The 108,735-nt window shown below is 71.3% G+C and carries 104 protein-coding genes, 5 pseudogenes and 1 riboswitch (1 of these 110 running past the window's edge); of the genes and pseudogenes, 44 read left to right on the top strand and 65 right to left on the bottom strand.

Features of this window, described 5'->3' with window-relative positions:
- Positions 1 to 1,231 precede the first annotated feature (1,231 nt).
- The 5 genes and pseudogenes from AQJ46_RS24815 to AQJ46_RS24800 form a co-directional block, all read right to left on the bottom strand.
- Positions 1,232 to 2,515 carry a sugar ABC transporter permease gene (locus AQJ46_RS24815; protein WP_059207674.1) on the bottom strand — a complete coding sequence of 428 codons (1,284 nt, stop codon included), beginning with the start codon at positions 2,513 to 2,515 and terminating at the stop codon, positions 1,232 to 1,234.
- Positions 2,506 to 3,282 carry an ATP-binding cassette domain-containing protein gene (locus tag AQJ46_RS24810; protein WP_225887389.1) on the bottom strand — a complete coding sequence of 259 codons (777 nt, stop codon included), beginning with the start codon at positions 3,280 to 3,282 and terminating at the stop codon, positions 2,506 to 2,508. The genes AQJ46_RS24815 and AQJ46_RS24810 overlap by 10 nt, the downstream gene beginning before the upstream one ends.
- Before the next feature lie 31 nt (positions 3,283 to 3,313).
- The gene (locus AQJ46_RS24805) at positions 3,314 to 4,426 is read right to left on the bottom strand and encodes a sugar ABC transporter substrate-binding protein (protein WP_059207673.1); all 1,113 of its coding nucleotides are present in this window, start codon (positions 4,424 to 4,426) and stop codon (positions 3,314 to 3,316) included.
- A gap of 312 nt (positions 4,427 to 4,738) precedes the next feature.
- Positions 4,739 to 5,014, bottom strand: a pseudogene (locus AQJ46_RS52425) (transposase); the annotation flags it as partial.
- A 136-nt stretch (positions 5,015 to 5,150) separates the two neighbouring features.
- A complete protein-coding gene (locus AQJ46_RS24800) occupies positions 5,151 to 6,599 on the bottom strand; it encodes a hypothetical protein (protein ID WP_225887388.1) in 1,449 nt (482 codons plus the stop codon).
- A gap of 820 nt (positions 6,600 to 7,419) precedes the next feature.
- Here AQJ46_RS24800 and AQJ46_RS56570 point away from each other — a divergent pair.
- On the top strand, positions 7,420 to 7,800 hold the full coding sequence (locus AQJ46_RS56570) for a hypothetical protein (protein ID WP_059207672.1): 381 nt from the start codon (positions 7,420 to 7,422) through the stop codon (positions 7,798 to 7,800).
- A gap of 308 nt (positions 7,801 to 8,108) precedes the next feature.
- Here AQJ46_RS56570 and AQJ46_RS24790 read toward each other — a convergent pair whose 3' ends face one another.
- Complete coding sequence (locus AQJ46_RS24790) at positions 8,109 to 8,777, bottom strand: nucleotidyl transferase AbiEii/AbiGii toxin family protein (protein ID WP_059207729.1); 669 nt, start codon at positions 8,775 to 8,777, stop codon at positions 8,109 to 8,111.
- Between the two features lie 5 nt (positions 8,778 to 8,782).
- On the bottom strand, positions 8,783 to 9,175 hold the full coding sequence (locus AQJ46_RS24785) for a hypothetical protein (RefSeq protein ID WP_059207730.1): 393 nt from the start codon (positions 9,173 to 9,175) through the stop codon (positions 8,783 to 8,785).
- A gap of 393 nt (positions 9,176 to 9,568) precedes the next feature.
- On the opposite strand from AQJ46_RS24785, the gene AQJ46_RS24780 reads away from it, so the two are divergent.
- Positions 9,569 to 10,138, top strand: a complete 570-nt coding sequence (locus AQJ46_RS24780) for a carbamoyltransferase N-terminal domain-containing protein (protein WP_059207671.1) — start codon at positions 9,569 to 9,571, stop codon at positions 10,136 to 10,138.
- A 311-nt stretch (positions 10,139 to 10,449) separates the two neighbouring features.
- Here AQJ46_RS24780 and AQJ46_RS24775 read toward each other — a convergent pair whose 3' ends face one another.
- Together AQJ46_RS24775 and AQJ46_RS24770 are read right to left on the bottom strand one after the other, a co-directional pair.
- Positions 10,450 to 11,325, bottom strand: a complete 876-nt coding sequence (locus tag AQJ46_RS24775) for an undecaprenyl-diphosphate phosphatase (RefSeq protein WP_059207670.1) — start codon at positions 11,323 to 11,325, stop codon at positions 10,450 to 10,452.
- Between the two features lie 142 nt (positions 11,326 to 11,467).
- Positions 11,468 to 11,938 carry a winged helix-turn-helix transcriptional regulator gene (locus AQJ46_RS24770; protein WP_057610547.1) on the bottom strand — a complete coding sequence of 157 codons (471 nt, stop codon included), beginning with the start codon at positions 11,936 to 11,938 and terminating at the stop codon, positions 11,468 to 11,470.
- Between the two features lie 124 nt (positions 11,939 to 12,062).
- Between AQJ46_RS24770 and AQJ46_RS24765 the strand changes: the two genes are divergently transcribed.
- Positions 12,063 to 13,232 carry a thiolase family protein gene (locus AQJ46_RS24765; protein WP_059207669.1) on the top strand — a complete coding sequence of 390 codons (1,170 nt, stop codon included), beginning with the start codon at positions 12,063 to 12,065 and terminating at the stop codon, positions 13,230 to 13,232.
- Positions 13,233 to 13,242: 10 nt separating this feature from the next.
- On the opposite strand, the gene AQJ46_RS24760 is transcribed toward AQJ46_RS24765, so the two are convergent.
- Positions 13,243 to 14,010: a TVP38/TMEM64 family protein gene (locus AQJ46_RS24760; RefSeq protein WP_059207668.1), complete on the bottom strand. Its 768-nt coding sequence runs from the start codon at positions 14,008 to 14,010 to the stop codon at positions 13,243 to 13,245.
- A 317-nt stretch (positions 14,011 to 14,327) separates the two neighbouring features.
- Here AQJ46_RS24760 and tuf point away from each other — a divergent pair, with 317 nt between their 5' ends.
- A complete protein-coding gene (gene tuf / locus AQJ46_RS24755) occupies positions 14,328 to 15,497 on the top strand; it encodes an elongation factor Tu (protein ID WP_059207667.1) in 1,170 nt (389 codons plus the stop codon).
- A 123-nt stretch (positions 15,498 to 15,620) separates the two neighbouring features.
- Positions 15,621 to 16,466 (top strand): spermidine synthase, encoded by an 846-nt coding sequence (locus AQJ46_RS24750; protein ID WP_059207666.1) that lies wholly within the window; start codon positions 15,621 to 15,623, stop codon positions 16,464 to 16,466.
- On the opposite strand, the gene AQJ46_RS24745 is transcribed toward AQJ46_RS24750, so the two are convergent.
- Positions 16,428 to 17,729 carry an MFS transporter gene (locus AQJ46_RS24745; protein ID WP_059207665.1) on the bottom strand — a complete coding sequence of 434 codons (1,302 nt, stop codon included), beginning with the start codon at positions 17,727 to 17,729 and terminating at the stop codon, positions 16,428 to 16,430. The genes AQJ46_RS24750 and AQJ46_RS24745 overlap by 39 nt on opposite strands.
- A gap of 155 nt (positions 17,730 to 17,884) precedes the next feature.
- On the opposite strand from AQJ46_RS24745, the gene AQJ46_RS24740 reads away from it, so the two are divergent.
- On the top strand, positions 17,885 to 18,322 hold the full coding sequence (locus AQJ46_RS24740; protein ID WP_057610553.1) for a DUF4442 domain-containing protein: 438 nt from the start codon (positions 17,885 to 17,887) through the stop codon (positions 18,320 to 18,322).
- Positions 18,323 to 18,361: 39 nt separating this feature from the next.
- On the opposite strand, the gene galU is transcribed toward AQJ46_RS24740, so the two are convergent.
- Entirely contained in the window at positions 18,362 to 19,312 is a 951-nt protein-coding gene (gene galU / locus AQJ46_RS24735; protein ID WP_059207728.1) for a UTP--glucose-1-phosphate uridylyltransferase GalU, read from the bottom strand.
- Between the two features lie 468 nt (positions 19,313 to 19,780).
- Here galU and AQJ46_RS24730 point away from each other — a divergent pair, with 468 nt between their 5' ends.
- Both AQJ46_RS24730 and AQJ46_RS24725 read left to right on the top strand, forming a co-directional pair.
- A complete protein-coding gene (locus AQJ46_RS24730; RefSeq protein ID WP_059207664.1) occupies positions 19,781 to 21,565 on the top strand; it encodes an RICIN domain-containing protein in 1,785 nt (594 codons plus the stop codon).
- A 104-nt stretch (positions 21,566 to 21,669) separates the two neighbouring features.
- On the top strand, positions 21,670 to 22,320 hold the full coding sequence (locus tag AQJ46_RS24725) for a DedA family protein (RefSeq protein WP_059207663.1): 651 nt from the start codon (positions 21,670 to 21,672) through the stop codon (positions 22,318 to 22,320).
- Between the two features lie 3 nt (positions 22,321 to 22,323).
- Here AQJ46_RS24725 and AQJ46_RS24720 read toward each other — a convergent pair whose 3' ends face one another.
- Positions 22,324 to 22,857 (bottom strand): gamma carbonic anhydrase family protein, encoded by a 534-nt coding sequence (locus tag AQJ46_RS24720; protein WP_059207662.1) that lies wholly within the window; start codon positions 22,855 to 22,857, stop codon positions 22,324 to 22,326.
- Positions 22,858 to 22,962: 105 nt separating this feature from the next.
- On the opposite strand from AQJ46_RS24720, the gene AQJ46_RS24715 reads away from it, so the two are divergent.
- The gene (locus AQJ46_RS24715; RefSeq protein ID WP_059207661.1) at positions 22,963 to 23,751 is read left to right on the top strand and encodes an acyltransferase; all 789 of its coding nucleotides are present in this window, start codon (positions 22,963 to 22,965) and stop codon (positions 23,749 to 23,751) included.
- Between the two features lie 768 nt (positions 23,752 to 24,519).
- Here AQJ46_RS24715 and AQJ46_RS24710 read toward each other — a convergent pair.
- Entirely contained in the window at positions 24,520 to 25,377 is an 858-nt protein-coding gene (locus AQJ46_RS24710; RefSeq protein WP_059207660.1) for an EamA family transporter, read from the bottom strand.
- Positions 25,378 to 25,470: 93 nt separating this feature from the next.
- On the opposite strand from AQJ46_RS24710, the gene AQJ46_RS24705 reads away from it, so the two are divergent.
- A complete protein-coding gene (locus AQJ46_RS24705) occupies positions 25,471 to 26,043 on the top strand; it encodes a helix-turn-helix domain-containing protein (RefSeq protein WP_059207659.1) in 573 nt (190 codons plus the stop codon).
- A gap of 20 nt (positions 26,044 to 26,063) precedes the next feature.
- Entirely contained in the window at positions 26,064 to 26,621 is a 558-nt protein-coding gene (locus AQJ46_RS24700) for a YbaK/EbsC family protein (protein ID WP_057610559.1), read from the top strand.
- A 559-nt stretch (positions 26,622 to 27,180) separates the two neighbouring features.
- Here the strand turns inward: AQJ46_RS24700 and AQJ46_RS24695 are convergent.
- Positions 27,181 to 28,293, bottom strand: coding sequence for a cation diffusion facilitator family transporter (locus tag AQJ46_RS24695; RefSeq protein ID WP_107117326.1), 1,113 nt, complete (start codon positions 28,291 to 28,293; stop codon positions 27,181 to 27,183).
- Positions 28,294 to 28,302: 9 nt separating this feature from the next.
- Here AQJ46_RS24695 and AQJ46_RS24690 point away from each other — a divergent pair, with 9 nt between their 5' ends.
- Positions 28,303 to 28,662, top strand: a complete 360-nt coding sequence (locus AQJ46_RS24690) for an ArsR/SmtB family transcription factor (RefSeq protein ID WP_057610561.1) — start codon at positions 28,303 to 28,305, stop codon at positions 28,660 to 28,662.
- A 4-nt stretch (positions 28,663 to 28,666) separates the two neighbouring features.
- On the opposite strand, the gene AQJ46_RS24685 is transcribed toward AQJ46_RS24690, so the two are convergent.
- The 3 genes from AQJ46_RS24685 to AQJ46_RS24675 form a co-directional block, all read right to left on the bottom strand.
- The gene (locus AQJ46_RS24685) at positions 28,667 to 29,884 is read right to left on the bottom strand and encodes a 4-hydroxybenzoate 3-monooxygenase (protein ID WP_059207658.1); all 1,218 of its coding nucleotides are present in this window, start codon (positions 29,882 to 29,884) and stop codon (positions 28,667 to 28,669) included.
- 86 nt (positions 29,885 to 29,970) lie between these two features.
- Positions 29,971 to 31,608, bottom strand: a complete 1,638-nt coding sequence (locus AQJ46_RS24680; RefSeq protein ID WP_059207657.1) for an APC family permease — start codon at positions 31,606 to 31,608, stop codon at positions 29,971 to 29,973.
- 151 nt (positions 31,609 to 31,759) lie between these two features.
- Complete coding sequence (locus tag AQJ46_RS24675) at positions 31,760 to 32,167, bottom strand: CoA-binding protein (protein ID WP_059207656.1); 408 nt, start codon at positions 32,165 to 32,167, stop codon at positions 31,760 to 31,762.
- Between the two features lie 191 nt (positions 32,168 to 32,358).
- Between AQJ46_RS24675 and AQJ46_RS24670 the strand changes: the two genes are divergently transcribed.
- The 5 genes from AQJ46_RS24670 to AQJ46_RS24650 all read left to right on the top strand — a co-directional run bounded on the left by AQJ46_RS24670 (position 32,359) and on the right by AQJ46_RS24650 (position 38,542).
- On the top strand, positions 32,359 to 33,075 hold the full coding sequence (locus AQJ46_RS24670) for a hypothetical protein (protein WP_208616978.1): 717 nt from the start codon (positions 32,359 to 32,361) through the stop codon (positions 33,073 to 33,075).
- Positions 33,072 to 33,614 (top strand): SixA phosphatase family protein, encoded by a 543-nt coding sequence (locus AQJ46_RS24665; protein ID WP_059207654.1) that lies wholly within the window; start codon positions 33,072 to 33,074, stop codon positions 33,612 to 33,614. Before AQJ46_RS24670 ends, AQJ46_RS24665 begins: the two co-directional genes overlap by 4 nt.
- Positions 33,615 to 33,658: 44 nt before the next feature.
- Entirely contained in the window at positions 33,659 to 34,285 is a 627-nt protein-coding gene (locus AQJ46_RS24660; RefSeq protein ID WP_059207653.1) for a YigZ family protein, read from the top strand.
- Positions 34,286 to 34,388: 103 nt separating this feature from the next.
- A complete protein-coding gene (locus tag AQJ46_RS24655) occupies positions 34,389 to 35,552 on the top strand; it encodes an exonuclease SbcCD subunit D (protein ID WP_059207652.1) in 1,164 nt (387 codons plus the stop codon).
- Positions 35,549 to 38,542: an AAA family ATPase gene (locus tag AQJ46_RS24650; protein WP_059207651.1), complete on the top strand. Its 2,994-nt coding sequence runs from the start codon at positions 35,549 to 35,551 to the stop codon at positions 38,540 to 38,542. Before AQJ46_RS24655 ends, AQJ46_RS24650 begins: the two co-directional genes overlap by 4 nt.
- Before the next feature lie 2 nt (positions 38,543 to 38,544).
- Here AQJ46_RS24650 and AQJ46_RS24645 read toward each other — a convergent pair whose 3' ends face one another.
- The gene (locus AQJ46_RS24645; protein WP_057610569.1) at positions 38,545 to 38,991 is read right to left on the bottom strand and encodes an Lrp/AsnC family transcriptional regulator; all 447 of its coding nucleotides are present in this window, start codon (positions 38,989 to 38,991) and stop codon (positions 38,545 to 38,547) included.
- 94 nt (positions 38,992 to 39,085) lie between these two features.
- Here AQJ46_RS24645 and AQJ46_RS24640 point away from each other — a divergent pair, with 94 nt between their 5' ends.
- Both AQJ46_RS24640 and AQJ46_RS24635 read left to right on the top strand, forming a co-directional pair.
- Positions 39,086 to 39,571, top strand: a complete 486-nt coding sequence (locus tag AQJ46_RS24640) for a rhodanese-like domain-containing protein (RefSeq protein WP_059207650.1) — start codon at positions 39,086 to 39,088, stop codon at positions 39,569 to 39,571.
- Between the two features lie 326 nt (positions 39,572 to 39,897).
- Positions 39,898 to 40,413, top strand: a complete 516-nt coding sequence (locus tag AQJ46_RS24635) for an immunity 21 family protein (RefSeq protein ID WP_059207649.1) — start codon at positions 39,898 to 39,900, stop codon at positions 40,411 to 40,413.
- Between the two features lie 93 nt (positions 40,414 to 40,506).
- Here the strand turns inward: AQJ46_RS24635 and AQJ46_RS24630 are convergent, their stop codons facing one another.
- Complete coding sequence (locus AQJ46_RS24630) at positions 40,507 to 42,198, bottom strand: DUF885 domain-containing protein (RefSeq protein WP_059207726.1); 1,692 nt, start codon at positions 42,196 to 42,198, stop codon at positions 40,507 to 40,509.
- Positions 42,199 to 42,231: 33 nt separating this feature from the next.
- The gene (locus tag AQJ46_RS24625) at positions 42,232 to 42,726 is read right to left on the bottom strand and encodes an Lrp/AsnC family transcriptional regulator (protein ID WP_057610572.1); all 495 of its coding nucleotides are present in this window, start codon (positions 42,724 to 42,726) and stop codon (positions 42,232 to 42,234) included.
- A 60-nt stretch (positions 42,727 to 42,786) separates the two neighbouring features.
- On the opposite strand from AQJ46_RS24625, the gene AQJ46_RS24620 reads away from it, so the two are divergent.
- Positions 42,787 to 43,965, top strand: a complete 1,179-nt coding sequence (locus tag AQJ46_RS24620) for a trans-sulfuration enzyme family protein (RefSeq protein ID WP_059207725.1) — start codon at positions 42,787 to 42,789, stop codon at positions 43,963 to 43,965.
- Here AQJ46_RS24620 and AQJ46_RS24615 read toward each other — a convergent pair.
- The 3 genes from AQJ46_RS24615 to pdxR form a co-directional block, all read right to left on the bottom strand.
- The gene (locus AQJ46_RS24615; protein ID WP_059207648.1) at positions 43,943 to 45,373 is read right to left on the bottom strand and encodes a GNAT family N-acetyltransferase; all 1,431 of its coding nucleotides are present in this window, start codon (positions 45,371 to 45,373) and stop codon (positions 43,943 to 43,945) included. The two genes, AQJ46_RS24620 and AQJ46_RS24615, sit on opposite strands and share 23 nt — an antisense overlap.
- A 135-nt stretch (positions 45,374 to 45,508) precedes the next feature.
- Positions 45,509 to 47,095, bottom strand: coding sequence for an alkaline phosphatase D family protein (locus AQJ46_RS24610; RefSeq protein WP_059207647.1), 1,587 nt, complete (start codon positions 47,093 to 47,095; stop codon positions 45,509 to 45,511).
- A 132-nt stretch (positions 47,096 to 47,227) separates the two neighbouring features.
- Positions 47,228 to 48,685: a MocR-like pyridoxine biosynthesis transcription factor PdxR gene (gene pdxR / locus AQJ46_RS24605; protein ID WP_059207646.1), complete on the bottom strand. Its 1,458-nt coding sequence runs from the start codon at positions 48,683 to 48,685 to the stop codon at positions 47,228 to 47,230.
- On the opposite strand from pdxR, the pseudogene AQJ46_RS52415 reads away from it, so the two are divergent.
- Positions 48,643 to 49,518: pseudogene (locus AQJ46_RS52415) on the top strand (DMT family transporter); the annotation flags it as partial. The gene pdxR and the pseudogene AQJ46_RS52415 overlap by 43 nt on opposite strands.
- A 93-nt stretch (positions 49,519 to 49,611) precedes the next feature.
- On the opposite strand, the gene AQJ46_RS24600 reads toward AQJ46_RS52415, so the two are convergent.
- The gene (locus AQJ46_RS24600) at positions 49,612 to 50,442 is read right to left on the bottom strand and encodes an alpha/beta fold hydrolase (RefSeq protein WP_059207645.1); all 831 of its coding nucleotides are present in this window, start codon (positions 50,440 to 50,442) and stop codon (positions 49,612 to 49,614) included.
- A 166-nt stretch (positions 50,443 to 50,608) separates the two neighbouring features.
- Here AQJ46_RS24600 and AQJ46_RS24595 point away from each other — a divergent pair, with 166 nt between their 5' ends.
- Positions 50,609 to 51,493, top strand: a complete 885-nt coding sequence (locus tag AQJ46_RS24595) for an RNA polymerase sigma-70 factor (protein WP_059207644.1) — start codon at positions 50,609 to 50,611, stop codon at positions 51,491 to 51,493.
- Between the two features lie 167 nt (positions 51,494 to 51,660).
- Positions 51,661 to 52,422, top strand: a complete 762-nt coding sequence (locus AQJ46_RS24590) for a GntR family transcriptional regulator (protein WP_059207643.1) — start codon at positions 51,661 to 51,663, stop codon at positions 52,420 to 52,422.
- A gap of 76 nt (positions 52,423 to 52,498) precedes the next feature.
- Here the strand turns inward: AQJ46_RS24590 and AQJ46_RS24585 are convergent, their stop codons facing one another.
- The 3 genes from AQJ46_RS24585 to AQJ46_RS24575 form a co-directional block, all read right to left on the bottom strand.
- Positions 52,499 to 53,656 (bottom strand): ROK family transcriptional regulator, encoded by a 1,158-nt coding sequence (locus AQJ46_RS24585; RefSeq protein ID WP_057610580.1) that lies wholly within the window; start codon positions 53,654 to 53,656, stop codon positions 52,499 to 52,501.
- An 85-nt stretch (positions 53,657 to 53,741) separates the two neighbouring features.
- Positions 53,742 to 54,404: a response regulator gene (locus AQJ46_RS24580; RefSeq protein WP_059207642.1), complete on the bottom strand. Its 663-nt coding sequence runs from the start codon at positions 54,402 to 54,404 to the stop codon at positions 53,742 to 53,744.
- Between the two features lie 14 nt (positions 54,405 to 54,418).
- Complete coding sequence (locus tag AQJ46_RS24575; RefSeq protein WP_059207641.1) at positions 54,419 to 55,588, bottom strand: sensor histidine kinase; 1,170 nt, start codon at positions 55,586 to 55,588, stop codon at positions 54,419 to 54,421.
- Positions 55,589 to 55,696: 108 nt separating this feature from the next.
- Here AQJ46_RS24575 and AQJ46_RS24570 point away from each other — a divergent pair, with 108 nt between their 5' ends.
- The 3 genes from AQJ46_RS24570 (at position 55,697) to AQJ46_RS24560 (ending at position 58,424) form a co-directional block, all read left to right on the top strand.
- Entirely contained in the window at positions 55,697 to 56,617 is a 921-nt protein-coding gene (locus AQJ46_RS24570) for an ABC transporter ATP-binding protein (RefSeq protein ID WP_059207640.1), read from the top strand.
- Position 56,618: 1 nt separating this feature from the next.
- Positions 56,619 to 57,368 (top strand): ABC-2 transporter permease, encoded by a 750-nt coding sequence (locus AQJ46_RS24565; RefSeq protein ID WP_059207639.1) that lies wholly within the window; start codon positions 56,619 to 56,621, stop codon positions 57,366 to 57,368.
- Positions 57,369 to 57,977: 609 nt separating this feature from the next.
- Positions 57,978 to 58,424 (top strand): hypothetical protein, encoded by a 447-nt coding sequence (locus AQJ46_RS24560; protein ID WP_059207638.1) that lies wholly within the window; start codon positions 57,978 to 57,980, stop codon positions 58,422 to 58,424.
- A 4-nt stretch (positions 58,425 to 58,428) separates the two neighbouring features.
- Here the strand turns inward: AQJ46_RS24560 and mug are convergent, their stop codons facing one another.
- The 11 genes from mug to AQJ46_RS24505 form a co-directional block, all read right to left on the bottom strand.
- Positions 58,429 to 58,977 (bottom strand): G/U mismatch-specific DNA glycosylase, encoded by a 549-nt coding sequence (gene mug / locus AQJ46_RS24555; RefSeq protein ID WP_079072414.1) that lies wholly within the window; start codon positions 58,975 to 58,977, stop codon positions 58,429 to 58,431.
- The gene (purB, locus tag AQJ46_RS24550; RefSeq protein WP_059207637.1) at positions 58,974 to 60,416 is read right to left on the bottom strand and encodes an adenylosuccinate lyase; all 1,443 of its coding nucleotides are present in this window, start codon (positions 60,414 to 60,416) and stop codon (positions 58,974 to 58,976) included. Before purB ends, mug begins: the two co-directional genes overlap by 4 nt.
- A 59-nt stretch (positions 60,417 to 60,475) precedes the next feature.
- Positions 60,476 to 60,817 (bottom strand): DUF4326 domain-containing protein, encoded by a 342-nt coding sequence (locus AQJ46_RS24545; RefSeq protein ID WP_059207636.1) that lies wholly within the window; start codon positions 60,815 to 60,817, stop codon positions 60,476 to 60,478.
- Between the two features lie 6 nt (positions 60,818 to 60,823).
- Positions 60,824 to 61,597, bottom strand: a complete 774-nt coding sequence (locus AQJ46_RS24540; protein WP_059207635.1) for an SGNH/GDSL hydrolase family protein — start codon at positions 61,595 to 61,597, stop codon at positions 60,824 to 60,826.
- 96 nt (positions 61,598 to 61,693) lie between these two features.
- The gene (locus tag AQJ46_RS24535; protein WP_059207634.1) at positions 61,694 to 62,707 is read right to left on the bottom strand and encodes a hemolysin family protein; all 1,014 of its coding nucleotides are present in this window, start codon (positions 62,705 to 62,707) and stop codon (positions 61,694 to 61,696) included.
- Positions 62,704 to 62,934: a hypothetical protein gene (locus AQJ46_RS24530; RefSeq protein WP_059207633.1), complete on the bottom strand. Its 231-nt coding sequence runs from the start codon at positions 62,932 to 62,934 to the stop codon at positions 62,704 to 62,706. The genes AQJ46_RS24535 and AQJ46_RS24530 overlap by 4 nt, the downstream gene beginning before the upstream one ends.
- A complete protein-coding gene (locus tag AQJ46_RS24525; RefSeq protein WP_059207632.1) occupies positions 62,931 to 64,256 on the bottom strand; it encodes a hemolysin family protein in 1,326 nt (441 codons plus the stop codon). The genes AQJ46_RS24530 and AQJ46_RS24525 overlap by 4 nt, the downstream gene beginning before the upstream one ends.
- A gap of 49 nt (positions 64,257 to 64,305) precedes the next feature.
- Complete coding sequence (locus tag AQJ46_RS24520) at positions 64,306 to 64,731, bottom strand: GNAT family N-acetyltransferase (protein WP_059207631.1); 426 nt, start codon at positions 64,729 to 64,731, stop codon at positions 64,306 to 64,308.
- 57 nt (positions 64,732 to 64,788) lie between these two features.
- Positions 64,789 to 65,679 carry an LLM class F420-dependent oxidoreductase gene (locus AQJ46_RS24515; protein ID WP_059207630.1) on the bottom strand — a complete coding sequence of 297 codons (891 nt, stop codon included), beginning with the start codon at positions 65,677 to 65,679 and terminating at the stop codon, positions 64,789 to 64,791.
- 49 nt (positions 65,680 to 65,728) lie between these two features.
- The gene (locus AQJ46_RS24510) at positions 65,729 to 68,296 is read right to left on the bottom strand and encodes an ABC transporter permease (RefSeq protein WP_059207629.1); all 2,568 of its coding nucleotides are present in this window, start codon (positions 68,294 to 68,296) and stop codon (positions 65,729 to 65,731) included.
- A 4-nt stretch (positions 68,297 to 68,300) separates the two neighbouring features.
- On the bottom strand, positions 68,301 to 69,113 hold the full coding sequence (locus tag AQJ46_RS24505; RefSeq protein ID WP_059207628.1) for an ABC transporter ATP-binding protein: 813 nt from the start codon (positions 69,111 to 69,113) through the stop codon (positions 68,301 to 68,303).
- Positions 69,114 to 69,321: 208 nt separating this feature from the next.
- Here AQJ46_RS24505 and AQJ46_RS24500 point away from each other — a divergent pair, with 208 nt between their 5' ends.
- Both AQJ46_RS24500 and AQJ46_RS24495 read left to right on the top strand, forming a co-directional pair.
- Complete coding sequence (locus AQJ46_RS24500; RefSeq protein ID WP_007380443.1) at positions 69,322 to 69,546, top strand: hypothetical protein; 225 nt, start codon at positions 69,322 to 69,324, stop codon at positions 69,544 to 69,546.
- Positions 69,543 to 69,917, top strand: coding sequence for a hypothetical protein (locus tag AQJ46_RS24495; protein WP_057610595.1), 375 nt, complete (start codon positions 69,543 to 69,545; stop codon positions 69,915 to 69,917). The genes AQJ46_RS24500 and AQJ46_RS24495 overlap by 4 nt, the downstream gene beginning before the upstream one ends.
- A gap of 17 nt (positions 69,918 to 69,934) precedes the next feature.
- Here AQJ46_RS24495 and AQJ46_RS24490 read toward each other — a convergent pair whose 3' ends face one another.
- The 5 genes and pseudogenes from AQJ46_RS24490 to bioB form a co-directional block, all read right to left on the bottom strand.
- Complete coding sequence (locus AQJ46_RS24490) at positions 69,935 to 70,624, bottom strand: class I SAM-dependent methyltransferase (protein WP_059207627.1); 690 nt, start codon at positions 70,622 to 70,624, stop codon at positions 69,935 to 69,937.
- A gap of 77 nt (positions 70,625 to 70,701) precedes the next feature.
- Positions 70,702 to 70,842 (bottom strand): annotated as a pseudogene (locus AQJ46_RS24485) (lipase); the annotation flags it as partial.
- 165 nt (positions 70,843 to 71,007) lie between these two features.
- Positions 71,008 to 71,736, bottom strand: coding sequence for a dethiobiotin synthase (gene bioD, locus AQJ46_RS24480; RefSeq protein ID WP_059207625.1), 729 nt, complete (start codon positions 71,734 to 71,736; stop codon positions 71,008 to 71,010).
- Position 71,737: 1 nt separating this feature from the next.
- Positions 71,738 to 73,024 carry an adenosylmethionine--8-amino-7-oxononanoate transaminase gene (locus AQJ46_RS24475; RefSeq protein ID WP_059207624.1) on the bottom strand — a complete coding sequence of 429 codons (1,287 nt, stop codon included), beginning with the start codon at positions 73,022 to 73,024 and terminating at the stop codon, positions 71,738 to 71,740.
- Complete coding sequence (gene bioB / locus AQJ46_RS24470) at positions 73,017 to 74,189, bottom strand: biotin synthase BioB (RefSeq protein WP_059207623.1); 1,173 nt, start codon at positions 74,187 to 74,189, stop codon at positions 73,017 to 73,019. Before bioB ends, AQJ46_RS24475 begins: the two co-directional genes overlap by 8 nt.
- Before the next feature lie 149 nt (positions 74,190 to 74,338).
- Between bioB and AQJ46_RS24465 the strand changes: the two genes are divergently transcribed.
- Positions 74,339 to 75,466 carry an 8-amino-7-oxononanoate synthase gene (locus AQJ46_RS24465; RefSeq protein ID WP_059207622.1) on the top strand — a complete coding sequence of 376 codons (1,128 nt, stop codon included), beginning with the start codon at positions 74,339 to 74,341 and terminating at the stop codon, positions 75,464 to 75,466.
- Positions 75,467 to 75,504: 38 nt separating this feature from the next.
- Here AQJ46_RS24465 and AQJ46_RS24460 read toward each other — a convergent pair whose 3' ends face one another.
- Complete coding sequence (locus tag AQJ46_RS24460) at positions 75,505 to 75,726, bottom strand: DUF397 domain-containing protein (RefSeq protein WP_059207621.1); 222 nt, start codon at positions 75,724 to 75,726, stop codon at positions 75,505 to 75,507.
- Positions 75,727 to 75,735: 9 nt separating this feature from the next.
- The gene (locus AQJ46_RS24455; protein WP_059207620.1) at positions 75,736 to 76,596 is read right to left on the bottom strand and encodes a helix-turn-helix domain-containing protein; all 861 of its coding nucleotides are present in this window, start codon (positions 76,594 to 76,596) and stop codon (positions 75,736 to 75,738) included.
- Between the two features lie 213 nt (positions 76,597 to 76,809).
- On the opposite strand from AQJ46_RS24455, the gene AQJ46_RS24450 reads away from it, so the two are divergent.
- A complete protein-coding gene (locus AQJ46_RS24450; RefSeq protein ID WP_059207619.1) occupies positions 76,810 to 77,268 on the top strand; it encodes an ATP-binding protein in 459 nt (152 codons plus the stop codon).
- Positions 77,269 to 77,274: 6 nt separating this feature from the next.
- Here the strand turns inward: AQJ46_RS24450 and AQJ46_RS24445 are convergent.
- Positions 77,275 to 78,158: pseudogene (locus tag AQJ46_RS24445) on the bottom strand (LysR family transcriptional regulator).
- Positions 78,159 to 78,163: 5 nt separating this feature from the next.
- Here AQJ46_RS24445 and AQJ46_RS24440 point away from each other — a divergent pair.
- A pseudogene (locus tag AQJ46_RS24440) lies at positions 78,164 to 78,699 on the top strand (LysE family translocator); the annotation flags it as partial.
- Here the strand turns inward: AQJ46_RS24440 and AQJ46_RS24435 are convergent.
- The 4 genes from AQJ46_RS24435 to AQJ46_RS24420 form a co-directional block, all read right to left on the bottom strand.
- Positions 78,635 to 79,234 (bottom strand): DUF6328 family protein, encoded by a 600-nt coding sequence (locus AQJ46_RS24435; RefSeq protein WP_059207617.1) that lies wholly within the window; start codon positions 79,232 to 79,234, stop codon positions 78,635 to 78,637. The pseudogene AQJ46_RS24440 and the gene AQJ46_RS24435 sit on opposite strands and share 65 nt — an antisense overlap.
- Positions 79,235 to 79,320: 86 nt before the next feature.
- Positions 79,321 to 79,794: a C40 family peptidase gene (locus AQJ46_RS24430; RefSeq protein ID WP_057610604.1), complete on the bottom strand. Its 474-nt coding sequence runs from the start codon at positions 79,792 to 79,794 to the stop codon at positions 79,321 to 79,323.
- Positions 79,795 to 79,797: 3 nt separating this feature from the next.
- A riboswitch (cyclic di-AMP (ydaO/yuaA leader) is annotated at positions 79,798 to 79,931 on the bottom strand.
- Positions 79,932 to 80,347: 416 nt separating this feature from the next.
- The gene (locus tag AQJ46_RS24425) at positions 80,348 to 80,653 is read right to left on the bottom strand and encodes a hypothetical protein (RefSeq protein WP_059207616.1); all 306 of its coding nucleotides are present in this window, start codon (positions 80,651 to 80,653) and stop codon (positions 80,348 to 80,350) included.
- Between the two features lie 7 nt (positions 80,654 to 80,660).
- Entirely contained in the window at positions 80,661 to 81,296 is a 636-nt protein-coding gene (locus AQJ46_RS24420; RefSeq protein WP_059207615.1) for an ATP-dependent Clp protease proteolytic subunit, read from the bottom strand.
- 71 nt (positions 81,297 to 81,367) lie between these two features.
- Between AQJ46_RS24420 and AQJ46_RS24415 the strand changes: the two genes are divergently transcribed.
- Complete coding sequence (locus AQJ46_RS24415) at positions 81,368 to 81,646, top strand: type II toxin-antitoxin system Phd/YefM family antitoxin (protein ID WP_059207614.1); 279 nt, start codon at positions 81,368 to 81,370, stop codon at positions 81,644 to 81,646.
- A 53-nt stretch (positions 81,647 to 81,699) separates the two neighbouring features.
- Here AQJ46_RS24415 and AQJ46_RS24410 read toward each other — a convergent pair whose 3' ends face one another.
- On the bottom strand, positions 81,700 to 82,683 hold the full coding sequence (locus AQJ46_RS24410; protein ID WP_059207613.1) for an ABC transporter permease: 984 nt from the start codon (positions 82,681 to 82,683) through the stop codon (positions 81,700 to 81,702).
- Between the two features lie 123 nt (positions 82,684 to 82,806).
- On the opposite strand from AQJ46_RS24410, the gene AQJ46_RS24405 reads away from it, so the two are divergent.
- The 8 genes from AQJ46_RS24405 to AQJ46_RS24370 all read left to right on the top strand — a co-directional run bounded on the left by AQJ46_RS24405 (position 82,807) and on the right by AQJ46_RS24370 (position 89,859).
- Positions 82,807 to 83,457 carry a TetR/AcrR family transcriptional regulator gene (locus tag AQJ46_RS24405; protein ID WP_059207612.1) on the top strand — a complete coding sequence of 217 codons (651 nt, stop codon included), beginning with the start codon at positions 82,807 to 82,809 and terminating at the stop codon, positions 83,455 to 83,457.
- Positions 83,458 to 83,545: 88 nt separating this feature from the next.
- Positions 83,546 to 83,848: an urease subunit gamma gene (locus AQJ46_RS24400; RefSeq protein ID WP_037782101.1), complete on the top strand. Its 303-nt coding sequence runs from the start codon at positions 83,546 to 83,548 to the stop codon at positions 83,846 to 83,848.
- A gap of 9 nt (positions 83,849 to 83,857) precedes the next feature.
- The gene (locus AQJ46_RS24395) at positions 83,858 to 84,169 is read left to right on the top strand and encodes an urease subunit beta (protein WP_059207611.1); all 312 of its coding nucleotides are present in this window, start codon (positions 83,858 to 83,860) and stop codon (positions 84,167 to 84,169) included.
- Complete coding sequence (locus tag AQJ46_RS24390; RefSeq protein WP_059207610.1) at positions 84,162 to 85,883, top strand: urease subunit alpha; 1,722 nt, start codon at positions 84,162 to 84,164, stop codon at positions 85,881 to 85,883. The genes AQJ46_RS24395 and AQJ46_RS24390 overlap by 8 nt, the downstream gene beginning before the upstream one ends.
- Positions 85,883 to 86,557, top strand: coding sequence for an urease accessory protein UreF (locus AQJ46_RS24385; protein ID WP_059207609.1), 675 nt, complete (start codon positions 85,883 to 85,885; stop codon positions 86,555 to 86,557). Before AQJ46_RS24390 ends, AQJ46_RS24385 begins: the two co-directional genes overlap by 1 nt.
- Positions 86,558 to 86,675: 118 nt before the next feature.
- Entirely contained in the window at positions 86,676 to 87,353 is a 678-nt protein-coding gene (ureG, locus tag AQJ46_RS24380) for an urease accessory protein UreG (protein ID WP_059207608.1), read from the top strand.
- The gene (locus AQJ46_RS24375; RefSeq protein ID WP_059207723.1) at positions 87,350 to 88,117 is read left to right on the top strand and encodes an urease accessory protein UreD; all 768 of its coding nucleotides are present in this window, start codon (positions 87,350 to 87,352) and stop codon (positions 88,115 to 88,117) included. The genes ureG and AQJ46_RS24375 overlap by 4 nt, the downstream gene beginning before the upstream one ends.
- A gap of 128 nt (positions 88,118 to 88,245) precedes the next feature.
- Complete coding sequence (locus AQJ46_RS24370; RefSeq protein ID WP_059207607.1) at positions 88,246 to 89,859, top strand: alpha/beta hydrolase; 1,614 nt, start codon at positions 88,246 to 88,248, stop codon at positions 89,857 to 89,859.
- Between the two features lie 59 nt (positions 89,860 to 89,918).
- On the opposite strand, the gene AQJ46_RS24365 is transcribed toward AQJ46_RS24370, so the two are convergent.
- The 7 genes from AQJ46_RS24365 to AQJ46_RS24335 form a co-directional block, all read right to left on the bottom strand.
- On the bottom strand, positions 89,919 to 90,944 hold the full coding sequence (locus tag AQJ46_RS24365) for an NAD-dependent epimerase/dehydratase family protein (RefSeq protein ID WP_059207606.1): 1,026 nt from the start codon (positions 90,942 to 90,944) through the stop codon (positions 89,919 to 89,921).
- A 74-nt stretch (positions 90,945 to 91,018) separates the two neighbouring features.
- Positions 91,019 to 91,744 (bottom strand): lysophospholipid acyltransferase family protein, encoded by a 726-nt coding sequence (locus AQJ46_RS24360; RefSeq protein ID WP_059207605.1) that lies wholly within the window; start codon positions 91,742 to 91,744, stop codon positions 91,019 to 91,021.
- Between the two features lie 236 nt (positions 91,745 to 91,980).
- On the bottom strand, positions 91,981 to 93,225 hold the full coding sequence (locus AQJ46_RS24355) for a PP2C family protein-serine/threonine phosphatase (protein WP_059207604.1): 1,245 nt from the start codon (positions 93,223 to 93,225) through the stop codon (positions 91,981 to 91,983).
- Between the two features lie 58 nt (positions 93,226 to 93,283).
- Positions 93,284 to 95,716, bottom strand: a complete 2,433-nt coding sequence (locus tag AQJ46_RS24350) for a SpoIIE family protein phosphatase (protein WP_059207603.1) — start codon at positions 95,714 to 95,716, stop codon at positions 93,284 to 93,286.
- Positions 95,717 to 95,815: 99 nt separating this feature from the next.
- Entirely contained in the window at positions 95,816 to 97,036 is a 1,221-nt protein-coding gene (gene rocD, locus AQJ46_RS24345; RefSeq protein ID WP_059207602.1) for an ornithine--oxo-acid transaminase, read from the bottom strand.
- The gene (ddaH, locus tag AQJ46_RS24340; RefSeq protein ID WP_057610620.1) at positions 97,033 to 97,857 is read right to left on the bottom strand and encodes a dimethylargininase; all 825 of its coding nucleotides are present in this window, start codon (positions 97,855 to 97,857) and stop codon (positions 97,033 to 97,035) included. Before ddaH ends, rocD begins: the two co-directional genes overlap by 4 nt.
- A gap of 151 nt (positions 97,858 to 98,008) precedes the next feature.
- Positions 98,009 to 98,497, bottom strand: coding sequence for an Lrp/AsnC family transcriptional regulator (locus AQJ46_RS24335; protein WP_057610621.1), 489 nt, complete (start codon positions 98,495 to 98,497; stop codon positions 98,009 to 98,011).
- 78 nt (positions 98,498 to 98,575) lie between these two features.
- Between AQJ46_RS24335 and AQJ46_RS24330 the strand changes: the two genes are divergently transcribed.
- From AQJ46_RS24330 to AQJ46_RS24315, 4 genes are read left to right on the top strand one after another with little or no spacing between them, the layout of a single operon-like run.
- Entirely contained in the window at positions 98,576 to 99,325 is a 750-nt protein-coding gene (locus AQJ46_RS24330; RefSeq protein WP_057610622.1) for a LytR/AlgR family response regulator transcription factor, read from the top strand.
- Positions 99,326 to 99,327: 2 nt separating this feature from the next.
- The gene (locus AQJ46_RS24325) at positions 99,328 to 99,687 is read left to right on the top strand and encodes a hypothetical protein (protein WP_057610623.1); all 360 of its coding nucleotides are present in this window, start codon (positions 99,328 to 99,330) and stop codon (positions 99,685 to 99,687) included.
- Complete coding sequence (locus tag AQJ46_RS24320; RefSeq protein ID WP_059207601.1) at positions 99,684 to 101,396, top strand: sodium/solute symporter; 1,713 nt, start codon at positions 99,684 to 99,686, stop codon at positions 101,394 to 101,396. The genes AQJ46_RS24325 and AQJ46_RS24320 overlap by 4 nt, the downstream gene beginning before the upstream one ends.
- A complete protein-coding gene (locus AQJ46_RS24315) occupies positions 101,393 to 102,598 on the top strand; it encodes a sensor histidine kinase (RefSeq protein ID WP_057610625.1) in 1,206 nt (401 codons plus the stop codon). The genes AQJ46_RS24320 and AQJ46_RS24315 overlap by 4 nt, the downstream gene beginning before the upstream one ends.
- Before the next feature lie 2 nt (positions 102,599 to 102,600).
- Here the strand turns inward: AQJ46_RS24315 and AQJ46_RS54340 are convergent, their stop codons facing one another.
- The 6 genes from AQJ46_RS54340 to AQJ46_RS24290 all read right to left on the bottom strand — a co-directional run.
- Positions 102,601 to 102,777 (bottom strand): hypothetical protein, encoded by a 177-nt coding sequence (locus tag AQJ46_RS54340; protein WP_031053721.1) that lies wholly within the window; start codon positions 102,775 to 102,777, stop codon positions 102,601 to 102,603.
- Between the two features lie 13 nt (positions 102,778 to 102,790).
- On the bottom strand, positions 102,791 to 104,638 hold the full coding sequence (locus AQJ46_RS24310) for a serine/threonine-protein kinase (RefSeq protein WP_059207600.1): 1,848 nt from the start codon (positions 104,636 to 104,638) through the stop codon (positions 102,791 to 102,793).
- Positions 104,639 to 104,684: 46 nt separating this feature from the next.
- Positions 104,685 to 106,100, bottom strand: coding sequence for a PASTA domain-containing protein (locus AQJ46_RS24305; protein WP_059207599.1), 1,416 nt, complete (start codon positions 106,098 to 106,100; stop codon positions 104,685 to 104,687).
- 68 nt (positions 106,101 to 106,168) lie between these two features.
- A complete protein-coding gene (locus AQJ46_RS24300; RefSeq protein ID WP_059207598.1) occupies positions 106,169 to 107,119 on the bottom strand; it encodes a cytochrome c oxidase assembly protein in 951 nt (316 codons plus the stop codon).
- Positions 107,120 to 107,224: 105 nt separating this feature from the next.
- A complete protein-coding gene (locus tag AQJ46_RS24295; protein WP_057610629.1) occupies positions 107,225 to 108,250 on the bottom strand; it encodes a 6-phosphofructokinase in 1,026 nt (341 codons plus the stop codon).
- A 197-nt stretch (positions 108,251 to 108,447) separates the two neighbouring features.
- Positions 108,448 to 108,735 carry the 3' portion of a type 1 glutamine amidotransferase gene (locus tag AQJ46_RS24290; protein WP_057610630.1) on the bottom strand. It continues 441 nt past the right edge of the window, so the window shows 288 of its 729 coding nt (coding positions 442-729); its start codon lies off the right edge, out of view — the gene reads right to left on this strand; its stop codon occupies positions 108,448 to 108,450.

Here is a 108,735-nt window from a genome sequence, read left to right as displayed (position 1 = left end):
CTAAGTATCAATCGGGTAGGAGGGCCGGGCGACCCGGCCCTCCTACCCGTATGATGCTCCGTCAGAAGAGCAGCTCAGGCTGAACTTCCGAGAAATATCCCTGAAGTGTTGCTGCTGCTGGTGCGTCGGTTACAGGCGCTTGGCTGTGCGGTCCCGCAGTAGCAGCCACTGACTCGCGTCGGCGCCGCCTGAGCGCGTAGCCGGTCCGTTCAGCAGCACGGCGTAAGCCGTCCTCTCCGCCTTGCTCGCGGAGGCATACTGGCCCGGCGCCTCCGGGGTCGGGAATGACCTCGTCATGTCTTTCCAGGCCTTGTTCGCGTTCGGAGTGCTGAGCATCAAACCTCCTAGGCCTAAACAGGGTTACCGAGTGCAGTAGTCGCAGGTACTGCTTCTCCCGCGATGTCTTCTCGTGCCCGACGCGGGTGCATGAGGCAGGGTCGTTTCCAAAGTCCGTGTTGCGGATGATCGGGCACCGCCGCGACCGCCTCCCCGACACCTACCGCGCCATCGCCAGCCTCGTATCCGACCGCACCGCCACGAGCTGAGAACGGCCGTGCGCAGGACGAATACGCCTCACCCGCTATCACGCACCAACTCGTTAAAGACAGACGGTCATCGTCGAATTCGCCGCGAGGGTGGCGAGCCGTTGATCCTGCCTGGGGGGCCGCGATATGGATCGGGACTGCGTCCGGGCGACGCGTCTACCAGGCGCGAGTGCGACGACGTCCGGCCGGCATCGTCTGACGGGTGTCGCTTGCACGGGCCCCGATCGGGAGCACCAAGGCCCGTCATGTGCAAGCGGCCCTACTGTCAGCCTCGCTGGAGGCCCGGATGCGGCCCCGCCGCTCGCCGTGGGCGCCTCCGTGCCGTGGCCCTCGAACTGCTCGGCGAACTCCCGTATGGTGTCGGCATTTCGCGGCAGTCGTTCTCGTCGACGTTCGGCCAGCAGATCCGGGTGAATTCCAGCATCTCGTCCATCCAGCCAGGCAGGAGGCAGCCCGTCCCCCCCTGCACGCTATGACCACTTCACCTACTCCAGCCCGGTGCAGATGCTGGCACTCTCACTTCGGAATGTGTGCGGCCACTGCGACACCTGCTGTGGCATAGCGCTGGCCCCTTGCAGGTATCGCGCAAGTCGGTGTGCGACGCGAACTGGCGTAAGCACACGGCTTGCCGTCGGCCCCTGGCGGGAGAGCTGGGGCGGACGGCCGGAGGAGCACAGTAGCTGAGCTCAGGCCCGTCCGCGCGGCTCCGCAGCGTGCCGGGCCACCGAGTCGGAGACCACCGCGACGAGCAGCACCCCACCGGTGATCATGAACTGGGTCGCCGATTCGACTCCCAGGAGCGCCATGCCCGAGGCGATCGACTGGATGATGAGCACCCCCAGCAGTGCGGACCAGGTCGAGCCACGTCCGCCGAACAGGCTGGTTCCGCCGATGACGGCAGCGGCGATGGCGTTGATCAGCAGCATGCCGGCGCCGGGCACCTGGGTCGCCGAGGTGAGTCGCGACGCGACGAACAGGCCGCCGACCGCGGCCAGGGTCCCCGACACCAGGAACACCGAGATCCGCACGCGCGCCACCCCGACGCCGGCCCGCTGGGCCGCCTCCGCGCCGCCGCCCAGTGCGAGGACCTGCCGGCCGTAGGGCGTGCGGCGCAGGAGGAGGTCCGAGGCGATGATGACTGCGAGGAAGATCAGCAGCGCCAGCGGCAGGCCCTCGAAGCGGCGCAGCACGTAGACGGTGGCGAAGGCGGCGACCGCGAGGAGCGTCGTACGAGCCCATATCTCGCCCGTGGGCCGGTACGGCATCCCGGCGGCGGTGCGGCGCCTGCGGTCGTGGTACGAGACGAGGAGGTAGGCGGCCGTGCCGAGTGCCGCGAGGCCGTAGGCGGCGACGGCGGAGCCGAAGTAGCGGCCGGTCAGCTGGGCTACCAGCCCGTCCTCGCTGAAATCGATGGAGCTCTCCGGTCCCAGCAGATAGAGCATCAGCCCGTTCCATGTCAGCAGGCCCGCGAGGGTGACGACGAACGCGGGTACGCCGGTATTGGTGAAGACGAAGCCTTGGACGGCCCCGGCGGCCGCACCGCAGATCACTGCGATGATCACGGCGAGCCATTCCGGCATTCCGTGGTTCACGCTCAGCGCCGCGAAAAGGGCGCCCGACAGACCGGCGAGCGCGCCTACTGACAGGTCGATCTCGCCGATCAGCAGCACGAAGACGACGCCGACAGCGATCATTCCGGTCCCGACGATGTCCACGCTGAGGACGGACAGGTTGCGTGGCGAGAGGAAGTTGTTGTTGAGGCTCTGGAAGACCGTCCAGATCACGGCGAGGGCGAGCAGGGCCGGGGCCGGGCCGAGTTGCCCCTTGCGCAGTCTGTGGCGCACCGTGTCCGCGTGTGCCCCGAGACGTCCGGTGAACCACTGGCGCCCGTCGCGCCGCCGGCCGGTGGCAGGTCCGGCATCGGCGCGCGCCCGGATCCCCCTCCCCGTCCACCACCCCCTCACGGCCATGCCTCCTCCGGGCTGGTCGGGTGATGGGGGGCTGAATTGTCCGCCGCACCGGTGATGGAGGCGATGATCTGTTCCTGAGGGGTGGTGTTCACGTTGAAGAGGCCGTTGTTGCGGCCTAGGCGCAGGACGGCGACCCGGTCGGCGACGGCCTTGATGTCCCCCATGTTGTGGCTGATGAGGAGCACCCCAGCGCCCCGGTCGCGGAGCTCCTCGATGAGGTCGAGGAGCTGATTGGTCTGTTGGAGGCCCAGGGAGGCGGTGGGCTCGTCGAGCAGGAGCAGCCTGGGCTCGCTGAGAAACGAGCGGGTGATCGCGACGACCTGCCGCTGGCCGCCGGAGAGGGTGGCGAGCGGCGCACGCACGTCGGGGATGCGGATGGGCAGCGTTTGCAGCAGTTCGCGGGTCCGGCGCTCCATCTCCACCTCGTCGAGGATGCCGAATCGCTGGATTTCCCGGCCGAGGTAGAGATTGGCGACGACATCGAGGTTGCCGCACATCGCGAGGTCCTGGTAGACGGTCGCGATTCCCAGGACCCGGGCGTCCTGAGGACGCTTGATATATACGGGACGGCCCTCCCATTCGATGACGCCCTTGTCGGGGGGACCGACGCCCGAGATCACCTTGATCAGGGTGGACTTACCGGCAGCGTTGTCGCCGACCAGGGCGACGACCTCCCCGGCCCGGATCTCCAGCTCGACGTCCACCAGCGCCTGGACCGCAGCGAAGTGCTTGGAGACGCCGCGCAACGCCAGCAGGGGCTGAACCACGGGGCCACCTTCTTCCGCCTTCGAGGCGAGCTCATCGGGTGAGTCCGGCCTTGTCGCAGGCGGACCGGAGGTTCGGGGGGCATATCTGGTCGATGGTGTAAATGCCGTCCTTTACCAGGGTGTCCTTGATGTTGCCGACCGTCACCGAGACGGATGGCAGCAGCACCGCCGGGATGTTCTTGGTGGTGGGGCTGTCGACGGTGCTGGTGGCGATGGACTTGACCGTTTTGCCGCGTCCCAGAGCGATGGCCATCTCGACGGCGGCGTCGGCCGCGGACTTGTAGGGCTTGTAGACGGTCATGTACTGATCACCCCTGACGATGCGCTGCGCGGCCACGAGGTCGGCGTCCTGGCCGGTCACCGGGGGCGGCGGCCTGACCCCGGCGGCGCCGAAGGCGGAGATCACGGCGCCAGCGAGGCTGTCATTGGCAGCCAGCACGCCGTCGATGTGACTCACACCCAGATTGGCGATGGCGCTGGTCATGTTGGCGTAGGCGTTCTCCGGCCGCCATCCGACGGTGTCGTACGACTTGCCGATCTTCACCTTGTCCTTGAGGACGGAGAGCGCTCCCCGCTTGAACCAGCCCGCGTTGGGGTCGACCGTGGCGCCATTCATCATGACGATCTGGCCGCCGTTCGCCTTCGGGCCCATGGCCTTCAGGAGTGCCTCACCCTGAAGCCTGCCGACCGTCGCACCGTCGAAGGTGACGTAACCGGAGATGGGGCCCTGCGCGAGCCGGTCGTAGGCGACGACCGGGATGCCGGCCCGGTGCGCGGCCTCGACCGACGAGCGCAGCGCCTTGGGGGCGATGGCGGCGATGATCAGGACGTCCACACCCCTAGTGATCATGGCGTCGATCTGCTGCCGCTGGACTGTCGGATCGGCGGTGGCGCCGACGATCGGTGCCGGGCAGTGCGGGCACAGCTGCTTCAGCTTCTTCTCGATCAGGGGCCTGTCGAACTGCCCGAAGCGGGAGGCCCCGCCACCCGGGAGCAGCACGCCGACGCTGAGGCTGTTGCGCCCGCTCCCGCCACCCCCGCCGCAGGCCCCGGTCAGGACCAGGCCGACGGCAACCGTGACTGCCACAGACGCACGGGTGAAGGACCTGCGCTTTACGGCCGGAAGGCTGACCCCGAGACCCATCTTCGGTTCCTTAGGCGATTTATCTGATCTTACCGTAATACCCGTAATGTGCGCCTGATGCCAAGCACAGCCAAGCCGTTATGCCGAGGATTGCCAGCGTCGGTCCGAGTCCGTCACCGCGGAGAGCGGATCGTGCGGAGAAGGGGACGCCACAGCCTCGGGGTGTCACCGGTGTTTGGCGTGCCCAGACGGGCCAAGGTCCTCGTGCGCCGCTTCCTGGCCGAAGAGAACGTCGAAGCGGTCGAGCTGATGCCCCATGGATGTAATCGAGCTTGCGGTTGGGTTCAGAGTGTCAGCACGATTTTCCCCTGGGTGCAGCACGGCTTCGTGCAGCCGTCCCCAGACGCCCGCTCTCGACCAGATCAGGAACCGGCGGTGCGCGGTCGACTTCGATATCCCGAAGCAAGGCGGCAGTTGGCGCCAGGCACAACCGCTGACCAGCACGTAGACGATCGCCGCGAACAGCGCCTCATCAGGCGTGTCCTGCGTTCCGCCGCCCTACGGACGCACCCTCGAAGGCGGGATCAGCGGCTTCGTGATCTCCCGCAACCCGTCCGGAACAATCCAACTCCACGTACCCCGCCCCATGAACGGACCAACGATCGCCTCACCACGTAGGACACGGTCTTGGTGCCTGGGAGCGACTGGACGTTCCGCTCACCATCGCCTCATGGATGATCCTCCGCCCTGTCCCCTCATGGTCAGGGCGGAGGCGCTCGCTTGATCAGGGGCGCTGTGCGACCTTCTCTTGGGGCGGCATCCAGCTCCCCTTGCTGTCGAACGGCCAGGGGTGGGTGTGGAGATCGCCCTGAAGGAGTTCTCGCAGAGCCTCACGGCTGGCTGGAGGATCCGGCGGAGTGGCCAGCGGCGCTGACAGTGGATCAATCCGGTCTGCGTATGCCTCAGCCCATTGAAACCACTCCAGCTCCTCCGCCGCAGCGGACGCGCCGTCGGCTCTCGTACGGGCTGCGCGGCAGAAGGCGCGGATCTCGTTGGCCTGATGCAGTGCCTGCACCTGCTCGACCAGGACGTTCGCTCGATGTCGCTCGACTTGCCGCTCCCGTGCCTGTGCAACGGCCGCGTACCAGCGGCGTCGCTGCTCGGCCTTGCGGAGTTCCTCTTCCCGCTGCTGGCGTTCGGCCGCCGCGGCCCGCTGTTCGAGATTGTGCAGAAGGTGCCCCAGGTGGGACTCCAGTGTCCACCGTGAGCTGTCCCTGTAGGTGTACGAATGCTGGTACCAGCTTTTGGCAGGCGCACCGAGTTCGAGGCATCCGTTGAACTCGTGGTCGTACTTGGGGATACGAGTCCAGGGATTGCGTTGCTGTTGGCGGATCTCCTGTGCGGTCGGCTCGTGTGGCACCTTGGTCGTCTGCTCTGTGATCGCGAGCGGGAGCGCGTGTCCGCGAATGACGATGACCATCTGGTGTACGGCCTGGCCGCGATGGAGATCGGTCCGGGTCTCCACCTGGCAGCCGCGGCTTTCCGCCTCGGTCAGGAGCGCGTGCATGATCCGCAGAGCACGGTCGGCCTGCTCCCGTGACACATGCAGAGGGATAACCTCGGGCGTCCCGCGGGTGTCGACTACGGTCTTGGACCTGCCGAGGGCCTTGCGTGTGGCCCGGACGAGCTGATGAGGACGGCCCAGCACGTCGGGGACATCGATGGTCGGTACGGGCGGCGGTTGCGCAGCCTTCTCGGCTTCCTCGTCGACCAACGTGAAGACGCAGTCACCACGCTGCCGTCCGGTCCAGCGCAGCTTGAGCTCTCCCGGTACGTGACCGTGATGGAGCGCGTCGTAGTAGGCCGCCCACCACCGCCCCCGCGTCCGCGGGCCCGGATCAGGGACGGTGAGCTTCCCGGCAGTGGCGGACTGGAGTCGAGCGATCAGCTCGGCTCCGTCGGCAGGAGCGTGCTTGGCCTGTTCGGCATCACCGGCCAAGCGCTCCTTCTCGGCTTGGTCCTCCTTTGGATGCTTGCCGTGCTTGAGGAAGTAGCGGCCGTCAGAAGTCACTACTGCGACGTGCCCGCTACCGCGCCAGCTCCGCTTGATGAGCCCACGCCGCTCAAGGGCCCAAGCCGCGTTCGAACTCTTGGGAGCAATGGGCACGGCACTGGACGCTGCAGCGATCTGGCGGAGCATGTCAGCTTGCTGTTCGGTCAGCGTGTACTTCACGAGCTTCGGCTCCACCTCGACGAACTGCGGGCAGCTCCACCAAGGTACGGCCGACGAGCAGCCGCAGAGCGCTTCCCGTCGCCCGTTCGGGCTCCACCACCCCAACCTGGTCGTGTTGAGGTCAGCCAATGGTGTATGGGCCTACAGCGCCCAACCGTTGAGTAGCGTGCCGCCGCGCTGCTCTTTGGGCTCGGACCGTACCGCGGCAGGTACTTGGGTTGACATGCGCAGATTGCGCTGGGCTCATTACCCTGTGTCCTGGGGAGTGCCGAGGTTAGCGGGGGGCGGGGATGAGCACGGCCCGGTTTCCGGGCAGCCGCCGCGAGGTGGCCCTCGCCTGGGGAGCAGCGTGTGACCAGGCCGAGAACGGCCGTACAGCTGACCCTTGCCGACGACCAGGTGCGGCGCGACCGGGAAGCGGCGGAGGCCGAACGCGAACGACGGCTCAGGGAACTCGGAGACGAGGTGGACCAACGCCGCACCGCGACCAAGGCGCAGGCCAGCACAGCGGCCGGTACCTCGCAGACGGCGGTGATTCTCCGGTCTGTCCCTAGCGCACCGCCGCCCGCGACGGGGCCGTCAGTCCCGCCTGCGCCCCCCCGCCGCTCCACCGCGCAGGCTCGTCGACCCCGGCAGACTCCGGCTCGTCGACCCGAGCGGCATCATCACGCCGCCGAAGCCCTCGGCCGCGGGCGCGCCCACCGCACGGCCCAGCGGGTACGCCTCGGGAACGTCCGGCCTGCCGCAGCCCCGCGCCGGATCGGCAATCCCCCAACAGCACACGCCACCGCGCCCCTACACGGGCACGGAGCAGGAAAAGGTGGCGCTGGACGTCGTGCGCAAGGCACTCGCCACCGACGACGACTGGCTGCGCGACCTACGGGCCCAGCGCGGCCTCGGGGCCGACGCGGTGGACGCACTGTCGCGGTTCTACGAACTCAAGGCATACAAAGATGCCGAGCCGGACACGGTGCTGCTGACGCACGCAGAGTTCCAGCGAGCAGTGGAGAGTGACGGCTTCTTCCTCGTCATCGTCTCAGGGCTGGAGGCCGGAACCGGTCCCGTCTCCGTACGTATCATCCCGCAGCCGCTCCATCAGCTGACCTGCCGTCCGAGCAGCAGCGTGATGGTTACGGGAATCAGGGGCGCGCACAGCCGGGTGTACCAACTCAAGGAGGAGAGATTGGCCAGCTGGCCGTGACGTCCTGGGAACCGGGGGAGCACGGGGCGGGCAGGGGTGCAGCGCCTGCAGCATGGCGCGCACCGCATGCTGACCTGTTTACGCCGATTTTCAGGCCGAGACCATGGGGGTCGAGCGCGTGGGGACGCACGAGGGTCGGCTCCAGTTGATCAACCACGCCACTGAGGGCAGCCTGACCTCCGGCTGATCTTCCCAGGGTCTGCCCGGCGTGCTTGGCTGGGACAAGCCCGTAACCTACTGCTGTTCCACCTACTCACTTCTCGGCTCTTGCTCTGATCGCTTGCAGATGCGATCTCATCCGGACGTGATCAGTCGATGTCCGGATCGTCGGCCTCTTCGAGGAGGCGGGACGCGAGGTCGTCGGCCCACTCCACGGCCCAGGCACGAAGAGCGGTGATGGTGGCCTGGTCCAGGCCGTAGGCGGCGAAGGCTTCGTCGTCGGTCCACTCGGATCCGGCGAGGTTTGCCTGCAGGTCTTCGCGCTCGAAGCGGCCGCGGGCGTGGCGGCGGCCGAATTCCTCGAGATCGGCATTGGTCCAGCGGCGGGAGGCTGCGAACACGTCGATCAGGTCACGGGGCGCTCCGCGGTCGGCGAGGGCGCGGACCTTGGTCCCGATCACGTCCTCCTCCGCGAGGACGGGCCCGTACGGGCTCTGGGCGACCGGCCGCCAGAAGATCTCCTTGAGGATGTCGACCTCGCAGTCCTGCCCGGTGGCCGGGTCGGTCACGGTGAAGCGGGCGGACAGCGGGGCGGTCTCCAGCGCGTGCACCTTCCAGCCGCGGGCTTCCAGGCCGGCGCGGAGCGTGGCCGCGATGTCGGCCATGGGCGCCGGGTTCTCGGTGGCGACATCGAGGTCCTGGCTGGGGCGGTTCACGAGGCGGTGCGCCCGCACGGCATACCCGCCAGTGAGGACCAGGGGATACGGGGAGCCGAGGGCGATCACATCCGCCAGGAGCCGCGCGTGCAGCTCCGGCATGTCCGTCACGCGGCTGCCCGGGTGCGCGAGGCGAGCTCGGGGAAGGCGTCCTCCCACACGGCGCGCACGGTGCGGCCGACGAGAGTGCGCAGCACCGGCCACAGCTGGAGGAGCAGGTCCTGGTTGAGGTAGCGGGGCAGGTCGTCGTGCAGACCCTCATGCAGGACAGTGCGGTATAGGCCCATGCGCTGGCGCGGCTTGCCCAGGTCGTACGAGGTCATCCCGGACCAGGCCATGTGCAGCGGCAGCTCGACGACCCCCTGGGTCGGGCCGTGCAACTCGTCCAGCGACTCCGGCAGACGGCACCGGAACTTCTCCCGGTACAGCGCGAGGTCCTCGGCGTCCGTGCCCGAGAGGTTCTTCGACGCGGGTGCGGGGTGGTGCGGGCTGGAGGGCATGCCTCCCATTATGGCGGCAGCTTCCCGCTCGCCGAGCAGCTGGACGCGGCCGATCACCGGCCGACATCCACCGGCAGGAAAGTCGGAACGGTCCGCCGCCGCGGCAACCTCGTTGGCGCGGGCGTCTCGGGACATGCGGACGAGGGCAATGCGGTAGAGGGCTGAGCTGGCTGGGCGATTACCGCTGGGCGCGTGTGCGCCCTCGTGCATCGCGGGCCTCCGCTTCTGTAGTGGAGAACCCAGGCCTTGAGGAGGCTGCTGTGGCAAGGATCGTGGAGGGGAAACACCGGTCGCCGATCGGGGACGACGGGCACCAGCCGAATCGGCCCGTACCGCCGCCCACTCCTCCCCCTTTGCTTCCACCCCTCCGCCTGCCTGGTCATCGACGGGAAGGTGGTCGCCTTCGGCGAGGAGGAGCGCTTCTCCCGCCGCAAGCACCACAAGGACTCCCGCTCCTGCGCGGTGGCCGCGGCCTACTGCCTGTCCAAGGCCGGCATCACCCTGGCCCACGTTGACGAGATCGCCATCGCCTTCAACCCGGCCTGGCCTACGCCGAGTGACATCTGCACGGACGCCGGGCTGATCGCCGAACTCCGCGATCCCGCCCTGTTCGACCACCACCGGCCCCGGCAGGTCACCGTGGTCGAGCACCACCTCGCGCACGCCGCCTCCGTCTTCCACCCCGGCGGCTTCGACGAGGCCGCCGTCCTGGTGGTCGACGGCTCCGGCGACGGCGTCTCCGCCACCCTCGCCCACGGCACCGCCGACGGACTGAAGGTCCTGCGCCAGTTCCCGTTCAGCCATTCGCTGGGCTGGTTCTACGAGACCGTCGCCGAATACCTCGGACTCGGCAACTGGACCAGCTCCGGCAAGCTCATGGGCCTGGCCGGCTACGGCAACCCCGACTGGTACACCCTGGACTTCCTCACAGCCCGCGCTAGCGGCTCGTCGAGAAGGAGCTGAGCGACGTCATCGTGACGGCCGCAGTGGCACTTGCCACCATCAGCCCGGACCTGGAGAAGGCGCTCGCTGGCCGTGTCCAGGGCCTGCTGGCGCGCCTCAGCCTCGACTGACCCGGGCCGACCGCCACGCAGAACGGCCCGCACAGCTGCTGCTGTGCGGGCCCTCCTTTCTGCTCCCGACTTTGCAGGTGTGCACTTCTGGCTGATCGTCTCCCGGTCTCCTGGGTGGGAGACAAGTGGGAGATGATCATGGCTTGGTGCTGCAATCAGGCGCTAGGAAATGCTAGATAGCGCTACCCGTGCGGCCCTGGTTCAGCCGCCGGATTCGCCCGCGTGCGGGCTCAGCACACCGGCCCCGACCAGCACGAACAGCAGGATCCCGAGGGCGATGCGGTACCAGACGAAGGGCATGAAGCTCTTGTGCGAGATGAACCTCATGAACCAGGCGATGACCGCGTAACCGACGACGAAGGCGATCACCGTGGCGAAGATCGTGGGGCCCCAGGAGACGTGGTCGCTCTCCATCGCGTCCTTCAACTCGAAGAGGCCGGAGGCCAGTACTGCGGGGATGGCGAGAAGGAAGGAGTAGCGCGCGGCGGACTCGCGCTTGTACCCCATGAACAGGCCGCCACTGATCGTCGCGCCGGAGCGGGAGACGCCGGGGACGAGGGCCATGGACTGGCAGAGGCCGAAGATCAGGCCGTCCTTGACGCCGAGGTCCTCAAGTCCCTTGCGCTGCTTGGGCGCGCGATGCCGCCCGCCGTGCTCGTCGCGTGCCGCCAGTCGGTCCGCGACGCCTATGACGATGCCGACGACGATCAACATCGTGGCGGTGATGCGCAGGTCCCGGAACGGCCCCTCGATCTGGTCCTTGAACAGCAGTCCCAGCACACCGATGGGGATGGAGCCGACGATCACCAGCCAGCCCATCTGGGCGTCGTGGTCGCTGCGCAGCTCCTTCTTGACCAGGGAACGGCTCCACGTCGAGATGATCCGCCCGATGTCCTTGCGGAAGTAGATCAGTACGGCGGCCTCGGTGCCGATCTGGGTGATCGCGGTGAAGGCCGCCCCTGGGTCCTTCCAGCCCGAGAAGGCCGCGGTCAGGCGCAGATGCGCACTGGAGGAGACGGGAAGGAACTCGGTCAGCCCCTGGACGAGTCCGAGGACGAGTGATTCAAACCAAGACATGAAGTTACGGCGTCCAAGTGCTGGTCGTGTGAGGGGCGTCGGGCGTGCCACGTCACCGGGCGCGGTGATCGGGGTGCGAGGGCAGCGTAGCGCCCCGCGGTGACAGGCCGGCCACAGGGGCGAGTGTGCGGCCGGTGAGCGCTTACGCGGCCGTCGGGCCCTTCACCGTCCAGCCGGGGGTCTGCGGATGGGACGTCAGGTCCTCGTGCACCACCGTCCCGCCGCAGGCCGCGCAGGCGACGACGGGCGTCAGTTCATGGCCGCAGCTGTGCTCCAGGACCATGGGCCGCTCGTCGTCCTGGCGCAGGTGCCGGTCACCCCACGCCATGAGCGTCAGCAGCACCGGCTCCAGTTCGAGCCCTGCCGGTGTGGGCCGGTACTCGAAGCGCTGCGGTCGCTCGCTGTAGACCCGCTTGGTCAGGATCCCGGCGTCGACGAGCCGGCGCAGCCGGGTGGCCAGGATGTCCCGTGGGGCCCCGATGTTGCGCACGAGCTGGTCGAAGCGGCCGTTGCCCAGGCAGACCTCCCGCAGCACGAGCAGCGAGTACTTCTCACCGACGAGCGCCAGGGCATCGGCGATCGAACAGGGGCGCGGGTCTCGGGAGGCGGCCATGATGCCCAGTCTAGGGGAGGGTTTGGTTCTCCAACTGAAGGGTTTGATTTTCCAACCCACGAGACTATGGTGAGTTTGGATTTCCTACTCACTGGTAATCGCCCGCATTGATGGAGGCCCGCCCATGCGTGACGCAGTCATCGTCGAAGCCGTACGCACCCCCATAGGCAAGGGCAAGCCCAACGGCGCCCTCGCGCACGTGCACCCCGTCGAACTCCTCGCCCACACCCTGCGCACCCTCGTCGAGCGTTCCGGCGTCGACCCGGCGCTCATCGACGACGTCATCGGCGGCACCGTCGACCAGGTCGGCGAGCAGGCCATGAACACCACCCGCTACGCGGCCCTGTCGGCCGGTTTCCCGGAGACCGTCCCGGCGACCACCGTGGACCGCCAGTGCGGCTCCTCCCAGCAGGCCGTGCACTTCGCCGCGCAGGGGGTGATCGCGGGCGCCTACGACCTCGTCGTCGCCTGCGGGGTCGAGTCGATGAGCCGCGTGCCGATGTGGTCGAACGTTCCCGAGGGCAAGGACCCCTTCGGTCCCGGGGTCGCCGAGCGCTACAAGGAAGGTCTCGTCCCGCAGGGCATCAGTGCCGAACTCATCGCCGCCAAGTGGTCGATCACGCGCGAGCGGATGGACGCGTTCGCCGTCTCCTCGCACCAGAAGGCGGCCGCAGCCTGGGAGAAGGGCCTCTTCGACGCCGAGGTCGCGCCTCTGGACGGTGTCTCGCGCGACGAGTGCGTACGCCCGGGCAGCACCCCCGAGACCCTCGCCGGCCTGAGGCCCGCCTACTACGACCCGAACTTCGCCGAGCGCTTCCCGCAGATCGAGTGGAACGTGACGGCGGGCAACGCGAGCCCGATCAACGACGGCGCCTCGGCCGTCCTCATCACGTCGAGCGAGACGGCCGAACGGCTGGGCCTGCGCCCGCTGGCCCGCCTCCACAGCTTCGCCGTCACCGGCTCCGACCCGATCCTCATGCTCACCGGAGTCATTCCCGCCACGGAGAAGGTCCTGCGCCGAGCCCACCTCACCCTCGACGACATCGACCTCTTCGAGGTCAACGAGGCGTTCTCCAGCGTGGTCCTGGCCTGGCAGCAGGAGACGGGCGCTGACCTGTCCAAGGTCAACGTCCACGGTGGCGCCATAGCGCTAGGCCACCCCCTCGGCGCGAGCGGCACCCGTCTGACGACGACGCTGGTGCACGCGATGCGGGAACACGGGGGCCGCTACGCCCTGCAGACGATGTGCGAGGCGGGCGGACTGGCCAACGCGATGGTTCTGGAGAGGGTGTGACCGACGCCTTTCAGGGGCGCCGCAGATGATGCCGCTTGCGCCACGCCACGACCGCCCCCGCCAACCCCGGCAGGGCGATCGCGGCCATGGCGATCAGAAACGCCGGCGAGGTCGGTGCGGAAGCCCGCGCACCGGCGACCACGTACGCGGCGGTGTTCGGAATCGACCCGAGCGCCGTCGCGGCGAGGAACGGCACACATCCCATACGGGACACGGCGGCGCAGTAGTTGGCCGCCCAGAAGGGCACTCCGGGAAACAGCCGCGCGACCAGCATCGAGCGGAACCCGTGCCGGCTGAGCTGCCCGTCGGCCGCCTTCAGCCACCGGCCCCGCAGCAACGGCCGTAGCGCGTCCTGCCCGAGCATCCGGCCCAGACCGAACGCGATCCCGGCCCCCAGCACCGTTCCGCCGAGCGCCGAGGCGAGTCCCAGCTGCGACCCGAAGAGCGCGCCCGCGGCGAGATTCAGCAGGGGCCGCGGCACGAACGCCACGGTGCACAGCCCGTACGCCACCCCGAAGACGACCGCGGCCGCGACCCCGCCGAGCTGGGGCGGCCAGCCGTCGGAGAGCAGTCTCTGTGGCTCGAAGAGCAGGACCGTGGACGCGGCGCCCGCGAGCAGCGCGACGAGCAGGGACAACCGGGACCACGGCGACAGCAGCACTCTCGTGCAACGGGAGGTGAGACCCTCCGGAGCGGGGACGGGGAGAGCGAGCTCCGTGGCGATGGCCGGGGGAGTGGCCGTGGCGGTGCCCCCAGAGCGGGTGGTGGCATCGAGCATCCAGTGACGGTAACCGACATGGATGTGTGATCGCCGTATGGGTGCCGTCGGTTGCACGGACGGGCGGCGACAAAAAACCGTTCGACGTGGGACGACGCGTGGGACATGATCTGCGTCATGTTCCGGTACGCCTTCGCTCTCGCAGCATCCGCAGTCGCGGATGCGCCGAAGGCTGCCGTTCCCGTGTTCCTGGCCGCCGCAGACGGCGCCCGAAGCTGACCCTTCCCGGACAGTCCGGCGGACCCCGCAGGGGGAGGGTCGGCGAGTCCTTGGGGTCCCGTTCTTCCACGAACACGAAGAGGCTTCGAGGTACAGCCATGTCCAAGACCGCTTACGTGCGCACCAAGCCGCACTTGAACATCGGCACGATGGGCCACGTCGACCACGGCAAGACCACCCTGACCGCCGCCATCACCAAGGTCCTTTCCGAGCGCGGCAGCGGCACCTTCGTGCCGTTCGACCGCATCGACCGGGCTCCGGAGGAGGCCGCGCGCGGGATCACCATCAACATCGCGCACGTCGAGTACGAGACCGACACCCGGCACTACGCCCACGTGGACATGCCGGGCCACGCCGACTACGTCAAGAACATGGTCACCGGGGCCGCGCAGCTCGACGGGGCGATCCTCGTCGTCTCCGCGCTCGACGGGATCATGCCGCAGACCGCCGAACACGTGCTGCTCGCGCGGCAGGTGGGTGTCGACCACGTGGTGGTCGCCCTCAACAAGGCGGACGCGGCCGACGAGGAACTGGTCGAGCTCGTCGAGTTGGAGGTCCGTGAGCTGCTCACCGCGCACGGCTACGGCGGCGACGCCGTGCCCGTCGTACGGGTCTCGGGGCTGAAGGCCCTGGAGGGGGACCCGCGTTGGACGGCGTCGATCGAGGCTCTGCTCGACGCGGTGGACACGTATGTGCCCATCCCCGAGCGGTATCTGGACGCGCCGTTCCTGATGCCCGTCGAGAACGTGCTGACCATCACCGGCCGGGGGACCGTGGTGACCGGCGCGGTCGAGCGGGGCACCGTGCGGGTGGGCGACCGGGTCGACGTGCTCGGGGCCGCCGTGGAGACGGTGGTGACCGGGGTCGAGACCTTCGGCAAGCCGATGGAGGAGGCGCAGGCCGGGGACAACGTGGCCTTGCTGCTGCGGGGCGTTCCCCGGGACGCGGTCCGGCGGGGCCATGTCGTGGCCGCGCCCGGCAGTGTGGTGCCGAGCCGTCGCTTCACCGCGCAGGTGTATGTGCTGTCGGCGCGGGAGGGCGGGCGTACGACGCCTGTCTCCACCGGGTACCGGCCGCAGTTCTACATCCGTACGGCGGATGTGGTGGGGGATGTCGACCTCGGTGAGGTCGCCGTCGCCCGGCCTGGAGAGAAGGTCGTCATGACCGTGGAGCTGGGGCGGGACGTGCCGCTTGAGCCAGGTCTCGGGTTCGCCATCCGTGAGGGTGGCCGGACCGTCGGGGCGGGGACCGTTACCGCCCTTGTGTGAGGGCGGTTTCGGTTCGCGGGGGCTGTGGGGCTGTTGTGGCTGGTCGCGCTGGCGCGGCGGAGCCGCAGATCGATACAGCCCCGCGCCCCTGATGGGGCGCTCTCGTCCAGGCACAATGAACAGATGACCGAGTCCCTGCCCGTCGCCCGTGCCGTTGATCACGGGTTCGCCAAGCTGATGCCCGATGTCGATCGGGAGCGGGCCTGGTTGTTGACCGTGGACGGGGCTCCGCAGTCGTACGTCGATCTCGACGAGCCGACGCATCTGGAGTTCGAGTACGCGCAGCGGCTCGGGCATGTGCTGGACTCCATCGGGGAGGCCGGGCGGCCGCTGGACGTCGTACATCTCGGTGGGGGTGCTCTGACGTTGCCGCGGTATCTGGCGGCCACCCGGCGGGGCTCCCGGCAGGACGTCGTCGAGGCCGACCGGGCGCTGCTGGAGCTGGTCGTCGAGCATCTGCCGCTTCCGGAGGGGGCGGGGATCGCGTTGCACGCGGCCGATGCGCGGGGATGGCTGGAAGGCGCCCCGGCGGGCTCTGCCGATGTGCTGGTCGCCGATGTCTTCGGCGGGTCGCGGGTCCCCGCCCATCTCACGTCCCTGGAGTACGCCCGTGAGACGGCGCGTGTGCTCAGGAGCGGCGGGGTCTATCTCGCGAATCTCGCCGACGCCGCGCCCTTCGCGTTTCTGCGGTCCCAACTCGCCAATTTCGCAGAGGTCTTCGAGGAGCTCGTGCTGATCGCCGAGCCGGCGGTACTGCGGGGGCGGCGGTTCGGGAACGCGGTGCTCGTCGCCGCGCGACTGCCCCTCGACACCCCGGCCCTGGCCCGGCGGACCGCCGCCGACGCCTTTCCCGCGCGGGTCGAACACGGCGCCGGGCTGCGGAAGTTCATCGGTGCGGCGCGACCGGTGCGGGACGCGGAGGCGGTGCCGTCACCCGAGCCCCCCGACGGGGCGTTCGGCATCGGCTGAGTCGTGCGTGGTGCCCTGGGCGACCTGCTTGGTGTTCCGGCGCAGGTTGCGGACGTCCGGTACGCACAGGACGGCCGCCGTGACCGCCGCGATCAGGCCCGCGCAGCCCCACAGGGCCGCGGTGCGTCCGAACGCCGACTCCGCCGGGCCCGCCAGCGCCGCCGCAAGCGGCATGAGGGCGACCGAGCCGAACCAGTCGTAGGCCGAGACCCGGGAGAGCTTGTCCTCCGGTATCTCCTGGTGCAGGGCGGTCATCCAGGAGACGCCGAACACCTCGACGGTCGCGCCCGCCACGAACATCGCCGTGCACAGGAGGGGTACCGACACCGGTACGGCCAGCGCGGCGGACGGCAGCGTCATCGGGAAGACGCAGAGGATGCCCACGAAGAGCAACCGGTTCGGCTTCCAGCGGGTCATGAGGAGGGCGCCGACGACCGTGCCCGCGCCGAAGAAGCCGAGGGCCACACCCCAGGGGGCCGCCCCGCCCAGGTCGTCCTCGGCCACCAGCGGGCCGTAGACCGCGTCGGCGGCGCCCAGCACCGCGTTGGCCACGGAGAACTGGACGACGATGCCCCACAGCCACGGCCGCCCCGCGACCTCCCGCCAGCCTTCGCGCAGATCGGCGAGCATCCCGGCACCCGGTTCGCGCGCCGGGATGTGACTGACGTCGAGGAAGGCGCGGAGCGAACCGGCGACCGCGAAGGCCACCGCGTCCGCCGCGAGCACCCAGCCGGGGCCGACCGCGGCGACCAACGCACCGCCGAGCGCGGCACCGCCCAGTGCCGCGCCCTGCATCGCCATCCGGAACACCGCGAAGGCACGTCCGGCCTGCTCGCCGCTCACCGAGGACAGCAGCATGCCCTCGGCCGCCGGGCTGAAGAACGCATGGCCCGTGCCGCCGAGCGCGGTCAGCAGCATCATCTGCCAGAGCCGGGGCTCGCCGGTCAGGACCAGGACGGCGAACGCGCCCTGGGAGAGGCAGTTTAGGGTGTTGGCCGCGACCATCACCCGGTGCCGGGGCAGGCGGTCCGCCACCGCGCCGCCGATCAGCAGGAACACCACCAGCGGAAGGGTGCGCGCGGCGGCCACCAGGCCCACGTCGCCGCTGTCGCCGCCCGCCTCCAGTACGGCGAACGCGGCGGCGATCAGAGCGCCGTTGCTGCCGAGGTTGGTCACGAACGCGGCGGCGGTCAGCAGGCCGTAGTTGCGGCTCGCCCAGGCGGGTCCGCGGGCGCGGCGGGAGGGGGCGGCGGAGGGGGTCACCGGCCGACTATCGCTGTCGGGGTGCTGCCTTGCCAAACCCATTCCAGGACAGACTGGGATGCGGCCATGTCCGGAAGGAGACGCCGGTCACTGGTGCCGGGCCTGGTCAGCGCGATCTACTCGTGGGTAACATCCCGGGCATGAGCGCAGACCAGATGTCCGTCGGCGAGATGCTCGCCGCCACCGTGCCCATGGTGCGGACCCTGAACCTCGAGTTCCTGGAGACCGGCCCGGAGAAGGTCGTGGTCGCCCTGCCCGATCAGGGCGAGTTCCACAACCACGTGGGCGGACCGCACGCCGGGGCGATGTTCACGCTCGCCGAGTCCGCCAGCGGGGCGGTCGTCCTGGCCGCGTTCGGTGACCAGCTCTCGCGCGCGGTACCCCTTGCCGTCAACGCGGAGATCGCCTACCGCAAGCTCGCAATGGGCCCGGTGACCGCCACGGCCACCCTGGGCCGTCCGGCCGCCGAGGTCGTCGCCCAACTCGACGCCGGGGAACGCCCCGAGTTCCCGGTCGCGATCGAGATCCGCCGTGCGGACGGGGCGGTCACGGGCGAGATGACGGTGGTGTGGACTCTGCGGCCCAACGGCTGAGCGCGGGGCCGGCGGGGCGTGGGGTGCACGGTCCGGTGGTCAGGCCGCCAACCGCCTCCGCCCGACACCCTCGCCGCTCTCCCACTGCGCCACGAACCCCTTGAGCCAGTCGATGAACTCGGGGCCCAGGTCGTCTCGGTCGCAGGCCAGGCGTACCACCGTGCGGAGGTAGTCCGCCTTGTCGCCGGTGTCGTAGCGGAGGCCGTCGAAGACGACCCCGTGGACCGTGCCGTCGGTCGCGAGGCTCTGGAGCGCGTCGGTGAGCTGGATCTCGCCGCCGCGGCCCGGTGGGGTGCGGTCCAGGACGTCGAAGACCTCGGGGTCGAGGACGTAGCGGCCGATGACCGCGTAGGCGCTCGGCGCGTTCTCGGCGGAGGGCTTCTCGACCAGGCCGGTCACGCGGACCAGGCCCTCCTCCTCCGTGGGCGTCACGGCCGCGCAGCCGTAGAGATGGATCTGCTCGCGCGGTACCTCCATGAGGGCGACCACGCTCCCGGCGTACCGGTCGCGGACGTCGAGCATCGTGCTGAGCAGGGTCTCGCGCGGGTCGATCAGGTCGTCGCCGAGGAGGACGGCGAAGGGCTGGTCACCGACGTGGCGGCGGGCGCAGAGCACCGCGTGGCCGAGGCCGAGCGGCTCGCCCTGGCGGATGTGATGGATGTTGGCCAGGCGCGCGGGATCGCGCACGGCGTCGAGGCGTACCGCGTCGCCCTTGGCCGCGAGGGCCTGCTCCAGCTCGAAGGCGTTGTCGAAGTGGTCCTCGATGGCTCGTTTGTGGCGGCCGGTGACCATCAGGACGTCGTCGAGCCCGGCCGCTGCGGCCTCCTCGACGACGTACTGGATGGCCGGCTTGTCGACGACGGGGAGCATCTCCTTCGGCGTCGCCTTGGTCGCCGGCAGGAATCGGGTGCCGAGCCCGGCGGCCGGGACGACTGCCTTGCGGACCGTGCGGGTGGGGACGGTGGCGTCGGTCGTGTGGGGGACGATCATGCGGATCATGCTGCGCCACCCGGATGAGAGCCCACCGGGAGGCGGCTGGGAGCCTGCTGTGGACCCGGCCGGAGGGGGAGATTTTGTGTGCCAAGTATCCTGCCGCGCGCACAACTTGAGTCCCGCGCCCCGCTTAATTTTCGAATACGGGTACGGATACCGGCGGTAACATTTCTGAACCGTCCTCATTTTGAACATGGGTCACTCCACCTTCTTGTTTGCTGTACATCAATTGTGCGAAGGTGATCGCCCCCCGGGATGAACCGGGTCGCATCTGATGCGGCATAGGTATGCACCAATCAGGCGCCTGCTTTCCGAGGACGCGCATATCTCATGCCGTCCTGCGGCTTGGAAGGAATTGGTCCCGTGCAATCCGCTTACCCCCCACGACCCCCTTACCCCCCACGCCCCGGATCGAGTGCGGCGGAGTCCGACCGTCATCTTCTGGCCCGGCTGGGAGAGAACAGTGTGGACGGCCATGCCGTCGCGCTGTTGATGGCGCGACACTGGCAGGCGACCTACGAATACTCGGTCATCTGCCTTGCCTCCTGGTCGGGTTCGGCCTCGATGGCGGCCGCGGCGGCATTTCACCGAGTGCTCGGTCGGGCGGGTGACGGCGCGCTGCGCCCCCAACTTCTCGTTGCGGTGAGGGAGTTCGTCAAGGAGTGGGCCGCGGACGACGAAATCTCGGCCGTACTGCCGGAACTTCGCAAGACGATCGGCGGCCGTGGTCTCCGCGCGGCGAGAGCCGCCACCCCGGAAAGAAGACAGCTCGCCGAGCGCGCATTCAGGGCCCTTCCCGGCGCTTCTCAATGCCTGCTGTGGCACAGTGAGGTCGAGGCCGAACCCATATCCGTACCGGCCGGTCTCCTGGGTGTGGACGCGTCCCGTGCGGCGGCCGCCCTCGAGCAGGCGCGCGAGCAATTCCGCACCGGCTGTGTCCGTGCTCACCGGGAACTCGCGCCCACCAGTGAATGCCGTTTCTACAATCGTCTGCTGGATGTCCCGATTCGCCGGGGCGGCGACCTTCTGCCCGATGTCCGTGAACATCTGACGGATTGTCGGTATTGCCGTCACGCCGCCGAACAGCTCAGCCATTTCGAGGGCGGTCTGGAGGTGCTGCTCGCCGAGACGGTGCTCGGCTGGGGCGCCCACCGCTATCTCGACTCACGGCCCGCGCGTTCCGCCGAGCGTCCGGCCCCGACCCCGCCCGGCGCAGCCCGTGCGAAGCCCGGCGGCCGCCACCGCCCCGCTCCGGCCGGCCTCCTCGCCCACCCGCGCATGAGCGCCCGTGCCGTTCTCGTCGGCGCCGGTCTGACCTCCCTGGCCCTGCTCGCCACCGTGCTCGTGGCCAAGGGCTGGTCGGACGACGGCGGTGTTGCCACACCCGCCGCCACCTGGGGCGTGGTGAGCGGGAACACCGTACGGCCGAGTCCGTCGACGGTCTCCCAGGACGCCGGCTCCCCGTCCACGGCCTCGATGGGCAACCCCGTGCAGGTCGGACACGGCAGGCTCCGCAGCGCCCACGCCGGCCTGTGCCTCGACACCCAAGGCACACCAGACGCCCACCACGCCCGGACCGCGGCCGGTACGAAGGCCGTGCTGGCGGAGTGCTCCTCCGCCGGATCCCAGCAGTGGTCGTACCAGGAGGACGGACTGCTGCGCAGCGCGGCCGATCCCAGGCTCTGCCTCGACTCGGACACCCGGAAGCGGTCGGTCGTGATCGCCGACTGCCTGACCCACGCGGGAGAGGTCCGCTACGACCTCACCGTGCGCGGCGAACTGCTGCTGCGGCGCGGGAAGGGGCTCCTGGTCGCACCCGGCAAGGGGGAGACCGTCGTCGTCACCGAGCGGAACGGCTCGCAGGGGCAGAGGTGGCTGCTGGAGTTCACCGACGAGAGCGCGCCGGCCCAACAGGGCACGCAGTCGCCCGACGACGCGGAGACGGGTCGGCCCTCCGGGGGACAGGACGAGGACCCGGTCGCACCCCACCTCGCCCCGGCCCCGCCCTCAGGTTCCGACGAACACCCCGGCAGCGGCCGCGAACAGAGCCCCGGTCAGCCCTCGGACCAGCACGGAACCCCGCCGCCGCGGTACGGGACGCGGGTCGCCCAGGTCGACGACAGCCACTCCGAGCCGACCACTCCGGGCACTCCGGCCGAGGGGGCCGCGGCGGTGGTGAGTGCGGTCGTGGACACCGCGACCTCGGTGACGGCGCCGCTCGCGTCGACGCTCGGGACAGCACTGCCGTAGGAGACGTTGTTGCTCCGGACGCCGGTTCTCGTGAACCGGTAGGCTGCCACGGCGTGCGTCGGTACTTGGCGCACGCCGGGAACGCGACTCAGGAGGAACCGGCGTTGCACGTCCAGGAATGGCTCGACACCGTGCCCCCGGCCGCCGTCTACGCCCTGGTGGGCCTGGTCATCGGCCTGGAGAGCCTGGGCATTCCGCTGCCCGGCGAGATCATCCTGGTCTCCGCCGCGCTGCTGTCCTCGCAGCACGCGGGGATCAATCCCGTGGTGCTCGGTGCGTGCGCCAGCGTCGGGGCGGTCGTCGGTGACTCCATCGGCTACGCGATCGGGCGCAAGGGCGGACGGCCGTTGCTCACCTGGCTCGGCAACAAGTTCCCGAGACACTTCAGTGAGGGCCATGTCGCCACGGCGGAGCGGTCCTTCGAGAAGTGGGGCATGTGGGCGGTGTTCTTCGGCCGTTTCGTCGCGCTGCTGAGGATTTTCGCCGGACCGCTCGCCGGTGTGCTGCGGATGCCGTACTGGAAGTTCCTGATCGCCAACGTGCTGGGCGGGATCATCTGGGCGGGCGGGACGACCGCGGTCATCTACTACGTGGGAATCGTCGCCGAGTCGTGGCTGAAGCGGTTCTCGTGGCTCGGACTCGTGCTCGCCGTGCTGATCGGGCTCACCTCGATGCTCGTGCTCAAGCGCCGGGCGGCGAAGGCGACGGCCCAGATGCAGGCGGCCGAACCGGAGACCGTCCCGGCCGCCGACTGAGGCTCACGGCTTGTCGTGCACCTCGCTGTGGGCCTGGGCCAGGTCCGCGTAGAGCGTCCCGTTCAGGGTGACTCCCTGACGCTCCTCCTCCGTCAGCTCCCGCCGCACCTTCGCCGGCACGCCGGCCACCAGGGAACCGGGCGGTACCTGCATGCCCTGCGGTACCAGTGCCTGGGCCGCGACGAGGGAACCGGCCCCGATCACCGCGCCGTTCAGCACCGTCGCGCCCATGCCGATCAGGCAGTCGTCCTCGACCGTCGCTCCGTGGACCACCGCGTTGTGGCCCACCGAGACGCGCTCGCCGATCGTCACCGGGAAGCCGGGGTCGGCGTGCAGGGTGCAGTTGTCCTGGATGTTGCTCTGGGCGCCGACTGAGATGCGTTCTACATCACCGCGGGCCACCGCGCCGTACCAGAGGCTCGCCCCCGCCTGCAGCGTCACGTCACCGATTACCGACGCGGTGGGCGCCACGAAGGCCTCCCCGTCGATCTTCGGTTCCTTTCCGCCGATGCCCGTGATCAACGCCTTGTGCGCCATTTCGCCTCCTGGTTCGTGATATCCCGAACCGTACGCCACCGGGTGGGGCGAAGATCACAAGCCCTCCATCTCATCTGTGCGCCGTGCGCTCAGTACGGTGAGCTCGTGCCGAAGAGTAAGAACACGTTCTCATCCTGGCGGGGCCGTCTCGTCCAGCGTGCCGTCCACGCGGGCTGGGCCTGGGTGCAGCGCACGGGCTCCGTCACCGCCGAGCGCCCGGGGCGCTTCCGCTTCGGCGCGCTCGGTGCGCACACTCGGCTGGCCTTTCCGCTCGGCACGGTCTTCGGTGAACCGTGGATCCACGTCGGGTCCCACTGCATCGTCGGCGAACAGGTCACTCTGACCGCCGGCCTGATGCCCGACCTGGACCTCGGTCCGGAGCCGATCCTGCGCATCGGCGACGGGGTCGTGCTGGGGCGCGGCAGCCATGTCATCGCCGACACCACGGTCACCATCGGCAGCGACTGCTACTTCGGGCCGTACGTCTATGTCACGTCCACCAATCACTCGTACGACGATCCCCACGAGCCCATCGGCAAGCAGTGGCCGCGGATGGAGCCGGTGGAGATCGGGCCGGGGTGCTGGATCGGGACCGGGGCGGTGATCCTGCCCGGTGCGCGGATCGGGCGGAACGTCGTCGTGGCCGCCGGTGCCGTGGTGCGGGGTATGGTGCCGGACCACGCGGTGGTGGCGGGGGCGCCTGCCCGGGTCGTACGCCGCTGGACCTCCGAGGACGGCTGGCAGCCGCCGCTCAGGACGCCGGCGCCGGTACCGATACCCGAGGGAGCCACGGCGGAACAGCTCAACGCGCTGGCCGGGCTGGACGAGGAGACGGCGGCGAAGCTCGCCGAGCTGGACGAGGATGCGGCGGGGCGGCTTGCCGGACTGGAGTGAGGGACGGGGCGGCGGGGGGACGCGTTGACTCGGCTGGGCTGAGGGTGTGCCGGGTTCGCTTGCGGTGGGGACGGCGGGTTGGCTGGGGCGGGTGTCGGGGCGCTTGTTGGGCGGGCCGGCCCCTGGGCGCCGGGCCAGGTGTGGTGTGGGGCGGTGAGTCGCGGGGCTTGGCGGGCGGTTGGGTTGACGGTGTGTCGGGTTCGCCGGCTGGGGGCGGGGCGCTCGCTGAGTCGGGTGGGCTGAGGGGGTGGCGCGAAGCGGGCCCCATCGGCTGGGGCCGGACCGCGTCGGGTCAGTCCGTCGAGAGGAGCGGGGTGTTGGCCACCGCCGGGCCCGTTGACTCGGGGGCGTGGAGGCGTTTGCTGGGGGGACGGTGCCCGGGTGGTGTGACCACAGGGCAGTGGGCCAATGCGGAGCAGCTCAATGTGCTCGGCGGGCTGGATGGGCGGGCGGTCGCGAAATTCGCCGGGCCGGGGTCAGCCTGTTGCGGGGAGCGGGGTGTCGATCAGGGCCGGGTCCGCGCTCGTTGTCTGGTGGGTGTGGGGGCGTTTGTTGGGGTGCCGTGGCGGGTGTGACCGGCGGGGAGTGGGCCAGGGTGGAGTAGGGCAAGGGTGGGGCGGGGTCAGCCTGTTGCGGGGAGCGGGGTGTCGATCAGGGCCGGGTCCGCGCTTGTTGTCTGGTGGGTGTGGGGGCGTTTGTTGGGGTGCCGTGGCGGGTGTGACCGGCGGGGAGTGGGCCAGGGTGGAGTAGGGCAAGGGCGGGCCGGGGTCAGCCTGTTGCGAGGAGCAGGGTGCCGAGCAGGGCCAGGCCCGCGCCCGTTGCCTGGAGGGTGCGGAGGCGTTCGCTGAGGAAGCCGCGGGCGGCCAGGGCCGTGACCACCGGGTAGAGCGAGGCGAGCACGGCGGCCACCGTGACCGGGCCGTGCTGGGCGGCCACCGAGTATGTGCCGTTCGCCGCCACGTCCGCGAGGCCGATGAAGGCGAGCGCAGGGAGGGAGGACCAGGGGAAGCCGGTCGTCGGGAGCGCGGGCGCGCCCCGTTTCACCGAGACGTACAGGGCCGCGCCGCCCACCGCCACGTTGACCAGGCGCTGCACGAACAGGGCGAGGAACAGGCCGGTGACGCTCGTGGACGCCTCCGCGATCAGGGCGAACACCGTACCGAAGCCGAGTGCCGCGATCAGGGTGAGGACGATCGCCCGGCGTTGCACCGGGGCGCCGCGCAACTGGGGCCCGCCCGCCAGGATCACTCCGGTGACGGCCACCGCGATGCCCGCGGCCTGCGTGAGCCCGGGACGCTCGCCGAGGAAGAGACCCACACCGACCGGGACCGCCACGCTCAACGTGCCCAGCGGGGAGACGACACCCATCGGCCCCATCGCGAGCGCCTTGTAGAAGCAGATCAGGGCGACCGGTCCGGCCAGACCCGCGGCGAACGCGAACAACAGCCGGTGTCCTGCCTCGCTCCAGCCACCGGTCGCCACCACGATCGCACCGAGCACGGCCGCGGCGATCCCCTGCGAGACCACCACCACCGTGAGAGCCGGGAGCCGTCGGGTCAACACCCCGCCGCCGAAGTCGGCCAGGCCCCACAACAGGCTGGTGGCCAGGGCGAAGAATGCTGTCACGGGTCGCCTCGCAGTACAGTTCGGTGAACGATGGGGTACACCCCACCGTAGTTCATTCAGTTGCACTGTGTCATACAGAATATTGGACGTGAAGTGTCGGACCTCGACCTGCTGACCCAGTCCCTGGCGCGCAACGTCAAGCGCTGGCGGACCGAGCGCGGCTTCACCCTGGACGCGCTCGCCGCCCGAGCCGGGGTCAGCCGCGGCATGCTGATCCAGATCGAGCAGGCCCGGACCAACCCCAGCCTCGGCACGGTCGTGAAGATCGGCGACGCGCTCGGCATCAGCATCACCACACTGCTCGACTACGAGCAGGGGCCGAAGGTGCGGATCGTCCCGCCGGAGCAGGTGGTGCGGCTGTGGAGCACGGACGCGGGCAGCTGGAGCCGGCTGCTCGCGGGCGCGGAGGCCCCCGGCCCGCTGGAGATGTGGGAGTGGCGGATGATGCCGGGCGAGAGCAGCCGGTCGGATCCGCACCCCGCCGGGACGGTCGAGATCCTGCATGTCACGGAGGGCGAGATGACCCTGACCGTCGACGGCGTCGAGCACCGGGTCCCCGCCGGGGCGAGCGTCACCTTCGAGGCCAACGCCGAGCATGTGTATGCCAATCAGGGCGACGTTCCCGCGCTGTGGATGCTGGCCGTCTCGGTGCCGGCCGTGCCGTGAGCGGCTGTTAGCGTGCCGCCATGGACGCACCCATCGGACACTTCGACCACGCCACCCCCGCCCCCGCCGCCCTCGACGAGCTGACCCGCCCGGTCGCCGACGCCGTACGCCACTGGAGCGGCAGCGTCCCCGCCGAGCAGATCGTGTACGTCGACACCGACCCGCAGTGGGCCGACACCGCGGTCTTCGTCGAGCACTACGGCCGGGAACTCCTCGAGCGGTCGGCGAACTGTGTGGTCGTCGCGGGCAAGCGCGGTGGCGAGAGCACCCTCGCCGCGTGCGTGGTGCTCTCCACCACACGGGTCGACGTCAACGGGGTCGTCCGCCGCCAACTCGGCGCCCGCAAGGCCTCGTTCGCCTCTATGGACACGGCTACGGGGGAGACCGGCATGGAGTACGGCGGCATCACCCCGATCGGACTCCCCGGCGACTGGCCGCTGTTGGTCGACTCGGCCGTGGTCGACCTCCCGTACGTCCTGGTCGGCAGCGGGCGGCGACGGGGGAAGCTGCTGGTACCGGGGAAGGCGTTCGCGGAACTGCCGGGCGCGGTGGTACTGGAGGGACTCGGCATCGCCTGACCAGGTCGAGCGTCTGGCCTCGGGCCGGGGGTGCCGGCCTTTGGCCTGTGGGGTTCTGATCTCGGGGTGGAGGGTGCTGACCTCCGGCCGGAGAGGTCTTGGCCTCGCAGTCGGAGGGTCCTGGCGTCGGGCGCCTGCGCGCGCTGCGAGCCGCGATGGAGCGCTCGGCGGCGGCCACGCCCGAGGGGTTCTGATTTGGGGCCGGGGGTCTGGTGGGGGTCTTGTTCTCGGGGTCGGAGGGTTCTCAGCTCGGGCTGGAGAGTGCTGGCCTTGTGGCGCCTGCGCGAGGTCCGCGCCGGCGCGCCGCGACGCAGTTCTCGGCAGCGGCCATGCCGGAAGGGTCCTGGCCTCGGGCCGGAAGGGTCCTGCCCAGCCGGAGGATATTGGCCTCAGGGCCGAGGGGTGCTGGTCTGGGATCGGTGGGGTACAGGTCTCAGGTTGAAGAGTCCTGATCTCGGACCGGGGGTCCTGGCGTCGGGCCGGGAGTCCTGGCCTCGGGCCGGGGAGGTTCCGGCTTCGGGGCGGAGGGTTCTGGGCCCGGGCCGGTGAGCCCCTGCTCTCAGGCCGGTGCGTGGTGGGCCAAGGCGTGGTGGGGGTCCGTCTCGCCCGGGACCGGGGCCGGGTCGGCGTGCACCAGGGCTGCGGTGAGGCGGGGCACCGCGTGCAGCAGGGCGTGCTCGGCCTCGACGGCGACCGCGTGCGACTGGCGCACCGTCATCTCCCCGTCCACCACGACCGCCACCTCGGCCCGCAGCCGGTGTCCGATCCAGCGCAGCCTCAACTCGCCCACCCCGCGCACCCCTTCGACCTCGCGCAGCGCGCCCTCGGCCCGGTCCACCAGCTCCGGGTCGACGGCGTCCAGCACGCGCCGGAACACCTCGCGTGCCGCGTCCCGCAGCACCAGTGTGATCGCGGCCGTGATCGCCAAGCCCACGATCGGGTCGGCGAGTTGCCAGCCCAGGGCCGAGCCGCCGGCCCCGATGAGCACGGCCAGTGAGGTGAACCCGTCGGTGCGGGCGTGCAGTCCGTCCGCCACCAGTGCGGCCGATCCGATGTCCCGGCCCACCCGGATGCGGTAGCGGGCGACCCACTCGTTGCCCGCGAAGCCCACCAGCGCGGCCGCGGCGACCGCCGGGACGTGTGCCACGGGACGCGGATCGAGCAGCCGGTCGATCGCCGCCCACCCCGCGAAGGCCGCGCTTGCGGCGATCGTCAGCACGATCACGATGCCCGCGAGATCCTCGGCACGGCCGTAGCCATACGTGAAACGGCGGGTTGCCGCGCGCCGGCCCAGCACGAAGGCGATGCCCAGCGGTACGGCGGTCAGCGCGTCCGCCGCGTTGTGCACCGTGTCGCCGAGCAGCGCGACGGACCCGGACACGGCCACGACGACCGCCTGCATCAGGGCCGTGACCCCCAGCACCGCCAGCGAGACCCACAAGGCACGCATGCCGCGGGCGGAGGACTCCAGGGCGGAGTCGAGTTTGTCGGCGGTCTCGTGGGAGTGGGGGGTGAGGACGTGCGCCAGACGATGGCGGAGGCCGGGGCGTCCGTGCTCGTGCCCTTGCGGATGGTCGTGACCGTGGTCATGACCGTGACCGTGCTCGTGGTGGCTCACGTCGTACCCCTTCCGGTGCGCGCGGTGGTGGACGTACCCCGCCCACGGAGCCATTATGTGCGTATGAGCGCACGCATGCACCTATCAACTGCGCACGATGCGCACCCGCGCACCCCCGGCGAGGAACAGTTCGCCCTGGCCGCCGAGATCCTCGCCCTGCTCGGCGACCGCACCCGCCTCACCCTTCTCCACGCCCTGACCGGGGGAGAGGCCGACGTCACGACCCTCACGGAGGCGTGCGGAGCGGCCCGGCCGGCCGTCAGCCAGCACCTGGCGCGGCTCAGGCTGGCCGGGCTGGTGAACACGCGCAAGGAGGGGCGCCGGGTGATCTACGCACTGCGCGACGGGCACCTGCGCCGCCTCGTCGACGAGGCCCTGAACGTGGCCGACCACCGGCTCAGTGACCGGCCGGTGCACGACTGAGAGGTCAGTACGTGGCCGCCGTACCGAGATACTGCTCCGCGAAGGCCGCGGCGGCGGCAGGTGAGGTGAACAGGCGCCGGAGGCGGGCGAAGGTGGTGCCCGCGCGGTACTCGTCGCCCGACGACGTGCCGTGGTAGACCTCGGAGAGCCACTGCGAGAACTCCTGGTAGTCCCACACGCGCCGCAGACAGGCCTCCGAGTAGCCGTCCAGGCCGCTGCCGTCGCCCTTGCCGAGGTAGGCGACGAGCGCGTCGCCGAGCAGGAAGGCGTCGTGCAGGGCGAGGTTCATGCCCTTCGCCGCTATGGGCGCGGTGAGATGGGCGGAGTCCCCGGCGAGGAAGAGCCTGCCGAACGTCATGGGCTCGACCACGTAGTTGTGCATGTCCAGGACGCGCTTCTCGATCAGCCGGCCCTCGGTGAGCGGCGGGGTGCCGTCCGCGCCCAGCCGCTGCTGGAGTTCGGCCCAGACGCGGTCGTGGGACCAGTTCTCGGGGTCGTCGCCGGGCGGGCACTCCAGGTAGTAGCGGGTGACCTCGGGGCTGCGGGCCATGTGCCCGGCGAAGCCGCTCGGGTGGATGCCGAACAGGACGCAGTCGGAGGACGGCGGCGCCTCGGCGAGCAGCGCCAGCCAGCCGATGCCGTAGTCGTGCCGGGCGATGGTCGTGGTCTCGGGGAGGACGGTGCGGGTCACGCCGCGGGCCCCGTCGCAGCCCGCCACGAACTCGCAAGCGACCAGCTGTCGTTCGCCCGTGCCGGCATCGGTGTACGACACCGACGGCTTGGGCGTCTCCAGGTCGTGCAGCTGGATGTCCCGCACGCCGAAGCGGATCTCGCCGCCCCGTACGTCGGCGTACTCGCGCACCAGGTCCGTCACCAACAGCGGCTGCGGATACACGAAGTGGTGCTGTCCCGTCAGCTCGCCGTAGGCGAAGCGGAAGCGGTCGCCGGCGAAGCGGAACTCGCACTCGGTGTGCAACTGGGCGCGCTCCAGCAGGGTGTCGGCGAGGCCGCGCCGCTGGAGACCGCGTACGGCCCACTCCTCGATGACGCCCGCCCGCGGCCGCTGCTCGATGAACTCGCGGGTCTCCACCTCCAGCACGAGGCAGTCCACACCCTCGGCTCGCAGGATGTTGCCGATGGTGAGTCCGGCGGGCCCGGCGCCGACGATGACGACCGGAAAGCGTTGGGGGGCACCGGAGTTGGGGAGGGAGGCGGAGGTCACCCGAACATTATGTCGGTGCCCTGTGGAGGGCGGGAGTGGTGCCGGGGCGCCTCCACACGCGGAGGCGCCCCGTCCGGACTGTTTCCTCAGTGTGCGGGCGCCTCGGTGACGACGACCTCGTCGATGCTCCGCTCGATGTCCTCGGGGCGGGAGGCGGTCGCCTTGGCCCAGTAGTAGATCACCAGGGAGAAGACGGTGACGACCAGCATGTCCCACCACAGGCCCAGGTGTCCCTGCCCGCCGAAGCCGCCCTGCCAGGAGATCAGGCCGAGACCCAGCAGGTAGACCGGCAGCCACTGTGCGGCCTTCCAGTCGAGCCGGGGCGCGTCGGGCAGTCCGGCGGTCACCGCGTACCAGGCGTACACCCCGAGCAGCAGGTAGCCGAGGACGATGGCCACCCCGAGCCGCCACAGGGTGTCCCAACCCGCCCAGTAGATGATCAGGTTGGCCACCGCGAAGGACAGCGGGGCGATCACCTTGCCGGCCGGGAGCCGGTACGGACGCTCCAGGTGCGGCAGCCGCTCGGCGAACACGCCGTACGCGAGCGGCGCGCCGGCGTACATGAGGACGCTTGCCGAGGTGATGAAGCCGACCAGCTCCTGCCAGCTGGGGAAGGGCAGGAAGCACACCACGCCCGTCACGAAGGACATGATCAGGCCGAACCACGGCACGCCCCGCCGGTCGGTGCGGGCGAACACCTTCGGCGCGTAGCCGTTCTTGGCCAGACCGAAGGAGACACGGGAGGTCGCGGTCGTGTAGATCAGGCCGGTGCCACCGGGGGAGATCACCGCGTCGAGGTACAGCACCGCGCTCAGCCAACCGAGGCCCACGAGGGTCGCAAGGCCGGCCCAGGGCCCGCTGATGCCCTCGAAGTTCAGCTTGGCCCAGCCGTGGGCGAAGGCGGAGTGCGGGAGGGCGACGATGAACACCAGCTGCAGCAGGACGTAGATGACGGCGCCGATCGCGACCGAGCCGAGGGTCGCCCGGGGCAGGTCCCGCTTCGGGTCACGGCTCTCGCCGGCGAGCTGTATCGCCTGCTCGAAGCCCAGCAGCGCGAAGATGATGCCGCTGGAGCTGATCGCGCTCAGCACGCCCTTGGCGCCGAACGGCGCGAAGCCCTCCGAAGTGAAGTTGCCCGGATGGAAGTTGCCGACCGCGATGACGAAGATGGCGACGAGCGGCACCCCGATCTTCCACCAGGTGGCCGCGCTGTTGGTGAACGCGAGCACTCGGACGCCGAAGAAGTTGACGGCCACGAACACGGCCATGAGGAACACGGCGACCGCGAGCCCACTGGCGGTGAGTGTGCCGTCGGCGTGCTGGAAGCCCTTCGCCCAACTCCAGTGCCCGGCATACCCGATCATCGCCTCGACCTCGATCGGCGCCACGGTCGCCGCCTGCAGCCACGAGAACCAGCCGAAGGACATTCCGGCCAGGCCGCCGAACGCGTAGTGCGGATAGCGTGCGGTACCGCCCGCCACCGGGAACATGCCGCCCAGTTCCGCGTGCACCAGGGCCAGCAGGACAATGGCGACCGCGCCGATGATCCACGAGATGATCGCCGCGGGGCCGGCCATGACGACCGCCTTTTCGGCGCCGTAGAGCCAGCCGGAGCCGATGATGGACCCCACCGAGGCCCACATGAGCCCGATCAGTCCCACGTCCCGCCGCAGGCCGCTGCCCGGCTTCCCCTTTGTCTCAGGTGCTGAATCGACGCTTACCATAAATTAAGGGGCCTCTCACGAATTGCATACATTTACTGTGTGAGCGGCCCCAGGTTACGAATCAACCGCCTTTGGGTTAAAGGCGGTTGTCGCATATTTGACTTCTTTACGGGGAATTCCTTGCGAGTGTTTCAGGAATCCGGGAAAGAAATCAGCGCAGGCGGGGGATCTCGATCGCCGGGCACCGGTCCATGACCATGTCGAGGCCGGCCGCGCGGGTGCGGTCGTAGGCCGCCTCGTCGATGACGTCCAACTGGAACCAGACGGCCTTCGCGCCCTTGGCCACGGCCTCGTCGGCGACCGCTCCCGCCAGGTCGCTGTTCACGAACACGTCGACCACGTCCACGTCGAAGGGGATCTCCGCGAGGGAGGCATAGCCCTGCTCGCCGTGCACGGTCTCCGCCTTGGGGTGGACCGGCACGATCCGCTTGCCGTGGCGCTGGAGCACCTCGGCGACCCCGTAGGCCGCGCGCCGCTGGTTCGACGACAGGCCCACGATCGCCCAGGTGTCGCCGAGCTCGGTGAGGATCCTGCGGACAATTGCTGAGTCGCCGTACACGCTCGGCTCCTTGCTCTGGATGCCAGGACTGTTGTGATCGGGAACAGCCGGCGGGCGCGGTTGATTCCGGGCGGCGGGGAGGGGGCGTCGTAGAGGCCCGCAGGCGGATGCGGTTGGTTGAATCCCGTACCCATGTCCGGAATACCGGTCAGTCACCTGCGCGGAGCCCTCCGTCCGCCTACGCTCACCCCGTGCTGCGCATCACCGACGCCCGAACCGGCCGGCCCGTGGACGCCGTCCCCGCCCGCAGGGGCCTGACCCGAGTCGAAGCCCATGTACGGGGCTACGACCTCTCCGCCCTGCGAGTCCTGCTCGTCGCCGATCTCCTCGTCAGGGCCCTGGAAATCGGCGGCACACCCGTGTGGGCGCTGCTCACCGGCGACCGCGAACAGGCGGAGCTGCACGCGGGCGCCGCCGCCCTGGGCATCCGGCCCTTCGAGGACCGCCGAGACGTCGGCCCCGGCTGGGGCGAGTCCCAGGTCGTCCATGTGGTGGGAGAGGGCGGTGCGGCTCCGGACGGCGTACGGGTCGCCGTCGCGCCCGTCGACACGCCGGACCTTCCGGAGGGCGCCGACCCCGCCGTGGTCCGCCTCGCCCTGCTCGTCGCGCCCCGGAGCACGCCCGCACGGCTCGACGAGGCGATCCTGGGCGAGGCCCACGGCACCCTCGTGCGCTGGCGCCGGGCCGTCGCCGCCTGGGCACGGCATCCGTCACGGCCCGTCCCCGACGAGGTGCGCGGACGGCTCCGTACCGCCTGGGAGGACGACCTGGACGTACCCGAGGTGTTGAGCGCACTGCGGTGGGTCGAGGAGTCGGACCTGCCGGAAGGCGCCCGCTTCGAGACGTACGCCCACGCGGACCGGCTGCTCGGTCTCGAACTCACCCGCGACCTGGGATCCCCGGCATGACGGCGCGCACCGGAGCGGGCCCGCTGCGCCGCCTGATCGTGCTGAGACACGCCAAGTCCGCCTGGCCCGAGGGCGTCGCCGACCACGACCGCCCACTGGGAGCCCGCGGCCGCCGGGACGCACCCGAGGCGGGCCGCGCCCTCGCCGCCTCCGACCTGCTCCCCGACCTCGCCCTGTGCTCCACCGCCGTACGCGCCAGGCAGACCTGGGAGCTGGCGTCCGCCCAGTGGGGCACCCCACCGCCTGTACGCCTCGACCCGGAGCTGTACGGGGCCGACGTACCGCAGCTGCAGGCGGCCGTGCACGCGACACCTCCCCAGGTCGTGACGCTGCTCCTCGTCGGACACAACCCCGGTCTGGAGGAACTCGTCCTCACGCTGGCCGGGGACAGCCTCGACGACGCGCTGGACCAAGTGCGGGTGAAGTTCCCGACCTCGGCGATCGCGGTGCTGACCTGGCACGGCACGTCCTGGCGGAGCCTGGAGCCGGGGACGGCGCTGCTCACGTCCGTGATGGTGCCGCGGGGCAGGATGCGGTGAGCCGGCCCGTCGGGACGCCTTCACCGACGGACTAGGCTGACCGGATGCAGGACGAGTACCGCACAGTGGCCCGCGCGGGGGTGCACGAGACCGAGGTCAACCGCTCCCGCTTCCTGTGCGCCCTCGCCCCGGCGGCCACCGAGAAGGAGGCCCAGGACTTCATCGCGTCCGTCCGCAAGGAGCACGCCGACGCCACCCACAACTGCTATGCGTACGTCATCGGCGCCGACGCCGCGATCCAGAAGGCGAACGACGACGGCGAACCCGGCGGCACCGCGGGCGTCCCCATGCTCCAGATGCTGCTGCGCCGCGACATGCGGTACATCGCCGCCGTCGTCACCCGCTACTACGGCGGCGTCAAGCTCGGCGCGGGCGGACTGATCAGGGCGTACGGCGGCGCGGTCGGCGAGGCCCTGGACACGGTGGGCACCCTCACCCGGCGTCGGTTCCGCCTCGCCACGGTGACCGTCGACCACCAGCGCGCCGGCAAGGTGCAGAACGACCTGCGCTCGACCGGACGCGAGGTGCGGGACGTGCGGTACGGCGAGGCGGTCACGATCGAGATCGGCTTGCCGGACGCGGACGTGGAGGCGTTCCGGGGATGGCTGGCGGACGTGACCGCGGGGACGGCGGGGTTCGCGCTCGGGGGAGAGGCGTACGGGGACGCCTAGTTGCACTTTCCGGGCATAACGCCCTTTCCTGTCTCTGGTCATGACGGGTCGATACGGGAGTAACCGCCCGTGATGTCAGACCCGGCCGTTAGTCTCGGGGATCATGAGGCTGCTGCACACTTCCGACTGGCATCTCGGCCGGGCGTTCCACCGGGTCAACATGCTCGGGGCCCAGGCCGAGTTCATCGGTCACCTCGTCACGACCGTGCGGGAGCACGGGGTGGACGCGGTGGTCGTGTCGGGAGACGTGTACGACCGGGCGGTGCCGCCGCTCGCCGCGGTCGAGTTGTTCGACGCCGCCCTGCACAGGCTCGCCGACCTCGGCGTGCCGACGGTGATGATCTCAGGGAATCACGACTCCGCCCGCCGCCTGGGGGTCGGCGCGGGGCTGATCGAACGCGCCGGTATCCATCTGCGGACCGAACCGGCGGCGTGCGGGACTCCCGTGGTCCTCTCCGATGTCCACGGTGACGTGGCCTTCTACGGGCTGCCGTATCTTGAACCCGCCCTGGTGAAGGACGAGTTCGCTGTGGAGAAGGCGGGCCACGAGGCGGTGCTCGCCGCCGCCATGGACCGCGTCCGCGCCGATCTCGCGACGCGCGCGCGGGGGACGCGGTCCGTCGTCCTCGCCCATGCCTTCGTCACGGGCGGCGAGGCCAGCGACAGCGAGCGGGACATCACCGTGGGCGGGGTGGCCGCCGTGCCCGCCGGGGTCTTCGACGGGGTCGACTACGCGGCCCTCGGGCATCTGCACGGCAGCCAGACCATCACCGAGCGCGTGCGCTACTCCGGGTCCCCGCTGCCGTACTCCTTCTCGGAGACCGACCACCGCAAGAGCATGTGGCTGGTCGACCTGGACGCGGAGGGCGCGGTCACCGCCGAGCGCGTCGACTGCCCGGTGCCGCGGGCGCTGGCCCGCATCCGGGGGACGCTGGAGGAGCTCCTCGCCGATCCGCGGCTCGTGCCCCAGGAGGAGGCCTGGGTCGAGGCGACCCTCACCGACCCGGTCCGCCCGGCGGAACCCATGGCCCGGCTCTGTGAGCGCTTCCCGCACACGCTCAGCCTCGTGTTCGATCCCGAGCGGACCCCGGACGACCCCGATGTGTCGTACGCCCGGCGGCTGGCCGGGCGCAGCGACCAGGAGATCGCCGAGGACTTCGTGGCCCATGTGCGAGGCGCCGGGCCCGACGAGCGTGAACAGACCGTGCTGCGGGACGCGTTCGACGCCGTGCGCGCGGACGAGACCGTGCGGGAGGTGGCGCGGTGAGGCTGCACCGGCTGGACATCACGGCTTTTGGACCGTTCGGCGGTTCCCAGACGGTCGACTTCGACGAACTGTCGGCGGCGGGGCTGTTCCTGCTGCACGGACCGACGGGAGCGGGCAAGACGTCGGTGCTGGACGCCGTGTGCTACGCGCTGTACGGCGCCGTGCCGGGGGCCCGGCAGAGCGGACAGGGCATGACTCTGCGGAGCGATCACGCCGCTTCGGGTACCCGCACGGAGATCCGCCTCGAACTCACCGTCGCCGGGCGCCGGTTGGAGATCACCCGGCAACCGCCGTGGGAGCGCCCCAAGAAGCGCGGATCCGGTACGACGCTCGACAAGGCGCAGAGCTGGCTGCGCGAGTACGACGGGGCCGCCGGGGCGTGGAAGGACCTGAGCCGGTCCCACCAGGAGATCGGTGAGGAGATCACCCAGCTGCTCGGCATGAGCCGCGAGCAGTTCTGCCAGGTCGTGCTGCTGCCCCAGGGCGACTTCGCGCGCTTCCTGCGGGCCGACGCCGAAGCGCGCGGCAAGCTGCTGGGACGGCTCTTCGACACCCATCGGTTCGCCGAGGTCGAGAAGCGGCTGGCCGAGCGCCGCCGTGCCGCCGAGGCGCAGGTGCGTGAGGGGGACGCCGAGCTGCTGGCCGACGCGCACCGTATGCAGCAGGCGGCCGGTGACGCGATGGAGCTGCCCGAGCTGGCGCCGGGTGAACCGGGGCTGGCCGAGGCCGTCCTGAGCGCGGCCGCCGTGGCCCGCAGCACCGCCCGTGAGCAGCTGACGATCGCCCATTGCGGACTCGGTGCCGCGGAGTCCGCCCAGGCCGCCGCCGAGCGCGCCCTGGCCGACATACGCGAAGTCGACCGGCTGCAACGCCGGTTCGACCAGGCGCACGAGCGGGCCGCACTGCTTGAGGAGCGCGCCGACGGCTACCACCGGGCACAGGCCAGGATGGAGAGGTCCCGCAAGGCGGAGGCGGTGGCGCCCGCGCTGGAGCTGCGGGAAGAGGCAGAGGCGGAGCACCGCCGGGCGGCCGTGGCCGAGGCACGCGCGCGTGGGCTGCTGCCGGACACCTTCGCGGGGGCGGGCGCCGCCGGACTCGCCGCCGCCGCACGCCGAGCGGCCGAGGAGCTGGGCGGCCTGGACTCGGCCCGGCGCGCCGAGCAGCGCCTGGCCGAACTCGTCGTGGAACGCGCCGACCTGGACCGCCAGGAGCGCTCCGACGAGGAGGTTCTCCAGGAGGCCGAGGCATGGCTGGCCGGATGGGAGGAGGCCCGCGCGGGTCTTCTGCACGGCGTCGAGTCCGCCCAGGAGGCGGCCACCCGCGCCGAACAGCTGGCCGTGCAGCGGGAGCCCGCCCGCAAGCGGCTCGCCGCCGCACGCCAGCGCGACCAGTTCGCCCGGGACACCGACGACGCCCAGCAACAGGTCATCGAGGCGACGGACCGCGCGCTGAAGGCCCGCGCCGACTGGCTGGACGTCAAGGAACAGCGGCTGAACGGCATCGCCGCCGAGCTGGCCGCACAACTCACCGCCGGCGAGCCCTGCGCGGTCTGCGGCGCCACCGAACACCCCGCCCCCGCGCGCAAGGACGCCGGACACGTCGACCGGGAGACCGAGGAGCGCGCGCTCGCCACCTCGCAGCACGCCGACGAACAGCGCACCGAGGCCGAGCGGCGCCTCGCCTTCGTCCAGCGGGCCCTGGCCGCCGCCCAGGGCGAGGCCGGGGACACCTCCACCGAGGAACTCGCCGTCCAGGTCGACGAGTTGGAGCGCGAATACGCCCAGGCCCGCAGCGCCGCCTCGGCTCTCCACACCGCGACGGAACAGCTGCGGCAGGCCGAGCGGGAGCGCGAACAGCGGCTGTCGGCCCAGCAGGACGCCGCCGTGCGCACCGCGTCCCGCGGCGCCCGCCGGGACGCCCTGGACCGGGAACGCACCACCCTCGAAGCGGAGTTGACCGAAGCGCGCGGCGCCGCCGACAGCGTGGCCGCCCGCGCCGCCCAGCTGGAGCGGCAGGCCGCACTGCTCACCGACGGCGCCGACACCGCGCGCGTCGCCGAGGACACCGCCCAGCGGCTCAAGGACGCCGACGCCCGGCTCGCCGACGCCGCCTTCCGGGCCGGCTTCGACACCCCGCAGGCCGCGGCCGCCGCCCTCCTCGACGAGACGGCCCACCGCGACCTCCAGCGCCGGCTGGACGCCTGGCAGGCCGAGGAGTCCGCGGTACGGGCCGTACTCGCCGAGACCGACACCTCCGACGCCGCGCAGCAGCCGCCCGCCGACGTGGCGCGGGCGGAGCGGGCCGCCGCCGACGCGGGTCGCCGGGTCCGCGAGGCCGCCTCCGCGCTCGACGCGGCCGCCCGGCGCTGCGCCGAACTCGACCGGCTCTCCGCCCGCTCGGCCACCGGCCTCAGGCGGCTGGCGCCGCTGCGCGAGGAGTACGACCGGGTGGCCCGGCTGTCCGCACTCGCCGCGGGCACCTCCGCGGACAACGAACGCAAGATGCGGCTGGAGGCCTATGTGCTCGCGGCCCGCCTGGAACAGGTGGCGGCCGCCGCGACCGCACGCCTGCAGCGCATGTCCTCCGGCCGCTACACCCTCGTCCACTCCGACGACCGCACCGGACGCGGCCGCAGCGGACTCGGGCTGCACGTCGTCGACGCCTGGACCGGACGCGAGCGGGACACCGCGACCCTGTCGGGCGGGGAGACCTTCTTCGCCTCCCTCGCCCTGGCCCTCGGCCTGGCGGACGTCGTCACCGACGAGGCCGGCGGGGTCCGGCTCGACACCCTCTTCATCGACGAGGGCTTCGGCAGCCTCGACGACCAGACCCTGGACGAGGTCCTCGACGTCCTGGACTCACTGCGGGAACGCGACCGCAGCGTGGGCATCGTGAGCCATGTGGCCGACCTGCGCCGGCGGATCCACGCCCAGCTGGAGGTCGTGAAGGGGCGCTCGGGGTCGGTGCTGAAACAGCGGGGCGGCGGCTGAGGTCAGCGCCCCAGGGGCCGCCGGGGGAGCGGGGAGGAGTAGACGACGCTCGTGGTCACCGAGCCCAGCGTGCCGATCCTGCCCGACACCTCCTCCAGGTGACGCATCGAGCGGGCGGCCACCTTGATGACGAAGCAGTCGTCGCCGGTCACGTGGTGCGCCTCCAGGATCTCGGGCGTCACGGCGACCAGGTCGTGGAAGGGCTTGTAGTTGCCGTTGGGGTACCGCAGGCGGACGAACGCCAGGATCGGCAGGCCCAGCCGGTCGGGGTCGACGACCGCGGCGTACCCCTGGATGACCCCCGCCTCCTCCAGCCGCCGCACCCGCTCGGTGACCGCGCTCGCGGACATCGACACGGCACGGGCGAGCTCGGTGAAACTGGCCCGGCCCTCCCGCTGGAGGACGTCGAGGATGCGCCAGTCGGTGTCGTCCGGGGAATACGCGGTCATACCCGAGGAATACCAGGGGAATCCCCGGCCGAGCAAGATGGATGCCGTGGAATTCCCCTTCAGGTAGTCGATCGCCCATCGTAGATTTCTGGCCATGACGACAACCGACTCGCTCACCCTGAACCCGGTTCTGCGCGTGGCCCCCGCCTCCCCGGCCGAGGCCGCCGCCCACTTCCGCGCCAGTCTCGTCTTCCACGCCGACGTGTCCGACGTCGCCGCCGCGCTCGCCGCCGATGGCGACCCCGGCTTCGTCGTCCTCGACTCCCGCTCCACCGACGCCTGGGACCAGGGACATGTCCCGGGCGCGGTCCACCTGCCCACCGCCCTCATCCCCGGGCAGGCCGGACAACTCCTCGACAGGTCCGTGCCCGTCGTGACGTACTGCTGGGGGCCGGGCTGCAACGGCGCCACCCGCGCCGCGCTCGCCCTCGCCGAACTCGGCTACCAGGTCAAGGAGATGCTCGGCGGCTTCGAGTACTGGGTGCGCGAGGGCTTCGAGTTCGAGACCTGGCAGGGCCACGAGCGGCGCACCGCCGACCCGTTGACCGCCCCGGCCGGCTTGGAGGACTGCGGCTGCTGAGTCCTGGCGACTGTGGTGGGGCATGCACGATCGTGTGATGGCCGGCTTCCCGGCTTGCGGCGCTCTGGGCCGTCCGGGTTGACGCAATCGTGCGACCTGGGACGCCGGGTACGGCGTCAGCGTGCGGGCCCCTGCTCCACCAGAGCGATGGTTCAGGGCCTCCCCGTCGCCTATGGGCGTAGCCATATGGCCAGGTCGTGTAGGGGCCTGGCCCGCCCAAGACCGTTCGGGACGTGCGGCTGAGCGGGCTCACTCCTGCTCAGTCCATGAGAACGGTTCCTGTGCAGGTGCAACCCTGGGGTTCCTGTGCGTGTAGGTTCTGGCGCATGGTGCGATACGCGGAGCCGGGCACGGTGGAGTGGGTGGAGTCGGGCGGCGGCCCGCTCATAGCGGTGCCGGAGACGGTGCTGCCGTTCTGGGCGGGCGCCGACGGCGACGAGACGGCCTCCGACTACGACCGGGCCTGTGAAGTGGACGGCTTCGTGGGCCTGTTGCCGGTCGGCGATGCCGCGGCCCTGGTCCTCGGGGACGAGCCCGCCTCGACCTCCTACCTCCCCGACCACGGCACTTTCGTACGGTGGTGCGCCGCCGACTCCGAGGACGAACTCCTCGCCGAAGTCCCCGCCGCGCTCGCCACGGCCGCCTGGGAGGACGAGGTGAAGTGGTCGGTGCCCGGCCCGGTCGTCCTCTTCGACGCGGCCTGGCCCGGCAACGACTCCGTGAACACCGACCACTTGAAGGTCTCGCTCGCCCCAGGCCGGTATGCGGTACGCGCCGCCAACGTACGGCCCGGACCGGAGACCTGGCTGGGACTCGTCCAGCTGCGCCGGCTCCCGGACTGAGGGCCGTTCACGTGCGCGACGCCGGCGGGTGAACGGCTGCGGCCGGTGACCGACCCGGACCATGGGTTCGAGTCGGTCACCTGATCCCGAGCGTCAGAGCCGCGCCAGTTCGTCCACCAGGTCGTCCAGCCCCAACGAACCCTGCGACAGTGCCGCCATGTGCCAGGCCTTCAGGTCGAAGGCGTCGCCGTGCCGTTCGCGGGCCTTCGCCCTGCCCAGCAGCCAGGCCCGCTCGCCGAGCTTGTAGCCGATCGCCTGGCCGGGGATCGTGAGATAGCGGGTCAGCTCGCTCTCCACGAAGTCCGCCGGACGGCTGCTGTGCGCGCCGAAGAACTCCTGCGCCAGCTCGGGGGTCCAGCGCTCGCCCGGGTGGAAGGGGGAGTCCGCCGGGATCTCCAGCTCCAGATGCATGCCGATGTCGACGATGACGCGGGCGGCCCGCATCATCTGCGCGTCGAGATAGCCGAGCCGCTGCTCCGGGTCCGTGAGGAAGCCCAGTTCGTCCATCAGCCGCTCCGCGTACAGCGCCCAGCCCTCGGCGTTGGCGCTGACCCCGCCCACCGCCGCCTGGTAGCGGGAGAGGTTCTCCGCGACATGGGCCCACTGGGCGAGCTGGAGGTGATGGCCGGGGACGCCCTCGTGGTACCAGGTGGAGACGAGGTCGTAGACCGGGAAACGGGTCTGGCCCATGGTCGGCAGCCAGGTGCGGCCGGGACGCGAGAAGTCCTCCGACGGGGGCGTGTAGTACGGCGCCGCCGCACCACCGGGCGGGGCGATGCAGGACTCCACCTTCCGCACCCGCTCGGCGAGTTCGAAGTGGGTGCCGTCGAGCGAGTCGATCGCCTGGTCCATCAGGCCCTGGAGCCAGTCGCGGACCTCGTCGACACCCTCGATGTGCTTGCCGTGCTCGTCGAGGTGGGCGAGCGCCACCCAGGGCGTCCCGGCGCCGGGAAGGATCTTCTCGGCTTCCTGCTTCATCTCGGTGAGCAGCCGGTGGTACTCGGACCAGCCGTACGCGTAGGCCTCGTCCAGGTCGAGGTCCGTGCCGTTGAAGTAGCGTGCCCAGCGGGCGTACCGCTCCCGGCCCACCGTGTTCGAGGCGCCCTCGATGGTCGGCGCGTACACGTCCCGCATCCAGTCGCGCAGCTCCACCACGGAGGCGGTCGCGGCGCGGGCGGCCTCGTCCAGCTCCGCGCGCAGCGCCTCGGGGCCCGCCGCGACGAAGTCCTCGAACCAGCCCCGGCCGTTGCCGTCGGTGTCCGCCCACTCGGTGAGCTGCTCGACGAAGGTGGCGGTCGGACGCGGCGCCGCGTACAGCTTGCGCTCCAGACCGAGCGCGAGGGACTCGCGGTACCCCGCGTACGCGGCCGGTACCTTTCGCAGCCGCTCCGCGATCGCCGCCCAGTCCTCCTCCGTCTCCGTCGGGGTGACGGAGAAGACCTCGCGGACCGAGTGGGCCGGCGTGGCCATGTTGCCGACCGCGCGCAGACCCTCGTCTGCCTCGTGCACGGCGAGTTCGGCCGTCAGGCGCTCCCGCAGCAGCCGGCCGCACCGGCGCTCGATGTCGCTGTCCGCGCCGGGCTGCCGCTCGGCCTCGTCGAGCTTCGCGAGCGTGGCCCGCTGGAGCTCCGCGAGCGCTTCCTGGCCCGCCGGCGAGGTATCGGGAAGCTTGCTGGAACTCGCTTTCACACCCAGGTAGGTGCCGGTGATCGGATCGAGGGCGATGAGCTCGTCGACGTAGGCGTCGGCGACCTGACGGGGCAGCGGGCTCTGAGTCTCAGACATGCGGTCCATCCTCATACGGGGACCTCGTGGGAGTCACCCCGATTCCGCTGTCGGCGTGGCAGGCGGCAGGAGGGGTCCGCACTCCCACTGCTGGAAGATCAACCGGGTCTCCACCCGGGCCACCTCACGCCGGGACGTGAACTCGTCCAGCACCAGCCGCTGCAGATCCGTCATGTCCGCCACGGCCACATGCACGAGATAGTCGTCGGGGCCGGTCAGATGGAAGACGGTCCGCGACTCGGGCAGTGCCCTGATGCGCTCAACGAACGGTCCCACCAGCTCCCGCCGATGCGGCCTGACCTGCACCGACAGCAGCGCCTCGAGGCCCCGGCCCAGCTTCCCCGGGTCCAGCCGCAGCTGATGACCCAGGATGACGCCCGAGCGGCGCAGCCGGGTCACCCGGTCCAGACAGGTCGACGGCGCGACACCGACCTGCGCGGCGAGGTCGCGGTAGGTGGTCCGGGCGTCGTTCTGCAACAGCCGCAGCAGATGCAGGTCCACCGGGTCCAGTACGACAGATTCGGCCATCGGCCGAACGTAGCACGGGGTTCGGCCCGAGAACGCCGGTCGATGTTCACTCTTGCGGGCATGGACTCAGCGCGCACCGCCACCGCCTCTCGTACGCCGCTCAGAGCACTGGCCACCGAGGCCGTCCACGCCGGCCGCGACGACCTCGCCCGGCAGGGACTGCACGCCCCGCCCATCGACCTGTCGACGACCTACCCGTCCTACGACAGCCGCGGCGAGGCCGCCCGCATCGACGCCTTCGCGGCGACCGGTGCCGAGCCGGACGGCCCGCCCGTGTACGGACGCCTCGGCAACCCCACCGTCGCCCGCTTCGAGACCGCCCTGGCCCGGCTGGAGAAGACCGAGACCGCGGTCGCCTTCGCCAGCGGCATGGCCGCGCTCACGGCCGTCCTTCTCGTACGGGCCTCCCTGGGCCTGCGCCACGTCGTCGCCGTACGCCCCCTGTACGGCTGCAGCGACCACCTCCTGACCGCGGGACTCCTCGGCACGGAGGTCACCTGGACCGATCCGGCGGGGGTCGCCGACGCCCTGCGCCCGGAGACGGGCCTGGTCCTGGTCGAGTCCCCGGCCAACCCCACCCTCGCCGAGATCGACCTGCGGGCCCTGGCCCACTCCTGCGGCTCCGTGCCCCTCCTCGCGGACAACACCTTCGCCACGCCCGTGCTCCAGCGCCCCGCCGAACAGGGCGCCCGCCTGGTGCTGCACAGCGCCACCAAGTACCTCGGCGGCCACGGGGACGTGATGGCGGGCGTGGTGGCCTGCGACGAGGAGTTCGCCGGGCACCTGCGGCAGGTCCGCTTCGCCACGGGCGGCGTCCTGCACCCCCTCGCCGGCTACCTGCTGCTGCGAGGTCTCGCGACTCTTCCCGTACGGGTGCGGGCGGCCTCCGCGAACGCGGCCGAACTCGCCGGCCGCCTGGCGGCCGATCCCCGCGTCACCCGCGTCCACTACCCGCGCATCGGCGGCGCGATGATCGCCTTCGAGGTCGACGGCGACCCGCACGAGGTGATCGGGCGGGTTCGCCTGATCACCCCGGCGGTGAGCCTGGGCAGTGTGGACACCCTCATCCAGCACCCGGCGTCGATCAGCCACCGCATCGTGGACGCGGTGGACCGCAGGGGTGCGGGCGTGAGTGACCGATTGCTGCGTCTGTCGGTGGGCCTGGAGGACGTCGACGACCTGTGGGCGGATCTGGACACCGCGCTGGAACGCCCGGTCAGGGCCTCGGGGCAGTATTGACCTGCGGTTCCCCGACTCCCATGGCAGGCTCCGGCTCTCCCTGCGGGGCGATACGCGCGGTGATCACCAGGGTCCCCTCCTCGATCTGGTAGTCGAGGGGGAGCCCCAGCCCCCGCATCGCGGCGACCATCCCCGTGTTGGAGGACTGGGTCACGGCGTACACGCTCTCGCATCCGGCCTCGACAGCCAGCGCCACCAGTCGTTCCAGCAGCTCCGCGCCGATCCCACGCCGCTGCCACGCGTCCTCGACGAGCAGCGCCACCTCGGTCTCGTCGCCGTCCCACAGCAGATGTCCGAGCCCCACGATCCGCCCCGACGCGGTCTGTACGGCGAGGGTGCGGCCGAACCGGGGACTGAGCAGGTGGTTGAGATAGCGGTCGGCGTCACCGACGGGCCCGTGGTAGCGCATGGTCAACGTCCGCGACGAGCACCGCTCGTGCATCGCCACCGCGGCGTCCAGGTCCCCGGTGTCGGCCCGGCGCACGGTGATGTCGTGGCCCTCCGGCAGCGTCAGTGCGTCCTGGCTGCGCGGCACCCGCGGACCCAGCCGGGCGTCCAGCTCGACCAGGGCCCGGGCCCGGGCGAACTCCGTCGGTGTGAAGGGCAGATACGGCCGTTCCACGGTGATCACTCCGCCTTCCGGCGCCCGCAACCGCATCACGGTGTCCTCCAGAGCTCCTTCCACGGGCACACTCTCCGAGCCGCGACCGCCTCCCACCGGAACGGCCGGCAAGGAGCGGATCGTGCACCGGCCCAGCAACTGCCGCAAGGCAAGCGGCAGTTCCGCCGCGTCCAGGGCGGTCCGGGTGGCGAGGCCCAGAACCCGGGTCGGGGCGTCCACCAGATCGTGCGTGTCGGCCCGCTCGATCCAGGTGTCGGCGCCGCCGGCCAGCGCGACGGCCCGGGTGATCTCGGAGCCCTCCAGCGCACCGGGGGCACGCAGCAGGAACTCGTCGACTGTGCCCTCGGCCAGTGGGTGGGTCTGCAGGCTGAGGATGTCGACCCGGTGTGTGGCGAGGGCCGTGCAGAGGGCGGCCAGCGAGCCCGGTTCGTCCTTCACCGTGGTGCGCATCCGCCACAGCGTGCTCTCCGCGGCCACGGGGTCCGCGGTGCGCGACGGCTGATCGGACGGCCCGGCCTGCTCCCCCTGGGGCAGCGGCCGGGTGCCGGTATCACCCGTCGGGGGTGCGTGACCGTGGCGGCGTGCCCACCATGTGTGGAATCCGGCCGTGGCGAGCAGGGCCACCGCCGAGATCACCAGCAGCGCGGTACCGTCGGGGCCGTGCCCGATCAGGTTCGCCACGGTGTCGGCGACCGCGACGGCCGTGAACAGGGCCGCGAGTTCGATCACGTCGCGCCGCCAGTGGTGGACGGGGCGACCGTGTTTGGCACGGGTCACATCTGACATGTCTCGAGTCATACAGCCACTGTGGAGGAACGGTGTTGCGTGATCACGAACGCATTGTGACTGATCGGTAAAGCGTGGTTCTGCACTTTTTTGTGCCCTTTTCAACCATTCGGTCATGAGTGATGTCGGCGGGAGTCACTGACCCACCCGGCCCGGCTGGAGCACCCGCGTGAACAGCACCGTGCCGTCCTGCTCGCGCAGACGCACCGTCAGCTCGCCGCTGTGGCCGTCGATGTCGACCTCGCCGAAGAACTGGTAGCCGCCCGCGGGGGAGACGTTCGAGGTGGTCGGCGCCTTCACGAACACCCGCTCCGGGCCGAAGGTGCCGTCGAGCGCGCTGGCCGGGAAGGCACCCGCGTTCAGCGGACCCGAGACGAACTCCCAGAACGGCTCGAAGTCGGTGAACGCGGCCCGTGACGGCTGGTAGTGCTGGGCCGAGGTGTGGTGGACGTCGGCGGTCAGCCACACCGTGCCGGTGATCCGCCGGTGCTTGATGTACCGCAGCAGCTCGGCGATCTGCAGCTCACGCCCGAGCGGGGCGCCCGGGTCGCCCTGCGCCACCGCCTCGATGTTCGCCCTGCCCTCCGTGGTGTCGGGCACGACCAGCCCGAGCGGCATGTCGGAGGCGATCACCTTCCACACCGCCCTCGACCGCGACAGCTCCCGCTTGAGCCATTCCAGCTGCTCCCGGCCGAGGATGCCCTGCGGGTCCACGGTCTGGTCGTCGGGCGAGTTGGCGTTGCGGTACGTGCGCATGTCCAGCACGAACACGTCGAGCAGCGGACCCTGGCGCAGCACCCGGTACACCCGGCCGTCCCGCGCTCCCGGCCGCAGTGTGGAGACCGGGAAGTACTCGCTGAACGCGCGCCGGGCCCGGCCCGCGAGGACGTCGACGCTCTTCTCGGTGTAGCGGGCGTCGGAGTCGAGGATCGTCTGGCCCGGGTACCAGTTGTTGCGCACCTCGTGGTCGTCCCACTGGATGACGGACGGCACCTGGGCGTTGAAGGCTCGGAGGTTGTGGTCCAGGAGGTTGTAGCGGAAGTTGCCGCGGAACTCGGCCAGGGTCTCGGCGACCTTGGACTTCTCCTCGGTGGTGATGTTCCGCCAGGTGCTGCCGTCGGGCAGGGCGGCGGTCTCCGCGATCGGGCCGTCGGCGTAGATGTTGTCGCCGCTGCACAGGAAGAAGTCCGGGTCGAGCTCGGCCATCGACCGGTAGATCGTGTAGCCGCCGAAGTCCGGGTTGATGCCCCAGCCCTGCCCGGCAAGGTCGCCGGACCACAGGAACCGCACCCCGTCACGGCGCTTGGAGGACACCGTGCGGAAGGTGCCGGCGACCGGCTCGCCGGTGCGACGCGGGTCGTCCGGGTCGGCCAGCAGCACCCGGTAGTGGATCTGCTCGCCCGACGGCAGACCGCGCAGCCGGGTCGTACCGGTGAAGTCGGTGTCCGCGCCGAGCAGCGGGCCGTGCCATCTGCGGGGGGTGCGGAACGACTCGGTCGCGGACGTCTCCACGATCATCCGGGCCGGACGGTCGGAACGCACCCACACCAGGCCGGAGTCGGAGGTCACGTCTCCCGTCTGCACCCCCCAGCCCGCCCCCGGGCGCCCGGAGAGGGCGAAGGCGGGCGCGGCTCCGGACACGGCGGGCAGGGTGAGGGCGGCCGACGCTGCCAGGGTGCCGCGCAGCACGCTGCGGCGGCCGGGGAACGGACGGTGTGACATGGATGCGCCTCCAAGGACGGGATCCGGCCGGTGTGCGATGCCACAACTACTGGGGCACCGCAGCGCACACGCAAACCACAGGTGAACAACTGGCCGCGGGAACAAGGGAACCCGTGTGCGAAATGGCGCGGGTCAGTCGCGGGCGGCCTCGGCCATCAGGCGTACGCCGTCCCGGATCCGCGTCGCAGGCAGGTGCGCGTAGCCGAGGACCAGCCGCACACCCTGCTTCTCGTCGGGCTCGGCACGCGCGTGTGCGTAGTCCGTCAGCGGGCGGACGGTCACACCGGCCGTCGCCAGGCGCGCGAGGAACCTCTCCTGGGGACCGTACCGGGGCGGCAGCGTGGCGATGACGTGCAGCCCGGCGGCGATCCCGGACACCTCCGTGCCGGGGAGGTGCTCGTCCAGCGCGGAGACCAGCGCGTCGCGCCGCTCCCGGTAGGCGCGCTGGCAGCGGCGCAGTTGGCGGTCGTAGTCGCCGCGCTCCACGAACCGGGCGAACAGCGCCTGGTCGATCGTGGGATGACCGAGGTCCATGGTCCGCTTCCGCTCGACGACCTCGTCGGCCAGCGCTTCCGGCACCAGCAGCCAGCCCAGCCGCAGTCCGGGAGCGAGCGACTTGCTGACCGATCCCGCGTAGGCCACCCGATCCGGGTCGAGACCCTGGAGCGCGCCGACGGGGGCCCGGTCGTAGCGGAAGTCGCCGTCGTAGTCGTCCTCCAGGACGAAGCCGTCGACGGAACGCGCCCAGTCGAGCAGTTCCGCGCGGCGCCGCGCGGAGTAGGCGATACCGGTGGGGAACTGGTGGGAGGGCGTCGTGACCACGGCACGCACGCCCGACTCGCGCAGGGGACCGAGGGAGACTCCGTCCTCGTCCAGCGGTACGGCAACGGTGGTGACGCCCGCCGCCGCGTACAGGGCGTCGTGCTGCGGGCTCCCGGGGTCCTCCACACCGACGGTCGGCAACCCGTGCGCGTGGAGCGCGAATCCGAGCAGCGTCGTCGCCTGCGCCACGCCGGAGACGACCACGATCCGCTCCGGATCCGCGACCACCCCCCGGCGGCGGGCCAGCAGCTCGGCCAGGGCCGCGCGCAGCCGGGGCAGCCCGCGCGGGTCGGGATAACCGAGGTCCTGGTGCGGCAGTTCCGCCAGCACGCCCCGGTGTGCCGTGGCCCAGGCGGTGCGGGGGAACAACGACAGGTCGGGCGTCCCCGCCACGAAGTCGGCGCGGCTGCCCGGAGTGCGCGGGGCCAGGTCACGGGCGCGTGGGTGGGCGGCCCGCACGGCACCGCCGACCCAGGTGCCCGCACCCCGGCCGCTGCGCAGATACCCCTCCGCCGTCAGCTGCTCGTACGCCTCGGTGACCAGCCCGCGCGACACACCGAGGTCGGCCGCCAGATCCCGACTCGACGGCAGCCGCGTCCCCGGCACGAGCCGTCCGGACCGCACCGCCTCCCGCAGCGCCGCCTGCAGGGAACGGCCACGCGTGCGTGCCGGCGCGGAGGCGGCGGGCAGGAGCAGCTCCCAGGCGGGCGACCCGGCGGATTCCGATGCGCCCGGCCGCCCCTCCGGATTGGTCCGCGATGACGTCATGGGAATGGACCTTAAACCGGACCGCCACCCTTCCTAGCGTCACTGCCATGAACACCACCACGCGCGGTTCCCTCCTCGCCGCGTTCGCCTGCGTCCTCGTCGGAGCGTCCTTCACCGCCAACAGCCTGCTCGGCGACTACCCGTACGCGGGCGGCCAGTTCCTGCGCTACGGCCTCGCCGCGCTGTTGCTCGTTCCGCCGGCCGCGAGGGGCGCCGCGTCACGGTTGCGGGCACTCGGGTCCCGTCAATGGACCCGCCTCGCGCTTCTCGCCGCCGTGGGCATGGTCGGCTTCAACCTCGCCGTCATCGCCGCCGAACGCACCGCTGAACCGGCCGTCCCGGGCGTCTTCGTGGGCTGCGCCCCCGTGCTGGTGGCCGTTCTCGTGCCGTTGCTCGACGGACGACGACCCCAACCCCGCGTCCTGCGGGGCGCGTTGCTCGTCGCCCTGGGCGCCTTCGCCGTGCAGGGCTGGGGCCGTACGGACGCCGTGGGCATCGCCTTCTCCGTGTGCGCGCTGGCCGGTGAGGTCGGTTTCGCGGTGCTCGCCGTACCCGTGCTGCGGCCCCTGGGGCCACGATTGTTGTCCGCCACGGTCTGCGCGGTCGCCGCCGTCGAGGCAGCCGTGGTCGGACTGTTCCTGGACGGCACCGCGTGGCTGCGCCGCCCCGACACCGCCGAGGCCGCCGCGCTGCTGTGGCAGGCGGCGGTCGTCACCGTCGTCGGGTTCGTGTGCTGGTACATGGGCATGCAGCGGATCGGCGCGGAGCGCGCCACGCTGTTTTCCGGGCTCATCCCGGTCGCGGCCGCCTGTACCGCGCCCCTTGTCGGAACGGGTTCCTACGGCGCCGCCCAGGCCGTGGGCAGCGCCCTGGTGGGCGCCGGAGTCGCTCTCGGATCGGGGGCGTTGAGCCGACGGCGGACGGACTCAGCGGCTGCCGTCGAGGATGACGCGCGCGACCAGAGCGGGGTCGTCGTTCATCGGGCAGTGGCCGCAGCCGGGCAGCCGCACGAGCCGGGCCCGGGGAATGATCTGCTTGGCCCGCACCCCCTGCCGGCGCACGAGCAGCATGTCCCTGGTGCCCCAGGCCACCGTGACCGGCAGCCCCGGGACGTCGTCGCCGAACTGGACGGCGGTACCGGCCCGCAGGGTCGCGTCGAACCCCGTGGCCTGCGCCAGGGCGAGCGTCTCGGCGACCACGGCCTCGGGTGAACGCAGGCCCGGGCGCGCATAGATGGTGCTCGTGAGCATCGTGCGGCCGGCCGCGCTGCGCGACAGCTGCTCGACCAGAGGCAGCGGCAGCCGCCGCGAGATGTGCCGCATCGCGAGCAGTACCCCGAACGCGTAGCGCCGCTCGGCCCGCGACCAGAACCCGGCGGGAGACAGCGCGGTGACGGACCGTACGAGCTGCTCGCGGCCGAGTTCCAGGGCCAGCAGACCGCCGAGGGAGTTGCCGGCCACGTGCGGGCGGTCCAGCTCCAGGGCCTCGCAGAACGCCCCGAACACCGACGTCGTCGTGGCCAGGTCGTACGACAGCCCCTCGGGCAGCCCCGGCGACGCGCCGAACCCGGGCAGGTCCAGGGCGATCACGTCGCGCTCGGTCGCCAGGATGTCCACCACCGGGTCCCAGGCCTGCCGGTGGTGACCTATGCCGTGCAGCAGGAGCAGCGGCTCACCGCGACCCACGCGCGCGTAGGAGACGGTCACGGGCTGCGGGCCCTGGGCGGAGGGGACTTTGAAGGAGACGGTGGTGGACATGGGGGCTCCTTGACGGCGACTCACGGGCTGAGGCAGGCGCACGGCGGACGCGCTGTAGACAGCTTGTCAGCAATTGCTACTGGCGGGTAGACCCTCGGATCCTCCGGGGCCCGCCGCCCGCCGATATCGCCTGGACACGAACCGGCGTCTGGGTTGGGATGAACCTGTGGCCACTAACACCGAGACCGATGTCTTCGAAGAACACCGTCCCGTCCTCGTGGGCGTCGCCTACCGCATGCTCGGGCGCGTCGCCGACGCCGAGGACGTGGTGCAGGAAGCCTGGCTGCGCTGGTCCGGGGCCGACCGGAGCGAGGTGCGCGAACCGCGCGCCTACCTGGTCCGCGTGACCACGCGCCTGGCGATCGACCGGTTGCGCCAGGTCAAGGCGCGCGGCGAGACGTACGTCGGCCCCTGGCTGCCCGAGCCGTACGTGACCGACTTCGGGGACACCGTGCCCGACACCGCCGAGCAGGCCGTCCTCGCCGACTCGGTCTCCCTCGCGGTCCTGGTCGTCATGGAGTCGCTGTCACCGCTGGAGCGGGCGGTGTTCGTCCTCAGGGAGGCCTTCGGCTACCCCTACGCCGACATCGCCGCCATGCTCGACCGCGGCGAACCCGCCGTACGGCAGCTCGCGGGGCGGGCCCGCAGGCACGTCGAGGAACGACGGCCGCGGTACGAGGTCGACCCGGTCCGGCGCCGCGATCTGACGGAGCGTTTCCTCGCCGCCGCGGGCGGGGGCGACCTGAAGGGGCTCATGTCGCTGCTCGCGCCGGACGTCCGGCTCGTCGGGGACAGCGGCGGCAAGAGCAAGGCGCCGCTGCGGGTCCTGGAGTCGGCCGACCACGTGGGCCGTTTCCTCGTCGGCATCGCCGAAAGGGGCGTCCCGGACATCACCTGGCGCTTCCTGGAACTCAACGGCGGACCGGCGGTGCTCGTCCTGTCGGGCGGAAAGCCCGACTCCGTCTTCCAGCTGGACATCCTGGACGGCCGCATCCAGTCCGTCTACGTCATCCGCAACCCCGACAAGCTGCGCGCCCTGCCTGCTGCCTGAATGCCTCATTAACGCTGTGTGGCATCACGCCCGCGCGCCCCCCAGGGGATCGAGGATTGGTCTTGACCAAGGGTGGGGGCCGCCCTATGGTCGCAGAGAAGTGCAACAACCTTTAATAAACAAGGGCGCTAAAACGCCGCCGGACCACGGCGATTGCGGAGGACAGGGTGGGGACCACGCAGCTCGAAACGGTGCCGGAACCGAAGTACTGGCATCTCAAGACGGTGCTCAGTGAGGCACTGGACTCCGAATTCACCGTGGGCGAGATCCTGCCGAACGAGCGCGATCTCGCCGCCCGTTTCGGCGTCGCCCGCGCCACGCTCCGCCAGGCTCTGGAGCAACTGGAGCTGGAAGGCAGGCTGCAGCGCCGCCGCGGCGTCGGTACGACCGTCGCGCCGCCGCGCGTGGGCGTGGCCGTCGGCTCCGAGCAGCACGCCTGGCCCGGTGCGGCCGGGGACGACTGGCAGGCCGTCGACTGCGCCTCCGCGGTGCCGCCCGCGGCCGTCGCGGACGCCCTCGGGACCGACCGCGAGCAGCCGGTGCACACCGTGCGCCGCTCCCGGATGACCCACGGTCAGCCCGTCGCCGCCGAGCTGCTGTACATCCCCGAGGCGTCGGTGCCGGAACTCTCCGCCATAGACACGCCGTCGGGGGCGGCACGCGCGCGTGCCGTGCTGCGCGAACTGCAGCGCCTGGAGCTGGAGAGCCGGGAGAACGCCGTCGAACTCGGCTCGGCCCGCGCGGACGACGCGAAGGAGCTGGACCGCCTGCCCGGGGCCCCGGTTCTCGTCGTCACCACCCGCTACCTGGCGGGGGGCCGCACCGCGGCCGTCTCCGTGGCCACCTACCGTGCGGACACCTGCCGGCTGACCTTCGGGGACTCCGGCGCGGTGGAGATCCACGAGGGCCCCGAACGCCGGGCCTCCTGAGCACTGCGGCGGTGCCCCGGACCTCGGTCCGGGGCACCGCCGCATGTCATGGGTCCGCAGCGCGGGAACGGACGGTTCAGCGCCGCGCCGTGACCGTGCCCTCCACCGCGAACAGCTGCTCCTCCACATGGTCGAGAGCCAGTCGCAGCGCACCCGTCGCCACGGCCGCCTCGCCCAGGAGCGACAGGGTGACCTTCGGCGGCCGCAGACAGTAGCGGTCCAACTCGCGCCGCAGCGGCTCCAGTACGCCGTCCAGGCCGGCCGCCCAGCCGCCGACCACGACGAGCTCCGGGTCGAGGGCCAGGACGAGCGCCGCCACGTCGTGGACGAGCCGCTGGATGAACCGGTCCACGGCCGCCCGGGCCCGCTGGTCGCCCTCCCGGGCCTGTGCGAAGACCGCGGCGACCGCCTGTTCGTCGAGCGGGTGCAAAGGCTCGTCCGTCGTGGACAGCAGCGTCTCGGGGGTGACCTCGCGCCCCAGCAGATGCAACGCGCCGATCTCCCCGGCCGCCCCGCCGTAGCCCCGGTGCAACCGCCCGCCGATCAGCGAACCGGCCCCCGGACTCAGTCCGGCCAGCACGAACACCACGTCGTCGGACTCGGTGGCGGAGCCCTTCCAGTGCTCGGCGACCGCGGCCGCGTTGGCGTCGTTCTCCACCAGGACCGGGCACTTGAAGGAACGGCTCAGCCGCTCGCCGAGACGCAGCCCCGTCCACTCGGGCAGCGCCGCGCACAGCCGTATGGTCCCGTCCGCCTCCACGATGCCCGGCGAGGCGACCCCCACGGCCCACAGGGAGTCGCGCGCGACCCCGGCCCGGCGCAGCAGTTCGGCGACCGCGGTGCGCAGCCGCTCCAGACGGTCGTCGGCGGACGCCGTCTCGTCGACGTCCTTGGCCACGGCGCCGAGCACCCGGCCGTCGAGGTCGGACAGGAGCGCGGCGACCCGGTGGGGCCCGATGTCCAGGCCCAGCAGGTGCCCGGCCTCGGCCCGGAACCGGAACCGCCGCGCGGGCCGCCCCTGCCGCCGGGCGACGCTCTCGTCAGCCGCCTTCTCGACCACCAGGCCGCTCTCGATGAGCCCCTCGACGACCCCCTCGACCGTCGGCCGGGACAGACCCGTCACCCGGGTGATCTCGGTCAGCGTCGCGCAGTCCGTGGCGCGCAGCGCGTGCAGTACCACCGCGGAGTTGATTCTTCGCAGGAGCGAGGGATCCCCGCCGGTCAGTCGCCCCAACGTCCGTCCTCCCAGCTCGTGCGCGTGTGGGGCGGATGGTACAGGTCGCTCCGCCACCCTGCCGCCCTGCCGGCCGATTCACTTTTCACCCCGGCGCCACGAACCCCGATTCGTACGCCGCGATCACCGCCTGCGTTCGGTCCCGCGCTCCCAGCTTGGCCAGGACGGCGCTGACGTGTGACTTCACGGTCTCCGTGCCGACGATCAACCGCGCGGCGATCTCCGCGTTGGACAGTCCGCGGGCCATCAGCCGCAGCACCTCGGCCTCCCGCTCGGTCAGCTGGGCCCGCTCCATCGCGGCCCGGGCGGCACGGTTGCCGCCCTCCTCGCCGTACTGGGCGGCCAGCTGTCGTACCGAGGCGGGGAACAGCAGTGACTCACCCTCGGCGACCAGCCGCACGGCATGCACGATCTCGGCCGGCCGGGCCCGCTTCAGCAGAAACCCGTCGGCACCCGCCCGCAGTGCCTCGTACACGTACTCGTCGTTCTCGAACGTCGTCACCACGAGGATCTTCGGCGGCTGCGCGATCGTCCGCAGCACCGCGCGCGTGGCCTCGATGCCGTCCAGCAGAGGCATCCGTACGTCCATGGCGACCACGTCGGGCCGCAGCTGCCGTACGAGGGGGATCACCGCCGCCCCGTCGGCCGCCTCGCCGACGACCTCGATGTCGGGCTGCGCCTCGAGCACCGCCCGCAGACCGGCGCGTACGAGGGGTTCGTCGTCGACGAGGAGAACGGTGACCGGCATCCCGTCAGCGTAGATCAGCGAAGCGGCAGCTCGGCATGCACCTGCCAGTCACCCCGGTCGGGCCCGGTGTGCGCGCGACCGCCGAGCAGAGCCGCCCGTTCGCGTATCCCGCGCAGCCCGCTGCCCCGCCCGGGGCCGGCTATGTCGGCCGTCAACGGATTGCGGACCTCCAGGGCGAGGGCCTCGTCCGTGACCTCGATACGGATCCGGACCGGCACGGGCCCCGCGTGCCGCAGCACATTGGTCAGCGACTCCTGGAGGATCCGGTAGCCCTCCCGGGAGACCGGCCCGGGCACGGTGTCCACCGGCCCGGTCAGTTCGGCGTCCACCTTGGCGCCGGACGCGCGCGCGGACTCCAGGAGCCGGTCGGCGTCCGTCAGCGTCGGGCGGCCGCTCACCGGCCGGTCGGACTCGCGCAGAATGCCGAGGACACGCTCCAGGTCCTCCAGGGCGGCTCGGCCGGTCTCCTCGATGGCGTCCAGGGCACGGTCCGTGAAGGCCGGATCACCGGCCGCCCGCGCGGCGCCCGCCTGGACGACGGCGACGGTCAGGGCGTGCCCGATGGAGTCGTGCAGCTCACGCGCGATACGGGTGCGCTCCAGGAGCTGCTCGGTCCGCTCCTCCATGGCGGCCAGGCGCTCGGCGGGGGAGGGGCCGAGCAGCCGGAGCGCGAGCGCCGTGATCAGACGGCCCGAGCCGACCACGGTCGCCGCCAGCGCTGCCAGCGACAGGGGCGCGAGCAGGACGTGCCACCACTGGTGACCGTCGAGGAGGATCAGCACGCCCTCGTCGACGTCACGGCCGAAGGCCGACGCGACCAGGTCCACCGAGCTGATGAGCAGTTGCATGCTGAGCATCGCCGTCGCGTAGCCGAGCAGCAGACGCGCCTCCAGCCACACGACCAGCCGCCCCCGGTCGCTCCAGGACGCCGACGGCGCGACGACGATGTCGATGCTCTCGCTGTTGTGCCGGTGTCCCGTCAGCAGCAGCCTCGCCTGCAGCCCCTCCACGGTGCGCATCGCGGGCACCAGCCCCGCGGGCGCGAGCGTCACGGCCGCCACCAGCCAGGTCCACCACGCCTCCTCGACGAACATCCACATGGCCGGCCACACGACGGCGATGAACAGATGCAGCCATCGTGTGTACGTCACCGCCCGACCGAACGGGCGCAGCAAGCGGACCATTTGGTCATCGTGCCAGCCGCCACCGACAACGAGCCTCCCCCGCACGGGGGAGACGATCTCCACACACGGGGGAGGCCCCGCCCCCGCGGCACCCGCCAGGCTGCTGCCATGACCAGCATCGAAGTCCAAGCCCTCACCAAGGAGTTCGGCACACGACGAGCCGTGGACGACGTCACCTTCCGTGTCCTGCCCGGCCGGGTCACCGGCTTCCTCGGGCCCAACGGCGCCGGAAAGTCCACCACCATGAGGCTCGTCCTCGGTCTCGACCGTCCGACCTCCGGGACGGCCACGATCGGCGGCCGCGCCTACGTCACACTCGACGAACCCCTGCGTCATGTGGGCGCCCTGCTCGACGCCCAGGCCGCGCACGGCTCCCGCTCCGGCCGCGACCACCTGCGCACGCTGGCGGCGAGCAACCGCATCCCCGACCGCCGGGTCGAGGAGGTGCTGGAGCAGACGGGGCTGGCCTCGGTCGCAAGGCGCCGGGTGAAGACGTACTCCCTGGGCATGCGGCAGCGGCTCGGCATCGCGGCCGCCCTGCTCGGCGACCCCGGCGTGGTCATGCTCGACGAGCCCTCGAACGGCCTCGACCCCGAAGGCATCATCTGGATCCGCGAGTTGCTGCGCCGGCTGGCCGGAGAGGGCCGCACGGTGCTGGTCTCCAGCCACCTCATGAACGAGACCGCGTCCTTCGCCGACCACCTCGTCGTCCTGGGCCGGGGGCGGCTGCTCGCCGACACACCGATGCGGGAGTTCATCCACGCACGCGTGCGGCCCGGCGTCCGCATCCGCACGACGGACCCCACCGCCCTCAAGAGCGCCCTCGCCCGGCACGGTCACGACGCCGTGGAGCACGAGGACGGGCACTGGACCGTGCAGCACACGCGCGTGGACGAGATCGGCGCCATCGTCTCCGCCGCGCGCGTGCCGCTCCTCGAACTGGCCACACAGGAAGCCACGTTGGAACAGGCCTACCTGGATCTGACCGCGACCGAGACAGAGTTCACCGCACAGCCGCAGGAGGCCTGACATGTCGTCCCCACCCATCCCCCGCTCCTTCGCCCCGGTCCTCCGCTCCGAGTGGCTGAAGATCCGTACGCTGCGCTCGCTCCTCGGCGCGTTGCTCGCTCTGTTCGCGGCGACCACCGCGTTCTCCGCGATCGCCGGGGTCTCCGAGACCTCGGACCCCGAATTCGATCCGCTGTTCATGGCGCTGTCCGGGGTCGGGCCGGGCCAGATCGCGGCCATCTCCTTCGGAGCGATGGCGGTGTCGTCGGAGTTCCACGGGGGTGGGCTCCGGCTGTCGCTGGCCGCTGTACCGCGGCGGGGGCGGTGGTTCGCGGCGAAGCTGCTCGCGATCGGCGTGCCGACGCTGGCCGTCGGGCTGGTCACCGCACTCGCGGCGCTCGTCGTGGGACGGGCCGGGCTCGGGGACGCGGCGAGCGGCCTCTCCACAGGTGAGCAGACGCGCGGTGTCATCGGCTGTGCGGTCTACCTCACGCTGATGGCCTTGTTCGCGGCGGGAGTCGCGACCCTGTTGCGCAGTGGTGTGGGCGCACTCTCCCTGATCATCCCGTTCATCCTCGTCGTCTCCTTCGTGATCGGAGACGCGGCCGGGGCCGGCGTCGCCGACTTCCTGCCCGACAGAGCCGGACAGACAGTCCTGTACGAAACCCCCGACCGCACTCTGGGCCCGTGGACCGGACTCGGCGTCACCGCCCTGTGGACAGCGGCAGCCGTCACGGCGGGCGCGTGGAGCTTGCGCCGCCGGGATGCCTGACCGCAGGGCGGGTCGGTGACGGGGTGCCTGATCCTGCGGTGGTCCGTTGTTGGGGTGCCTGACTCCCCGGCGGGTCCGTGGCTGGGACGCCTGACCCCACGACCGGTCCGTCGCCGGGGACTCCGCCCCCTGCGGGTGTGTGGCCGGGAGGCCCCGGGCGGGCCCCTGGCTGGGAGGCCTGCCCCTCGGCGGGCCACTGGCCGGGGGCGCCCGACCTGCGGCGGTCCGTGGCGGGGTGCCTGATCCTGCGGCGGTCCGTTGTTGGGGTGCCTGACTCCCCGGCGGGTCCGTGGCTGGGACGCCTGACCCACGACTGGTCCGTCGTCGGGGACGCCCGCTCCCTGCGGGTGTGTGGCCGGGAGGCCCCGGGCGGGCCCCTGGCTGGGAGGCCTGCCCCTCGGCGGGCCACTGGCCGGGGACGCCCGACCTGCGGCGGTCCGTGGCGGGGTGCCTGATCCTGCGGCGGTCCGTTGTTGGCGCGCCTGACTCCCCGGCGGGTCCGTGCCCGGGACGCCCGACCCCACGACCGGTCCGTCGACCGGGGCGTCCGGCCCCCCGAGTCACTTGACGCCCCGCCAAATGTCAGTGGGGGCCGGTTTACTGGATCACATGGACAGTGCGAAGTATCTCGCCGCGATCGACTCGCTGTGTGCCCGCGACCTGAGCGCGGCGGACGGCGAGCCGGTGCCCTACGGGGCGGGACCCGGTTACCGCATCGAGTCGTTAGCGGTGAGCCACGGGACGCGGACCGGTGACGCGGCGCGCCGCATGGCGACCGTGGAGGACTTCTACGCCCTGAAGAGCTTCATAGCGCAGCAGTTGAACGACCGTTGGGGCAGGCAGCAGCCGCTCTGGGGAATGGGCACGCTCCGCGTGCACAGCGAGCGGGGCGAGGAGATACCCGAACCCTGGGCCACGACGAGCTCCGTGGCGGACGACCTGGACCTGTGGCAACCCCCGGGCTCGGACCGCTGGATCGCCCTCGGCGTGGGCTACCGGGACCACACCGACGAGGTTCATGTCCTGGCCGTGGCCTCGGACATCGACCCGGTCTGACCCGCTAGCCGTCCCCCGCCGCGCCCCGGAGCCGGGCGAACTCCTCCGCCATCGTCGCCGCCGTCCAGTGCGCGTTGAGGCCACTCGGATTCGGCAGCACCCACACGCGCGTCTCCCCGATCGTCCGCTCCTGCGGCCCGACCTTCGCCTTCCTGTCGTCGAAGGCCGCGCGATAGGCGGTGACCCCCACCACGGCAAGCCACCGGGGCCTGAGCCGCGAAACCTTCTCCGCCAGCAGCCGCCCGCCCTCGCGGTACTCCTCGGCGCTCAGCTCGTCCGCCCGCGCGGACGCCCGGGCCACGACATTGGTGATCCCGAGCCCGTACGACAGCAACTCCTGCTGCTCAGACGGCTTCAGGAGCCTCGGCGTGAAGCCGGACAGATGGAGCACCGGCCAGAACCGGTTGCCGGGCCGGGCGAAGTGATGCCCCGTAGCGGCCGTCATCAGACCGGGGTTGATGCCGCAGAACAGCACACGGAGACCGTCCGCGACCACGTCCGGTACGAGACGGTCGCGGGCGGCCTCCAACTCCTCGGGGGTAAAGCGGGTCAGAGGATCGCTCCGGGGGTGTAGCCCGCCGCCTGCGGGTGCTGCTTCACGATCTCCTCGATCCGGCCCACGACCGCGGTGACCTGGTCGGCCGCGGCGCCCGTGAAGGACAGCTTGTCGGCCATCAGCGCGTCCAGCCCGGCCCGGTCGAGCGGAATGCGCTCGTCCGCGGCCAGCTTGTCGAGGAGTTCGTTGCGCTCGGCGCCCTGCTCGCGCATCGCGAGGGCGGAGGCGACGGCGTTCTCCTTGATCGCCTCGTGCGCGACCTCACGGCCGACACCCGCGCGCACCGCGCCCATCAGCACCTTGGTGGTGGCGAGGAAGGGCAGGTAGCGGTCCAGCTCGCGCGCGACGACGGCCGGGAAGGCGCCGAACTCGTCGAGGACCGTCAGGAAGGTCTCCAGGAGACCATCGAGAGCGAAGAACGCGTCCGGCAGCGCGACCCGGCGCACCACAGAGCAGGACACGTCGCCCTCGTTCCACTGGTCGCCCGCCAGCTCGCCGGTCATCGAGGCGTAGCCGCGCAGGATGACCATCAGGCCGTTGACGCGCTCGCAGGACCGCGTGTTCATCTTGTGCGGCATCGCGGAGGAGCCGACCTGGCCCGGCTTGAACCCCTCGGTCACCAGCTCGTGCCCGGCCATCAACCGGATCGTCTTCGCCAGCGAGGACGGGGCCGCCGCCACCTGCACCAGCGCGGTGACGACCTCGTAGTCCAGGGAGCGCGGGTAGACCTGGCCGACCGAGGTGAACGCCTGCGAGAAGCCCAGGTGACCGGCGATCCGCTGCTCCAGCTCCGCCAGCTTCGAGGCGTCCCCGCCCAGCAGGTCCAGCATGTCCTGCGCGGTACCGACCGGGCCCTTGATGCCGCGCAGCGGGTAGCGGGCCAGCAGCTCCTCGACCCGGCCGTACGCGACGAGGAGCTCGTCCGCCGCGGTCGCGAAACGCTTGCCGAGAGTGGTGGCCTGCGCGGCCACGTTGTGGGAGCGACCGGCCATGACCAGCTCGCCGTACTCGCCGGCCAGCTTGCCGAGGCGCGCCAGGACGGCCACGCTGCGGTCGCGGATCAGTTCGAGGGAGAGCCGGATCTGGAGCTGCTCGACGTTCTCCGTGAGGTCCCGGGAGGTCATGCCCTTGTGGACCTGCTCGTGCCCGGCGAGGTCGTTGAACTCCTCGATCCGCGCCTTCACGTCGTGCCGCGTGACCTTCTCGCGCTCCGCGATGGAGGCCAGGTCGACGGTGTCCAGGACCTGCTCGTAGTCGGCGAGGGCCTCCTCGGGCACCTCGATCCCGAGGTCCTTCTGGGCCCGCAGCACGGCGAGCCAGAGCTGACGCTCGAGCTTCACCTTCTGCTCGGGCGACCAGAGCGTGGCGAGCTCGGCGGAGGCGTAGCGTCCGGCGAGGACGTTCGGGATGCGGGGCTTGGCGGGAGCGGAAGTCACGTGTACGGATTCTACTGGCGATTCGTGCAGGCCAGCGCCCGGGCTCCGTTCGTCGGAACCTACGAGAGGTCTTCCGCGTGCTCCGCCGGCACATCGGCGTGACACGGTTCGGGTGCGCACCAGCAGGCCAGGGCCCTGCCGCGAAGGCCGGGGACCAGAGCGAGCAGATCCGGTCGCTGCAGCAGATACACCCGGTACTTCGCCATGACCTCGGCCCGCGTGCCGTCCCGGCGGCGCGAGGGGGTGTCGTACGCGAACGGGTTGTACAGCGGGTGCTTCGGCAGGTCCCAGCCGCCCATGGTCCAGCGTCGGCCGACGTAGACGAGGTCGGCGGGCGCGTGTTCGAGACGGGGGCCGTACTCGTGGATACGGCCCCTGACGTTGACCACGCGCGTGTGCACGACGTCCTAGGGCTCGTAGGGCCGCAGGTCGGGACGCTTCGGCGGCAGGCCGTCACCCGACGACCGCCCCGTGAGCCGTCGGCCGATCCACGGCAGCAGGTGCTGCCGGGCGAAGCGGGCGTCCGCGACGCGCCGCGCGACCCACCTCGGTGGGACCGTCGCCGGGACCGGCGTACGCCACTCCGTGTCCTCGGGGTCGTAGCCGAGGGTCTGCCACACGGCCTCGGCGACGCGGCGGTGGCCCTCGGCCGTCAGATGCAGCCGGTCCACGTCCCACAGGCGCGGGTCGGAGAGCGAGGGGGCGCCGTACAGGTCGACCACCACTGCGCTGTGCCGTGCGGCGAGCTCGTCGACAACGGTGAACAGCTCCTCCATGCGCGGCCGGAACCTCTCCAGGACCGGGCCCTGGCGGCCGGGGCTGCGCATCAGCACCAGTTGCTTGCAGGACGGGGCCAGCCGCTCCACGGCCTCCGTCAGCAGGTCGCGGACCCGGACCATGTCGCACTTGGGCCGCAGGGTGTCGTTGAGCCCGCCCACCAGCGTGATCACGTCCGCCTGCATCGCCGCCGCCACGTCGACCTGCTCGTCGACGATCTGCTGGATCAGCTTGCCGCGCACCGCGAGGTTGGCGTACCGGAAGCCGGGTGTCACGGCGGCCATCCGGCCGGCGAGAAGGTCGGCCCAGCCCCGGTAGGAGCCGTCCGGCAGCAGGTCCGACATGCCCTCGGTGAAGGAGTCGCCGACCGCGACGAGGCTGGAGTAAGTGGGATTGGTCTGCATGGCGGAAGAAATGGTAACCGCTGCACATACTCGGCGGTCGGTCGCCCTGGGTGCTCCGAACGGCCACTCAGGCCCGCCGCCCGCTCGAACCGCCCGTCACACCTGCCGTCCGAACAGTTCCCGCAGCACGTCCTCCATCGTCACCAGCCCCGCCAGCCGCCCGTCCTCGCCGAGCACCGCCGCCAGATGGGTACGGCTGCGCCGCATCGCCGTCAGTACGTCGTCCAGCGGCGTGCTCTCCCGGATCCGCGCGATCGGCCGCATGTCCCGCACCGGGAACGGCAGATCCCGCGGTGAGGCGTCCAGCGCGTCCTTGACGTGGAGGTAGCCGACGATCCGCCGCACCTCGTCCACCACAGGGAACCGTGAGAATCCGGACTCGTTCGACAGCGCCTCCAGCTGTTCCGGCGTGACGCCCACGCGCGCGTAGACGACCCTTTCCAGGGGCAGCACCACGTCCCGTACGGGCCGTCGCCCCAGTTCCAGCGCGTCGTGCAGCCGTTCCCGCGCCCGCTCGTCGATCAGGCCCGCCTCGCCGGAGTCCCGTACGATCCGGGCCAGTTCGGCGTCCGAGAAGGTCGCCGTGACCTCGTCCTTGGTCTCCACGCGCAGCAGTTTCAGCAGGGCGTTCGCGAAGGCGTTGATCGCGAAGATCACCGGACGCAGCCCGCGCGCCAGCGTGACCAGCGGCGGCCCGAGCAGCAGCGCGCTGCGCACCGGCTCCGCGAGGGCGATGTTCTTCGGGACCATCTCGCCGAGCAGCATGTGCAGATAGGTCGCCACGGTCAGCGCGATCACGAAGGACACCGCGTGCCCCGCGCCCTTCGGCACACCCACCGCGTGGAACACCGGCTCCAGCAGATGCGCGATCGCCGGCTCCGCGACCACACCCAGGACCAGCGTGCACAACGTGATCCCGAGCTGCGCGGCCGCCATCAGCGCCGAGACGTGCTCCAGCCCCCACAGCACGCTCTTCGCACGCCGGTCGCCCTGCTCGGCGTAGGGCTCGATCTGGCTGCGCCGCACCGAGATCAGCGCGAACTCGGCCCCCACGAAGAAGGCATTGACGACGAGAGTCGCCAGACCGATCAACAACTGGACGACGGTCATCCCTCGGCCCTCCGCTCGGGTGGCTGGGTGGCGGTCGTGTCGCCGGTCCTCTTCTCCTCGGGTGGCTGGGGGGTGATCGTGGCGCGGACCTCCATCGGCGGCCGGGTGGTGGTCATGGCGCGAGCCCCCTCCTGCGGCCGGGCGGCGGCCACCGCTCGGGTCCACGCCCGCGGCCTGGCGGCCGCCACCGTGCGGGCCCCCTCCTCCGGTGACTGGACGATGGTCATGACTCGGTCGCCTCCCCGGTCAAGGGCGCGTGCAGCAGTACCCGCGCGGCCCGACGGCCCTGCGCGTCCACCACGTCGAGCCGCCAGCCGGCGACCTCCACCGAGTCGCCGACGGCCGGGATGCGGCCGAGTTCCGTCGCCAGCAGTCCGGCCAGCGTCTCGTACGGGCCCTCCGGCGCCCGCAGGCCCACGCGCGCGAGCTGGTCCATGCGGGCCGAACCGTCGGCCCGGAAGAGCTCCCTGCCCTCCTCGTCGGTGCCCTCGGGGGCCAGGTCGGACGTCTCGTGGGGATCGTGCTCGTCCCGTACCTCGCCGACGACCTCCTCGACGATGTCCTCCAACGTGGCCACGCCCGCCGTGCCCCCGTACTCGTCGATCACGACCGCCATCGTGCGCTTGCCGGACAGCCGGTCCAGGAGCCGGTCCACGGTGAGCGACTCGGGCACCAGCAGCGGCTCGCGCAGCAGCTCGGCGACCGAGGCGCGGGGCCGGAGTTCGGCCGGTACCGCCAGGACGTCCTTGATGTGCGCGATACCGACGACCGAGTCGAGGCTGCCGCGGTAGACGGGAAACCGGGACAGCCCGGTCGCGCGCGTCGCGTTCGCCACGTCCTCACAGGTCGCCTGGACGTCCAGGGCGATCACCTGCACCCGCGGGGTCATCACGTTCTCCGCGGTCAGGTCGGCGAGATTGAGCGTCCGCACGAACAGCTCGGCGGTGTCCGCCTCCAGCGCGCCCGCCCGTGCGGAGTGCCGGGCCAGCGCGGCCAGCTCCTGCGGACCGCGCGCGGACGCCAGCTCCTCGGCGGGCTCAAGACCGAAGCGGCGCACCACCCGGTTGGCCATGTTGTTGAGGTGCGTGATGAAGGGGCGGAAGGCCGCGCTGAACCAGCTCTGCGCGGTGCCCACCCGCTTGGCCATGGCCAACGGCGAGGAGATCGCCCAGTTCTTGGGCACCAGCTCGCCCACCACCATCAGGAACACCGTCGACAGCGCGGTGCCCAGCACCAGCGCCAGCGACCGGGAGGTGGACGGCGAGACCCCGAGCGACTCCAGCGGCCCCGCGATCAGCGCCGCGATCGACGGTTCGGCGAGCATGCCGACGACCAGGTTGGTGACGGTGATCCCGAGCTGCGCCCCGGACAGCTGGAACGTCAGATGCCGTACGGCCTTCAGGGCGCCGGACGCGCCCCGCTCGCCGCGCTCCGCCGCCCGCTCCAGCTGCCCGCGGTCCACCGTGGTCAGCGAGAACTCCGCCGCCACGAAGGCACCGCAGGCCAGCGAGAGCAGGATCGCCACCAGCAGGAGGAGCACTTCGGTCATCGGGTCACCTCCGTCCCATGATCGGACAGGGTCCCCAGGATCGCCCGTCCTAGCCCGCGAAGGGTTTCACCCACCGCCGCCACTTTTCCTCGGGCGCATACCCCGCCGCGCGCCACGCGTGCTGTGCCGTTTCGTTGCGCACCAGCACCATCGCGTCCCCGCGCCGCCCCCCGAGCCGTACGAACCGCTCCTCCGCGGCCGTGAGCAGCGCCGATCCGACGCCCCGCCGTCGGCGCTCCGGGTGCACCGCGAGCCGGTACAGATGACACCGCCAGCCGTCGAAGCCCGCGATCACCGTGCCGACCAGTTCGCCGTCGAGTTCGGCGAGGATCAGCGCCTCGGGGTCCCGGGTGACCAGCCGCTCCACGCCGTCCCGGTCGTCGCTGATGCTCGTCCCCTCGGCGGCCTGCTTCCAGAAGGCCAGCACGGTGTCGAGGTCGTCGGGCGTCGCGGCCCGTATCCGCAGGTCAGTCATGCGGCGATCCCATCACGCCGGCCCCGCCCGGGACGGGAAATTCCAGGATCCGGACGGTCATCGGCCCCGCAGCCGCGCCATCACCGGTGCGAACGCCTCCATGGAGGCCTCCAGCACCGTCAGATAGGTGAAGCCGTACCGCTCGCGCTGCGCCAGCACCTGAGCGACGATCTCCTCGACCGCGCCGATCAGCATGATGGGCAGATCCAGCGCCTGCTGCAGGGTCAGGTCCGGCAACCGGTGCAGGAACGGCGTGGCCACCGCCTCGCGGTCGTCGGTGACCACCACCATCTGGATGAGCAGGTTCAGTTCGGCCGGCTCCTTGCGTCCCTCGGCCAGTTGCAGATAGCGCCCGACCCGCTCGTCGAGTTGCTCGGCGGTGGTCGGCGTCAGCTTGCCGGTCGTGTTCCCCGGCACGAGGGTCGCCCCGGTGAAGGCCGCGATGTCGGCGTGCTCGGCGGACAGTTTCAGCATCCGGTTGCCTATGCCCCCGATCAGCAGGGGCACCCGGGGCCGCTGCACCGGCTGCGGCACATGGTCCTCCAAGGACAGCAGCCGCTCCAACTCCTCGACCGTGCGCCGGAGATGGTCCACCCGCTCGCCCGCCGAGCCGAAGGGCAGCCCCGCCTGGTCGTGCTCGGACTGCACATAGCCGGTGCCCAGGCCGAGTTCGAGCCGGCCGCCGGTGAGGGCGTCCACCGTGGCGACCTCGCGGGCGAGCAGCGTCGGGTTCCAGAAGCCCGCGTTGAGGACGAACGTGCCGAGACGCGGTCGCTCGGTGACCTGCGCCGCCGCGACCAGCGCGGGGAAGGGCGCGACCTTGCCGAGATGGTCGGGGACCAGGATCACGTCGTAACCGAGTTCCTCGGCCTGCCGGCACTTGGCGCGCCAGTCCTCGTCGGTGGCGGCGGCGGTCAGGTTGACGGCGAAGCGAAATGGGCGGGGCATGAACTCTCCTCAGCGGTAAGCGACTTGAGTTGTCTGCCCCGCGATTCCATCACTCGTGCGCGATCGCCGCCAGTACGTTCATGCGCGATGCACGCAACGCCGGCAGCAGCGCCGCCACGATGCCCACCACCGCCGAGCCGACGACGACCGCGACGATCGTGCCCCAGGGGATCGCCAGCGCGTTCATGCCCTGAAGCGCCAGCACCTGCTGGGTGCACACACCCCACACCAGCCCGAGCGCGAGCCCGAGGACCGCGCCGAACACGGCGATCACCACCGACTCCAGCCGGATCATCCGGCGCAGCTGACGCCGGGCGAGCCCGATGGCACGCAGCAACCCGATCTCCCGGGTGCGCTCCACGACCGACAGAGCGAGGGTGTTGACCACACCGAGCACGGCGATGACGATCGCGAGCCCGAGCAGCGCGTACACGAGGTAGAGCAGGACGGCGATCTGGTCGTGGACCAGGTCCTTGTAGTCGGCGAGGTCGCGCACCTGGACCTGCGGATACGGGTCGAGTGTCTTCTCCAGGGCCGCGCGCAGCCGGTCGGCGCCGGCCCCGGAGGCGGCGTTCACATACAGCGCGGAGTCCTGGCCGCCCGGCGCGAACCGCTCCAGGGTGGACAGTCCGAAGTAGATGCCGCCCTGCGTGCCGAACCCCTCCGCGGCGTCCTGGTCGGTGAGGGCGCCCACGGTCAGTTCGGTCCGGCGCCCGCCCTGGAACTCGACCGGGACCCTGCTGCCGACCTTCACGTCGTGGTCGCGCGCGAAGTCCAGGTCCATGGCCAGCTGCCCGGACGCGAGCGCGGCCGCGGTGTCGCCCTGCGCGTAGGTGATGTGGGCGACCTCGTCGAGCTGCGGGTCGTACCCGGCGGCGGTGGTCTCGACGCGCTTGCCGTCCGGCAGCCGTACGGCGACGGGAACGAACCTCGACCGTACGACGAGCCCGGCGCCCTCGGTGGTGCGCACCGCCTCCGTGACCTCCTGCGGGAACGGCAGGAAGTTGCCGTTCTGCACGACGAAGTCGGCGCCCAGGGTCTTGTCGATCTGGTCGTCGAAGGACTTGGACATCGAGGCGCTGGCCACGGACATCCCGCCGACCAGGGCGAGGCCCACCATCAGGGCGGCCGCGGTGGCACCGGTACGGCGGGGATTGCGCAGGGCGTTGCGCTGGCTCATCCGACCGACCGAGCCGAAGAGGGCGGGGAAGGCGCCGCCCAGGACCCGGATCACCGGCCGCACCAGCAGCGGGCCCGCGATGACGGTGGCGAGGAGCGTCAGGACGACACCGAGGCCGAGCAGGGAGGCCGCGGACGCCGTCTTCGACGAGGTGACACAGCCCACCAGGGCGGCCGCGCCCGCCGCGCCGACGACCCCGCCCACGATGGCCCGCATGCGCAGCGGCTTTCCGATCCCGGCGATCTCGGCGTCCGCGAGGGCCGCCATGGGAGAGACGCCGGCTGCGCGCCGGGCCGGGAGATAGGCCGCGACGAAGGTGACGCCCACCCCGACGACGTAGGCCGCCACGGGTGTTCCCCAGCCGATGACCATCTCGCTCGTCTCGATGTTCATGCCGAAGGCGTTCATCAGCGCGATGAGCCCGACGGCCAGCCCGATGCCCGTGCCGAGTCCGACCGTGGAGCCGACCAGGCCGAGCAGGGTGGCCTCGGTGAGCACCGAGCGGCGGACCTGGCGCCGGTCGGCACCCAGCGCGCGCAACAGGCCCAGTTCACGGGTGCGCTGGGCGATCAGCATCGAGAAGGTGTTGACGATCAGGAACACACCGACCAGAACGGCGATCCCGGCGAATCCCAACATGACGTACTTGATGACGTCGAGGAATCCGCCCAGTTGGTCGACGTCCGACTTCGCCTGCTCTTCGGCGGTCCGGTACTCGTAGGTGCCCGTCCCGAGCGCGGCGGCCACGCGCTGCTTGAGCTGGTCGTTGCCCACGCCCTCCGCCGCGTCGATCGAGATGCTGGTGGCGGCCTTCGGGGAACCGAGCAGCTTGGCCTGCGCGGTCGGTGGATCGAGGAACAGCAGCGTGGCGCCCGGGTTGGTGGTGGTGAACGTGACGATGCCGACGATCCGGACCTTGAAGGAGCCGGGTGCCGCGATCACGGTGAGCGGGTCGCCGATGTGCAGGTCCTTGCGGTCGGCGGTCTCCGAGTCGAGCAGCGCCTCGGACGGGCCGTGCGGGGCGTGGCCCGAGGTGAGTTTCACGGGGCTGCGCGAGGTCGGGTTCCAGTCGGTGCCGATGGTGGGGGCGCCGGTGGTCGAGCCCACCGACTCGTTCTCGGCGTCGGCGACGGTGATCCCGTCGTCCTCGGCGTCGAAGCGCGCGGCGGCGACCCCCTCGACCCGGGACACGCGGTCCGCGAGGGCGGCCGGCAGGGTGGCCGTCGTCCCGGACGGGATGGCCTCGCTCAGGTCTTCCTTGGGGCTGATCGTGAGGTCCGGCGCGGTGGAGGCGAAGAGCCGGTCGAAGGTGCGGCTCAGCGTGTCGGAGAAGATCAGGCTGCCCGAGACGAACGCCACGGACAGCACCACGGCCAGCGCGGAGAGCACCAGCCGTCCCTTGTGCGCGAGGAAACTGCGGAGCGTCGCCTTCAGCACGGCGTCAGGCCTCCCCGGCCCCGGGTGCCCCCTGGGACTGACTCCGGATCACGTCGAATCGCTTCATGCGTTCCAGTACGGCCTCCGCGGTGGGCTGCTCCATGCGGTCCACGACCCGTCCGTCCCCCAGGAACAGCACCACGTCCGAGTGGGCCGCGGCGCCCGGGTCATGGGTGACCATGACGACCGTCTGCCCGAGCTGGTCGACGGCCTCGCGCAGGAACCCGAGCACCTCCAGTCCCGCCCGTGAGTCGAGGTTGCCGGTCGGCTCGTCCGCGAAGATCAGCTCGGGCCGGGAGGCGAGCGCGCGGGCACATGCGACGCGCTGCTGCTGACCGCCCGAGAGCTGCGACGGACGGTGCCCCAGCCGGTCCCGCAGCCCCAGGGTGTCGATGACCTGGTCCAGCCACTTCTCGTCGGGCTTCTTGCCCGCGATGTCCATGGGCAGGGTGATGTTCTCCGCCGCGTTCAGCGTCGGGATCAGGTTGAAGGACTGGAACATGAACCCGATGCGGTCCCGGCGCAGCCTGGTCAGCTCGCGCTCCCTCAGCCCCGTGATCTCGGTGTCACCGAGCCACACCTGACCGGCCGACACGGTGTCGAGCCCCGCCAGGCAGTGCATCAACGTGGACTTCCCCGAGCCCGAGGGCCCCATGACCGCGGTGAAGCGGCCGCGCGCGATGTCCACGTCCACCGCGTCCAGGGCGAGCACGGCCGTCTCGCCCGAGCCGTAGGCCTTGGTCAGACCGCGGGCGCGGGCCGCGATCCCGTCGGCCGGAACGGCACCGGGAGCGTGCTCGGCAGCAGCTGTGGACAAGGCTCTCTCCTCGCTCGTGGACGGCGCTCGGGGACCGGGCGGCCCTCATCCGGCCGAGCGTAATGTGATCCACCCCACATCGGATATCCCTCGTGCGGTCGAGACGGTCTCCACCCCAGGTCGGGCCCCCGATACCGATGTAAGGGACACATTCCACCCGGGGGTGGACCCCTTGCGGGTGCTAGCGTTTCGGCGCTAGCTTCTAAGCATGGCGAAGACTCAGTTGAACGTGCGGGTGGACGAGGGCACCGCCCGCGCCGCCCGTGAACGTGCCCTCGCCCGTGGCGTGAGCGTCAACCGCTACATCGAGGAGCTGGTCATGAAGGACACCGGTGAAGCGGGCCAGGCCTTCGTGGAGGCCGCGGCCGACTTCATGAAGCAGTACGAATCCGTCTTCGCGGAGGAGTTCGGCAAGGATCACGAGACTCGTTGAGCGATCTGCACATCGATCTCGCCTGGCTTCTGATGCTCGCCGAGCAGAAGACCCCGGGCGATCCCCAGGTCATCGACTGGGGCGCCCTGGTCGCCGCCGTGGCCCGGCATCAGGCCGAGATATTCGACATCCCCGTCTACGACAGCCCGCACCTGCGCGCGGCCGCGCTGCTGCAACTGCTCATCCACGTCCCGGCGTTGGAGCGCACCAACGCGCTCTTCGCGTGCGCGGTCGGGTACGCCTATCTCGTCGCGAGCGGACTCCGGGTGGTCACCTCGCCCGAGCTCGTCCGTGACCTCGCCAAGGTGGCGAAGAAGGGCGACGCCTCGTTGCACGACATCGCGCGCGAGCTGCAGAGGTGGACCCTGTGATCAGGTGGGCCTTGTGATCAGCTGTCCGCCGACGGTGGCCGCCAGGCGGTGCCGAGGACGCAGAACGACGTAGGCAGCGTGGGCCCCTTCTCCGGCATCAACACCCGTCGGTAGGGGCCGAGTTCGAACCCTGCGCCGCGCAGCGCGGCGACCGGGTCGCGGCCCAGGTGACAGCCGCCGTTCAGCGGAGGCCACACCGTGCGGTCCAGGGCGCGCTGGGTGAGGCGCATCGCCGGGCCGCCGCCCCTGCCGTGCTCGAAGAACCGCACGGTCCCGCCGGGCCGCAGCACCCGGCGCACCTCGCCGAGCGCGCGCGGCACATCGCGCACACTGCACAGCACCAGAGAGATCACCACGGCGTCGAAGGCCTCGCTCTTGACGGGCAGCGCCTCCGCGGCGCCGGGCACCACGTCGACCGGCACCTCGCAGCGCAGGGCGGCCTCCACCGCCAGCTGCCTGAGCCGGCGCTCCGGCTCGATGGCCACGACCTCGGAGACCGTGCCGGGATAGTGCGAGAAGTTCAGGCCGTTGCCCGCGCCGATCTCGATCACCCGCCCGGACAGCCCGGTGAGCAGCCGTTCACGCACCCGGGCCATGCCCCACCTGTTCTCGGCGGTGACACTGACCCGGGCGTAGTACCGGGCGAACAGCGGATGGTGGACGGGGTCCCGGGATACCTTGCCGGAACCGGCGGACCGCGGCGCCATGGCAGCCTCCCTCTTCGGACAGGACTGACCTCACCGCAATTGTCCCCCGCGGGGCCCCGTCGCACCCCTGCGGACGCTCACTGCACGAAGTCGCGCACCTGCTCGTAGACGCCGTGGTCGTTGTTCATGTCGGTGTGCGAGGCCCAGCCGACCTCGACATTGGTGGCGCCGCTCAGGATCGCCGTGGTGTCCGCGGTGAGCGCGTCGTCGCAGCCACTGAGCGCGCCGTGCCGAACTCCGCGCCCCCGCCGCCCCGACGCCCGCCGTGCAAGCCACCGCACGCCGCACGGCCCAGCAGACCACCATCTGCGGGGCGTCTTCACCCGGTTGGGCATCCGCTCCCGCATCGAACTGGTACGGCTGCTCGCGGAGAGCGAGGCCTCCTAGCCGCCCCCGGGGGGAGCCTCACGCACCCCGAATGCCTCCGCGTCCCACGTCCCGTCCAGCCGCGGTGCCAGCCAACCCGCCGCCGCCGCACGGAAGTCGGACGGGGCCAGTCGGCCGGCGCTGGCCGGCAGGGCGCCGAGCAGCGGAGCCCCGGACACGTCCGGCAGGTCCGCGAGGTTGCAACGTGAGGCGAGATCGGGGGAGTCGGGCCAGCTGCCGATCACCACGCCCGCCAGGTCCAGCTTGCGGCGGCGAAGTTCACGGGCCGTCAGTTCCGTGGTGTTCAGCGTGCCCAGGCCGGCCGACGCCACGACCAGGACCGGCGCCCGCACCAGCTCCGCCACGTGGGCCAGTGTCCCGCCCGCATGGTCGAAGCGGACGAGCAGTCCGCCGGCCCCCTCCACGAGCACCAGGTCGTGCTCGGTGGCCAGTTTGGCGGCGGCCTCGGCGACCTCATGAGGGCGCACCGGCTGAAGACCGGCCCGCCGAGCGGCCGTGGCCGGGGCCAACGGCTCGGGATAGCGGGCGACTTCGGCCTGCGTCACCGCACCCGCGAGCCGCGCCACCTCGTCGGCGTCCCCGGGCTCGTCCGGCCCTACGCCGGTCTGCGCGGCCTTCAGGACGGCGACCGTCCGTCCGGCGGCGAGCGCCGCGGCGGCGACAGCGGCCGTGGCGACGGTCTTGCCGACCTCCGTGCCCGTCCCCGTGATCACCAGTACCGGCATGTCATCCCTCCAGAGCGGCGGCGCACACCGCACGCGCGATCCGTGCCACGTCCTCGTCTCCCGTGACATACGGCGGCATCGTGTACACGAGATCGCGGAACGGCCGCAGCCACACGCCCTCGCGCACGGCGGCCTCCGTCGCGGCCCTCATGTCGACCTCGTGGTCCAGCTGTACGACCCCGATGGCGCCCAGGACCCGTACGTCCCGCACACCCGGCAGCTCACGCGCCGGCTCCAGCCCCTCCCTCAGCCCCGCCTCGATCCGCTTGACCTCGGCGAGCCAGTCCTGCCCGAGCAGCAGCCCGATCGAGGCGCAGGCCACCGACGCGGCGAGCGGGTTGCCCATGAAGGTGGGGCCGTGGGCCAGTACCGGCACCTCGCCGCGCGAGATGCCGTCGGCCACGCGAGGCGTGCACAGGGTCGCCGCCATCGTCATATAACCGCCGGTCAGCGCCTTGCCCACACACATCACGTCCGGTGTGACCGCGGCGTGCTCCGCGGCGAACAGGGCGCCCGTGCGCCCGAATCCCGTCGCGATCTCGTCGAACACCAGGAGTACGTCGTGCGCGTCGCACGCCTCGCGCAGCACCCGCAGATACGCGGGGGAGTGGAACCGCATCCCGCCCGCACCCTGCACCACCGGCTCCACGATCACCGCGGCCAGCTCGTCGGCGTGCCGCCCGATCGCCGCGCGCAGCTCGTCGGCGTACGACTCCTCGTACCCGGCTGGCGGAGCGTCCACGAACACCTGACGGGGCAGGACCCCGGACCACAGCTCGTGCATCCCGCCCTCGGGGTCGCACACCGACATGGGCTGCCAGGTGTCACCGTGGTAGCCGCCGCGCCAAGTCAGCAGGCGCTGCTTGCGCGGACGGCCCAGTGAGCGCCAGTACTGCAGACACATCTTCACCGCGACCTCGACCGACACCGAGCCCGAGTCGGCTAGGAAGACATGCTCGAGGCCGTCGGGAGACATGTCGACAAGGAGCTTCGCGAGCCGGACGGCGGGCTCGTGGGTGAGCCCGCCGAACATCACATGGCTCATCCGACTGAGCTGTTCCCGCGCCGCCTCGTTCAGCACCGGGTGGTTGTAACCGTGGACGGCCGACCACCAGGAGGACATCCCGTCGACCAGCTCCGGGCCGTCGGCGAGCTTCAACCGCACCCCGCTCGCCGACTCCACGACGAGCGGGTCGACCCGGCCGGGCATCGGACCGTACGGATGCCACACGTGCCGCCGGTCGAGCTCCAGCAGCTCCGTCACCGGCAGGCCGGGCAGATCAGGCATTGGGCGCGAGATCCGTTCCGGCGCCCCGGCGGCGCACGGCGACCAGATCGGTCCGCGCCTCGTTGGCAGGGGTGGCCGGAGCCGTCGTACCGCAGACCCCGCCGCCCTCGTGGGAGCCGCAGCCGGCGCTCTCGTGCGAGCCGCAGCCGCTGCCTGCCGCCGCTCGGTGTTCCGGCAGCGTCACCTGGTCGGCGCCCTCCACCTCGAACCCGGCGTCCGCGATCATCTCCAGGTCGGCCTTGCCGGCCTGGCCCTCGGTGGTGAGGTAGTCGCCGAGGAAGATCGAGTTGGCGAGGTTCAGGGCGAGGGGCTGCATGGTGCGCAGATGGACCTCGCGGCCGCCCGCGATGCGTACCTCGACGTCCGGGCAGACGAAGCGGACCATCGCCAGAATGCGAAGGCAGCGCTGCGGGGTGAGGTTCCACTCCTTGGCCAGCGGGGTGCCCTCGACCGGGATCAGGAAGTTCACCGGAACGGAGTCGGGGTCCAGCTCGCGCAGCGAGTAGACGACGTCGACCAGGTCCTCGTCGCTCTCGCCCATGCCGGCGATCAGGCCCGAGCAGGCGGACAGACCGGCCGCGTGCGCCTTGGTCACGGTGTCGACCCGGTCGGCGTAGGTGTGCGTGGTCGTGATGTCGCCGTAGGTCGACTCGGACGTGTTGAGGTTGTGGTTGTAGGCGTCCGCGCCGGCCTCGCGCAGCCGCTCGGCCTGGCCGTCGGAGAGCAGGCCGAGACAGGCGCACACCTCGACGCCCTCGTTCTGGTCCTTGATGGCCTTGATGGTGCCCGCGACCCGGTCCACGTCACGGTCGGTCGGGCCGCGCCCGGAGGCCACCAGACAGACCCGCTTGGCGCCGCCCGCGAGGCCGGCCGCCGCGGCCTTGGACGCCTCGTCCGGCTTGAGCCAGGTGTACTTCAGGATGCCGGTCGAGGAGCCGAGCCGCTGGGAGCAGTAGGAGCAGTCCTCGGGGCACAGCCCGGACTTCAGGTTGACGAGATAGTTGAGTTTCACGCGCCGTCCGAACCAGTGGCGGCGTACCTTCCCGGCCGCGGCCACCACATCGAGCAGGTCGTCGTCGGACGTGGCCAGCACGGCCAGCGCCTCCTCGCGGGTCGGCAGCTCGCGCCGAAGCCCCTTGTCCACCAGCGTGTTCAGCAGGTCCATGAGAGCCGATCCTGTCCTACGGACCCGCCTCGGGCCAAGGTAGGGATCGCACAACACACCCGCTGTGACGTGTGGGTATTGCCACACCGTGGGTAGCGTTTGCTGCCGCTAGGGTCTGTCCGTTGTCTACAAAGGCCCCGGAGGACCCCATGGCGTTCGGCTGGATCGACGAGCAGGCGGCGGCGCGCCGGCGGGCCGGACTCGTACGGACCCTGCGGCCGCGTCCGGCCGACTCGCCGCTGCTGGATCTCGCGAGCAACGACTACCTGGGCCTGGCCCGCCATCCCGAGGTCGTCGAGGGCGCCGCGGCGGCCGCGCGGACCTGGGGCGGCGGCGCGACCGGGTCCCGGCTGGTGACCGGCACCACCGAGCTGCACGGTGAACTCGAGCGCGAGCTGGCCGACTTCTGCGGCTTCGAGGCGGCACTCGTCTTCTCCTCCGGATACGCGGCGAACCTGGCCGCCGTCACCGCGCTCGCGCCGCACGGCTCGCTGATCGTCTCCGACGCGGGCAACCACGCCTCACTCATCGACGGCTGCCGGCTGGCCCGCGGGACGACCCAGGTCGTCGGGCACGCCGACCCGGACGCGGTGCGCAAGGCGCTCGGTACGCACGACGGGCCCGCCGTCGCCGTGTCCGACACGGTCTTCTCGGTCGACGGCGACGCGGCGCCCCTGGCCGGCCTCGCCGGGGCATGCCGGGAGCACGGCGCGGGCCTGGTCGTCGACGACGCCCACGGCCTGGGTGTGCTCGGCGACGGCGGCCGCGGGGCCCCGTACGCCGCGGGACTCGCGGGCGCCGACGACGTGGTCGCCACGGTCACGCTGTCCAAGTCGCTCGGCAGCCAGGGCGGTGCCGTCCTCGGCCCCGCACGGGTCGTCGAGCACCTGGTCAACGCGGCGCGGACGTTCATCTTCGACACCGGTCTGGCCCCCGCGTCGGCGGGAGCCGCCCTCGCGGCCCTGCGGCTGCTCGGCCGTGAGCCCGAGCGGGCCGCACGCGCGCGCGAGGTGGCGACCGGACTGCACGCACGCCTGACCGCCGCGGGTCTGGAAGCGGTACGTCCGGACGCCGCGGTGGTCTCGGTGCGCGCGCCCTCCCCGGAGGAGGCCGTTCAGTGGGCGGCCGACTGCCGTGCCGCCGGGCTCTTCGTGGGCTGTTTCCGGCCCCCTTCCGTGCCCGACGGCATCTCACGGCTCAGGCTGACCGCCCGCGCGGACCTCTCCGAGGAGCAGATCGAACGCGCTGTGCGTGTGATCGGCGAAACACGACCATGAGTCGGCGTGACACGGCCGTGCTCCTGGTGGACTGACGGTCAGAACGCGGCTGTGAAGCCCGCCCAGCTCTCGGGGGAGAAGAGCAGCGCGGGTCCGTCCGGATTCTTGGAGTCGCGTACGGCGAGCAGCCCGGCACATGGCCCGGCCGACGGCCTCGCCGTCTCGACGCAGTTGTTCGCTCCGGTGCTGTAACTGCTGCGCAGCCAGCGCACCTCGGGCAGTTCGGTACTGGAAATGACGTTCCGAGGCAGTGCAGACATGGTGCCTCCTTACGCGCCGGCACCCATCCCGGCGAGGTAATCCAACGAGTCCTCGGGCGAAAGGGCGCGGACCTGAAGGGTGTTGAAGGCCTCGGTGTAGGCCTGGAGGTCTTCTTTCCGCTCGAGATAGAGGCTACTCGTCAAGTGGTCGAGAACAACCACATCCAGATCAGAAGTGCGCGCAAATGAGAAGATTACGAAAGGCCCGGTGATGCCCACATGCGCCCCGGCCGTGAACGGCAGTACCTGCAGCCGCACTTGAGGCAGCCGCGCCGCCTCCACGAGCCTCTTCAGTTGCCGGGCCATCACCTCGGGGCCGCCGACCTCCCGCCGCAGCACCGCCTCGTCGAGCACGGCGCTCAACGACAGTGGCGGCTGTGCACGGAGGATGTCCTGCCGGGCCAGCCGGACCTCGACCAGCGCGTCGAGACGTTCGTCGGCCAGGCCGTCCACCGCGGCCCGGGTCACCGCGCGGGCGTACTCGGGCGTCTGCAGCAGCCCGGGCACCACCGAGGTCTCCAGTGTGCGCATCGCGCTCGCCTGGGACTCCAGACTGATGAAGTCCCGGTACGTCGGCGGCAGGACACCGCGGTACGCGTGCCACCAGTGGTGCCGGCCACCGCTCTCGTCGGAGCCCGCCAATACCAGCAGCAGCTCCCGCAGATTCGCGTCCCCCACGCGATAGGCGTCGAGGAGTAACCGCACATCTGCCGGTTTCACTCCGCTGGCACCGGTCTCGATGCGGCTCACCTTCGACTGGTGCCAGCCCACGAGCCGGGCCGCCTCACCGCTGGTGAGGCCCGCACTCGTGCGCACCGCGCGCAGTTCGGCGCCCAGTTTCCGGCGGCGCACCGCGGGACCGTGCTGCATGGGCTGCTCCTTACTCCTTACGAGCCGCCCAAATACGGTCTCGCGTCGCAGAGTTCACCGCTTTGAGCGACAGATATATGCACATCTTGGTGGATCGGCACTCGTCACGGCCTTCGTAATGGCACTCTGACGAAGAACCACCAGTCCGGGACCGTACTCGAACCATCCGCACCGTGTCGGGCTTCGGTCCCGTGGGAAAGGGACGACGTCGCCATGGCAGACCACCTGGAAGCATCCGTCACCCTGCCGAGCGAACCCGCTTCGGTCTCCGCGGCCCGCACCTATGTCCTGAGCACCCTGGCGGAGTGGGGGCTGCCGTCCACGACGGACGCCGCCGAGACCGTCCGGCTCATCGTCTCCGAACTCACCACCAACGCCGTACAGCACACCTTCGGGCAGTCACCCACCTTCACGGTGGACATCGAGCTGGACCGTGACGAACACCTGCGCATCGGGGTGACCGACAGCCACCCCCGCTTTCCCCAACGCCTCCCGGCCGCGGTCCAGCAGGACAACGGACGGGGAATGGTGATCATCCGCTGGCTCGCCGCCGAGTGCGGCGGCAAGCTGAGAGTCAGGCCCACCCGGGAAGGCGGCAAGACCGTCTCCATCGAACTCCCGTGGTCGGTACCGGCGCAGCCGGTCACGGCGGCGGGGCAGCAGGAGCCGTAGCCGGGCTCACACCGGCCGCGCGCGAGCGAACGCTCCCCGCAGCAGCGCCCGGAAGGCGTCCGCCGCGGGTGCCGCCTCACCGGCCCGGTGGACGACCGAGATCGTACGGCCCAACGCGCCGGCCTCCAGCAGCCGCGTGCCCACCGGAGTGGCCGCCGTCCGGGCCACCATCTCCGGCACCACCCCGACCACGAGCCCCGCGCCGGCCAGCGCGCACACCAGGGCGTATCCCGGGGTCGCCACCAGTACCGACGGCGTGGCCCCGGTCCGGGCCGGCACCGCCTCCACCTCCCGCCGGGCCGGATGATCCGGCGCCATGCTGATCAGCGGCTCACCGGCGAGCTCCGCCAGCGGCAGCCGCGTCGAGCCGCCCGCGAGGGCATGCCCGGGGGCCGTCACGAGGACCAGTTCCTCGGTCAGCAGCGGCTCCGCGCTCAGGGTGGCCGGGAGGGAGGCCGGCCACCCGGCTCGTAGGCGTGCGTCAGCGCCAGGTCGATCTCGCCGGCCGCCACCGCGGTGATCCCGTCCGGGGGGTCGTGGAAGGCGACCGACAGCTCCACGTCCGGGTACGCCCGGCGGAACGCGCTCAGCACCGGCGGCAGCAGCTGAATGCCCGCCGTCTGGAAGGTGCCCAGCCTGAGCGTGCCGCCGGTCAGCCGGGCGAGTTCATGCCAGGCCCGGTCCAGCTCGTCCAGCACCCGGCAGGCCCGCGCCACCAGCAACTCACCCGCACCGGTGAGCCGCGCGCCGCGGTGATGCCGTACGAGAAGCTTGGCCAGCTGCTGGGAGAGGGCGGGCGCGTGTGTAGCTGAGGCGCTCGGCGGCCCGGGTGATCGAGCCCGTTTCTCCGCGACGGCATCCAGGGCGGCGAGCCGGACCGAGGCCTGCACGCATAAACGGGCAGATCGCAGCCTTCACCGGGGTCGTCTGCGCGCTCGGCGTCGTGGGCGGGCTCCTGGTCCACACGGCACTCGCGGTGGCCGGGGTCGCCGCGGTGCTCACGGCCGTGCCCGCGCTGTTCCGGGCGCTTCGACTGTGGGCGGGGGTTATGTGTTGTACCTGGGTGTACGGACCCTGCTGGAGCCGCGGCGGACCCGCACGGAGACCGTCGTCGAGGCCGGCGCGGCGGCACGCCCCCTGCGGCAGGGGTTCGTCACCAACGCGCTCAACCCCAAGGTGCCGATCACCGTCCTCAGCCTGCTGCCGCAGTTCGTGCCCCAGGGGAGTTCCACGCTGCCCAGGACGCTGCTGCTCGCGCTGATCGTGGTCGTTCTCGCGCTGGTGTGGTTCCCGGCGGTGGCCGTGCTCGTGGACCGGCTGGGGCGATGGCTGCGCCGGCCGCGGGCGGCCCGGGCCGTCACCGGGGTCACCGCGGGCGCGTTGACGGCTCTCGGGGTGATGCTCCTGGCCGAGCCGCTGCTCGCGGCCTGACCACCTCGCGCTGCGCCGACGGAGGCGCCGGGTGCGGCTGCGCCGTCCCGCCTTCCTCGGCGAGTCCCGCCCGCCGGACCAGCCGGGGGAGCAGCCCCCACAGGCCCAGGCACGTCATCAGGGTCGCCGCGCCCGCGGACACTCCGCCGGCCCGGCCCGTCGTCACGTCCACCACGAGCAGCACCGACCCGGTGAAGGCGAGCACCAGAACCCCAATGCCGACGGTGGCGAGCCGGGACGAGACCTGCACGATGCGGGCCTTGGCGCCGCGCTGGAAGAGCGAGCGGTGCAGGGCGGCGGGCGCGGTGAACAGGGCCGCCGCGAGGACCGCGAGAAGCAGCGTGGTGACGTACGTGGCGCGCTGGAAGGTGTCGAGGGACGGGAAGCGCTGGGTGAAGGCCAGGGTCAGCAGGAAGGCGAAGAGGATCTGCACCCCGGTCTGGGTGACGCGCCGTTCCTGGAGCAGCTCGCCGAAGTTGCGGTCGGCGCGCTCCAGCGGCGTCTCGTTGCGGGCGGTGGTCGGCCATGCCGCCACGGGTAACCACCTGAGCCCGTGTCACGCGTGCCGGGAGACCCGAGGGGGTGGCGGGAGGTCAGGTCGCCGCCACCCCCTCGGGGGCGTCACTTGACCCGGCCGTACCAGACGCTCTTCGTCCAGATCTTCTGCAGCCTCACCACGTCCCCGGTCTTCGGGGCGTGCCAGATCTTTCCCTTCCCGGCGTAGATGCCGACGTGGTAGACGCTCGAACCCGAGTGGAAGAACACCAGGTCGCCGGCCTTACGGCTGCCCGCGCCGATGTGGCGGGTCTTGTTGTACTGCTGGGCCGCCGTACGAGGGAGCTTCTTGCCCGCCTTCTTGAACGAGTACAGCGTGAGCCCGGAGCAGTCGAAGCGGCGGGGCCCCGTGGCGCCGTACTTGTACGGCGAGCCCTTCTTGGAAGCCGCGACCTTGAGTGCCTTCGTCGCCGGCGTCGCGGCGGCGGCGTCGGCTGCGACACCCGGGACCACGACGGAGCCGCCCACGGCGGCGATGGCGAAGGCCGAGGCCGTACCGGCCCGGACCATCAGCGACGGGACACGATTGAGCGCAGTCATGCGCAACCCTTCGTCAGCCGCCTGTGAAGGATGACCTGTCGGATTCGGGCTGGCGAAGTTGCCCGGCCGCTGACGCGGCTTCACCCCAAGGGCTGCTCGACCCGGTCATGGCGTGACCGTCCCGGCGACCCGTCGTGCCTGGGTCCTCCACTCCTGCCGATCCACTTCTGTCGACCGGTCATCCGGGCGGCGGCAGGACTCGGCGTCCGCCCGGACCGCCCCGCCGCTGTGGCGGGGGCTTGTCGTCAGTCAGGGATCTTGGCGCACGGATGTCCCAAAAACCCAACGGAACCGGGGGTTTGTGTTGTTACTCACCACTCACCCGTTCGGGTGGACACCCCTTCGAACGAAGAGGTGTCGAGGGCGCCAAGTGCCCCCGGACCAGCACAGGAACTCCTCATTCCGCTCCCGTACTACGCGCGTTGCGCAACTTCGGGGGGCGCGAAAAAGGAGCCGCGCCTCCTGCAAATGGTGGTACGTCGTTTGGTCCGTTTCAACGGCCCTCCGGACGCCCCGTCAGACCGCGGTGGCGCCCGGAAACACTGTCGGTGCGTCAATTGCCGGGTTCGGGCGGCACGGTGACCCGGGACGTGCGCCGCTCGCCGTCCAGGACCCGAAGCGCTCGCGCCAGCGTCGCGGCGTGCAGTTCGCGCTCACCCCGGCCGTGCATCAGCACGAGCGCGTCGCGCAGCTCGGCCGCCCTGCTCACGAGCGCCTGCGCCGCACGCAGTCCGCCGTAGGTGTCCTCGCGTCGGGCCGGGTTGATCCGGCCCAGCAGGTCGACCACGTCGAGATAACGGTCGATCAGCTCGCCCTCGGCGCGCGTGAGCGCGGGCAGCGGTGGAAGGTCCGGCACCATCTACGGCTCACCTCGCGTCCGGCGTGGTGGCGGAGGACTTGCGGCTCGGGACGATCGCGTCCGCGAGGCCGTAGTCCAGGGCGCCCTGCGCGTCCAGGATCTTGTCCCGCTCGATGTCCACGCTCACCTGCGCGGGGCTGCGCCCGGTGTGCCGGACGAGCATCTCCTCCAGGCGGGCCCGCACCCGGGTCAGTTCGGCGGCCTGGATGGCCAGATCGCTGGCCTGCCCCCGCACCGGCTCGCTCAGTGCGGGCTGGTGGATGACCACCCTGGCGCCCGGCAGCACGGAGCGCTTGCCCGGGGTGCCGGCGGCCAGCAGCACGGCAGCGGAGGAGCCGGCCTGCCCGAGGCACGTCGTCTCCACATCGCAACTGACGTACTGCATCGTGTCGTAGATCGCCGACATCGCGCTGAACGAGCCGCCGGGGGAGTTGATGTACAGCGAGATGTCCCGGTCCGGGTCCTGGTACTCGAGGTACATGAACTGCGCCATCAGATCGTTCGCCGAGATGTCGTCGATCCGGGTCCCGAGGAAGACGATCCGCTCCTCCAGCAGCTTCGAGTACGGATCCATCGTCTTGTGCCCGGAGCTCGTGCGCTCGTGGAACTCGGGCAGGACGTAACGGGCGGTGGGTCGGGCCATGGCGTACCCCTCCTCGCGACAAGTCTGTCTGTAAAAAATGTACAGGACGTACGTGACGTTATGATGGGGGTATGGCCTACGAGATTCCGGTGACGCAAGCCAGGGCTGAGCTCGCCGACCTGATCAACCGGGTGGTGTACGGCGGTGAGCGCGTCGTGGTCACACGGCATGGAAAGCCGCTGGTCGCCCTGGTCTCCGCGGCCGACCTCGAACAGCTGGAGGAGCTTCAGAAGCCCGTCGAGGAGCAGGTCGTCAGCGCGGTCTCGACCGTGCGGGAGGTCGCGTCCGCTCCCCGCGAACAGCAGCGGTTCGGTATCGCGGCGCATCACCGGGGGACCGGCGCCTCGTAGCGACGCGGGCGCCCCCGACCGCCGGGGCCGGGGGCGCGGAAGAGCGGGTTCGGTCAGCCGACGGAGGTGAGTTCGCGCTCGCCGGCAGGCGTGGTGCCCTTCGCCCGCGCCCTCAGTGCGTTCCCGAGGATCACGGCGCCCAGTCCCAGCGCGGCCCACCAGGTGAGGGTCAGGACGGGCCCGGTCGCCGTCGCGCCGTCGAAGAACGACACCGAGCGCAGCAGGGTCGCGCTCGCGCCCGGCGGCAGCCACTGGCCGATCGTGCCGACGGGGTCGGGCAGCAGCTGCGGAGCCGAGGCGGCACCCGAGAACGGGTTGCCGAGGAACATCACCACAAGTGCCACGGCGCCGATCCCCGCGTATCCGACGAGGGCGGCGAGTCCCGCCACGGCCGCGCTCACCGCCAGGCTCGACAGCGCGAACGTCCCGGCCTCCGCCCACCAGTTCCCGGTCAGGACGCCGAGCCAGCTGTGGGCCAGTGCGGCCCCGACGACGCCCACCAGTGCGGCGCTGACGACCAGCGCGGTCACCGCGCGGAATCCGCGCAGCCCGTGCAGCGTCACCATGGCGCCCGCGATGATCCCGGCGAGGGCCAGCGGCAGCACGGAGCTGCTCAAGGTCGCCCCCCTCGGGTCGGACGCCGGGGTGGGGACGACGTCCACCGTCCTCACCCCGGTGCCGCGCGCGGCGGCCTGTCGGCCCACGGCCTGCTGGAGGAGCTGGGCCACGACCGGGCTCGCGGCCGATGCCGTGAGCAGCTCCGGGCCCTGCGCGGTCACGACGACCGCGCCGTATACGGTCCGGTCCTCGATCGCCGTCCGCGCGGCCGCCTCGTCGGCGTAGTGATGGATCTCGAAGGCGCCCTCGTGCTGCCGCAGCTGTTTCTCCGTCTGCGCGGTCGCGGCGGCCGGCCCGGCCACGCCGAGCGGCAGGTCGCGGGGGGCGGTGCGGGCGGCGGGCCAGGCGAAGGCCCACAGCGCCAGGGCGGCGAGCAGTGGCACGAGGACGACGACCGCGGTCGTGCGACGGGTGGACATGAGGGTCCTCTCCGGGGCTCGGGGTCCCGTTAAAAAGAAGGATCGTTCGTTTTAGTCTCGGTCACCACCGTCCCGCCGTTGTCCCGCCTTGTCAAGAAGGAATGTTCGTTTTACTTTGGGCGTATGGCTCGTGTATCCCAGGCACACCTCGACGCCCGGCGCCGGCAGATCCTCGACGGCGCCGCGGTCTGCTTCGCCCGCAACGGCTTCCACGCCACGTCCATGCAGGACGTCCTGAAGGAAGCCGACCTCTCGGCCGGGGCCGTGTACCGGTACTTCACCGGCAAGGAGGAACTCATCGGCGCGATCGTCGGCGAGGTGCTCGGCCAGGTCCACGAGGGTTTCGAGGAGGCGACCCACAGCAGCCCGCCCCCGCCTCCGGACCTCCTCGTGGCGTCCGTGCTCAGCCGCGTCCTCGCCACCAAGGAGTCCCTGACCGTGGACGGGCGGCCGGCGTTCCCGCGGCTGGTCGTCCAGGTGTGGACCGAGACCTTCCGCAACGACGAGCTCGCGGCCCTCCTGCGCGAGGGCTACGGCGCCGTGCGCGAGACCTGGACGCGGATCGTCGGGGCGTACCAGGAGGCCGGAATCATGCGGCCGGACGTGCCCCCGGAGGACGTGGCCCGCACGATGATGGCGGCCGCGATGGGCTTCCTCGCCCAGCAGGCCCTGTTCGGGCCGACGCCCGCCGAGTCCCTGCGGGACGGTCTACGGGCGTTGATGAGTATGCGGGATCACAGCTTGGTTAACGTGCCTGAAACCGGATCCAACTAGCCTGCGGATCCACGCCACCAGGGACTTTGCCCCGGGGCAGCGGCAGCCGGGCCCCGCACGGTCCGGAGCGAGGACTGTGAGGTGGGACGTGCAACTGACCCCGCACGAGCAAGAGAGGCTGCTCATCCATGTGGCGGCCGACGTGGCCGAGAAGCGCCGGGCCCGCGGGCTCAGGCTCAACCACCCCGAGGCGGTCGCCCTCATCACGTCGCACATCCTCGAAGGCGCGCGTGACGGCCGTACCGTCGCCGAGCTCATGGCCTCCGGGCGCAAGCTGCTCACCCGGGACGACGTCATGGAGGGCATCCCCGAGATGATCCACGACGTCCAGGTCGAGGCGACCTTCCCGGACGGCACCAAGCTCGTCACCGTCCACGACCCGATCGTCTGAGGGGCCCCGATGATTCCCGGAGAGATCCTCTTCGCCGACGGGCCGATCGCCTACAACGAGGGCCGCGAGGTCACCTCGCTGACCGTCCTCAACGCCGCCGACCGGCCCGTCCAGGTCGGCTCCCACTACCACTTCGCCGAGGCCAACCCGGGCCTGGAGTTCGACCGCGGCGCCGCGCGCGGCAAGCGGCTGAACGTCGCCGCCGGCACCGCCGTGCGCTTCGAGCCCGGCATCCCGGTCGAGGTGGAACTCGTCCCGCTCACCGGCGCCCGCGTGGTGCCGGGGCTGCGCGGGGAGACCGGAGGTGCCCTCGATGCCTGAGATCTCTCGTGCCGCCTACGCCGACCTGTTCGGCCCGACCACCGGCGACCGCATCCGGCTCGCCGACACCGATCTGCTGATCGAGGTCGAGGAGGATCGTTCCGGCGGTCCCGGACTCGCCGGTGACGAGGCCGTGTTCGGCGGCGGCAAGGTCATCCGCGAGTCGATGGGCCAGTCACGTGCCACGCGCGCGGAAGGCACCCCGGACACCGTCATCACGGGCGCGGTCGTCGTCGACCACTGGGGCGTGGTGAAGGCCGACATCGGCATCCGCGACGGCCGGATCACCGGCATCGGCAAGGCGGGCAACCCCGACACCATGGACGGGGTCCACCCGGACCTGGTGATCGGCCCGGAGACCGAGATCATCGCGGGCAACGGCCGGATCCTGACCGCAGGCGCCGTCGACGCGCACGTTCACTTCATCTGCCCGCAGATCGCCGACGAGGCGCTGTCCGCGGGGGTGACCACCCTGGTCGGCGGCGGCACCGGCCCCGCCGAGGGCTCCAAGGCCACCACCGTCACCCCCGGCCCCTGGCACCTCGCCCGGATGCTGGAGGCGATGGAGCAGTACCCGCTCAACATCGGCTTCCTCGGCAAGGGCAACACCGTCTCGCACGAGGCGATGCTGTCGCAGATCCGCGGGGGAGCCCTCGGCCTGAAGCTGCACGAGGACTGGGGATCGACCCCCGCCGTCATAGACGCCTCGCTGACCGTCGCCGAGCGGACCGGCATCCAGGTCGCCATCCACACGGACACCCTCAACGAGGCCGGTTTCGTGGGCGACACACTCGCCGCGATCGCCGGGCGGGGCATTCACGCCTACCACACCGAGGGCGCGGGCGGCGGGCACGCTCCGGACATCATGACCGTGGTCTCCCAGCCGCATGTGCTGCCGAGCTCGACCAACCCCACCCGCCCCTTCACCGTCAACACCGCCGAGGAACACCTCGACATGCTGATGGTGTGCCACCACCTCAACGCGGCGGTGCCCGAGGACCTCGCCTTCGCCGAGTCCCGCATCCGGCCCACGACCATCGGCGCCGAGGACATCCTGCACGACCTGGGCGCCATCTCGATCATCTCCTCCGACGCCCAGGCCATGGGGCGCGTGGGCGAGGTCATCATGCGGACCTGGCAGACCGCGCACGTCATGAAGCGGCGCCGGGGTGCGCTGCCGGGGGACGGGCGCGCCGACAACCATCGCGTACGGCGCTATGTCGCCAAGTACACGATCAACCCCGCCGTCGCCCAGGGGCTCGCTCACGAGGTGGGCTCGGTGGAGACGGGCAAGCTGGCCGACCTGGTGCTGTGGGAGCCCGCGTTCTTCGGCGTCAAACCGCATCTGGTGATCAAGGGCGGGCAGATCGCCTACGCGCAGATGGGCGACGCGAACGCCTCGATCCCGACCCCGCAGCCGATCCTTCCCCGGCCGATGTACGGGGCGATCGGGCGGGCTCCCGCGTCCAACTCCTTCAACTTCGTGGCGCCCCTCGCCATCGAGGACGGGCTGCCGGAGCGGCTCCAGCTCGGAAAGCGGTTCGTGGCGATCGAGTCGACGCGCGGGGTCACCAAGGCCGACATGCGGGAGAATGACGCGCGGCCCGAGGTAAGGGTCGACCCCGACAGCTTCGCCGTACACATCGACGGGGAGCTGGTGGAGGCCACGCCGGCAGCCGAACTGCCCATGGCCCAGCGTTACTTCCTCTTCTGATGTCCAGGGCTGCACTTCTGGTCCTGGCCGACGGCCGCTTCCCCGCCGGAGGGCACGCACACTCCGGCGGGGCCGAGGCGGCCGTCAAGGCGGGGCGGATCACCGGGGCGGACAGTCTGGAGTCCTTCTGCCGGGGGCGGCTGCACACGGCCGGGCTGGTGTCCTCGGCGCTCGCCGCGTCGGCCGTGCTCGGCGTCGACCCGCGGCTGTTGGACGAGGCCGCGGACGCCCGCACGCCGTCCCCCGCACTGCGGACGGCCGCACGCAAGCTGGGCCGTCAGCTGATGCGGGCGGCCCGGGCGAGCTGGCCGTCGACCGAACTCGACGCCCTGGCAAGGGAATTCCCCAAGGGAGCACACCAGCCGGTGGTCCTGGGGCTGGCGGCCCGGGCGGCGGGCCTTGAGGCCGTGGACGCGGCGTACTGCGCGGCGTACGAGAGCGTGAGCGGGCCTTCGAGTGCGACGGTCCGGCTGCTGAGCCTCGATCCTTTTGACGCCACGGGCGTACTCGCCCGGTTGTCGCCAGAGCTGGACCGGATCGCGGATCGGGCGCTGGAGGCAGCGCGGAGGGTTGCCGACGAGGGCGTCGACGCATTGCCGTCGGCGTCGGCGCCGTTGCTGGAAATCGGAGCAGAGGCGCACGCGGCATGGCCAGTACGCCTGTTCGCGTCATAAGGGGGCTCCGGCAACCTACTCAGGGGCGCGGGGCTGCATCCATATGCGGCTCCGCCGCGTGGGCGCGACCAGCCCCCACGGACCCGCACCCGACCATGAACCCCCCCAGGAGCCGTACATGCATCTCGACCACCATCACGACACCCCCGCCGCTCTCAGCGCGGACGCCCACCGACCCGACGGCACCCGCAGAGCCCTCCGTATCGGCTTGGGCGGCCCCGTCGGCTCCGGCAAGACCGCCACCGTCGCCGCCCTCTGCCGGGCCCTGCGCGACGAACTGTCCCTGGCCGTCGTCACCAACGACATCTACACCCGTGAGGACGCCGAGTTCCTGCTCAGGGAAGCCGTGCTGCCCCCCGAGCGGATCACCGCGGTGGAGACCGGCGCCTGTCCGCACACCGCGATCCGGGACGACATCTCCGCCAACCTCGAAGCCGTCGAGGACCTGGAGGACGAGGTCGGCCCCCTGGATCTCATCCTCGTGGAGAGCGGCGGCGACAACCTCACCGCCACCTTCTCCAAGGGGCTCGTCGACGCGCAGATCTTCGTCATCGACGTGGCGGGAGGAGACGACATCCCGAGGAAGGGCGGCCCCGGCGTCACCACCGCCGACCTGCTCATCGTCAACAAGACCGACCTCGCTCCGTACGTCGGCTCCGACCTCGCGCGGATGGCCGCCGACGCCAAGGCCCAGCGGGCCGAACTGCCCGTCGTCCTCCAGTCGCTGCGCAGCGAGGCCGGGGTCACGGACGTCGCCGACTGGGTCCGGGCACAGCTCGCCGCGTGGACGCCATGACGGCGCCCGGAGCGGGAGTACGGGCCACCGCGCGGTTGGTCGCGCGGGACGACGGGCGCGGCGGTACGGCCCTGCCCGTGCTGGAGAGCGACGGGCCGCTGGCGCTGCGGCGGACCCGGGGGAGCGGCACCGAGGCGCGGGTCATGCTCGTCGGCGCGATGAGCGGACCCCTCGGCGGCGACCACTTCACCGTGGAGGCCGACATCCGGGAAGGCGCGCGACTGCGCCTCGGATCGGCCGCGGCCACCATCGCCCTGCCGGGGCAGACCAAGGGCGAGGCCCGCTACGACGTCAGGCTCACCGTCGCCGACGACGGCGAACTTCACTGGCTGCCCGAGCAGTTGATCTCCGCCGGTGGCAGCGATCTGTACGTCACCACGCGGATCGACCTCGGGGCGACGAGTCGGCTCGTGCTGCGCGAGGAGCAGGTCCTCGGGCGGGCGGGGGAGGAGCCGGGGAGGCTCAGCAGCCGGCTCGTGCTGCGCGTCGCGGGGCGCACCGTGCTCGATCAGGAGCTTGCCTGCGGGCCCGGGGCGCCGGGCGGCTGGGACGGACCGGCCGTGCTCGCGGGACATCGAGCCGTCGGTCAACTTCTCGTCGTACGACCGGAGTTCGCCGACAAGCCGGTGACGGCACAGATGCTCGGCGAGAGCGCCACCGTCGTACCGTTGGCAGGGCCCGCCGCGCTCGTCACCGCCGTGGCCCCGGACGCCCTGCTGTTGCGCCGGGTGCTGGACGAGGCGCTGGCAACCCTTAGCGCCTAGTCCGCCCAGCGAACGACCCCTTCCGTTTATCGGATTGGCAAAGAAGAGGTACTCCCCCTGTTCACAGAGTCTCCATAGCCAGGAGGATCCCCGTACGAATCGAAACGACGTACGGGGAGGGGTCCCTCTTGAGGGAGACGAGACCGAAGTGGCGGACGACCGCACTCGGTTCGGCCGGAGTACTCATCACGGCCACACTCATATCCGGTGCCGTCGCGGCACCCGCGTCCGGCGCCAACACGCAGGCCGGCGCGAGCCGGCACGGACAGGACCGTGCGTCCGTCGGTGCCGCGATCGCCGCCGCCCGTGCCGCGAAGGACGGCATCGACTGGGCCGACTGCCCCGCCGACTGGGGGATCGCGAAGCCGGTCCAGTGCGGCTGGGTCAGCGTGCCGCTGGACTACACCAAGCCGAACGGCAAGCAGATCAAGCTCGCCGTCGACCACATCGGCAACACCGGCACCAAGGCGGAGCGTCAGGGCGCCCTCGTCTACAACCCGGGCGGCCCCGGTGGCTCCGGCATGCGCTTCCCGCTCCGCGTCACCAGCAAGAACCCGATCTGGGCCAACGCGGCCAAGGCGTACGACTTCGTGGGCTTCGACCCGCGCGGTGTCGGCCACTCCGCGCCCATCTCCTGCATGGACCCGCAGGAGTTCGTGAAGGCGCCCAAGATGGACCCGGTGCCGGACTCCGAGGCCGACAAGCGCGCCCAGCGCAAGCTGGCCCGTGAGTACGCCGAGGGCTGCGCCGAGCGCACCGGCAAGGCGATGCTCGCGCAGATGACCACGCCCAACACCGTGCGCGACCTGGACGTCATCCGCGCCGCGCTCGGCGAGAAGAAGCTCAACTACCTGGGCGTCTCCTACGGCACCTACATCGGCGCCGTCTACGGCACCATGTACCCGAGCCATGTCCGCCGCATGGTCGTCGACAGCGTCGTCAACCCGTCCCGGGAGAAGATCTGGTACGAGGCCAACCTCGACCAGGACATCGCCTTCGAGGGCCGCTGGAAGGACTGGGAGGACTGGGTCGCCGCCAACGACGCCGCCTTCCACCTCGGCACCACCCGTGCCGCGGTCCAGGCGAAGTGGCTCGAACTGCGCGCCACCGCCAAGAAGAACCCCATCGGAGGGGTCGTCGGCCCGGCCGAACTGATCGGCTTCTTCCAGAGCGCCCCGTACTTCGACTCCTCGTGGGTGCCGGTCGCGACGGTCTTCGGCAAGTACGTCGCCGGTGACACCCAGGCGCTCGTCGACGCGGCCGCGCCGGACCTGTCGGACACCGCGGGCAACATCACCTCGGAGAACGGCAACGCCGTCTACACGGCCGTCGAGTGCACCGACGCCAAGTGGCCCACCAGCTGGAAGAAGTGGGACAAGGACAACACCGAGCTCAACAAGAACTACCCGTTCATGACCTGGGCCAACGCCTGGCTGAACCTGCCGTGCGCCACCTGGCCGGTCAAGCAGCAGACCCCGGTCGAGGTCCGCACCGGCAAGGGCCTGCCCGGCGTGCTCATCGTGCAGTCCGAGCGTGACGCGGCCACCCCGTACGACGGCGGCGTCGAACTGCACAAGCGCTTCAAGGGCTCCCGCCTGATCACCGAGAAGGACGCGGGCTCCCACGGCGTGACCGGTCTGGTCAACCCGTGCATCAACCCACGGGTGGACGCCTACCTGCTCACCGGCAAGCTGGACAAGGCCGACGTGACGTGCACCCCGCACGCCACGCCCAAGCCGTAGCACGTACCACGGGACAAGGCGGCCGGAGACACCGGCCGCCTTTTCTCATGCGCCGATTCTCATGCGCCGAGCGAGTCGAGATACGCGTCCTCCGCCGCGTAGTCGAAGAGGTCGCCGTAGGTCTGGAACATTTTCGGGTACGCCTCCCGCCAGTCCTGTCCGGCCAGTTGCCGCTCGATCCAGGCGACGGTCTCCGGCAGCCGGTCCGCGTACCGCGCCACCACCGGTCGGTACCCCAACTCCCGTTCGGCGGCGGACATGTCGAAGACGACCGGCACCGGCACCGACCACGGCGTGTCGCCCACGGTCGACGAGGGCGGTGGGCCGTCGATCAGCACGCTCTTGGTCTCGACGCCCATCACCGAGTCGATCGCGGCGGCGATCTCCGCCACCGTCGGGGCGTCCGGGTCCACGGCGTTGAGGGCCCTGCTGCCGGGCTTCGCCGCGGCCAGCCGGACAAGTTCGGCGATGTTGTGGACGTTCGCCGGGTGGAATCGGCTCATGCCGCCGTACGGCAGGAGACGCCGAGGCCGGCCGTCCAGGTTGCGCTTGACGAAGTACAGCTCGCGCGGCGTCCGGCAGTGCGGTCCGTGGATCGCTCCGGCACGCAGCAGTGTCGTGGGCAACCGGTCGCCCGCGGCGAGGAGTTCACGCTCCAGGCCGGCCTTGCGCGTGCTGTACGAGGCCTCACCGGGCGCGACGGTCCGCTGGTCCTCCGTCACCCCTACAGGGAACTCGGGGAAGCCCTCCGGCTCGCCCTGGGTGTCGAAGCTGCGGCCCTTGTCGTCCTCGTACACCGACACGCTGGAGATCACCACGGCCGAGCCCACCCGGTCGGCCAGCGACACCAACTGCCCTGCGTGTGCGGGTCCGTAGGCGACCATGTCCACCAGGACCTCGCAGCCGTCGCCCACCGCGGCGGCCAGGGCCGAGTCGTCCGCCCGGTCGGCCCGCGCGGTACGCACCCGCGCGGGCCAGCTCTCGTCCCGTCCGCCGCCCCGGGAGACGGCCGTCACCTCCCAGCCGTCCCGGGCCAGCGCGCCCACGGCCACCCGCCCGATCTGTCCCGTCGCTCCGATCACCACAGCACGTCGTGTCATGCAGCGACCGTACGGCGGTCAACTCCGGTTCCTCCAGGGGGTTCTGCCGACGGCAGACCTCAGCTCAGCGGAATCCGGGGGAACTTGCGCTCCTTCTCCTTGCGCGCGGCGGCCTCCTCCGCCTTCACCACGGCCGCGTACTGGTCGACGTACTCCTGGTCGGACAGCTTCAGGATGGCGTACATGATCTCGTCGGTGATGGCCCGCAGGATCGCCTTCTCGTTCTCCATCCCCGCGTAGCGGGAGAAGTCCAGCGGCTTGCCGAAGCGGATCACCACCGGGTGGATGTTGGGGATGACCTTGCCGGGCGGCTGCGCCTCGAAGGTGCCGATCATCGCGCAGGGGATCACCGGCACCTGGGCCCTGAGCGCCATCACCGCGACGCCGACCTTGCCCTTGTAGAGGCGGCCGTCGTGGGAGCGGGTGCCCTCCGGGTAGATGCCGAGAAGTTCGTCCTTGCGCAGGACGCCGAGACCCTCGCGGATGGCGGCCTGGCCCGCTTCCTTGCCGGAGCGGTCGACCGGGATCTGTCCGGCGCTGCGGAAGAAGAAGGCGGTCAGCCGGCCCTTGATGCCGGGCCCGGTGAAGTACTCGGCCTTCGCCAGGAAGGTGATGCGCCGCTTGAGCACCGCGGGCATCAGGAAGTGGTCGGAGAAGGACAGGTGGTTGCCGGCGACGATGGCCGCACCCGACTCCGGGATGTGCTCGAGGCCCTCTATTCGAGGCCGGAAGACCAGTCTCAGCAACGGCCCCAACAGCACGTATTTGAGCAGGTAGTAGAACAAGAGGGGGCGCTCCTCGGTCGGGCGGACGGCTCAACTCCGCGTTCTGGCTGGTCAACCGGCGTGAGGCGGGGCTGTCAGTGTAGGCGCAGGGCACGACGGCCGGAACAGGGCCGAACGCCGGACCAGCTTGGTGCCGGCGGGCGGAGCGCGGCAACCCGGCCAGGCGCTGTGGCGTGAACCGCGGGGATGGTCGGCCAACGGGCCGCTCTTGATTCCCGGGCGGGATCGTGTCGCGTTCACAACCGTACGATGACCAGCGCCGTGTCGTCCGTGGCGCCGCCGGGCGGGAGCAGCTCCAGCAGGACCGCGTCGGCGAGGGTCTCGGGGTCGTCCTCGCGGTGCCGGGCGAGGGAGTCGGCGAGCCGGGCGAGCCCGGTGTCGATGTCCTCGCGGCGCCGCTCCACCAGGCCGTCGGTGTAGAGGGCGAGGGTGGCGCCGCTGGTGAAGGTGGTCGCGGCCTGCACCCGGGGGATCGGGTCGGGAAAGGCGTCGAGCGGCGGGTCGGTCGCCTTGTCCAGGCACTCCACCCGGCCGTCGGGGTGCACCAGCATCGGCGGTGGATGCCCGGCGCTGCTGTAGGTGAGGGTGCCGTGGTCGAGGTCGATGAACGTGGTGACCGCGGTCGCCGACTCGGCGCCGTCCACGACGTGGGCGTACCGGCCCAGCACGTCCAGGGCCTCGGCCGGGCCCCCGGCCACTCGGGATGCGGCGCTCAGGGCGCTGCGCAGCTGGCCCATCACCCCGGCGGCCGCGAGCCCGTGGCCCACCACGTCACCGACCGAGACACCGACGCGGTGGCCGCCCACCAGGTCGACGAGGTCGTACCAGTCCCCGCACACGTTCAGCGTGCCGACCGCGGGCCGGTAGCGCACGGCGGCCCTGTCGTGCAACGACTGCCGGCCGGCGGGCAGCATGGCCTCCTGGAGCGTCAACGCGACCTCGCGGTCACGGGCGTGGGCCCGCCGCAACCGTTCGTTGACCTCCTGGAGTTCACGGGCACGGGTGTACAGCTCGGCCTCCAGGACCCGGTTCCGGTCGGCGCTCGGGCCGCCGCGGGCCCGGATCAGCTCGGTGACCTCCTCGACCCGGTGCACAAGCATCTCGACCTTGCCGTCCGCGCCGAGCAGGGGGGCGTTGCAGGGGCTCCAGTACCGCTCCTCCCACTCCCCGGGCCGGCCGGGCACCTCGACGTCGTACCGCTGAAGGGCCATGGAGTCGCGCTCTCCCGTCTCCAGCACCCGGCGCAGGGAGGCGGCCAGATTGCGCATACCGGTCGCCGCGGGGTCGTTCGGGTTGTCCGGGAAGACGTCGAAGAGATAGCGGCCCACGAGCTCCTCGCGCCGGCGCCCGGACATCCGCAGGAACTCCGCGTTGACGTCCGCGTACACCAGGTCGGGCGTGAGCAGCGCGACCATGCCGGGCAGCGCCTGGAACACGGCCGAGTAGTCGATGGCGTCGGTGTCGCCGATTCTGTCGCTCATGGCTGCCGCCTCACCGCCTGGATCGCACCATTTTCCCACGGTATGCACGGGCCGGAGGTCAGTCCGGTGGTTCCTCGAGGGACTGCTCGGCCCAGATGATCTTTCCTTCGGGTGCGAACCGGGTGCCCCAGCGCTGGGCGAACTGGGAGACCAGCAGCAGCCCCCGGCCGCCCTCGTCCGTGGTGCGGGGGTGGCGCAGATGGGGCGCGGTGTCGCCGCTGTCGAACACCTCGCAGACCAGGGACCGCTCCCGGATCAGCCGGAGCCGGATCGGGCCGACCGCGTACCGGATGGCGTTGGTGACCAGTTCGCTGACGACCAGTTCGGTGGTGAAGGCGAACTCCTCCAGGCCCCACTCCGTCAGCTGCCGGGACGCCGTCTTGCGGGCCTCGGCGACCAGGGCCGGATCGACGGGCACGTCCCAGTCCGCGACCTGGTCGGGCCCCAGCAGCCGGGTACGGGCCATGAGCAGGGCCACGTCGTCGTGCGGCCGGTCGGGGGCCAGGGCGTCGACCACGGCCCGGCAGTGCAGGTCGAGCGTGGGCTCGGGCCTCTCCAGGGCCTGACGCAGCCGGTCCCGGCCCGCGTCCACGGCCCACTCCTCGCCGTGGGCGAGCAGCCCGTCGGTGTGCAGTGCGAGCGTGCTGCCCGCCGCCAGGGCCAGTTCGACCGACTCGAAGGGGGGACCGCCGACGCCGAGCGACGCCCCCTGCGGAAGGTCCACGAAGGCGACCGTGCCGTCGGGAAGGATCACGGCGGGCGCGGGATGGCCGGCGGCGGCCATCGTGCACTGCCCGTCGACCGGGTCGTAGACGACGTACACACATCCGGCGCCCTGGGCGCTGTCGGTGTCCTCGGTCCCCGGCCCGACACCCTCCTCGCGCGCCGTCCGGGCGACCAGGTCGTCGAGGTGACCCAGCACCTCCTCGGGCGGCAGATCCAGCGCCGCCAGCGTCCGTACGGCGGTCCGCAGCCGGCCCATCGAGGCGGCGGCGCCGATGCCGTGCCCGGGTACCTCGCCGACCACGAGGGCGACCCGCGCGCCGGAGAGCTGGATGAGGTCGTACCAGTCGCCGCCCAGACCCGTCAGCTCGTCGGCGGGCCGATAGCAGGCGGTCACCTCCACGGCGCCCTGCTCGGGCAGCCGGTGGGGCAGCAGACTGCGCTGCAGGACCAGCGCGGCCTCGCGCTCGCGGGTGTAGCGCCGGGCGTTGTCGACGCAGACGGCCGCCCGCGAGACGAGATCCTCCGCGAGGTTCAGGTCGTCCGCGTCGAAGGGTTCCTGGCGGCTCCGGCGGAAGAACGTGGTGACGCCCAGGGTGACGCCCCGGGCGCGGATCGGCACCACCAGCACGCTGTGCAGGCCCAGATCCAGAAAGGTGGCCTGCCGCCCGCCGGGGATGTGGGTCGCCCACTCCGCGGCCAGCGGGTCCAGGCGCTCCTCCCGCCAGGGCTCGCCCGAGTCGAGACAGCGCAGCGGGGGCGACCCGGGCCGGTAGGAGGCCACCTCACCGACCTCGACGACGGCCTCCGGAAGACCCTCGTTCACCGACTGCTGCCCGGCCCGCAGCAGCGGCACATGCGTGGTGGGCTCCGCTCCCCGCAGCACCGACTCCAGCAGGTCCACGGTGACGTAGTCGGCCAGCGCGGGTACGGCCACGTCGGCCAGCTCCTGCGCGGTGCGCCGGATGTCCAGACTGCGGCCGATGCACTCGCCGGCCCGGTCGAGCAGGGCGAGGCGCTGCCGGGCCCGGTGCCGGTCGGTGATGTCGACGACCGTGTAGTAGATGCCGATCGGGTGACCCCGGTCGTCGTCGATCCGGGTGAACGACATCGTGTGCGCGGTCTCGCGGTGCGGGGCGGAGCGGACCCGGCCGACGTGCTCGTACTCCACCACCGGTTCACCGGTCTCCAGTACGCGCCGCATCTGCGCCTCTATCGCCTGGGCGTCCAGGCCCGGCTGGATCTCCGCGAACCGCAGTCCCAGCCGTTGCTGGGCCGGGGCGCTGCCGAACTGTTCCAGGGCCGGGTTGGACCACACGCAGCGCAGGTCCGTGTCCACGATCGCGATGCCGATGGGCGAGCGGGTGACCATCTGCTCCAGTACCTGGCGGCTCATGTCCCAGCCGGGGGCCTCCGCCATCTCGGACAGCAGCACCAGCCAGCGTTCCGAGGTGTCGGAGTCGTCGGCCACCGTGATCCGGACCATGACCGGGACCGGCCGGCCGTGCTTGTGCAGGGCGGTCAGCAGCCCCGCCCAGCTGCCGTCGGTCCGGCAGCGCGCGGTGATCTCCGGCAGCCGGCGGGCGTCCTCGGGGGCGAGAAGGGCTGCGACGCTCTGGCCCACGGCTTCGGTGGCGGGATAGTCCAGCAGGCGCTCGGCGTCCTTGGTCCAGCCGGTCACTATGCCGTGGGCGTCGAGCAGCAGGGGCGCGGCATCGGCCACGTCGAACCGGTGCCGCGCGGTGTCGTGCTCCTCCTGAGCGCCCACGGCCGACCTCTCTGTCGCTGAGAGTGGTCTATCACCTCTTCGTCACATCTTCACCCGGTCTGGTGGAGTGCGCGGCCGGGGAGGGGGTTCTGGTGTAGGTCAGCGCCTGAGTACCTTTGCCAGTACTCCCAGCGCCGATCGCAGTTCCTCCGCCGTGATCGTCAGCGGTGGCGCCAGCCTGATCGTCGAGCCGTGGGTGTCCTTGACCAGGACGCCCTCGTCCATCAGCAGCTTGCTGACCTCGCGGCCCGTGCCGAGGGACGGGTCGATGTCGACACCGGCCCACAGGCCCCGTGCGCGGAAGCCGACGACACCCTTGCCGACCAGGTCCGCCAGGCCGTCCCGCAGGACGGTGCCGAGGTCGGCCGCCCGGCGCTGGAACTCGCCCGTTTCCAGAAGCTCGACCACCGCCGTGCCCACCGCCGCCGCGAGCGGGTTGCCGCCGAACGTCGAACCGTGTTCGCCCGGGCGCAGTACGCCGAGGACGTCACGGCGGGCGACCACCGCGGAGACCGGGACGATGCCGCCGCCCAGTGCCTTGCCCAGGAGCAGGACGTCCGGGACGACTCCCTCGTGCTCGACGGCGAGGGTGCGGCCCGTGCGGCCGAGGCCCGACTGGATCTCGTCCGCGATGAAGAGACAGCCCGTGCGGCGGGTCAGCTCGCGGACGCCGGTCAGGTAGCCGTCGTCCGGGATGACCACGCCCGCCTCGCCCTGGATGGGTTCGAGGAGCACCGCGGCCGTGGTCTCGTCGACCGCCGCCTCCAGCGCCGCCAGGTCGTTGTACGGCACGATCCGGAAGCCCGGCGTGAAGGGACCGAAGCCCGCCCTGGCCGTCTCGTCCGTGGAGAACGACACGATCGTCGTCGTACGGCCGTGGAAGTTCTCCGCCGCCACCACGATCGTGGCCCGGTCGGCCGGGACGCCTTTGACCTCGTACGCCCACTTGCGGGCCACCTTGATGCCGCTCTCCACCGCCTCCGCGCCGGTGTTCATCGGCAGCACCATGTCCAGGCCGGTCAGCTCGGCCAGGCGCTCCGCGAACTCGGCGAGCCGGTCGTTGTGGAAGGCCCTGGACGTCAGCGTCAGCCGGTCCAGCTGCCGGTGTGCCGCCTCGATCAGCGCCGGATGGCGGTGGCCGAAGTTGAGGGCGGAGTAGCCGGCCAGCATGTCGAGGTAGCGGCGGCCCTCCACGTCCTGCACCCAGCTGCCCTCGGCACGGGCGACGACCACGGGCAGCGGGTGGTAGTTGTGCGCGAGGACCGGCTCCTCGGCACGGATGAGATCGGCGGAGGAACGCGTGCTTACGGGTGCGGTCATGAGCGGATCTCCTGGGTGCAGCACTTGATGCCGCCGCCGGCCTTGTGGAACTCGGAGAGGTCGACGGGGACGGGGACATAGCCGTGGTCGTCGAGGCGCACGGCGAGGGCCTCGGCCTGCGGGGCGATGAAGACGTGCCGGCCGTCGGACACGGAGTTCAGACCGAACGCCATCGCGTCGTCACGGGTCGCGAGCACCGCGTCCGGGTACAGCTGGGCGAGTACCGCGCGACTGCCCGGCGAAAAGGCCTCCGGGTAGTACACGATGTTGTTCCCGCTCTCGGAGTCGTCGAGGACGAACAGCGCGGTGTCCAGGTGGTAGAAGTGCGGGTCCACCAGGGTCAGGCTGATCACCGGGTGGCCGAAGAACTCCTGCACCTCGCGGTGCGCCTCCCGGGTCGTGCGGAACCCGGTTCCGGCCAGCACGTACCGGCCCGTCCAGACGAGATCGCCCTCGCCCTCGCAGACCGCGGCGGGACGGTGGACGTCATAGCCCGCCGTCTTGAACCACAGGTCGTAGTGCGTGGACTCGGGGCGCCGCTGGGGCGCGTGGAAGAGGGAGCCGAAGACGCGGCCGCCGACGACGACCGCCGAGTTCGCGGCGAAGACCATGTCCGGGAGACCGGGGACCGGCTCCACGGCTGCGACGTCGTGACCGTGGGCCTCATAGGCGCGGATCAGGGTCCGCCACTGGTCCTGCGCCAGGTCCACGTCGACATGGGTGTCGGGATGCATCCAGGGATTGATCGCGTACTGCACGGCGAAGTGTCTGGGTTCGCAGACGAGGAAACGCCGTCGGCGCGGCACACGGGAGTCGGTCACAGAGGGGTTCCTCCGCTTCCTGCGGTGTCTACTGAGGGTTGACACCAAGGTAGAAAACGGGCGGCAGTCGCGACAAGCAACAAGAATTGCGTGTCTGTGCAGGAATGCTGCGTGTTCGTCCGGTGAAACGCACGCTTGGTGCGTTTAGCGGCTACGCCTCCGGTGCAGGCTGGCTCGCCCCCGCCTCGGGGCTTTCCGGGATCAGATGGGACAGCACCATCACGCTGATCGTCTTCCGGATGAACGGCTCCACGCGGATGCGTTCCAGCACCTCCTCGAAGTGCTCCACGTCCCGCGCCCGTACATGCAGCAGGGCGTCCGCGCCGCCGGTCACCGTCATCGCCGCGGTGATCTCCGGATGGTTGCGGACCACCTCCGCGAGCCGCCGCGGCGGGGCCGCGCCCTCGCAGTACACCTCGACGTACGCCTCGGTACGCCAGCCCAGCGCCGACGGCTCCACCGTGGCCGTGAACCCGGTGATGACCCCGGTCTCGCGCAGCCGGTCCACCCGCCGCTTCACCGCCGTGGACGACAGCCCGATCGCCGAACCGATCTCCGCGAAGGACGTCCGCGCGTTCGCCATCAGCGCGGTGATGATCTTCCGGTCCAGCTCGTCGAAGGCGACGGTCCTGCTGCTCATGTCGGCACTGTATCCAGCGCGGGCGTCCACACCTCCGCACGTGTCCAGTCCTACGAATTACTCCTACACTCCGGGTTCATGCTGCGCGCCCTGGCTGTCGACGACGAACGCCCCTCGCTGGAGGAACTGCTCTATCTCCTGAGCGCCGACCCCCGGATCGGCAGTGTGGAGGGCGCCGGTGACGCCACCGAGGCGCTGCGCCGCATCAACCGCGCTCTGGAGTCGGGACCCGGCGGGCCCGAGGCGATCGACGTCGTCTTCCTCGACATCAACATGCCCGGCCTCGACGGCCTCGACCTCGCCCGGCTGCTGACCGGGTTCGCCACCCCGCCGCTCGTCGTGTTCGTCACCGCCCACGAGGACTTCGCCGTCCAGGCCTTCGACCTCAAGGCCGTCGACTACGTGCTCAAACCGGTGCGCAAGGAACGCCTCGCGGAGGCCGTCCGCCGCGCCGCCGAACGCCTCGGCAGCGCGCCCCGGATCCCCGTGCACGAACCCGACCCCGACCACATACCCGTCGAACTCGGCGGGGTGACCCGGTTCGTCGCCGTCGACGACATCACCCACGTCGAGGCCCAGGGCGACTACGCCCGCCTCCACACCGACAAGGGCAGCCACCTCGTCCGGATCCCGCTGTCCACCCTGGAGGACCGCTGGCGCTACCGAGGCTTCGTCCGCATCCACCGCCGCCACCTGGTCGCCCTGCGCCACGTCGGCGAACTCCGCCTGGACGCGGGCACGGTGAGCGTCGTCGTCGGCGGTGAGGAACTCCAGGTCAGCCGTCGCCACACGCGTGAGCTGCGGGACCTGCTGATGAGGAGGCCGTAGTCATGCCGCAGGACCCCGTCGAGCGGCGTGTCGTCGTCACCGGCCCGCCCCGCCGCAGCCGCCCCGCCTCCGGCTACTACCGGCCGCGCACCGAGATCGACGAACAGACCACCCTCGGCCACACCTACGTCCGCTCCCTGATGCGCACCCAACTGCGTGCCGCCCTCGCGGTGTTCGCCTTCCTCGGACTGCTCATAGGGCCGCTGCCGCTGCTCTTCGCGGCCATGCCGGACGCCCACCGCCTCGAATGGGGCGTCCTCGGCTTCGGCCTCTACGTCCCGATGGTCCTGCTGGCCCGCTGGTACGTACGCCGCGCCGAACGCAACGAACGGGACTTCGTCCGGCTGGTCGAGGACCGATGAACTCCAGCTACTCGGTCCCCGCCGTCGCGCTCGTCGTGGTGGCCACCGTGCTCGTCGGCGCGTTCGGCCTGCGCATCTCCCGCACCACGTCCGACTTCTACGTCGCCTCCCGCACCGTGGGCCCCCGCCTGAACGCGGCCGCCATCAGCGGCGAGTACCTCTCCGCCGCGTCCTTCCTGGGCATCGCGGGCCTGGTCCTCGTCCAGGGTCCCGACATGCTCTGGTACCCCGTCGGCTACACGGCCGGCTATCTCGTCCTGCTCCTGTTCGTCGCCGCCCCCCTGCGCCGCTCCGGCGCCTACACCCTGCCCGACTTCGCCGAGGCACGGCTCGCCTCCCAGGCCGTGCGACGGCTCGCGGGTGCCTTCGTGGTCGGCGTCGGCTGGCTCTACCTGCTGCCCCAACTCCAGGGCGCCGGACTGACGCTGACCGTCCTGACCGGGGCGCCCCAGTGGCTCGGCGGGGTGATCGTGGCAGCCGTCGTGGTGGCCACCGTCGCCGCGGGCGGCATGCGCAGCATCACCTTCGTGCAGGCCTTCCAGTACTGGCTCAAGCTCACCGCCCTGCTCGTCCCGGCCCTCTTCCTCATCCTCGCCTGGCAGGGCGACGGCGCCCCCAGCCACGCCTTCGAGGAACCGGCGACCTTCCGCGAACAGCGCGTGGTCCGAGTCGACTCCACCCTCGATCTCAGGCTGGAGACCCCCCTGACCGTCACGGTCACCGGTACGGTCGACGGCCGCCGCCACGAGGACCAACAGCTCCGACTTCCCGCGGGTACCCACCACATCGACCGGGGCACCGAGCTGACCTTCGCCAAGGGCACCACCGTCCCCGCCGCCGACCGCGGCACCAGCGACGGCATGTCGACCTCCCTCGCCGCGGGCCGCGAGGAACGGCCCCTGTACGCCACGTACGGACTGATCCTCGCCACCTTCCTCGGCACCATGGGCCTGCCGCACGTCGTCGTCCGCTTCTACACCAGCCCGCACGGCGTCGCCGCCCGCCGCACCACCGTCGCCGTCCTCGGCCTGATCGGCTGCTTCTACCTGCTGCCCCCGGTCTACGGCGCCCTCGGCCGCCTGTACGCCCCCGAACTCACCCTCACCGGAGACGCCGACGCCGCCGTCCTGCTGCTCCCGGAGCGGATGATCGGCGGCCTCGGCGGCGACCTGCTGGGCGCGCTGGTGGCGGGCGGGGCCTTCGCCGCGTTCCTGTCGACGGCCTCCGGACTCACCATGGCCGTGGCGGGCGTGCTCACCCAGGACGTCCTGCCCTCGCGCGGCGTACGGCACTTCAGACTCGGCACCGCGCTCGCGATGTGCGTGCCGCTCGCCGCGAGCGTCCTGGTGGGCGGCCTGCCGGTCGCCGACGCCGTGGGCCTCGCCTTCGCGGTGTCCGCCTCCTCCTTCTGCCCGCTGCTCGTGCTCGGCATCTGGTGGCGGCGGCTGACCCCGCCGGGCGCCGCCGCGGGCATGCTGGTCGGCGGCGGCTCCGCGTTCCTCGCCGTGGCCGCGACCATGGCCGGCTTCCCGGCCCGCGGCCCGCTGCACGCCCTGCTCGCCTGGCCCGCGCTCTGGTCGGTGCCGCTCGGCTTCCTCACCATGGTGCTGGTGTCCCTGGCCACCGCGGGCCGGGTACCGGCGGGCACGGCGGCGATCCTGGCCCGCTTCCACCTGCCGGAGGAGTTGCGGGCGGAGGTGAAGGCATGAGCGGATTCCTGGCCGGACTGTGCGTGGCGATCCTCCCGCTGCTGGCAGCCGGGTTCTGGCTCGGACGGCGTACGGCCCGACCGCAGACCCTGGGCGGCCTCGGCACCCCCGTCGAACACGCCACCTTCGAGACCCTGCACACCGCCTCCCTGGCGGCGCCCCCGCTGCGGGCGGGCCTGACGGAGGAGACCGCCCGCAAGTCGGCCCGCAGACTGCGCTCACTGCTCGGCACGGACGCGCTGTGCCTCACCGACCAGAAACAGGTCCTGGTCTGGGACGGCGTGGGCAGCCACCACCGCACCGAGATCATGGAACGCCTCGCGGGCCCACTGGAGACCGGCCGCGGCGAGGCCTTCCCGCTCACCTGCGACGCCCCCGACTGCCCGGTCCGCTGGGCGGTCGTCGCCCCGCTCACCGTCGACGACCGCGTCCACGGCGCCCTGGTCGCCTGCGCGCCCCGCGAGTCTGCCGTCCTGGTCCGGGCGGCCGGGGAAGTCGCCCGCTGGGTGAGCGTCCAACTGGAGTTGGCGGACCTGGACCAGTCCCGGACCCGCCTGATCGAGGCCGAGATCAAGGCACTTCGGGCCCAGATCTCCCCGCACTTCATCTTCAACTCGCTCGCGGTGATCGCCAGCTTCGTCCGCACCGACCCCGAGCGCGCCCGCGAACTGCTCCTCGAATTCGCCGACTTCACCCGCTACTCGTTCCGCAGGCACGGCGACTTCACCACCCTCGCCGACGAACTCCACGCCATCGACCACTACTTGGCGCTGGTGCGGGCCCGCTTCGGCGACCGTCTCTCCGTCACCCTGCAGATCGCCCCGGAGGTGCTGCCGGTCGCCCTGCCGTTCCTGTGCCTGCAGCCGCTGGTCGAGAACGCCATCAAGCACGGCCTGGAGGGCAAGACCGAGAAGTGCCACCTGCAGATCACCGCCCAGGACACCGGCGCCGAGGCCCTGGTCGTCATCGAGGACGACGGCGCAGGGATGGACCCGGTCCTGCTCCGCCGTATCCTCGCGGGCGAGGTCAGCCCTTCGGGCGGCATCGGGCTGTCCAACGTCGACGACCGGCTCCGCCAGGTGTACGGCGACTCCTACGGCCTGGTCATCGAGACCGCCGTCGGCGCGGGCATGAAGATCACCGCCCGGCTGCCCAAGTACCAGCCGGGCGTGCACTCGGCGGGCCGTCTCACGGACGGCTGACGTCAGGTGCTGCGGGTGGCCACCATCCCCAGGGTGATCAGGCCCAGCACCACCCAGCCGAACCACAGCCAGCCGTTGCTGCCGAGCGCCACCGTGTAGGCGGTCACCGCGACGAGACCGCCGACGGTGAGCACCCCCATCGTTCGGGTCGAGCCATCCGTGGAACCGGTACCGGGCATCGCAACACCCTCCTCAGGATTCGTCCCCCTCCATGGTGCCCCCGTTCTGCCTGCGAACGGTGCACACGACGAAATGTGTGCCGTTCTTCCAGGGCCCCGCACTGGTCCAGGAGCCCGCGGTGTAGACGGACGGATCGAACCCGTAGTCGCCCGGCGGCACGTCACGCGCGCACGCCGTGTCCGACTCCGTGCGCGCCTCGGACAGCGTGACGTCGGGGTCCAGACGGGTGAATCCCAGCACCTGCTCGTCGTGGGAGCCCTCGCAGGAGACCAGCCGGGCGTCCCGGTTGGTGCGCACGTCCAGACAGTCCCGCCGCTGCATGGTCGCCGTGTCCGCGAACCCCGAGCCCAGCCGCCGATGGGTACCGATCGGCCCGTACACCGGCCCGTTCCCGCCCAGCACCAGACACGCGGTGCGTCGTCCCGCCGCCTCGAAGCCCCCGTCGGTCGGCACGACGGCCTGGCTGCGGACGTCCGCGAGCCGGTCCCGGACCTCCCGCGTCCGCTCCTCGCACCGCGCCACACCCGTCCGCCGCGCCTCTTCGGCCGAGGAGGTCGTCACGAACGCCATCACCTGGCCGTCCGGGACCGTCCCGCAGGTGGGGTCAAGGCGCAGCCGAGGTGTGGCCCGGAAACGCTCCGAGCCGGGCCAGTCGGCGACGACGCAGTCGCCGTCCCGCAGCGGTTTCGTGAGCCCGACCGTCTCGCCGTACGGCTGCCGGGAGCCCTGTTGTCCGCCCCCGCCGTCCGACGACCGGTCGGCCATGGCGTACCAGACGCCCCCGAGGGCCAGCAGCAGCCCGAGACCGCAGGCGAGGACGGCCCGCAGGGCGTGCGAGCGCTCCCGCCGTCGGCGGCCGCCCTGCGGCGGCGGGAGCCCTTCGGTGTGCGGCCGCTGTCCGTTCGGCGGCGGCCCGGGCGGCGGCGCCTGCACCGCGGCCCAGGGCGGCTGGGAACCGAGGTCGGTCTGCGTGCGGACGTACGGCTCGGGCTGCGGCGCCACGATCCGCGACAGCGCGGCCTCCGCCTCCGCCGCCGACCACCGCTGCCCGGGGTCCTTGGCGAGCAGCCTCTGCAGTACGGGGCCCAGCGCACCGGCGCGCACGGCGGGCCGCGGCGCCTCCATGACCACCGCGGTCACCTCGGCGAGATGCGACTCCCGCTCGAAGGCACCCACACCCTCCACGGCGTGGTAGAGCGTGCAGCCCAGCGAGAACAGGTCGGCGGCCGGGGTGGGCGCTCCGCCCGTGGCCCGCTCGGGCGCCAGATAGCCCGACGTGCCCACCAGCACCGACGCCAGCGTGTACCGGGTCTCCCCGGCGTCCGGCTGCACGGAGATGCCGTAGTCGGTGAGGAGGACCCGTCCGTACGGTGATCCCGAGCGGTCCGGCGCCAGCAGGATGTTCGCAGGCTTCACGTCCCGGTGCATCACGCCCCGCTGATGCCCGGCGGTCAGCGCGTCCAGCACGGCGAGGCCGATCCGGGCGCACTCCGCCGGGGCCAGCGGGCCGCGGGAGTCGACCAGGTCACGCAGATCCACCGCGTCCGCCACGTACTCCATGACGATCCACGGCAGCCCCTCGTGCTCCAGCACGTCGTGCACGGTCACCACGTGCGGATGGCCGCGCAGCCCCGCCGCGTGCCGGGCCTCCGCGCGGGCCCGCGCCACCCTGGCCTCCCGCTCGTGGTCCGCCTCCACCGCGTCACGGAACACGATCTCCTTGAGCGCGACCGCACAGTCGAGTCTCTGGTCGTGGGCGAGCCACACATGGCCCATGCCGCCGCTGCCGAGCGGGTTCAGCAACAGATAGCGGCCGGCGATGATCCGGCCCACTCCCGACGTCGGTGATCCTGAAGACATCCGGTGACTCTCCGGTTCTGCGGGTTCCTCGGGCTCTTCGGGGGTGTTACGCGGCGACCGTGCTGCTCGGCCCGTCGGCGGCGGGCTCACTGGTGGCGGGCTCGGTCGTCGCGGGCTCAGTGGTCGCGGGTTCGCTCGTGGCCGCTGGCGAGGTGGCCGGCCTGGAGGTCGGGGGAACGCTCGTCGTCGCCGGTGGCGGTGCCGGTGGCGCGCTGCTGGTGACCGGGGCGCTGCTCGGCGGTGAACCGGTCGAGGGCGGCGGGCTCGGCGGACTGCTCGACTTCTCGGGCGACGGCGCGCCGGGAGCCGTACTCGACGACGGCGGTGACGAGGACACCCCGGGCCTGCCGCTCGACGAGGACGGAGGCGGCGAGGAGGACTCGCCGGGCCGTCCGCCGGACGATCCCGAGGGCCCCGAGGATCCCGGCTTGGGCGGGCTGCTCGTGAGCGGTGTCTTCGCCCCGGGGGAGGGCGGCGGGGGAGTGGTCGTGGGCCCGCTCTTCCCGCCGGAGGTGCTCGTGCCACCCCCGGCCACGGTCAGCATCACGTACTGCCCGAACGGCAGCTCCGCCCCCGCGGGCGGGTCGGTCGCCGTGACCTTCGCGCCGTCGGACGGCACCCCCTGCCCGGCGTACCCGGCCGCCAGCCCGGCGTCGATCAGCTCCCGGACGGCCCGGGCGAAGGTCGTCCCGGCCAGGTCCGGCACCGTGCGCCGCTTCTTCGTGTTGAAGGTGGTGTCCTTGTCACCGGTGCTGCCGACCGGCCGGTTGATGCCGCGGGCGGGCTCCTGGACGTCGACGAGAGCGATCCGTGCCAGTTTCCGCGGAGCGGGCTTCACGGCCACCACCGACTCCCGCTCGTATCCCGCCCACTTCTTGTTGCCGTCCTCGAACTGGACGGAAATCCGGCCGGTGTCACCCTCGAAGGGCCGCAATGGATTTCCACACGAGCACTTCACAGCCGGAAGCCCTTGTTCATCGACGAGAATCGAGATTCCGGCCTGGAGCAAGGAGTTGTACGGGACGGCCTTTTCCTTCTTGTAGTCGTGGTTCTTGACGAGAGTGTCGTGACGCAGCAGAACCGGTGTGAGTCGATGCAGATATTCCGGTATCTCGTCCGTACCGATGTTCAGCACGCCGGCCCACGCCTGTGCCTTTTGGTGATTCCTGGGATCGGTGAGAAATCGTTCGAGTTTGGCGACGTCACAGATGGTCGGCTGCTTGCTGCCGCCGTACAGACCGGGCGTGTCCCCCTGCTGGAGACTTCCCTGGACGGGCTGCGACCGCACGGCGGTGGTGTCCCTGCCCAGGCCGCTGTTCTCCTCGAAGAACGGAGCGAGCGAGGGCACGCCGACGGCGACCGCCTTGACCACCGTCAGTGGATTTCCCTTCTCACAACCGCTCAGCAGCAGTGCGAAAATCGCCAGGACGGTGATCCTGTGCATAAATGCGCGAAGTGTCATGACCGCTCCCCCCGGCGGTTCCCCCAACGCGCTTCATGCTACTGAATGCTTCGGAAAGACGAAGCCGTTCAACGCCCCTGTGCGTTCAATGAAGCCAAATACGCGTTGTACGCCTCGAGATCCTTGTCGCCGTCACGGTCGGCGGCCCGGTCCGTGCGCTTGGCCTGCCGCTGCTCGGAGCCGTACCACTGGAACAGCAGTGCGATCAGCACCAGTACGGAGGGAATCTCGCTGAACGCCCAGGCGATACCGCCGGCGTAGTTCTGGTCGGAGAGGGCGTCGATGCCGAGCGAGGCGGGCGGGTTCTTGAACGTCTCCACCATGGGCTCGGACGCCATCATCAGCGCGATGCCGAAGAAGGCGTGGAACGGCATCCCGGCGAACAGCTCCAGCATCCGCATCAGATACCCGGGCCGCTGCGGTCCCGGGTCCACGCCGATGATCGGCCAGAAGAAGACGACACCAACGGCGAGGAAGTGCACCATCATCGCGATGTGACCGGTCTTCGACCCCATCAGGAAGTCGAAGATCGGCGTGAAGTACAGGGCGTACAGGCTCGCGATGAACAGCGGAATGGTGAACGCCGGGTGCGTGATGATCCGCATGTACCGGCTGTGCAGTAGTGCCAGCAGCAGCTCACGCGGTCCCTTGCGCCCCTTGCCCGCGACGGGCAGCGCCCGAAGGGCCAGGGTCACCGGGGCGCCGAGCAGGATGAGGATCGGCGACAGCATGCTGATCACCATGTGCTGCACCATGTGCACGCTGAACATGACCATTCCGTAGTCGTTCAGCCCGGTGCACATCATCAGTGCGATGGTGAGCACACCGACCACGTAGGAAACGGTCCGCCCCACGGGCCACGAGTCGCCCCGCCGCCGCAGCCGCACGACTCCCCACGCATACAGACCGAGCGCGAGGAGGCAGGCGACGAGGAAGAAGGGGTCGGCCGACCACTGAAGCCCTCGTCCCAGCGTGAACGGCGCCAGGTCGTGGGGCATGCCGTGCCCGCTGTGGTCCATCGCGGCGGCTCCTGATTCGTGGGGGTTGTGCGAGTCTGTCCGCCCCCCAGACTAAGACTGCCCCCGGTCACGTCCTGGACCGGGGGCACACAACCGCCGTACGACCTACAGCACGCACTCCGCCTCGGCGTACCGGTCCTCCGGCACCGTCTTCAGCGTCTCGACGGCCTCCGCGAGCGGCACCATCACGATGTCGGTTCCCCGCAGAGCCGTCATGTGACCGAACTCCTCACGGTGCACGGCCTCCACCGCATGCCATCCGAACCGGGTGGCGAGGACGCGGTCGTACGCGGTCGGCGTACCACCCCGCTGCACATGCCCCAGGATGACCGGCCGGGCTTCCTTCCCCAGCCGCTCCTCCAGCTCGATCGACAGCTGACGGGCGATCCCGGCGAAGCGCTCGTGCCCGTAGATGTCCTTGGCGCCCTCGTCGAAGGCCATGGAGCCGGGCGCCGGCTTGGCCCCCTCCGCGGCGACGACGATCGCGAACCGCTTCCCCGCCTCGAACCGCTCCCCGACCCGGCGAGCCAGCTCCTCGATGTCGAAGGGCCGCTCCGGCACGACGATGGCGTGCGCACCGGCCGCCATCCCGGAGTGCAGCGCTATCCACCCGGTGTGCCGCCCCATGACCTCGACGACGAGCACCCGCTGGTGGGACTCGGCGGTGGTCTTGAGCCGGTCCAGGGCCTCGGTCGCGACCCCTACCGCGGTGTCGAAGCCGAAGGTGACATCCGTGACCGCGATGTCGTTGTCGATGGTCTTGGGCACACCCACGATGGGCAGGCCGGCGTCCGACATCAGCCGGGCCGCCTTGAGGGTGCCCTCACCGCCGATGGGAATGATCGCGTCGAGCCCGAGCTCCTCGACATGCCCCCTGGCCCGCTCCACGCCGTCCCGCAGATGCGAGGGCTGGACCCGGGAGGAGCCGAGGATCGTGCCACCGCGGGCCAGGATGCCGCCCACCGCGTCGAGGTCGAGCTTGAGGTAGTCGCACTCCAGGAGGCCCTTCCAGCCGTCCCGGAAGCCGATGACCTCGTCGCCGTGGTCGGCGACGGCACGGTGCACCACGGACCGGATGACGGCGTTCAGGCCGGGGCAGTCGCCGCCGGACGTGAGGACACCAATGCGCATAGCCGGAAAAACCCTCTCACCGAATCAACGTGGGTCGGGTCCGGACCACGTCGTCCGGCTCGAACCCCGCCACCCTAGCGGCACAGGGGGGCGGGGCCGTAGAACGCGTCCGCCTGCTGGACGAGTCCGCTCACCTGTGCGGGCTCCGCGTCAGACGGGCCGGTGACGGACATCTGGAACCGAGGTGAACCTGCTGCTCAGGCGGGCTGCTGAGCGGCCGTGATGCGCTCGTTGCGCAGGGCCTCGTACCAGCGGTCGTCGGTGGGCGGCAGCGCGTTCACGTCGAGCGCGAGCTTCAGCAGCAGGTCGGCGATGAGCGGGTTGCGCGCGAGTACGGGTCCGTGCATGTACGTACCGAAGACCGTGTCGTTGTACGCCCCCTCCGTACCGTCCCCGGTGCCGTTGCCCTTGCCCAGCTTGACGTTGGCGAACGGGCGGGCGGTGGGGCCGAGGTGGGTGACGCCCTGGTGGTTCTCGAAGCCGGT

Source organism: Streptomyces canus, from assembly GCF_001514145.1.
GTDB lineage: Bacteria > Actinomycetota > Actinomycetes > Streptomycetales > Streptomycetaceae > Streptomyces > Streptomyces canus.
This window is presented reverse-complemented; position numbering and strand designations above follow the sequence as displayed.

Coding starts and splice junctions, on each gene's coding strand:
- AQJ46_RS24305 (WP_059207599.1), bottom strand. CDS start 106,100: ATGACACTTCGCGCATTTATGCACAGGATCACCGTCCTGGCGATTTTC.
- AQJ46_RS24450 (WP_059207619.1), top strand. CDS start 76,810: ATGGCAGACCACCTGGAAGCATCCGTCACCCTGCCGAGCGAACCCGCT.
- AQJ46_RS24695 (WP_107117326.1), bottom strand. CDS start 28,293: ATGGCTCCGTGGGCGGGGTACGTCCACCACCGCGCGCACCGGAAGGGG.
- AQJ46_RS24660 (WP_059207653.1), top strand. CDS start 33,659: ATGCAGGACGAGTACCGCACAGTGGCCCGCGCGGGGGTGCACGAGACC.
- AQJ46_RS24690 (WP_057610561.1), top strand. CDS start 28,303: ATGAGCGCACGCATGCACCTATCAACTGCGCACGATGCGCACCCGCGC.
- AQJ46_RS24410 (WP_059207613.1), bottom strand. CDS start 82,683: ATGTCCACCCGTCGCACGACCGCGGTCGTCGTCCTCGTGCCACTGCTC.
- bioB (WP_059207623.1), bottom strand. CDS start 74,189: ATGGACCTGCTGAACACGCTGGTGGACAAGGGGCTTCGGCGCGAGCTG.
- AQJ46_RS24315 (WP_057610625.1), top strand. CDS start 101,393: ATGAGCGGATTCCTGGCCGGACTGTGCGTGGCGATCCTCCCGCTGCTG.
- AQJ46_RS24425 (WP_059207616.1), bottom strand. CDS start 80,653: ATGGTGCCGGACCTTCCACCGCTGCCCGCGCTCACGCGCGCCGAGGGC.
- AQJ46_RS24500 (WP_007380443.1), top strand. CDS start 69,322: ATGGCGAAGACTCAGTTGAACGTGCGGGTGGACGAGGGCACCGCCCGC.
- AQJ46_RS24750 (WP_059207666.1), top strand. CDS start 15,621: ATGACCGAGTCCCTGCCCGTCGCCCGTGCCGTTGATCACGGGTTCGCC.
- AQJ46_RS24665 (WP_059207654.1), top strand. CDS start 33,072: ATGACGGCGCGCACCGGAGCGGGCCCGCTGCGCCGCCTGATCGTGCTG.
- AQJ46_RS24635 (WP_059207649.1), top strand. CDS start 39,898: ATGGTGCGATACGCGGAGCCGGGCACGGTGGAGTGGGTGGAGTCGGGC.
- AQJ46_RS24310 (WP_059207600.1), bottom strand. CDS start 104,638: ATGTCTTCAGGATCACCGACGTCGGGAGTGGGCCGGATCATCGCCGGC.
- AQJ46_RS24405 (WP_059207612.1), top strand. CDS start 82,807: ATGGCTCGTGTATCCCAGGCACACCTCGACGCCCGGCGCCGGCAGATC.
- AQJ46_RS54340 (WP_031053721.1), bottom strand. CDS start 102,777: ATGCCCGGTACCGGTTCCACGGATGGCTCGACCCGAACGATGGGGGTG.
- AQJ46_RS24765 (WP_059207669.1), top strand. CDS start 12,063: ATGCGTGACGCAGTCATCGTCGAAGCCGTACGCACCCCCATAGGCAAG.
- AQJ46_RS24415 (WP_059207614.1), top strand. CDS start 81,368: ATGGCCTACGAGATTCCGGTGACGCAAGCCAGGGCTGAGCTCGCCGAC.
- AQJ46_RS24565 (WP_059207639.1), top strand. CDS start 56,619: ATGTCGTCCCCACCCATCCCCCGCTCCTTCGCCCCGGTCCTCCGCTCC.
- AQJ46_RS24610 (WP_059207647.1), bottom strand. CDS start 47,095: ATGTCACACCGTCCGTTCCCCGGCCGCCGCAGCGTGCTGCGCGGCACC.
- AQJ46_RS24680 (WP_059207657.1), bottom strand. CDS start 31,608: ATGGTAAGCGTCGATTCAGCACCTGAGACAAAGGGGAAGCCGGGCAGC.
- AQJ46_RS24300 (WP_059207598.1), bottom strand. CDS start 107,119: ATGGACCACAGCGGGCACGGCATGCCCCACGACCTGGCGCCGTTCACG.
- AQJ46_RS24640 (WP_059207650.1), top strand. CDS start 39,086: ATGACGACAACCGACTCGCTCACCCTGAACCCGGTTCTGCGCGTGGCC.
- pdxR (WP_059207646.1), bottom strand. CDS start 48,685: ATGACGTCATCGCGGACCAATCCGGAGGGGCGGCCGGGCGCATCGGAA.
- AQJ46_RS24330 (WP_057610622.1), top strand. CDS start 98,576: ATGCTGCGCGCCCTGGCTGTCGACGACGAACGCCCCTCGCTGGAGGAA.
- AQJ46_RS24700 (WP_057610559.1), top strand. CDS start 26,064: ATGGACGCACCCATCGGACACTTCGACCACGCCACCCCCGCCCCCGCC.
- AQJ46_RS24375 (WP_059207723.1), top strand. CDS start 87,350: ATGACGGCGCCCGGAGCGGGAGTACGGGCCACCGCGCGGTTGGTCGCG.
- AQJ46_RS24520 (WP_059207631.1), bottom strand. CDS start 64,731: ATGACTGACCTGCGGATACGGGCCGCGACGCCCGACGACCTCGACACC.
- AQJ46_RS24320 (WP_059207601.1), top strand. CDS start 99,684: ATGAACTCCAGCTACTCGGTCCCCGCCGTCGCGCTCGTCGTGGTGGCC.
- galU (WP_059207728.1), bottom strand. CDS start 19,312: ATGATCGTCCCCCACACGACCGACGCCACCGTCCCCACCCGCACGGTC.
- AQJ46_RS24530 (WP_059207633.1), bottom strand. CDS start 62,934: ATGACCATCGTCCAGTCACCGGAGGAGGGGGCCCGCACGGTGGCGGCC.
- AQJ46_RS24815 (WP_059207674.1), bottom strand. CDS start 2,515: ATGGCCGTGAGGGGGTGGTGGACGGGGAGGGGGATCCGGGCGCGCGCC.
- AQJ46_RS24390 (WP_059207610.1), top strand. CDS start 84,162: ATGCCTGAGATCTCTCGTGCCGCCTACGCCGACCTGTTCGGCCCGACC.
- AQJ46_RS24775 (WP_059207670.1), bottom strand. CDS start 11,325: ATGTCTTGGTTTGAATCACTCGTCCTCGGACTCGTCCAGGGGCTGACC.
- ureG (WP_059207608.1), top strand. CDS start 86,676: ATGCATCTCGACCACCATCACGACACCCCCGCCGCTCTCAGCGCGGAC.
- AQJ46_RS24655 (WP_059207652.1), top strand. CDS start 34,389: ATGAGGCTGCTGCACACTTCCGACTGGCATCTCGGCCGGGCGTTCCAC.
- AQJ46_RS24625 (WP_057610572.1), bottom strand. CDS start 42,726: ATGGCCGAATCTGTCGTACTGGACCCGGTGGACCTGCATCTGCTGCGG.
- AQJ46_RS24580 (WP_059207642.1), bottom strand. CDS start 54,404: ATGCCGGTCACCGTTCTCCTCGTCGACGACGAACCCCTCGTACGCGCC.
- AQJ46_RS24395 (WP_059207611.1), top strand. CDS start 83,858: ATGATTCCCGGAGAGATCCTCTTCGCCGACGGGCCGATCGCCTACAAC.
- AQJ46_RS24295 (WP_057610629.1), bottom strand. CDS start 108,250: ATGCGCATTGGTGTCCTCACGTCCGGCGGCGACTGCCCCGGCCTGAAC.
- AQJ46_RS24465 (WP_059207622.1), top strand. CDS start 74,339: ATGGCGTTCGGCTGGATCGACGAGCAGGCGGCGGCGCGCCGGCGGGCC.
- AQJ46_RS24515 (WP_059207630.1), bottom strand. CDS start 65,679: ATGCCCCGCCCATTTCGCTTCGCCGTCAACCTGACCGCCGCCGCCACC.
- AQJ46_RS24420 (WP_059207615.1), bottom strand. CDS start 81,296: ATGGCCCGACCCACCGCCCGTTACGTCCTGCCCGAGTTCCACGAGCGC.
- AQJ46_RS24600 (WP_059207645.1), bottom strand. CDS start 50,442: ATGTCCACCACCGTCTCCTTCAAAGTCCCCTCCGCCCAGGGCCCGCAG.
- AQJ46_RS24460 (WP_059207621.1), bottom strand. CDS start 75,726: ATGTCTGCACTGCCTCGGAACGTCATTTCCAGTACCGAACTGCCCGAG.
- AQJ46_RS24645 (WP_057610569.1), bottom strand. CDS start 38,991: ATGACCGCGTATTCCCCGGACGACACCGACTGGCGCATCCTCGACGTC.
- AQJ46_RS24805 (WP_059207673.1), bottom strand. CDS start 4,426: ATGGGTCTCGGGGTCAGCCTTCCGGCCGTAAAGCGCAGGTCCTTCACC.
- bioD (WP_059207625.1), bottom strand. CDS start 71,736: ATGCCGGTACTGGTGATCACGGGGACGGGCACGGAGGTCGGCAAGACC.
- AQJ46_RS24720 (WP_059207662.1), bottom strand. CDS start 22,857: ATGGCGCACAAGGCGTTGATCACGGGCATCGGCGGAAAGGAACCGAAG.
- AQJ46_RS24540 (WP_059207635.1), bottom strand. CDS start 61,597: ATGCAGACCAATCCCACTTACTCCAGCCTCGTCGCGGTCGGCGACTCC.
- AQJ46_RS24615 (WP_059207648.1), bottom strand. CDS start 45,373: ATGTCAGATGTGACCCGTGCCAAACACGGTCGCCCCGTCCACCACTGG.
- AQJ46_RS24770 (WP_057610547.1), bottom strand. CDS start 11,938: ATGGCCGCCTCCCGAGACCCGCGCCCCTGTTCGATCGCCGATGCCCTG.
- AQJ46_RS24385 (WP_059207609.1), top strand. CDS start 85,883: ATGTCCAGGGCTGCACTTCTGGTCCTGGCCGACGGCCGCTTCCCCGCC.
- AQJ46_RS24475 (WP_059207624.1), bottom strand. CDS start 73,024: ATGCCTGATCTGCCCGGCCTGCCGGTGACGGAGCTGCTGGAGCTCGAC.
- rocD (WP_059207602.1), bottom strand. CDS start 97,036: ATGACCGCACCCGTAAGCACGCGTTCCTCCGCCGATCTCATCCGTGCC.
- AQJ46_RS24785 (WP_059207730.1), bottom strand. CDS start 9,175: ATGCCCTCCAGCCCGCACCACCCCGCACCCGCGTCGAAGAACCTCTCG.
- AQJ46_RS24760 (WP_059207668.1), bottom strand. CDS start 14,010: ATGCTCGATGCCACCACCCGCTCTGGGGGCACCGCCACGGCCACTCCC.
- AQJ46_RS24790 (WP_059207729.1), bottom strand. CDS start 8,777: ATGCCGGAGCTGCACGCGCGGCTCCTGGCGGATGTGATCGCCCTCGGC.
- AQJ46_RS24490 (WP_059207627.1), bottom strand. CDS start 70,624: ATGGCGCCGCGGTCCGCCGGTTCCGGCAAGGTATCCCGGGACCCCGTC.
- tuf (WP_059207667.1), top strand. CDS start 14,328: ATGTCCAAGACCGCTTACGTGCGCACCAAGCCGCACTTGAACATCGGC.
- AQJ46_RS24355 (WP_059207604.1), bottom strand. CDS start 93,225: ATGAGCGACAGAATCGGCGACACCGACGCCATCGACTACTCGGCCGTG.
- AQJ46_RS24525 (WP_059207632.1), bottom strand. CDS start 64,256: ATGACCGAAGTGCTCCTCCTGCTGGTGGCGATCCTGCTCTCGCTGGCC.
- AQJ46_RS24325 (WP_057610623.1), top strand. CDS start 99,328: ATGCCGCAGGACCCCGTCGAGCGGCGTGTCGTCGTCACCGGCCCGCCC.
- AQJ46_RS24335 (WP_057610621.1), bottom strand. CDS start 98,497: ATGAGCAGCAGGACCGTCGCCTTCGACGAGCTGGACCGGAAGATCATC.
- AQJ46_RS24620 (WP_059207725.1), top strand. CDS start 42,787: ATGGACTCAGCGCGCACCGCCACCGCCTCTCGTACGCCGCTCAGAGCA.
- AQJ46_RS24455 (WP_059207620.1), bottom strand. CDS start 76,596: ATGCAGCACGGTCCCGCGGTGCGCCGCCGGAAACTGGGCGCCGAACTG.
- AQJ46_RS24630 (WP_059207726.1), bottom strand. CDS start 42,198: ATGTCTGAGACTCAGAGCCCGCTGCCCCGTCAGGTCGCCGACGCCTAC.
- AQJ46_RS24560 (WP_059207638.1), top strand. CDS start 57,978: ATGGACAGTGCGAAGTATCTCGCCGCGATCGACTCGCTGTGTGCCCGC.
- AQJ46_RS24570 (WP_059207640.1), top strand. CDS start 55,697: ATGACCAGCATCGAAGTCCAAGCCCTCACCAAGGAGTTCGGCACACGA.
- AQJ46_RS24575 (WP_059207641.1), bottom strand. CDS start 55,588: ATGGTCCGCTTGCTGCGCCCGTTCGGTCGGGCGGTGACGTACACACGA.
- AQJ46_RS24430 (WP_057610604.1), bottom strand. CDS start 79,794: ATGACTGCGCTCAATCGTGTCCCGTCGCTGATGGTCCGGGCCGGTACG.
- AQJ46_RS24535 (WP_059207634.1), bottom strand. CDS start 62,707: ATGACCGTCGTCCAGTTGTTGATCGGTCTGGCGACTCTCGTCGTCAAT.
- AQJ46_RS24740 (WP_057610553.1), top strand. CDS start 17,885: ATGTCCGTCGGCGAGATGCTCGCCGCCACCGTGCCCATGGTGCGGACC.